Here is a 111,773-nt window from a genome sequence, read left to right as displayed (position 1 = left end):
GCCGCTGTCCGGCTGTTCCTGCCCGGTGATCATCTTCATCAGCGTGGATTTCCCCGCGCCGTTGGGACCGATCACACCGATGATGCCGCCGGGCGGCAGCATGAAGGACAGGTTTTCAATCAGCTGCTTGTCGCCCATCGCCTTGGAGACGTTTTCGAATTCGATGACCTTGGAGCCAAGGCGCGGGCCGTGCGGAATGATGATCTGGGCTCGGCCGACCAGTTCCTTGACCGACTCGTCGGCCATCTTTTCATAGGCCTGAATACGGGCTTTCGATTTCGCCTGACGGGCCTTGGCCCCGGCCCTGATCCATTCCAGTTCCTTTTCAAGAACTTTCTGCTTGGCCTTGTCCTCACGGGCTTCCTGCGCGAGGCGCTTGGCCTTTGCGTCGAGCCACGAGGAGTAGTTGCCCTCATGCGGGATGCCGCGGCCGCGTTCCAGTTCCAGAATCCAAGTGGTGATGTCATCCAGGAAGTAACGGTCGTGGGTGACAGTCAGGATGGTGCCTTTGTATTCGATCAGGTGCTTTTGCAGCCAGGCGATCGTTTCGGCATCGAGGTGGTTGGTCGGTTCGTCCAGAAGCAGCATGTCGGGCGCTTCAAGCAGCAGCTTGCACAGCGCGACCCGGCGGCGCTCGCCCCCCGAGAGCGTCGCGACATTGGCGTCGTCCGGCGGACAGCGCAGGGCTTCCATCGCGATGTCGATCTGGCTGTCCAGATCCCACAGGTTTTCGGCGTCGATCTCGTCCTGCAACCGCGACATCTCGTCGGCGGTTTCATCCGAGTAGTTCATGGCGAGTTCGTTGTAGCGGTCGAGCTTGGCCTGCTTCGCGGCGACGCCGAGCTTCACATTCTCGCGCACAGACAGCGCTTCGTCGAGCTGCGGCTCCTGCGGCAGGTAGCCCACGGTCGCGCCCTTGGCGGCCCAGGCTTCGCCGGTGAAATCCTTGTCCCAGCCGGCCATGACGCGCAGCAGGGTGGATTTGCCGGCGCCGTTGACGCCGACCACACCGATCTTCACGCCGGGGAGGAAGTTCAGGCGGATGTTCTCGAACACCTTCTTGCCGCCGGGATAGGTCTTGGAGACGCCATCCATGTGGTAAACGTATTGATAGCTGGCCATTGCGGATCTCCGTATCGCGGGTTGGCGCGTATGTAGCGGAGAAGCAGCCGAAGGGCAACGCGCGCGCGTCAGGTCAGGCGCAGGCTGCCGGACGGTGCGGGCAAAAGGTTTCGGGGAACCTTTTGCGAATTTCTTTCAGGAAATCTGCGCCGGACCCAGCCGTTTCTCGAACCAGTGATCGGCGTAGGGATTGCTGTTGTAGCGTGAGATCCCGGTCCAGCCATCGCGCAGGTAAAGCGCCTGCGCTTCGGGCAGGTGGCGGCTGGTATCGAGCCGCAGGTGGCTCAGCCCCATGCCGCGTGCGGCGGTTTCCACCTCTGCCATCAGGCGGCGGGCAAGGCCCTGCCCACGCGCGGCAGGTGCCACCCAGAGACGTTTTACCTCTCCCGTGCCGGGGGGCAGGCCCTCGGCGCCGGTGCGCAGGGCGACGCAGCCCATGGGCGTGCCGGTTCCTGCGATCAGGAACAGCCCGCGCGGCGGTTGCAGCGCGGCGGGGTCGGCATCGGCATAGGGGTCGAAGGTCTGGCCGAACCGCGCGCTGAGTTCGGCGAAATAGGCGACGAGACAGGCGGTTGCCTCGGGCGCGTCAACAGGAAAAGGACGGATCGGTATCATACCGTGTTGTTACCCGCGCATCGGCCCTTGGCAAGCCTGTGCCTGCGTGGTTTGAACGCGAAAGGGGGAGACAGGGATGCGCCAGGGGTTTCCGATCGCGACGCGCGGCATGACCGTGGGGCTTCTGGGTGGATCTTTCGATCCGGCCCATGAGGGGCATGTGCATATCACGCGCGAGGCGCTGCGCCGGTTCGGGCTGGACCGGGTCTGGTGGCTGGTGACGCCGGGCAACCCGCTGAAGGCGCGTCAGCCGGCGCCAATGGCCGAGCGGCTGGCGCGGGCGCGGGCCCTGATGCGGCATCCGCGCGTCGTGGTCACCGATCTGGAGGCGCATCTGGGCACCCGCTACACGGCGGCGACGATCCGGCGGTTGCAGGCGATCTATCCGGGGGTAAACTTCGTCTGGCTGATGGGCGCGGACAATCTGGTGCAGTTCCATCGCTGGGACCGCTGGGAGCAGATCATGCAGGCGGTGCCCGTGGGGGTGCTGGCGCGGCCCGGCTGGGGCGTGAAGGGCCGGATGGGGCGGGCTGCCCGCGTGTATGCCCGCGAGCGCGTGACCGAAGGTGCGGCGGGCGATCTGGGTCTGCTCAGGCCGCCGGTCTGGGTGCTGGCCGATGTGCCGCTGAACGACATGTCCTCAAGCGCGATCCGGGCGCGCGGGGAATGGGGGCGCGGCGGCAACGCGCCGCCGGGCTGAGCACGGGGTTTCGTGCGGATCGCGCTGGCGCTATGGCTATGAGCGTTGAACAGGAGTGAGTCCCCATGTCCCGCCCTCCCTTTTCCCCGACGCGGCGATTTGTGCTTGGCGGGCTTCTGGCCGGGGCGGCGACGCCGCTCTGGGCCGAAGCGCCCGCCACCTCGCTGTTGCCGCGTCGCCGGGGGGATGGTGGCGCGGTCCGGGCCGAGCCGCAAAGCGCCGGGCAGCTGGTGGAAGCGGCGAAGCTGGGCGGGGCGGTGGGCTTCATCGTGGCCGATGCCGTGACCGGCGCGGTGATCGAGGCGCGGGACGCCGATCAGGCGATGCCGCCTGCCAGTGTGCTGAAATCGGTGACGGCGGCCTTCGCGCTGGACCGGCTGGGGCCGGTGCATCGCTTCCAGACCCGTGTGCTGCGGCGCGGGCCGGTGGTGCAGGGGGTGGTGCAGGGCGATCTGATCCTCGCGGGGGGCGGTGATCCGGTACTGGATACCGACATGCTGGGGGATCTGGCGGCGAAGCTGGCGGCGCAGGGGATCAGGGGCGCGACGGGCCGGCTTCTGGTCTGGGGCGGCGCGCTGCCGCTTTTGCCGCGCATCGACGGCGAGCAGCCCGATTTCGTCGGCTACAATCCCGCCGTGGCCGGGCTGAACCTCAATTTCAACCGCGTGCATTTCGAATGGCGCCGGGCCGGGGCTGACTGGCGGCTGACCATGGATGCACGGGCCGAGCGTTTCGTGCCCGAGGTCCATATGGCCAGCGTCCGTATCGCCACGCGGGCGCGCCCGCTGTTCACTTACGAGGGCGATGGCGGGGCCGACCGCTGGACCGTGGCCTCCGAGGCTTTGGGCAAGGGCGGTGCGCGGTGGCTGCCGGTCCGTCATCCGGCGCTTTATGCGGGCGATGTGTTCCGCACCCTTGTAGCGGCGCAGGGTATTGCCCTGCCTGCGCCCGAGGTGATCGAGAGCCTGCCTGACGGTGCCGAACTGCTGGCGCGCCATGACAGCCCTGTGCTGGAAGGCATCCTGAAAGACATGCTGAAGCATTCGACGAACCTTACTGCCGAGGTGGCCGGGATGTCGGCCTCGCAGGCGGCCAGCCTGCGGGCTTCGGCGCTGGCGATGCAGGAATGGGCGCGGTTGCGGCATGGCATGTCGGCGCATTTCGTCGACCATTCGGGTCTTGGCGGGCAAAGCAGAATCTCGCCCGCAGATATGGTGCGGTTGCTTGGGGATGTTCAGGCCAGCGCGCTGCCGGGCCTGCTGAAAAACCACGGCATGCGCGATGACAAGGGACAGATCATTAAGGGGCACCCGGTGCAGGTTCATGCCAAGACCGGGACGCTCAACTTCGTTTCGTCGCTGGCAGGCTATATCGCGCCGCCGGGGGGGCGCCGTCTGGCCTTTGCGATCTTCGCCGCCGATACGGCCCGGCGCGCAGCCCTGCCGCCCGAGGCGCGGGAGCAGCCTGCGGGCGGTCTGGACTATCAGAAGCGCGCGCGGCGGCTGCAAGCGGCGCTGATCACCCGCTGGGCGACGCTGCACGGCTGATCTGTGACATTTTGCGCCGCCTTCCCCCTTGATCACAGGGGGCGGGCGGTCAAGACTGCTGCGGTCTTGAGGTGGAGGTCGGCTTGCGCAAGGTTCTGGGGATCGGGGTGATGCTTCTGGGCGTCGCGGTGCTGGGGCTTTGGGCGAATAGTCACGAAGCGCCCGCCCTCCAAAGCCGGATCGCGGCGGGGGCGGCGCAGGTTGCGGGCGGATCGGTGCATGGTATTTCAACCATGGTCTCGGGGCGCGATATCAATATTGCCGGGCTGGCCGACAGCGCGGCAGAGCGGGATGTGCTGATGGCCGCTCTCAACGACGTGCCGGGCCGTCGTGTGGTGCGGGGCGAGTTGCAACTGCTGCCTGCCGTCTCGCCCTTTGAAACGGCTGTGTTCAAATCGGCGGAGGGCGGGCTTTCTGCCAGCGGGCATGTCCCGACCGAGAAGGCCCGCGCCCTGCTGACGCCGGCACTGGGCGAGGCGGCTTCGGCACTGGTCCTTGCTTCGGGCGCACCGGAGGGGCAGATGCCTGCCGTGATCGCGGGGATCGCGGCGCTTGGCCCGATGATTTCCGGCGCGGCGGAGGTCAGTGACGGCAAGCTGCACGTCTCGGGCGATGTTCTTGGGCCGGGGGAGCGGGGCGCTGTTCTGCTGGCGCTTGCGGGATTGCCGGAGGGCGCGGTTTCTCTGGATCTGACGCTGCGTGATGATGGCACGCCGCCCGACTGGACGCTGGATTATTCGGCGATGCAGGGCGCGGTCCTGACCGGCAAGCTGCCCAAGGGGCTGGAGGTCGCGGCAGTTGCGGGGGCGCTGGGGCTGGCGCGGATAGATAACGAGGCGAAATCTGCCCTGATCGGAGAGCCGACGCCTGAGGTCCCGGCAATTTTCGGGATCCTGAAGGGGTGGATGGCGGATTTTGAGCGGTTGCGTGTGCGAATCGGGCCGGGCGGCAGCCGCATTGAAGCCGGGTTTGGTGCCGGGGCCGACCGCGAGCTGATCTCCGGTCGGCTGGCCGAGGCGCTGGGGCCGGATGTGGCGCTGGATATCGACGTGGTGGAAAGTGAGGCTCCGGAGGGGGCGGAGCGAATGAATGCCGCGACCGGGCAGGCGGAGCGGCTGTCGGCGGGCTATTGGCTGCCGGTTGCCAGTTTCGCGGCCGACCGGGCGAGTTGTCAGGCGCAGGCCGAAAACGTGCTGGAGGGGACGACGGTGAACTTCGTCACCGGCTCGGACCGGCTGGATGCCGACGCGCAACGGGTGCTGAACCGGCTTGCTGCGGTGATTGCCCCTTGTGCGGCGGTCGGGCTGAAGGCGGAAATCGGCGGGCATACCGATGCCTCGGGCGATCCGCTGGGCAATATCGCGCTGAGCCAGCGGCGGGCCGAGGCTGTGCGGGCCGCACTGGTGGCGCGTGGTGTGCCTGCGGCGATGTTGCGGGCCTGGGGCTACGGGGCCTCGCGCCCGGTGGCAGACAACGCGACGGATGAAGGCCGGGCCAGAAACCGGCGCACCACGGTGCTGTGGTCTGAGTGATCGGGACGGAGGAGAGCGGGTATGTTCAGGAACTGGGGGTTCCTTGTCGGTGAAATCTGGGTGCTGTTGCTGCTGGCCACTCTGGTTGGGCTGCTGGCGGGCTGGATCATCTGGGGGCGCCGCGCGCCGGTCACGGTGACCGTGGATGACGGCGCGGCCGACCGGCTGCGCCACAGCCTTGCCGCCTGCGAGGCGCACGGGCGTGACCAGGCTTCACGCATCGCAGCCTTGACGGCAGATCTTGAGGCCGCGCGCCAGGCGACGATCAGGGCCGAGGCTTCTGCCATGGCCGCGCCTGCTGCGATGGCCGACCCGGGTCCGGCGGAGGCCAAGCGCCCGGAGGCGCTGTCGGCCCCCCGAAACGGCGCGGCAGATGATCTGAAGCTGATCAAGGGCGTCGGGCCGAAGCTGGAGGCACTGCTGCACCGGCTGGGCTTCTATCACTTTGACCAGATCGCCAACTGGACGGCGGCGGAAATTGCTTGGGTGGACGAGAACCTTGAAGGCTTCAGGGGTCGCGTTACCCGCGATCAATGGGTGATTCAGGCGCGCGATCTGGCGGCGGGCCTGCCGCCGCGCCCCGGCGGCGAGGGATAAGATGAAAGGCCCGGATCTTTCTTTCGGGCCTTTACGATTTCAGGGCTTCAGATGCCGAACCCGTGCGCTCCATTCGATCGCCACGGCATGCAGGCGGTCTATGGACAGCTCGTTGCGCACTTCCTCCAGCATGCGCAGCTCAACTTCATTGAGCTGGCCGTCGGCGGCTGCCACGTCACAGGCCAGTGCATAGGCGGTTTCAAACAGCCGGTCGGGCAGGGCGTCGCGGATCAGGCCGAACAACGCATCCAGCCCGTCCTCTTCCTCGAACAGGTCGAAGACAGTCTGCGCGACGGGGCGCAGGCGGTCGGTATCGTAGTCGGCGAAGACCGGCATGTGATTCACCATGCGTTGAATCGCCACCAGCTCGGAGGTGCGCATGTTCTCGTCCGAGGCGGAAACCGCGATCATCACGGCGACAAGAGCATCCTGCGGGGAAAGAGAGGCCGGTGTATCGGGCACGGGAGTCGTCCTTTGAACTGTATCGGCCCTGAGAATATTGACGCGGGGCAGGGGCGGCAATAGGACAGGCGGGTTCTGCGCGGGCATGGGGCCCGCAGTATGAAAGGATCCGCCGATGTCCGCCCTTCGTGACGCCGCGATGAAATCGAAAGCCTGGCCCTTTGAAGAGGCCCGCAAGATTCTCAAGCGGTATGAAAAGAAGGCGCCGGAAAAGGGCTACGTCCTGTTCGAGACGGGTTATGGCCCCTCGGGCCTGCCGCATATCGGCACCTTCGGCGAAGTGGCGCGCACCACGATGATCCGACGCGCGTTTGAGGTGATCAGCGACATTCCGACGCGGCTGATCTGCTTTTCCGACGATGTGGACGGTATGCGCAAGGTGCCGGAAAACGTGCCGAACCAGGAGATGCTGCATGCCAATATCCAGAAGCCGCTGACCTCGGTCCCTGATCCGTTCGGGGAATATGAGAGCTTTGGCCACCACAACAACGCGATGCTGCGGCGGTTCCTCGATACTTTCGGCTTCGAATACGAGTTCATCAGCGCGACCGAGTTCTATAAGTCCGGCCGCTTTGACGACACGCTGAAGCTGGCGACGGAACGCTATGACGCGATCATGGCGATCATGCTGAAATCGCTGCGCGAGGAGCGTCAGCAGACCTACAGCTGCTTCCTGCCGATCCACCCGGAAACCGGGCGGGTGCTGTATGTGCCGATGAAGAACGTCGATCCGGTGAATCACACCATCACCTTCGACGACGAGGATGGCCGCGAATGGACGCTGCCGGTGACGGGCGGCCATGTGAAACTGCAATGGAAGCCCGATTTCGGCGCCCGCTGGGCGGCGCTGGATGTGGACTTCGAGATGTATGGCAAGGACCACTCCACCAATACCCCGATCTATGACGGGATTTGCGAAGTGCTGGGTGGCAAGAAGCCGGAACACTTCACCTATGAGCTGTTCCTGGATGAGCACGGCCAGAAGATTTCGAAGTCCAAGGGCAACGGGTTGACCATCGACGAATGGCTGACCTATGCCTCGGCCGAAAGCCTGAGCTATTTCATGTATCAGAAGCCCAAGACGGCCAAGCGGCTGTGGTGGGATGTGATCCCGCGCGCGGTGGATGAATACCACCAGCAACTGCGCGCCTATCCGACGCAGGATGTGGACCAGCAGGTGAACAATCCGGTCTGGCACATCCATGGCGGCAACCCGCCGGAATCGAAGATGGTGGTGCCGTTCTCGATGCTGCTCAATCTCGCGAGCGTGGCCGGGGCGACGGATGCCAAGGGGCTGTGGGGCTTCATCAAGCGTTATGCGCCGGAGGCCAGCCCCGAGGGCAACCCGGATCTGGATGCGGCGGCGGGCTTCGCAGTGCGCTATTTCACCGACAAGATCGCGCCGACCCGTGTGTTCCGTCTGCCGACCGATCAGGAACGTGCGGCGATCCTGGATCTGCGGGCGCGTCTGGTGGCCTGGGATGGCGGGCTGGACGACGAGGCGCTGCAAAGCATGGTCTTTGCCGTCGGCAAGGAGCACGGGTTCGAGCCGCTGCGCGACTGGTTCAAAGCCCTTTACGAGGTCTTGCTGGGCGCCTCGGACGGGCCGCGCTTCGGGGGTTTCGTCGCACTTTACGGTGTCGGGGAGACCGTCGCGCTGATCGACCGCGGTCTTGCGGGCGAACTGGTGGCCTGAGGTCGCGGTTTATCAAACGGGAAGGGCACGCCCTGGCGTGCCCTTTTGCATTCAGGCGACCTGCGCCCGCCAGAGCCGCCACCATTTGACCCAGAGCGCTGCCATTTCCTCGGGATCGCCGGCAAACAGACGGGCGCCCAGCGGATAGGCTTCGACTTCGATACCAAGCTGCGCCTCGCGGCAGCGGGTCGCCACGGTCTCGCGCGCCTCGGGCTTGACGTCGCCCTCGGGCATGGCCGCGACATGTTCGGCCAGAACCTCGAAATCATGGTGCTGGCCCAGCATTTCCCCCAGCATATCGGCGGAGGTGACGAAAGGGCGCATGACATCGCGCCAGACCGGCTGGAACAGCCGCGCCTGATACCAGAAATCCTTGGCCCGTTTGCGCCAGTCGTGCAGAGCCTCGGCCCCGCCGCTGTCACGGGCCTCGCGCATCGCTTGGCGGGCGCGTTCGCGTGTGTCGGCCAGCCCTGTGGTCAGGATGCTGCGATCTGAACCCGAAAGCTCCCAGTTTTCGACGCGCAAGGACAGCGAGGCAAAGAGTTCACCCAGATCCGGGGGCGGGGCGGTGGCGACGGCGGCTTCGGCCACCAGTTGCGCGCGCAGTGCCCCCAGCGCCGGGGACGGATCATCGCCCGCGATCATGTCGAAGGTCTTCAGCCGGGTTGCGGCATCGCGCTGGGCCGCAAGCTGGCGCGCGGCGTCCCGCAGCAGCACATTCTCGGCCGGTTGCACGCGGCGCAGGCCGCTGCGGGTCAGCCGCAGCAGGGCGCGCAACTTCTTGATCCGCTTGCGGATGTCGTGCACTGCCTTGGGGTCAAGCGGCTCCGCGCTGTCCAGATGGCTGCACAGGGGCGCGATCTCGGCCAGGGCGATGCGGCGCAGGCTGTCCTGCAACGATCCGTCGGCGAGATCGAATTGATAGGTCGTCATGGGGGCTCCGGTCCGGCAGAACTGCCTTGTCGCCCCGACCTAACCGGCAGTTGTAACCATGATATGACGATTTTGTAACGGCGGCGGAACCCTGCCGATGCAGACTGTTGCGCGCGGGGTGCCTGCTACGCGCGGCGGTCACAGCCCGGATTAACCCCGTCTTGCTACCCCTGTGCCCGGTATGCGCGGCAGGCGCGGGAACAAAGGCGAGGGTCTGAGATGAACAAGGCGATTACCGATGGTCTGGTGCTGATGCCGCCGCCGTTTTCGGCCGGGCTGAACCAGTGGTCGCGCGAGGATGGCACGCCGGGCACTGCGACCTATGCCGGGCAGCCCAACGCGGCGCTGGTGCCGTCCGATCAGGATTTCGCAGGCTGTCTGGAATTGCAGAAGGCCGAAACGGTTCAGCGTCTGCGCTACATGGGGCAGACGCCCATCGAGCCGGGGCTGTATCTGCGGGTCACCGCGCGGGTGAAAGCGGTGGCGGGCAGCATGCCCTCGGTGCGGATCGCGGCCTATGCCGGGCGGGCGAACGGCAGTGCGGTCGGGGTGCCGTTGACCGGCCCCTCGGTCGCGCTGACCAGCTATGGTCAGGTTGTGACGGTCAGTGCAATCATCGGATCGGGCAACCGGCAGGGGGTCGACATGGTCTGGGGTGTCGAGCCTGTCTATGGCCATTTCGGCCTGGACCTGACCGGCGCCAGTGGCGGTGTGGTGCGGATTGACGATCTGGTCATCGAGGATGTCACGGATGTCTTTCATCGCAAGATGATCGACGTTGTGGATGTGCGGGATTACGGCGCCATCGGCGATGGCAGCACGAATGACGCGGCGGCTTTCGGCGCTGCGGATGCGGCGGCGAACGGGCGCACCGTTCTGGTATCCGAGGGCACCTATCGCCTCACTGGCAATTTTACCTTCAACAATCCGGTGCGGTTCGACGGCAAGCTGTCGATGCCTGCCAATGCGAGGCTGACCTGTACGCAGAACTATGATCTGAATACCTACGCTGCCGCTTTCGGTGGCGAGCTGGAGGGGTTCAGGCGCGGTCTTCAGACCCTGTTCTATTTCACCGATCATGTCGTATTCGACCTGTCAGGCCGTAAGGTGGATGTGACCGGCCCCATCGACGTCGCGGCGCTCTGCGGTCTGACCAGCCTGTCGAGCCGCCGTGTCCTGACCAATGGTCAGCTTTCGGCGACGAGTTCGGCAAACTGGGACAGTGATACCGTGACCTCGGTCGCCACCTACAACAGCAGCAATTCGACCCGGCTGACCAATGTGGCCAATGTGGCGAACATTCCGGTGGGCGCGCGGGTTTCGGGCACCGGGGTCGGGCGCGAGGTCTATGTGACCTCCCGGAATGTCGGGAGCGGCACGGTTACACTGTCGTCGTCTCTGTGGGGGGCGGATGGCACGCGCACTTTCACCTTCGAGCGTTACAAGTACCTGCTGGATTTCTCGGGGTTCGACAATCTCTCGCGGTTCGAGATTACCGACATCGACTTCGCCTGTTCCGGCCGGTCCAGCGCGATCATGCTGCCCTCGGGCGGGCTGACCTTCCGCATCGCGGATTGTGTTTTCACCGGGCCGAAGGATCGCGGGATCACTTCGATCGGGGATGGCTGTTCCGGGCTGATCGTGGAGCAATGCCAGTTCCTGTCCAACGAACAGGGGATGGCGGCACAGAACCGCAGCAGCATCGCGCTGAACGCCAATGCCAATGATGTGAAGCTGCGCTACAACCGCGTGGTGCGCTTTGCGCATTTCGCCGTGTTGGGCGGTGGTGGCAACATGGTGTTGGGCAATCACTTCTTTCAGGGCGACGACCAGACCAACGGGCTGCGTCAGGCCGGGATCGTCTTTACCAACACCAACTGCCGGTCGATTGTCTCGGACAATTACATCGACAATTGCTGGATCGAATGGTCGAACGAGCATGACCCGGCGCCGGAATTCAGTGGGGAATACTCGTTCGGCGGGCTGTCCATCACGTCGAACACCTTCATGTGCATCGACGTGGCGCCGTCCTTCCGATGGGTCGTGGTGCGGCCGCGCGGGCCGGGGCATTTCCTGAACGGGTTTTCGATGACCGGCAATGTGTTCCGCGCGGTGAACGGCACGATCGACCGGGTGGAGAAGGTCGATACCACGCAAGCGGGGCTGGACCATGACCGCGCGGTCAATGTGGCTGTGACCGGCAATGTGTTTCACGGCATCAGCCAGCCCTGCCACAATCCGGTGATCCTGAGCCATAACGAGAACACCGCCGCACGGACCTGGACCGTCGCGGCGAAGGACTGGTTTCCCTTCGGCGGCAAGGCGCTGCGGGCTCTGGCGGTCATGGCGGACGGGCCTTTGCGCGACAGCGGCAACAGCATCACCTACGCGGCGCCCTATGCCGAGACGGCGCAGGGGTCCGGTGGTGGCAGTGTCGATCTGAAATGGGCCGAGCCGCTGAAAGGGACCGTGGTCGTCACTTTGCGCAGCGACCGGCCGATGTGACGCGGTCTCAGCGCAGATCCTCGGGCGACAGGCGGAAGGCGCGGGCGAAGCCACCGTTCAGCAACGCGCCTTCCGGTTCCAGCCGCAGAAAGGCGAAATCGGGGAAGTCGATGTAAAGTTTCGCCTTGGGATGCACCGCCAGCCAGTGATCGCGCAGCGCCGGGTAATCGGCACCTGCGCGATCCACCGGGCGGGCGGTGATGCGCAGCATCAGGCGCGGGTGGGTCAGCGGGTCGCCCTTGTCGCCCGGCTCGCCCACCATCACGGCGGCCTGCGGATTCTGCTCCAGTGCGGGGCGATGCGCGGCAAGCGAAGATACCAGCGTCAGCGGGCAGCCATCGGGCGCAAGGCCAAAGGCGATGCGGCTGATCCCCGGCGTTCCGGTCGCCGGATCGGTATAGGCCAGTGCGGCGTGACGGGCGTTGGCCAGCAAGTCACGCGCAAGGGCGCGGGCATCGTCATCGGCGGGCTGCACGGGATCTGGACGGGGTTGCGACATAGAGCCTCCGGGGAACTGGGCAGGTGTTGACAGGGACCGGGTCGCGGGCGTTTGCTGGCTGCATCCTTCGCTACAGGCCCGAGATGCACAGTTCAAGCCAGCCCGATGTCGCGGGCCCCAATCCGTTTCTTCCGAAGATCGTGACTGTCCTGCGCGAGGGGTATGGCCCTGCCGATCTGCGCGCCGATGCGCTGGCCGGGCTGACCGTGGCCATTGTGGCGCTGCCGCTCTCCATGGCCATTGCCATCGCCAGCGGTGTGGGGCCGGAGCGTGGGCTGTATACCGCGATTGTCGGCGGTTTCCTCGTCTCGGCGCTGGGCGGGTCGCGGCACCAGATCGGCGGGCCGGCAGGGGCGTTTATCGTGCTGGTATCTGCCTGTGTGGCGACAACCGGACTTTCGGGCCTGATCCTCGCCACCATCCTTTCCGGCGTGATCCTCGCTGCGGCGGGACTGCTGCGGCTGGGCACCTATATTCGCTTCATTCCCTATCCGGTCACCGTGGGCTTTACCGCTGGGATCGCCGTCATCATCTTTTCCAGCCAGATCAAGGATCTGTTCGGGCTTGCCCTGACCGGGCCGGAACCGGCCGAGATCCTGCGCAAGCTGGCTGCGCTATGGGAGGCGCGGGGCAGCCTGAGCGGCGCGGCGGTGGCGGTCAGCCTTGGCACCATCGCGGTGATCGAAGGGATCAAGCGGTTCGCGCCGCGCCTGCCCGGCATGTTGATCGCGGTGGCGCTGGCCAGTGTGGCCGCAGCGGCAGGCCTGCCGGTTGAAACCATTGCCGAGCGGTTTGGCGAGTTGCCGCGCGTGCTGCCGGTGCCAGCGTTGCCGACGATCAATTCTGACACTGTGATGGCTGCGCTGCCCTGGGCGGCCAGTTTCGCGCTGCTGGGGGCAATTGAATCGCTGCTGTCCGCCGTGGTGGCCGACGGGATGACCGGTCGCCAGCACCGCGCCAATGCAGAGCTTCTGGCGCAGGGCATGGCCAATATCGGGGCGGGGCTGTTTGGTGGCTTCTGCGTCACCGGGACCATTGCGCGCACTGCAACCAATGTGCGCGCGGGATCGCGTGGCCCGGTGTCGGGGATGCTGCATGCGCTGTTCCTGCTGTTGTTCCTGATGATCGCGGCGCCACTGGCCGGATATATCCCCCTGGCCGCGCTCGCCGGAGTTCTGGCGGTGGTGGCGTGGAACATGGCAGAGAAGCATGAGTTCGCCGCCTTGGTGCGGGGATCGCGGGCCGATGCGGCCATCGTTCTCGTCACTTTCCTGCTGGTGGTGTTCCGCGACCTGACCGAAGGCATCGTCGTTGGCTTTGCCATGGCGGGGCTCGTCTTCGTGAAGCGCATGTCCGATATGGCGGGCGTTCATCCGCTGGCCGATGCCCCGGTGGATGCGGCGCGCGACGATTTGCTGGTTTATCGCCTTTCAGGTCCGTTCTTCTTTGGCGCCGCCGCGCAGCTTGGCTCGGTGCTGGACCGGATTGCCGATGTGCCGCGCAGCATCGTGGTCGATTTTACCGCCGTTCCGCTGATAGACAGTTCGGGTGCCCGCTCGCTGGGTCTGCTGGCGCGCAAGGTGGCGCGGCGGGGCGGACGACTGTGGTTCACCGGAACCAGCCCCGAAATCCGCCGCGTGCTGCTGGCACAGGGGTTGGACGCCCCCGAGGTGGAGTATCTGCCCGACATGGCCGCCGTCGAGGCGGTTCTGGCGCAGGACGCTCCGCAGCCCTGATTCGTTCTTCCCGCTGCTTGTTTTTGCGACCTGCCGCATCCTGTGGCGGGACGTCACGTCACGTCGTCTGACGTATCACGGAGCTGTGAAGGGATAGATTGTTGAAACCTAATGGCAAATTCCCGTCGCCCTCTGGTTGATTTACAGATTTCAGAATGATCAAGTTAAATAATTTACACAAAAAACTAATACACAAAAGGGGTTACGCGAATGCGCTGCTTTGGTTTACAATGGCCGAAGGGATGGAGGTGCCCCGCAGGCCAGGTGGGGTGACCGGCTTTATGCAAGAGGGGGAGAGCCCATGACCCAGCAGCCCGCCGATATCGCGCAAATCGTGCGCGAGGTGCCCACGGATTTTGACAAGGCGCACGCCGACACTGCCAGGTATCGGGCGATGTATGCCGAATCCATTGATGACCCGGATGCGTTCTGGGGGCGCGAGGGGCAGCGGCTCGACTGGATCAAGCCCTATACCAAGGTGAAGAATACCGATTTCACCTTTGGCAAGGTCAATATCAAGTGGTTCGAGGACGGCGTGCTGAACGCCTCGGTCAACTGCATCGACCGTCACCTGAAAGACCGTGCGCTGCAAACCGCGATCATCTGGGAGCCCGATGATCCGAAAACCCCGGCGCTGCACATCACCTACAAGGAACTGTCCGAAAAGGTGAACCGTATGGCCAACGTCCTGCTGTCGCAGGGCGTGATGCGCGGTGACCGTGTGGTGATCTATCTGCCGATGATCCCCGAGGCCGCCTATGCCATGCTGGCCTGCGCCCGGATCGGGGCCATCCACTCCATCGTCTTTGCCGGGTTCTCGCCCGATGCACTTGCGAACCGCATCAACGATTGCGGCGCCAAGCTGGTGATCACCGCCGATACCGCGCCGCGCGGCGGCAAGCGCACGCCGCTGAAATCCAATACCGATGCGGCACTGCTGCACTGTTCTGACAAGGTGCGCTGCCTGGTGGTCAAGCATACCGGCGACCAGATCACCTGGATTCAGGGCCGCGATGTCGACGTCAAGCTGATGATGGATATGGTGAGCCCGGAATGCCCGCCGCGGCCGATGGGGGCGGAAGATCCGCTGTTCATCCTTTACACCTCCGGCTCGACCGGGAAGCCGAAGGGCGTGGTGCATACGACGGGTGGCTATCTCGTCTATGCTTCGATGACGCATCAATACACTTTCGACTATCAGGAAGGTGACGTGTTCTGGTGTACGGCCGATGTGGGCTGGGTCACCGGGCACAGCTACATCGTCTATGGCCCGCTGGCCAATGGCGCGACGACCGTGATGTTCGAGGGCGTGCCGACCTTCCCCGATGCCGGACGGTTCTGGGAAGTCTGCGAAAAGCATGCGGTGACGCAGTTCTACACCGCGCCGACCGCCATCCGGTCGCTGATGGGCATGGGCGCGGAATGGGTTGAGAAGTATGACCTGTCGAAGCTGCGTATTCTTGGATCGGTGGGCGAGCCGATCAACCCCGAGGCCTGGGCCTGGTATGACGCCCATGTCGGCAAGGGAAAATGCCCCATCGTCGACACCTTCTGGCAGACGGAAACCGGCGGTCACATGATCACCCCGCTGCCCTATGCCACCGCGACCAAGCCGGGTTCGGCGACGCTGCCCTTCTTCGGGGTGAAGCCGGTGGTTCTGGATGCCGCAACCGCCAAACGTCAGGACGAGGTGGAAACCGAGGGCGTCCTGTGCATCTCGGACAGCTGGCCGGGACAGATGCGCACGCTCTGGGGCGACCATGACCGCTTCCAGGAAGCCTATTTCGCCCAGTATCGCGGCTATTACTTCACGGGCGACGGCTGCCGCCGCGACAAGGACGGCTATATCTGGATCACCGGCCGGGTGGATGACGTGATCAACGTCTCCGGTCATCGGATGGGCACCGCAGAAGTGGAAAGCGCGCTGGTGGCCCATGCCGCCGTGGCCGAGGCCGCCGTGGTCGGCTTCCCGCATGACATCAAGGGGCAGGGCATCTACGCCTATGTCACCCTGATGAACGGAATCGAACCGTCCGAGGATCTGCGCAAGGATCTGGTGAAATGGGTCCGCACCGAGATCGGCCCCATCGCCTCGCCCGATATCATCCAGTGGGCGCCGGGCCTGCCGAAAACCCGCTCGGGCAAGATCATGCGCCGCATCCTGCGCAAGATCGCCGAAAACGACTTCGGCGCGCTGGGCGATACCTCGACGCTGGCCGATCCGTCGGTCGTTGACGATCTGATCGCCAACCGCGGCAACAAGGGCTGATACGCATGACCGACGCCACGACCCTGACGCGCCCCGCCGTCCTGATCCTTCTTGGCCCTCCGGGGGCCGGGAAGGGCACGCAGGCCCGCATGCTGGAAGAGGATTTCGGGCTGGTGCAGCTTTCGACCGGTGATCTTCTGCGCGCCGCCGTTGCGGCGGGCACCGAGGCGGGCAAGCGTGCCAAGGCGGTGATGGAGGCGGGACAGCTCGTGTCTGACGAGATCGTGCTGGCGATCCTGAAGGACCGCATGGCGCAGCCCGATGTGGCGCGCGGCATCATCCTTGACGGCTTTCCCCGCACTGCGGGGCAGGCCGCCGCGCTGGACGATCTGCTGGGCGCAACCGGCCAGAAGGTTACTGCCGCCATCAGCCTTGATGTCGATGACGAAGCGATGGTGGGCCGGGTCTCCGGCCGCTACACCTGCGCCGGCTGCGGCGAGGGGTATCACGACGAATTCAAGCAGCCCGCCGTTGCGGGCACTTGCGACAAATGCGGCGGCACGGCGTTCAAGCGCCGGGCCGACGACAATGCCGAGACGGTGCGCGAGAGGCTGTCCGCCTATCATGCCCAGACGGCGCCGCTGATCGCCTATTACGATGACCGGGGGGTTCTGGAACGGATCGACGCGATGGGTGCCATCGACCAGATCCGCGGAACGCTTTCGGCCATCGTGACGCGCGTTTCGGCATAAGGGAGGCCCGCATCCCTCGGGGAAGGGGGGCGGGACGGATAAACACTCAGGGAGTAGCACTCATGGCGGACAAGTCCTCGTCGAATGCCTACTGGGCCGCGAACATCCGCACGATCATGATCTATCTGGTCGTCTGGTTCGTCTGCTCGTTCGGCTTCGGCATCCTTCTGCGTCCGATGCTCGCGGGCATCAAGATCGGCGGCACCGATCTGGGCTTCTGGTTTGCCCAGCAAGGATCGATCCTCGTCTTTCTGGTTCTCATCTTCGCCTATGCCGCGCGGATGAACAAACTCGACCGCCAATACGGCGTGGAAGAATAAGGGAGCACCGGGAAACATGGATCAGTTTACCCTCAACCTCCTGGTGGTGGGCGCGACCTTCGTGCTCTACTTCGGGATCGCGATCTGGGCCCGTGCCGGCTCGACCGCCGAATTCTATGCAGCGGGCGGCGGCGTTCACCCGATCGCCAACGGCATGGCAACCGGCGCTGACTGGATGTCGGCGGCCTCGTTCATCTCGATGGCCGGGATCATCGCCTTCGGTGGCTACGATACTTCGGCCTATCTGATGGGCTGGACCGGCGGCTATGTGCTGCTTGCGATGCTGCTCGCGCCCTACCTGCGCAAGTTCGGCAAGTTCACCGTGCCGGAATTCATCGGTGACCGTTTCTATTCGGGCTCCGCGCGGTTCATCGGCGTGCTTTGCCTTCTCATCATCTCGATCACCTATGTGATCGGGCAGATGTCGGGTGTGGGTGTTGCCTTCTCGCGCTTCCTCGAAGTGTCCAACGCGACCGGCCTCTACATCGGCGCCGCCGTGGTGTTCGCCTATGCCGTGCTTGGCGGCATGAAGGGCATCACCTACACGCAGGTTGCGCAGTACATCGTGCTGATCATCGCCTATACCATTCCGGCGATCTTCATCTCGCTGCAACTGACCGGCAACCCGATCCCGGCGCTGGGCCTGTTCTCGAACGAGGTTCACACCGGCCAGCCGCTGCTGCAAACCCTGGACCAGATCGTGACCGACCTGGGCTTCAAGTCCTATACCGAACAGTCCGACACCACGCTGAACATGTTCCTGTTCACCATGTCGCTGATGATCGGTACCGCGGGCCTTCCGCACGTCATCGTCCGCTTCTTCACCGTGCCGAAGGTTTCGGACGCGCGGTCGTCGGCGGGCTGGGCGCTGGTGTTCATCGCGCTGCTGTATCTCACCGCCCCGGCGGTTGCGGCCATGGCGCGTCTGAACCTGATCAACACCTTCTACCCGAACGGCCTGACCTCGGCCCCGGTCTCGATGGCCGATGTCGAAACCAAGGAAGAGCTGAAGTGGGTGAAGAACTGGGCCACCACCGGGCTGCTGAAGGTCACCGACCTGAACGGCGACGGGCTGATCCAGTACTACAATGACGGCGCCACCGCGCTGGCCACCAAACTGGCCGATGCGAAGAAAGCCGGGAACGAGGCCGCAATCGCCGAGGCGCAGGCCGCCTTCGACGCCAAGGTTGCCGAAACCGCTGCCAAGATGGCCGAGAAGAACCCGCAAGCTGCCGACTGGAAGGGCAACGAGCTGACCGTGAACAACGACATCATGGTGCTCGCCAACCCGGAAATCGCCAACCTGCCGGGCTGGGTCATCGCGCTGGTTGCTGCCGGTGGTCTGGCTGCCGCGCTGTCGACCGCTGCGGGTCTGCTGATGGCCATTTCCTCGGCCGTGTCGCATGACCTGATCAAGGGCCAGCTCAACCCCGGCATTTCGGAAAAGGGCGAGCTTCTGGCAGCCCGTATCTCGATGGCTGTCGCGATCGCTGTGGCGACCTGGCTGGGCCTGAACCCGCCCGGCTTTGCGGCGCAGACCGTGGCGCTGGCCTTCGGTGTGGCCGCCGCAACGATCTTCCCGGCGCTGATGATGGGTATTTTCTCCAAGCGCATCAACGCGCAAGGGGCCATCGCGGGTATGCTGGTGGGTCTGATCGTGACTGTGGTCTACATCTTCCTGCACAAAGGCTGGTTCTTCGTCGCCGATACCGCGTCCTATTCGGACAGCGCGCCGATGATCCTGTCGATCAAATCGACCTCCTTCGGTGCGGTGGGTGCCCTGATCAACTTCATCGTGGCCTTCGCGGTGTCGAAAGCAACGGCGGCCCCGCCCGCCCATGTGCAGGATCTGGTGGAATCGATCCGCATTCCGAAAGGCGCCGGTGTGGCCCAGTCGCACTGAGCAGGCAAGGTTCTGCGGGCTTGATCTGGCGCATTGCGCGCCGGGTGCTCAGGCCCGCAGGCTCTGACCGAACGCCAACCGGCACGTCCCCGACAGGGGGCGTGCCACCCCCGAAAGGACGACGGTCATGCCGCATTCCCCCGACGAGGCCGTTCTGGCCTTTCTCGAAACCGTCCATCCCTATGACAGCCTGCCGCGGGACGAGATGGCGCGTGTCGCCGTTTCCTTCAGCCGCAGGGAGTTTTCGGCCGGGGAGGAGATCTATCAGGCGGGCGAGCCGCTGAAGGGTCTGTATCTGGTGAAACGCGGTGCGGTCGAGGTGCTGGATGCCTCGGGGATGCAGGTCTCGCTGCTGGGTCCGCGCAACAGCTTTGGCGAACGCGGGCTGATGCGTGACGGTCTGGCCGTCACCACGGCACGGGTCATCGAGGATTCGGTGCTGCTGCTGCTGCCCACCGCCGAGTTCCGCCGCCTGATCGCCAATTTTCCCGCCTTCGACCGTTTCTTCCATCGCGGCCGGTCCGCCGCCGAGGCGCGGCGTGCCGATCTGACGGTGCAGAAGGTGGGCGACCTGATGGCGCGCAAGCCGATCACGGTGGCACCCGCCGACAGCATCCGCCTTGCCGCCGAAAAGATGCGCGACGCGCATGTCTCGTCGCTGGGTATTGTCGAGAACGGGCGGTTTCTGGGCATCGTCACCACGCGGGACATGACCAACAAGGTGCTGGCGGGCGGGATCGACCCCGCGACGCCGGTCGTGCAGGTGATGACAGCCGATCCGGTCAGCCTGAAGCCTGACGATCTGGGCTCGGACATCCTGCATGTCATGCTGGAGCGCGGCATCGGCCATCTGCCAGTGGTCGAGGACGGCAGGCTGGTCGGCATGATCACCCAGACCGACCTGACCCGGTTTCAGGCCGTCAGCTCAGCGCAATTGGTGCGCGATGTCGCTGCGGCTGATATGGTTGCGGAAATGGCGGCGGTCACCGCGCGCATTCCCAAGCTGCTGGTCCAGCTGGTCGGCGGCAATAATGCGCATGAGGTGGTGACCCGTCTGATCACCGACATAGCCGATACGGTGACGCGCCGCCTGCTGGCGCTGGCCGAGGCCGAGCTTGGCACCGCGCCTGTGCCCTATGTCTGGGCCGCCTGTGGCAGCCAGGGGCGGCAGGAACAGACCGGAGTTTCGGATCAGGATAATTGCCTGATCATCGCGGACAGCGCCACCGATGCGGATATGGGTTATTTCGCCCGGCTGGCGCGGTTTGTCTGCGACGGGCTGGATGCCTGTGGCTATGTCTATTGTCCCGGCGACATGATGGCGACCAACCCGCGCTGGTGCGCACGGCAATCCACATGGCGCGGCTATTTCGACGGCTGGATCGCCACACCAGATCCGATGGCGCAGATGCTGGCCAGCGTCATGTTCGACCTGCGCCCCATCGGCGGGCAGGCATCGCTTTACCGTGACTTGCAGGCCGAGACGCTGGAACGGGCGGCGCAGAATTCGATCTTCGTGGCGCATATGATTTCGAACAGCCTGAAACACACGCCGCCTCTTGGCCTGTTGCGTGGCTTCGCCACCATCCGCTCGGGCGAGCACAAGAACCACATCGACATGAAACACAACGGCGTGGTGCCGGTGACGGACCTTGGCAGGGTCTATGCGCTGATCGGCAAGCTGGAGCCCGCCAATACCCGCGCCCGGCTGGACGCGGCGGAACATGCCGGGGTGATTTCCGTCTCCGGCGCGCGCGACCTGATCGAGGCTTATGACCTGATCGCCCAGACCCGGCTTGAAAATCAGGCCCGGCTCATCCGTTCGGGCCGCAAGCCCGACAATTTCCTCGCCCCCTACGACCTGTCGGATTTCGAGCGCAGCCACCTGCGCGACGCTTTCGTCGTGGTGCGCACAATGCAATCCGCCATCGGGTCCGCCCGTGGCGCAAGAAGCTGAGGCCAGATGCAGCTCTTCGAATTCCTCGCCGCCATCATCGCCGCTGCGACCTGTGCGGGCATCGTCTGGGGCCTGCGCAAGCTGATGCCGCACCGCATTCCCAAGATCGCGGTGCCGCTGGCAACGGGGCTGGGGCTGATCGGCACCACGATCGCGCTGGAATACGGTTGGTATGGCAATCAGGTGGCCAACCTGCCCGAAGGGGTGGTGGTGGTCGAACATGGTTCGGGCAAGCAGATGATGCGCCCCTGGACCTACCTTGTGCCGATGACGACCGAGTTTACCGCCATCGACACCCGCACCATCGCCCCGCATCCGGCCAATCCGGCGCTGCGGCTGGTGCATATCTATCAATTTGCCCGCTGGCGGCCCGTGGAGGACGGGTTTCTGGCGGTGGACTGCGCCGCCGGGCGGCGCGTGCGGATCACCGAGGGGATGGAGATCGGAGCCGACGGCGCACTTTCGGGCGCCGATTGGCAGACCTCCGCCCCCGATGATCCTGTAACGAGGGCGGCCTGCCGGGAGGGATGATATGGCCGAGGACGGGAGGAAACACCGCATCCTTGTCGTCGAGGACGAGGATAACATCGCCATCGCGCTGGATTTCCTGATGACGCGCGAGGGCTATGCCCATGATCGCGTCGCCAGCGGCGCCGAGGCGATGCCGCGCATCCGTGAGACGCATCCCGATCTGGTGCTGCTGGATGTCATGCTGCCCGAGGTTTCGGGATACGAGATCTGCCAGTCGGTTCGGCTTGACCCCGCGCTGGCGGATGTGAAAATCCTGATGATGACCGCGCGCGGTTCGGCCATCGAGCGCCAGAAGGGCATCGCGCTGGGCGCCGACGGGTTCATCTCGAAACCCTTTGAGCTGAAGGAGTTGCGACAGGAGGTCCGTCGCCTTCTGCAAGGCGAGGGTTGAGCGATGCTGCACAGACTGAGCCTGCGTCTGCGTATCTTCCTGATCTTCGCGGCCCTTGCCTTTGGCGCGCTGGTCGCGCTGGCGGCAGGGCTGGTGTTCGGCTTTCAGCGGCTGGGCAGCCCCGAAACCCTGTCGGCCTTCGTGCAGGTGGGGGTGATTGCCGGGCTGGTGATCCTCGGGCTGGTCACCTGGGTCTGGTATCTGTTTGACGTGAACGTGGCCAAGCCCATAGACATCCTCGCCGGCGCGCTGCGCGCCCGCGCCCATTCCGATGTCAGCGGCGAGATGGATACCGCCATTGCCCGCTATCTGGGTGATCTGGCGCCCGCTGCCACGGCCGCCGCCGCCTCGCTGGCCGAGACGCGGAACGCGCTGGCCGAAGCCGTCGCGCGTGAAACGACGCGGCTGGCGGATGAAAAATCGCGGCTGGAGGCGCTGTTGTCCGACGTGCCGGTGGGGGTGCTGCTGTGTTCGGGGGAACATCAGATCGCCTTCTACAACACGCCCGCCGCCGGGCTTCTGGGCGGTGATACCGCACCGGGGCTGGATCGTTACCTGTTCGACTATCTGCGCGAGGGGCCGGTGCGCCATGCCCATCGCCGTCTGATCGAGGCGGGGGATGCCGATGCGGCCTCGGATATCCTCTGTTCCACGCGCAGCGGCGGGCAGGTGCTGGCCGCGCGGATGCGTCTGATCGAGGGTGCGGGCGGTCCGCCGGGCTATGTGCTGACGCTGCGCGACGTGACCGCCGATCTGACGACCCGCGCGCGGCGCGATGCGGCGCTGTCGGTCGCGCTGGATCGTATCCGCAGACCGACCGCCAATCTGATGACGCTGTTCGGCGTGCTGCCCGAGGGTGAGCCGGTGCCTGCCCGCATGGAAACCGCGATGCGGCAGGAGGTGACGGGGCTGTCGGCGGCGGTGAATGACCTGAGCCGCCACCATGACGAGGATCGCGCCGAGGGGCTGCCGCTGGCCCCCGCCCGCGCGCTTGACCTGCTGGACGGGATGCGCGCCCGGCTGGAGGGGCTGGGCCTGACGGTGGAGACGGCAGAGGCCGCGCCGCTTCTCATGCGGTGCAACGGGTTCGAACTGATTGCGCTGATCGGCCATCTGGGGCAGCGGCTTGCGGCGTCCGGGCATCCGGCGCCTTTTCACCTGCGGCTGGACGAGGCCGGGGCCGATGCCCGTGTGGTGCTGGGCTGGCAGGGTGCGGCCCTGTCACTGGCCACGCTGGATGGGTGGCTGGCCGAGCCTTTGGGCGAGGATCTGCCCGATATCACCGGCCGCAGTGTGCTGGCCGCCCATGCCACCGACCTCTGGCCCGAGGGCACCAATGGACACCAGAGCCTTGTGCTGCCGCTGCGCGCTGCGCGCCGCGCTGGTCCGCGCCCGACCCCGGTGCCACGCGCGGTGGTTTATGATTTCGACCTGATGTCGAAGGCGCGCAACGCGCCGGTGGCCGATACGCGGCTGGAAGACCTGACCTTCGTGGTGTTCGACACCGAAACCACCGGCCTTCTGCCCGCGCAGGGTGACCAGATCGTGCAGATCGCGGCCGTCCGCATCGTCAACGGCAAGCGGGTGGCGGGCGAGGTGTTCGACACGCTGGTCAACCCGGGCCGCCCGATCCCGCCCGGCTCGACCACCGTTCACGGCATCACCGACGCCATGGTGGCCGATGCGCCGGGCATCGCAGAGGTTGGCCGTGCCTTCCACAAATTCGCCGAAGGTGCGGTGCTGATTGCCCATAACGCGCCCTTCGACATGGAATTCCTGCGCCGGCAGGAGGCGGCTATCGGTGCCCGCTTCGATCATCCGGTGCTCGATACCGTGCTGCTGTCGGCGGTGATCTATGGCCAGCATGAGGTGCATAGCCTCGATGCGCTGACCCATCGGCTTGGCATCACCATCCCCGAAGAGGCGCGCCATACCGCGCTGGGTGATACCGTCGCCACGGCGGATGCCTTCCTGAAGCTTTTGCCGATACTGAAGGGGCGGGGGCTGGACACGTTCGGCGCCGTGGTGGCCGAGGTGCGCCGCCATGGCCGGTTGCTGAAGGATCTGAACTAGGGCTCAGGCCGCGAAAGGATCGTCGGGGTAGCCCACGCCGGTCAGATACAGCCCCTGCGGCGGGCAGACCGGGCCGCAGGCGGCGCGGTCGCGTGCCTCCAGCGCCTGTTTGACGGCCCCGGGCGCCCAGGATCCGGCGCCCACCCGCTCCAGCGTGCCGACGATCGAACGCACCTGGTTGTGCAGGAAGCTGCGGGCACGCAGATGAAAGCGGATTTCCTGACCGCCGGGGTAATCCAGCGTCTCCAGCCTGATCTCGTCCAGCGTCTTGACAGGCGAGGCCGCCTGACACATCGACGACCGGAAGGTGGTGAAATCATGCAGGCCGGTCAGGAAGGCGGCCCCTTCGCGCATCGCATCGGCATCCAGCGGGTTCAGCACCTGCCAGACCCGGCCACGATCATGCGTCACCGGCGCGCGGCGCTGCACGAGCCGGAAGGTATAGCGCCGCTCCACCGCCGAGAACCGGGCGTGAAAGTCATCGGCCACCCGCACCGCCCGCAGGATCGACACCGGCGCCGGCTTCAGATGGAAGTTCAGCGCCTCGGACAGGCGGAAAGCATCCCAGTCGCGCGCCAGATCACAGGTCGCCACCTGGCCGGTCGCATGCACCCCTGCATCGGTGCGCCCGGCGGCGGCGATGGTGTGCTGCCCCGGCTCCAGCTTTGCCAGCGCGGCCTCCACCGCACCCTGAACGGACACCTGTCCCTGCGACTGGCGCTGCCAACCCGCGAAGGGCGTGCCGTCATATTCGATTTTCAGGGCATATCTGGGCATGTCGCCGGGTTAGCGCAGTGCCCTGTTGCTGTCCAGCCGGACGCGGGGTCGTCAGGCCCCACCCCTTCACCTGCCTGCATGCAGGGCATATGTTCAGCAGAAGAGGCAAGGTCGCGGGTTCCGGAGGGCAGGTTTGGCAATCGACATAAGCGATCTGGTGACCGGCTCGGTGGAAGTGGTGGCGCGTTCCTTCGGCTCGGCGGCAGATACCGTGATCCGGCTGGGCGTGACCGGCCTGTCGCGGGCGGGCAAGACCGTGTTCATCACGGGGCTGGTGGCCAATCTGCTGGATCGCGGGCGCATGCCGCAATTGCGGGCAGAGGCCGAGGGCCGGATTGAGGCGGTCTGGCTGCAACCCCAGCCCGACGACACTATCCCGCGCTTCGATATCGAAGGGCATCTGGCGCAGATGACCGGCGATGCGCCGGAATGGCCGGAAAGCACGCGGGCGATTTCGGAACTTCGGCTGTCGTTCCGGGTGCGTCCAACGGGGTTCCTGTCGGGGGTGCGCGGCACAAGGAACGTGCATCTGGATATCGTGGATTACCCCGGTGAATGGCTGCTGGATCTGGGCCTGCTGGACAAGACCTATGCGCAATGGGCTGAGGATACGCTGTCACGCATGGCGCGGCGGCCGCAGGGTGCGGGGTTTCTGGCAACCGCGCGGGCCGAGGACGGGTCACTGAAACATGACGAGGCGCGGGCGCAGGCGCTTGCAGCCGAATTCACCGCTTATCTGCATGCTGCGCGGGCGGCAGGCTGGTCCGATTGCACGCCGGGGCGGTTCCTGCTGCCGGGGGAGCTTGCGGGCAGCCCGGTCCTGACCTTCGCGCCGCTGCCAGAGCCGGCCAGCGCCGGACGGCAGAGCCTCTGGCACGAGATGGAGCGGCGCTATGACGCCTATCGTGCCAAGGTGGTGCAACCCTTCTTCTACGACCATTTTGCCCGGATCGACCGGCAGGTGGTGCTGGTCGATGTGCTGGGCGCGGTGCATGCCGGACCACAGGCGCTGGAGGATCTGCGCCGCACCATGGCCGATATCCTGACGGCGTTCCGTCCGGGGCGGAACAGCCTGCTGTCGCGGCTGTTCCGCGGGCGGCGGGTCGAGAAGATCCTTTTCGCCGCGACCAAGGCCGATCATCTGCACCACGGCCAGCACCCGCAACTGACCGCCATTACCGAGGCGCTGGTGCGTGAGGCGCGCGACCGGGCGGCTTTTTCGGGGGCCGAGGTCAGCGCCATGTCGCTGGCAGGCTTTCGCGCCACGGTCGAGGATAAGGTGGAGCGTGACGGGCAGATGCTGGATGTGGTGCGCGGGCGGCTGATGGGCACGGGCAGGCAGGCGGCGATGTATCCGGGTGAATTGCCCACCGATCCCGCGCGTCTGCTCTCGCCCGCCCGGCAGGGGGCGGAACGCTGGCTGGATGCCGATTTCGCGCTGATGAGCTTTGCGCCCGCGCGCAGCAGTCTGAAACCCGGCGAGGGGCCGCCGCATATCCGGCTGGACCGCGCCGCCGAATTCCTGATCGGAGACCGGCTGTGAGTGATGACGATAGTCCCCCGCCGCGCCGCCCGCTGCTGATCGAACTGGACGAAGCCGCGCCCGCCGATCCGGGCCTGGCTCCGCCGGTGCCCGAGGCTGGTGTCTCCGCCGATCTGGTGCTGCTGCCTGCGCGACAGCAGGGCCTGACGCTGGCGCGCGCACTGATCTGGGCGCTGGGTGCACTGTTCAGCTTTGCGCTTTCGGTTGCCGCCTATGATTTTGTCGCCAGCCTGATGGCCAGCTCCCCATGGCTGGGATGGGTGGCGCTGGTGCTGACGGGGGTTGCCACCGGGCTGGCGCTGGTTTTCGCCGCCCGCGAATGGATCGCCTATCTTCGGCTGTCCCTGCTGGACAAGCTGCGCGCGCGGGCGATTGCCGCGCGCCAGAAGGCCGATCTGCATGCCGCGCGCATCGCCTGCGCCGAGGTCGCCTCGCTCTATCGTCACCGCCCCGAGGCCGGACCGGCACTGCAACGGCTGCGTGACCGGCAGAGCGATGTGCTGGATGCCGATGCGCTGATTGACCTGACGGAGCAGGAACTTCTGGCGCCGCTGGACCTTGCCGCCCGGCGCGAGATCGAGACCGCAGCGCGGCAGGTCGCCACCATCACCGCGCTGGTGCCGATGGCGCTTGCGGATGTGGCAACGGCGCTGTTTGCCAACCTGCGCATGATCCGCCGCATCGCGCAGCTTTACGGTGGCCGCTCGGGTCGCTTCGCCAGCTTCGGCCTGCTGCGGCGCGTCTTCACCTATCTGGTGGCGACCGGCGCCGTGGCGCTGACGGACGATCTGATCGGCTCGGTTGCCGGGGGCGGCGTACTGTCGAAAATCTCGCGCCGCTTTGGCGAGGGGGTGGTGAATGGCGCGCTGACCGCGCGGATTGGTGTGGCCGCGATGGAATTGTGCCGCCCCTTGCCCTTCCATGCCCTGCGCCGCCCGCAGGTCACCAATCTCATGGGCCGCGCGCTGGCCGGGGTGTTTGACCGCAGCCCCGCCGCGCGGGCCGCAACGGGCCAGGCGGAATCCTGATTTCCGTTTGTGCCTCACCGGGTTAAGATCGCCCGGAGGATGTGAGGGGTGCCTTATGGATGCGATCATCGCCTTGGTGGTTCTTGTAGCTCTGGCCTTGCCGGTGGGGGTGATCGTCCTGTTCATCTCCCAATCCGGTTTGCGCCGCAGGTTGCAAAGTGCCGAAGCGCGACTGGCCCTGCTGGAGGCGGCCAGAGAGGCCGCGCCGCCGGTGGTCGAAAGCCTGACGCCGGAACCTCCCCCCGCCCCTGTGCCCGATCCGGTTTCCGAGGACCGGATTGCGGCCGTCACCCCTTGGGAGCGCGCCCTGGGCACGCCTTCTGCGCCGCTGTCCGCCGCCGATGCGCCGCCCGCCCCGCAGGAGGCCGGGCAGGACCGCCCGCTCGTGCTGCGCGCCGACCGTTTTGCCGCGCTTGCGGGCTGGCTGCGCGAGAACTGGGTCTATGCCGTCTCGGCGCTGTCGCTGGCCCTGGCCGGTGTTTTCTTCGTGCAATACGGGGTCGAGAAGGGCCTGTTGCCGCCGCCGGTGCGGGTGGTGCTGGCGGTGCTGTTCGGTGCCGGGCTGATCGTGGCCGGAGAATGGGTGCGCCGGCGCTGGGGCGATGATACCGGCGCGGCGACCGCCTATCTTCCCTCCGTCTTCAGCGGGGCGGGGATCGTTGCGATGTTCGCGGGTGTGACGGCGGGGCGGCTGATGTACGGGCTTTACGGCCCCGGCCCGACCTTCGCAGGCCTGTTCCTGACCTCGGCGCTTGCGATCTGGCTGGGGTGGCGCCACGGTCCCTTCCTGGCGGCGATCGGCCTGATCGGTGCGGCGGCAGCTCCCTTTCTGGTGGACGGCGGCGCCGCACCCACCCCGATCCTTTACGCGCATTACCTGCTGGTCGCCGCAACCGGGCTTGCCATCGACGCCTGGCGTCGCTGGGCCTGGATCTCGGTTCTGGCGCTGGTGCTGGCTCAGGTCGGCCTGTGGCTGATGGCTATGGGCGGCGCCGGGCTGGCGGCCTGGGGCTGGAGCCTTGTAGCGCTGGTGGTGCTGAGCATCATCATCCCCGAACGCGCGCTGATCCCGGGGCATGAGGGACCTTCGACCCTGCGCATTCTGGTGAAGCGGCTGAAGGTCTGGCCCACCTTCCCGGTGCGGCTGGCGCTGGGCAATCTGGTGGCCTCGACCCTGTTCCTCGTGCTTCTGGTCTCCGGCTGGGGGGCAGAGGGGCTGCTGCCCTTCTTCCTGCTGGCCGGGCTGGCGGTGCTTTTGCTGATCTGGGCCGGGCGCGCGCCGGGGCTGGAGGATTTGCCGCTGCTGCCCGCCGCCGGATTTCTGGCGAAACTGGTGCTGGCGACGGGGCAGATCTATGCGTGGCAATCGCTGGCCATTGACCAGCGTCCGCCGGAAAGCTCTGCGCCCTGGACGGTCAGCCTGCTGGTCGTGGCGGCGGGGGCCATCACGCTGGCCGCAGCGCTGCGCAGCCTGCGCGGCGGCGGGCTGTTGCCCGCGCTGATTGCGACGCTGGCCGCCCCGGTTGCGATTCTGCTGCTGGAATTCTTCTGGGCGCCCTCTGCCGTACTGGGCACGGGCCTCTGGGCGGCACATGCCATGGCTTTGGCCGCGGGCATGACCCTGCTTGCAGCGGTGTTCGCGAAGGCTGATGGGCAGCCGGGACGGCGCAGCGCCTGGGCCGTGCTGTCCGCGCTGTCGCTGATCGCGCTGGCGCTGTTCCTCCTGACCACCGCTGCGGCGCTGACGCTGGCTCTGGCTGTGCTGCTGCTGGTGGCCGTGGCGCTGGATCGCCGGTTCACCCTGCCGGAAATGGGCTGGTTCGTGCAGGTTGGCGCGGCGGTTCTGTCATGGCGGCTGGTGGTGGACCCCGGACTGGACTGGGGTATGCAGGCACCGCTGCCACAGGTGGCGCTGGCCTATCTGGGGGTTGCTGCGGCCTGTCTAGCCGGGCTGCGCCTGCTGCCGACGGGGCGGGCCATGCCCAAGGCCGTGCTGGAAAGCCTCGGGCTGGCGGCGCCGGTCCTGCTGGTCAATCTGGTGCTGACCCGCGCCATGATCCCGGATGACCCGACCACGGGCATCGACTGGACGATGAGCCATTGGGGTCTGATCCTGAACGCAATCCCCTGGGCTGTGCTGGCGGGTACACAGCTTTGGCGTGCAGGCGCCTCGGGCGGGCTGACCCGCTGGCTTCGGCTGGGTCTCGCCAGCATCGCGGCGCTGATCGCGCTGGGCGGTCTGGCGATGGCGCTCGGGCCGGCGAACCCGCTGTTCGCCTGGTCGGAAGATCCGGCCGGCCGCATTCTGGGTGTGCCGCTGCTGGATACGCTGGCGCTGGCCTATGGCCTGCCCGGGCTGGCGCTGCTGCTTCTGGCGCCGCGCCTCGTGGCGCTGCCCGCGCGGGGGCGCCTGATTCTGCGCGGCGCGGGGGCGGCGCTTTTGTTGGTCTGGGCGGTGCTGGAGATCCGGCGGCTCTGGTGGGGCGACTGGATTGGCGCGCAGGATGTGATGCAGGGTGAGCTTTACAGCTATACGCTGGCCATGCTGGCACTGGGCGCGGCGCTTTTGTGGCAGGCGCTGGCGCGGCGGTCGCTGCACTTGCAGCGGCTGGCGATGGCCGTCATCGCACTGACGGTGGCGAAGGTGTTCCTGTGGGATGCCTCCGGGCTCAGTGGGCTGACGCGGGTTCTCAGCTTCGCGGGGCTGGGCCTGTCACTGGCGGGGCTGGCCTGGCTGAACCGTTGGGCGCGGGGAGCGATGGCACAGGGCTCAGAACCGCGGGACTGAGCCTTCGGGCCGTCGCGCCTCGGTCACGCCCATCGACAGCGCGCGGCCGATGCGATGCGCCATGGCCGACCATGCCGCCGCTGCCTCCGGGGGCAGTGTGTGGGCCAGCGTGGTGTCGAAAAGATCGAGCCAGACCGGGAAATGATCCGGCGTCACATCGCCCGCCTGCCGGTGGGCCAGCATGGGTGAGCCGTCATAGACCCCCTCGCGCAGGATGGCGTTGCGCCAGAACCGGCTGATCTTTTCTTCATGCGCCGGCCAGTCGGTGACGTGCCGCGCAAAGAGCGGGCCAAGCTGCGGGTGCTGCCGCACGGCGGCGTAGAAAGCCGCGACCTGCGCGTCGATCTGTTCGGGCGTGACGAAGAAGCGGGGCGGGAAGGCGGTCATAGTGGCACCTGTAAAACTTGCACCATCGTTGCGGGTTTTCCGGTGCGGCTCAAGGTGGCGCTTTGACACGGGGGCCTTCCTCGGGGGCATCGAGCCCCCTCGTAAGGCATTGCCATGGCCTGCGGCATCGGGGCGCCCTGATCTGGCCGGGACAGGGCGTCGGGCGGGGAGGTGAGTATTTTTGCAAGAAGCAAAAAGGGTAAGGGGTTTCTTAACCTTTACCGGCGCAGTCTGCGGTTGCGGTACAGGGAGGAGTCCCGATGACCGTCAAGGAGCAAGGCCATCCCGGCGCGGGTGAATCCGGATGCACGGATATCACGCGTTCATCTGTGCCGGGATGCGCTCTGGCCCCTGCTTCTTGTCCAAATACTCATGCGACGGCGGGGCCGGGGGATGCGGCCTGTTTCGCTGGACCCGCGCGCGGGGCTTGCGTATAAGGCCGCCATGATGACCCGACCCGTGCAAGCGGCCCCCGCGCATCTGGTTCTGCAGGCCTCTGCGGGGCCGTGGAAGATGCCGCATCGAATTACTTGCCCGGCGCTCTGATCGAGCTGCCGGGTTATACCGCTTTCCCTTCGGCCCGCGCAGCGGGCTGCCCCCGATACCTGCCGTTCAAGGATCGTCCGCGATGTGCGCCGACACGCCTGATACTTCCGACCTGAAATATCCCGTTTTCCTGCCCGAAACCGATTTCCCGATGCGTGGCGGCCTGCCGCAGCGCGAGCCGGGCTGGCTGGCCCGCTGGGCTGAGATCGGCATCTATGATCGTCTGCGCGAAAAGACGGGCCGCACGCCCTTCACGCTGCACGACGGCCCGCCCTATGCCAACGGGCATCTGCACATCGGCCACGCGCTGAACAAGATCCTGAAGGACTTCATCGTGCGCAGCCAGCAGATGCTGGGCCATGACGCGCGCTATGTGCCGGGCTGGGATTGCCACGGGCTGCCGATCGAATGGAAGATCGAGGAGCAGTATCGCGCCAAGGGGTTGAACAAGGACGATGTGGACATCGTGGCCTTCCGGCAGGAGTGCCGGAAGTTCGCCGAGGGCTGGATCGACATCCAGCGCGAGGAGTTCAAGCGGCTGGGCATCACCGGCAACTGGGCCGATCCTTACCTCACGATGGATTTCCATGCCGAGGCGGTTATCGCCGAGGAGTTCATGAAATTCCTGATGAACGGCGCGCTGTATCAGGGATCGAAGCCCGTCATGTGGTCGCCGGTCGAGAAGACCGCGCTGGCCGAGGCGGAAGTGGAGTATCATGACCATACCTCGCATACGATCTGGGTGCGTTTTAAGGTGCAGAACCACACCACAGCGCCCTTGGACGTTGTGGCCGGTAACCAGCCGCCCCATAGCCTGTTCGAGGAGCGTGCAAGTGTTGTGATCTGGACAACTACTCCTTGGACTATACCCCAGAATCGGGCCGTCGCCTTTAATCCAGCGATTGCTTACGGCATTTACCGTGTTGATGCGACGGCTGAGAACGCTACCGCGCAGGCTGGTGAGGTGCTCGTGCTGGCTGACAAGCTGGCAGAAAGCGTGATGACTTCGGCCAAGGTCACGGAGTTTACCCGACTTCGGAATGTCACGGCTGCCGAGTTTGAGGGCGTGGTGCTGGCCCACCCCTACCGTGGCCTCGCCGACAACAAGGAATGGGACTACGACGTCCCCATGCTGCCTGGCGATCACGTCACCGATGACGCGGGCACGGGGTTTGTGCATACGGCGCCCTCGCATGGGGATGACGACTATCAGCTTGGTCTGAAGTTCGGCCTGCCGATGACCTATAACGTCGAGGCGGATGGCAGCTATCGCGCCGATCTGCCGCTGTTCGGCGGGCAGGCGATCATTCTGCCGGACGGCAAGGAAGGCCCGGCCAATGTCAGCAATATCAAGGCGCTGCATGGCGCCGGGGCGCTGCTGGCCAAGGGCAAGCTGAAGCACAGCTATCCGCATTCGTGGCGGTCCAAGGCGCCGTTGATCTATCGCAATACGCCGCAATGGTTTGCCGCCATCGACCGCAAGCTGGACGATGGCATGTCCACCTATGGCGAGACGATCCGCACCCGCGCGCTGCATTCGATCAACCAGCTTGTGCAGTTCACGCCCGTTTCGGGGCGCAACCGGCTGTATTCCATGATCGAGGCGCGGCCCGACTGGGTGCTCAGCCGCCAGCGCGCCTGGGGTGTGCCGCTGACCTGCTTCACCAAGGTGGGGGCGAAGCCGACGGATGCCGATTTCCTGCTGCGCGACCCGGAGGTGAATGCCCGTATCATCGCGGCGTTTGAAAAGGACGGCGCCGATGTCTGGTATCAGCCCGGCTTCAAGGAGCAGGTGCTGGACGGCATCGTGAACCCGGCCGACTATACGCAGGTGTTTGACGTGCTGGATGTGTGGTTCGACTCTGGCTCGACCCATGCTTTCGTGCTGCGCGACCGGCCGGATGGCACGGCGGACGGGCTGGCGGACCTGTATCTGGAAGGCACCGACCAGCATCGCGGCTGGTTCCATTCCTCGATGCTGCAAGCCTGCGGCACCAAGGGCCGTGCGCCTTATCGCGGTGTGCTGACCCATGGCTTCACGCTCGACGAGAAGGGCATGAAGATGTCCAAGTCGCTGGGCAATACCGTGGCGCCGCAAGAGGTGATCGACCAGTATGGCGCCGATATCCTGCGGCTCTGGGTGGCGCTGAGCGATTACACCGTCGACCTGCGCATCGGGAAAGAGATCCTGAAAGGCGTGGCCGACAGCTATCGCCGGCTGCGCAATACCATGCGCTATGTCCTTGGCAACCTTGACGGGTTCACCGAGGCCGAGCGTCTGGACCCGGCGCAGATGCCTGAGCTGGAGCAATGGGTGCTGCACCGTCTGACGGAACTGGATACCGAGGTGCGCAAGGGCTATGCCGCCTATGATTTCCAGGGTGTGTTCCAGAAGCTGTTCACCTTCTGCACGGTCGATCTGTCCTCGGTCTATTTCGACATCCGCAAGGATGTTCTGTATTGCGATGCGCCGGACAGTCTGCGCCGCCGGGCCGCGCGCACGGTGCTGGACATCCTGTTCCACCGGCTGACCGCATGGCTGGCGCCGATCCTGGTGTTCACCATGGAGGAGGTCTGGCTCTGTCGCTTCCCCGAGGAAGGTTCGTCCATCCATCTGCAAGACATGCCCGAGACGCCGAAAGACTGGCTGAACGAGCCGCTGGCGGCGAAATGGGCGCAGGTCCGGCAGGTCCGGCGCGTGGTGACGGCGGCGCTGGAGGTGCAGCGCACCGCCAAGGTGATCGGTGCCTCGCTGGAAGCCGCGCCTGTGGTCCATGTGGAGGATGCCGCGGTTCTGGCCGCGCTGAAATCGGTGGATTTCGCGCAGGTCTGCATCACATCGGCCATTCAGGTGAGCGGCGATCCGGCGCCGGGCGAGGCGTTCCGCCTGCCCGAGGTGCCGGGCGTCGCGGTGGTGTTCGAAACGGCGGAGGGCGAGAAATGCGCCCGCTGCTGGCAGATCCTGCCAGATGTGGGCAGCCACAAACACCCGCAGACCTGTGCCCGCTGTGACGAGGCTTTGGGCTGACGATCCGCACCCCCGCCACCGTGCGGGGGTGTTTGCTTCCGGGAGATGCGATGCTGAAAGTGGACCTCAATTCCGACATCGGTGAAGGTTTCGGCCCGTGGAAGATGGGTGACGATGCGGCGCTGATGGAGGTGATCAGTTCGGCCAATATCGCCTGTGGCTTCCACGCCGGCGACCCGGATGTGATGGCCGCGACCATGGCGCTGGCGCAGCGGCACGGGGTGGGGATCGGGGCGCATCCGGGCTTTGCCGATCTTCAGGGTTTCGGGCGGCGGCGGCTGGCGCTGTCGGCGGCCGAGGTCGCCAATCTGGTGACCTATCAACTGGGCGCCGCGCAGGCGATGGCGCGGGCGGCGGGGGGGCGGGTGCGGCACCTTAAGCTGCATGGGGCGTTGTCCAACATGGCTTCGGAAGATGCCACTCTGGCGCGGGTCTGCTATGAGGCGGCGCTGAAGGTGCAGCCCGATCTGGTGATCATGGTGCTGGCCGCCACGGCGATGGAACAGGTGGTGCGTGACCTTGGTTGCGCCTGGGCGGGCGAAATCTTTGCCGACAGGGCCTATGCCGATGACGCCACGCTGGTGGATCGCCGCGAACCCGGCGCGGTGCTGCATGATCCGGCGGTGATTTCCGGCCGTATCCTGACTATGCTGCGCGAGGGGGCGATCATCGCGGACTCGGGCAAGCGCATCCCCTGCCGGATCGACACGATATGTCTGCATGGCGATACGGCGGGGGCCCTGTCCATCGCGCGCGGTTTGCGCCGCGATCTTGAGGCGGCGGGCGTGATGATCGCGGCACTTTAGTCCGGCAGACGGATGCGCAGGGTGCAGCCCTGTGTATCGGGGCGCACCTCGGCGCTGCCACCGTGGCTTTGGGCGATGTCGCGCACAATGGCGAGGCCAAGGCCGCAGCCCGCCACCGTGTCATGGTCCAGCCGGTAGAAACGGTCGAACACCCTTTCATGCAGATGTGGCGGGATGCCGGGGCCGTTGTCGGCCACTTCAATCATCGCGGCATCCGGCGTGAACTCCACCCGCACCGCGATCTGTGCCTTCGGGCCTGCATAGATCTGGGCATTGTCCAGAAGATTGGCCAGCATTTCGCGCAGGAGTACGGTATCCGCCTGTATCGGGCGGGCCGTGCCGATGACATCAAAAGTGACCTCACCACCCCCCGCCAGGAAACGCGCGGCGAAGTCTCGGGTGACGTCGCCGGTCAATGCCACCAGATCGACCGTCTCGGACAGTGAGCGCAGATCGCGGCCCCGGACCCGCTCCATCGACAGAAGCTGGTTGGTCAGGCGTCCGGTGCTGCGCGCCGTGGTGACGACCTCGGCCAGTCGGCGCCGCAGGGTGGCCTCGTCAGGGGCGCTTTGGGCGGCTTCGGCCTGGGCCTGAAGGGCGGCGATGGGATTGCGGACCTGATGCGCGGCATCCGAGATGAAGGCGTCGCGCAGGGCAAAGGCGCGGGTCAGCCGCTGGAACAACGAATTGGTGGCCCCGACCAGCGTGCGCAATTCGGGCGGCACCCAGCGGCGGATCGGGCGCAGGTCATCCGGGCTGCGGGCGAGGATCGCCTCTTCCAACTCGCGCAGGGGGCGCAGGCCGAAGGTGATGCCGAACCAGACGAGCGAGGCCGCCGCGAGCACGATTAGTGAGAAATGCGCGATGGTCTGCGCAATCAGCTCGCGGCTGAAGGTATTGCGCTGCTCAACCGTCTGCCAGACTTCGATGGTGACAACGCCGGGCGTATCGGGGTCTGTGCCCGTGTCGATCAGCGTCAGCGCCCGTCCGGGCAGGCCATTCACCGTCGTGTCGAAATATAGTGGCACGCCGGGTTCGGGTTCCTTCCCTTCGGGGCGTCGGGGGGCGGCGGAATAGCCGGTGATATAGGCGCCGTCCGGCCCGGTGATCCGGTAATAGATCCGGTCGCCCAGCGATTGCGTCAGCGCTGCCAGCAACTGATCGGCCAGCATGTCGCCTTCGCTGAGCATCACATCGCGCGAAATGGTCAGGGCGACGGTGTAAAGCGTGTTGTCGTAGATCTGCCGGGAGAGGTGCGAGAATTGCACGAAGCGCGAAATGCTCAGCACCGTGGCCAGCACGACAAGCGGGGTGACCAGCAGCAGGAACAGCCGCCCGCGCAGCGACAGGCGCGACAGCGGGCGCTTCACGCGTTGTCCTCGTCCAGCATGTAGCCCAGCCCGCGCGCGGTGCGGATCGCCACGCCGGTATCCCCCAGTTTGCGGCGCAGGCGCGAGACCAGAAGTTCGATGGCATTCGGCTCCACTTCGGTGCCGGTGCCATAAAGCGTATCCGAGATATGTTCGCGCGCGACGATGCGACCGCGGTTTTCCAGAAGGCAGGCAAACAGCGCCATTTCACGACGGGGCAGGTCAATGGGGCCGGCCGGCCCGCTGAGCACGCGGGCCTCCCGGTCGAAGGACAGACTGCCGACGCTTTCTTCGCGTGCCTGAAGCATCGGTCGCCGCCGGGCGAGCGCACGCAGGCGGGCAATCAGCTCTGCCATCTCGAATGGTTTTACCAGATAATCGTCGGCCCCGGCCTCAAGACCCGTCACCCGCTCGGATGTTTTGCCCATGGCCGTCAGAATCAGTACGGGCGTGGCATTGCCGGACCGCCGCATGGCGCGGACGATGGACAGGCCGTCCAGACCCGGAAGATTGACATCGATGATGGCTACATCAACCCGCGATTGAGAAAGGAAGGCTTCCCCGTCCAGGCCATTCGCCAGATGGTCTACACCAAACCCATGATCTTGCAGGCTGTTTTTGATCGCATCCGCAAGTGGGGCGTTATCTTCGATAAGTGCGATTCGCATTTTCCGGCCGGACAGGTTCTGGACAGGTAGGGGCGCTAATAAGATGCCATCAAGCCGTGCCTCGGAGGAGAAGGCAAGGGCGGTAGGGCATGCGTAAAGCTGCCTGCCACGTCATGGGGAGGACAGAATGACCGATTTTACCACTTTTACCCGGCGCAGGGCGCTTGGTCTGGCACTGGCGGCGGCGATGCTTCCGGCTGGTGCGGGCGCGGCCTGGGCCGAAACCGATTTCTCGGGCAAGACGATCGAATGGATCATTCCGTTCTCGGCCGGCGGCGGTTCGGATACCTGGGCGCGCTTTAACGCGCCGCTGCTGGGCAAGTATCTGCCGGGCAATCCCACCGTTGTGGTGGTGAACGAGCCCGGCGGTGGCTCCACCAAGGGTGCCAACCTGTTTGCCGCCCGCGCCAAGCCCGACGGGCTGACGCTGCTGGGCACTTCGGGCTCGACCCAGTTTCCCTATCTGCTGGGCGATCCGCGCGTGAAATATGAATACAAGGACTGGAAGGTCGCCATGGCCTCGCCGACCGGCGGCGTTGTCTATGGGGCGCCGGGCCTTGGCATTGCCGCGCCCGCCGACATCGCCAAGCTGAAAGACCAGAAGCTGACCTATGCAAGTCAGGGCGCGACCTCGCTTGACCTCGTGCCGCTGCTGGGGTTCCGTCTGCTCGGGCTGGAAGTCCAGCATGTCTTCGGCTTCAAAGGGCGTGGCGATGGCCGTCTGGCCTTCGAGCGCGGTGAGACGAACATTGACTACCAGACCTCGTCGGCTTTCATCACCAACGTGACCCCGCTGGTCGAGGCCGGTCAGGCGGTTCCGCTGTTCTCCTGGGGGGTGCTGGACGAGGCGGGCAATATCGTGCGCGACCCGAACTTCCCCGACCTGCCGAGCTTCCCCGAAGCCTATGAAATGATGACCGGGCAAAAGCCGTCGGGTGCCGATTACGACGCCTATGTTGCCTTCTTCACCGCAGGCTTCCCGGCGCAGAAGATGGCTTTCCTGCCCAAAGATACGCCGGATGACATCGTTGCCACCTATCAGGCGGCCTTTGAGGCCATGAAGTCCGACGCGGACTATCAGGCCAACAAGGAAGCGGTTCTGGGCAATTACGAACAGGTGACGGGCGCGCTGGCGCAGGCCCTGTTTGAAAAGGGCACCACCATTTCGCCCGAGAACCGCAAGAATGTCGTCGACATGCTGGCGGCGGATTACGGGGTCCGGCTGGGCGAATGAGCCCTCTGCCATCCGGCTGACCCCTGGGGTGGCTTCGTGAGGCGGCCACCCCGCCCGACCTTTCCCCATTCCTGACCTGACCCAACCTCGGAGGACTTTCCGTGGCCGATACCCTATTTGCCGCGCTGCATGCGCTGCTGACCTTCGACCATCTGCTTTACATGTTTCTTGGCGTTGCCGTCGGGCTGGTGATCGGGGTGATCCCCGGCCTTGGCGGGATTGCGGGTCTGTCACTGCTGATGCCGTTTCTTTACGGAATGGATGAAATCTCGGCGCTGGCCATGCTGATCGGCCTTGTCGCGGTGATCCCGACTTCGGACACGTTCTCGTCGGTGCTGATGGGGATTCCGGGGTCGTCGGCCAGTCAGGCGACGGTGCTGGACGGTTTTCCGCTCGCCCGGCAGGGGCAGGCCGCACGGGCACTGTCGGCGGCGTTCATTTCCTCGATGTTCGGCGGGATTTTCGGCGCAGTCGTGCTGACCGGCTTCGTCGTGGTGGCACGGCCGCTGATCCTGATGTTCGGCTCGGCCGAACTGTTCATGCTGGCCCTGTTCGGCCTGTCGATGGTGGCGGTTCTGGCCGGTCGCAGCCTGCCCAAGGGGCTGGCGGCCTGTGCGGTGGGCCTGCTGATCGGCTCGATCGGCGGGGCACCCGCAACGGGCGAGTTCCGCATGACCTTCGGGCTGGATTATCTGTATGACGGTATTCCGCTGGTCATCGTCGGCCTTGGCCTGTTCGCCATTCCCGAAATTTCGGATCTGCTCCGCCGCAATGCCGCGATTTCCGACCAGCCTGCGCTGGGCAAGGGCTGGGGCGCGGGCTTCCGCGACTGGTACAGCAATATCTGGCTGTCGCTGCGCTGCTCTGGCATGGGCTGCATGATCGGGGCCATTCCCGGTCTGGGCGGATCGGTTGTCGACTGGATTGCCTATGGCCATGCGGTGCAGACCTCGAAAAACCCCGAGACCTTCGGCACCGGCGATCCGCGCGGTGTGGTTGCGCCGGAAAGCGCCAACAATGCGATGCAGGGGGGCGCGCTGCTGCCCACCATGCTGTTCGGCATTCCCGGCTCCGGCTCCATGGCGGTGTTTCTGGGCGGTATGGTCCTGCTGGGGATCGAGCCGGGCCCTTCGATGGTGCAGGCCAACCTGAACGTCACCTATTCGGTGATCTGGTCGCTGGCCGTCGCCAATATCATGGGGGCAGGCATCTGCCTTCTGCTGGCAGTGCCGATCTCGCGCCTGACGCAGATCCGCTTCCCGCTGCTGGCGCCCTTCATGATCTCGCTGATCTGCTTTGCCGCCTTCCAGGCAACGCGCGATATCGGCGACCTGCTGGCGCTGCTGTTCGTCGGCGTGGTGGGCGTTCTGATGAAGCGCTTCGGCTGGCCGCGTCCGGCCCTGCTGATCGGCTTCGTTCTGGCCCCGCAGGCCGAGACCTACTTCTATCAGGCGCTGCAATTCTACGACTGGGGCTTCCTCACCCGTCCGGGCGTCATCGTGATCGGCCTGATGGCGCTGGCTTCGGTGATCTTCGGCCTGCGCAACCGGGTTGATGACCAGGGGCATGTGGTTTCGGCAGATGCCGACACGCCGGAGCATGAAGGCCGCTGGACCTCGCGCGCGCCGCAGATCGTCTTTGCGGCACTGATGCTGGGCTTCCTGGCACTGGGGCTGACCGATGCGCTGGGGCAAAGCTTCCTTGCGCTGGTCTTCCCCGCCTCCGCTGCCGTTGTCGGGATCGCCATGGTCCTGTGGCTGCTGCCGGAACTGGTGGCAGGGCACCGCGGCCATGTTGCCCATTTCGACAGCGAACTGGATGGCGAGCTTGTCGGGCAACCCGGTTATGGGCGGCTCTGGGGGGGGCTGGGCTGGATCGGCGGGCTGGTGCTCGTGTCGGCTCTGGTCGGGTTCTACGCCGCCATGATCGCCTTCTTCCTGGCGTTCCTGCGTATCCGTGCCCGCGCAGGCTGGGTGCAGAGCGTGATCCTGACCGCCGCCGCCGCCGGTTTCATCCTGGGCATCGCCTACATGCTGAACCTGAACTTCCCGGCAGGGCTGCTGCAAGCGCAGCTTGATCTGCCGTGGCCGTTCCGCTGAGGGGGCCACCCATGAAGCTGCTGCTGCTTCCCGGTGACGGGATCGGGCCAGAGATCGCGGCCGCCACCGAAACTGTCCTGCGCGCCGTTGAGGCGCGCTACGGGCTGGGTCTGAGTCTCACGCGCCGCGATATCGGCTTTCCCGCGCTGGAGGCTGAGGGCACGACCATCCCCGATGCGGTGATCGTCGAGGCGCGCGGCGCAGACGGAGTGGTACTGGGGCCGGTGTCCCATAACGCCTACCCGCCGGTTTCGGCGGGTGGGCGCAACCCTTCCGGGGTTCTGCGTCGCGAACTGGAGCTTTACGCAAATATCCGCCCCGCCCTGTCGCGCCCTGCCGTGCCCCGCCCGGTCAGCGCTGAGGTCGATCTGGTGGTGGTGCGCGAAAACCTTGAAGGCTTTTACGCCGACCGCAACATGCATGAGGGCGGGGGCGAGTTTGCCCCCGAACCGGGTGTGGGTCTTGCCTTCCGAAAGGTGACGGCCAGGGCCTCGCGCCGGATTGCCGAGGCCGCCTTTGCTCTGGCCGAGACGCGGCCACGCCGCCGGGTGACGGCGATCCACAAGGCCAATGTGATGCGGCTGACCGACGGCATTTTCCTTGCCGAGGTGCGCGCCGTGGCCGCAGCCCATCCGGGCATCGACTATAACGAACTGCTGGTCGACGCCGCCGCCGCGCATCTGGTGCGGCATCCCGGGCGGTTCGACGTGATCGTTACCACCAACATGTTCGGCGATATCCTGTCCGATCTGGCCTCTGAACTTTCGGGCGGTCTGGGGCTGGCAGCGTCGCTGAACCTCGGGCCGTCCTACGCCGTGGCGCAGGCGCAGCACGGCTCTGCCCCCGATATCGCGGGGCAGGATCGTGCCAATCCCGTGTCGCTGATCGGATCGGCCGCCATGCTGTTGCGCCATCTCGGGGCAGGGGCGGCGGCGGCTTCGGTCGAAGCGGCCATCGACGCGGCCCTGTCCAGCCCGGAAACCCGCACCTGCGATCTGGGCGGGGCCTTGGGCACCCGTGCCTTCGCCGATCATCTTGCCACCCTCATTGTGGAGTCCTGACATGCGCCAGACCGCCATTCCCTTCCATTTCCTGCGCGGCGGTACCTCTCGCGGGCCGTATTTCAACCGGGCCGACCTTCCCGAGGACCGCGAGACGCTGGCCCGCGTGTTGGTCGCGGCACTGGGATCGGGGCACAAGCTCAACATCGACGGCATCGGCGGCGGTGCGGCAGTGACCACCAAGGTTGCCATGCTGTCGCGGTCGGAAAACAATGATGCCGACATCGACTATTTCTTCGCGCAGGTCTCGGTCGAGGACGGGCTGGTGGATTTCAAGCCGACCTGCGGCAATATCCTGTCGGGCGTCGGTCCTGCCGCGCTTGAAATGGGTCTGATCGTGCCGCAGGGCGATACGACGCGCATCCGCATCCGGTCCGTCAACACCGGGGCGCTGGTCGAGGCCGTGGTGGCCACCCCTGACGGCGCGGTGGAATACGAGGGCAGCGCGCAGATCGACGGCGTGCCGGGCGCGGCGGCGCCGGTGTTCCTGAACTTCATGGATGTGGTGGGCAGCGCCACCGGCAAGCTGCTGCCGACCGGCAATCTCCGCGACGTGATTGACAGGATCGAGGTCACCTGCATGGATGTCGCTATGCCCGTGGTCATTGCCCGTGCCGCCGATTTCGGCCTGACCGGGCATGAAACTGCCGCCGAACTGGATGAAAACCGCGACTTCTATGCCCGGATGGAGCCGATCCGGCAGGAAGCGGGGCGCCGCATGGGGATGGGGGATGTGACGAAGTCGGTCACGCCGAAATTCGCCCTTCTGGCGCCGCCGCGGAACGGTGGCACCGTCACCGCGCGCTATTTCATGCCGTGGAACTGCCATCCGACCATGGCAGTGACCGGGGCGCAGTGCCTGGCCTCTGCCGTGCTGACGCCGGGCACCGTGGCCGAGGGGCTGTTCACTCCGCCCGAGGGGCAGCCGGCGCTGGTGCTGATCGAACATCCGGGCGGCGCGATCGACGTAACGGTTGACTATGAGGCAGGGGCTGACGGGTTCCGCCTGCGCTCTGCCGGGTTGCTGCGCACGGCGCGGCTGCTGGCGCGGGGCGAGGTCTTTGTGCCCGGATCGGTCTGGGCCGGGCGCTGATGCGGGTTCATGTCCTTGACGACTGGGCCGATACCCTGCGGCATTTGCCGGGGTTCGCCCGGCTGTCAGGGCATGAGGTCACGATCTGGACCGACCGCGCGCCGGATGAGGCGGCGCTGGCCGAACGGCTGGCCGGGGCCGAGGCGCTGGTGCTGTTTCGGGAACGCACGGTGATCACCGCCTCGCTGCTGGACCGACTGCCGGGGTTGCGGATGATCTCGGGGCGCGGGGCATGGCCGCATGTGGATGTGGCGGCTTGTGCGGCGCGCGGTGTCACCTTCTGCTCCCGCAAGGCCGATGACATGCCGAACCATGCGGCGGCCGAGCTGACCTGGGCACTGGTGCTGGCGGCGATGCGCGATCTGCCGGGGCAGATGGCGGCCCTGCGCGACGGGCGGTGGCAGGCCGGTGTCGGGCGCAGCCTCCGGGGCCGCACCATCGGCCTTTACGGCGGGGGGCGTATCGCCCGGCTGGTGGCAGGATATGCCGGTGCCTTCGGGATGCCGGTGATCTGGTGGGGGTCCGAGGGAAGGCGCGCTGAACTGCGGGCCGCCGGTGAAACGGTGCCGGACAGCCGGGCCGCCTTCTTCGGCGGGGCGGATGTGATCTCGCTCCACCTGCGGCTGGTGCCCGAAACGCGCGGAGCAATCACAGCGGCGGATCTGGCGGCGATGCGACCGGGGGCGGTGCTGGTGAATACGGCCCGCGCCGGGCTGATCGCGCCCGGTGCCCTGCTGGCCGGGCTGGAGGCCGGGCGCCCGGCGCGGGCGGCGCTGGATGTCTTCGATGTCGAGCCGCTGACCGATCCTGCCGATCCGCTGCTGTGCCATCCGCGTGTGATCGCCACCCCGCATATCGGCTTTGTCACTGAAGACGAGTTCGACCTGCAATTCTCGGAAATCTACGACCAGATCAACGCTTTCGCCGCAGGGCAGCCGATCAGCGTCGTCGCATGAACAGTTTCGCCGCGACCGGGGCGCCGAGGATCACGAGGATCACCCGCGTCAGGTGATGCACGATGACGAAGCCCAGATCGGCGCCGGTGATGATGGCCAGCAGCGTCATTTCGGCCTGTCCGCCCGGGGCAAAGGCGAGGAACGCATCAACCGGCGGTGCCAGATGCAGCAGCGTGATCGCCTCGGTGAAGGCTGCCGACAGCGCGGCGAGGATCACCACGAAGGCGACGCCGGTTACGACGAAGCGCCGCAATTCACGCCAGGTGACGCCGACATAGCTGATGCCGATGCCGAGCCCGATCAGCAGTTGTGCCGCCATGATCGCCTCACGCGGGGGGCGCATGTGCAGCAATCCGCTGAGCGACAGGATTGCCGCGACGATCATCGGGCCAAGGATCGAGGCGCCGAACAGGCGCAGTTTCTCGGCCCCTTTCCAGCCTGCCAGCGCGGCGAAGAGCATCAGCCCGATCTGGTCTGGCGGCATGTCAATGGCCGGGGCGCCGATGGGGTGGCTGAGGCTGACGCCGTAAAGGTGGGTGGCGATGAAGGGCGCCAGCGTCACGATGATGAGCACGCGTGTCGCATGGATCAGCGACAGTGCCCGCACGTCGCCGCCCGCCTCCTGTCCGAAGACCACCATATCCTGCAACCCGCCCGGCATGGCGGCATACCAGGAGGTCACCCGGTCGAACCCCAGCGCGCGAAAATACGGAACGCCCACCAGCGCGATCAGCACGACGAACAGCGGCACCAGCGCCACGGTCTGCGCCATGCGGGGCAGGGCATGCACGACATCAGGCGTGATCGAAGCCCCCGCCGCCACCCCCAGCACCGTGCGCGCTGCGACCGAGACCTGCCCCATCCCGCGCAGATCAGCCCCGGCCAGGGCGGCGACCAGACAGGCGGTCAGGGGGCCGAACAGGAACGGCAAGGGCAGCCCGGCGAACCAGAACAGCGCCGCACCTATGCCTGCAAGAGACAAGGTCTTGATACGGATAGGGAAATCCTTGGTCATCACGATTCGCAGCTGCCTGTTGACTCGTTGTGTATGCGATTGTATCCACTTGGATACAGAATCGCAACCAGAGGATAGCATGACGGAGATCACCGAAGATATCCCGCAGGGTCAGCTGGCCTATCGCCGTCTGCTGGACGAGATCCGGCGCGGGCTGCTGCCGCCCGGCACGCGCCTGCGCGAGGTTGAACTTGCCGAGCGGCTGGGCCTGTCACGCACCCCGGTGCGCGAGGCCATGCGGCTGCTGGAAGGGGACGGGCTGGTCAGCCATCTGCCGCGCCTCGGCGCGACTGTGCGCAGCCTCGATTATGCCGAGATCATGGAGCTTTACGAAATGCGCGCCGTGCTGGAAGGCACCGCCGCGCGGCTCGCGGCGCGCGCCGCATCCGAGGTAGAGCTGGCCGAACTTCAGGCGCTGAACGCCGAATTTGCCGAAGCTTCGGCCGAGGAGGCGCGCGCGGCTGAACTGAACCGCCAGTTCCACATGATCCTGCAGGATGCCGCGAAGAACCGCTTTCTGATCAAGTCGATCGGTGCCCTGCAAAAGACCATGGCGATTCTTGGTCCGACGACGCTGATGGAACCCGACCGCGTGCAGGCGGCCGCCACCGAACATGCCCGCGTGCTGGAGGCGATGGCCGCCCGTGACGGGCTGCGCGCCGAGACAGAGATGCGCGCCCATATCGAAGCTGCGCAGCGGATGCGCCTGCGGGCGTTGCGGGCGCGTCAACCCAAGCTGGAAGAGGAGTGACCGATGTCCGAAGTGACCGGGATCTGGGATGTGATCGTGGTCGGTGGCGGCAATGCGGCGCTTTGTGCCGCGATCACCGCTGCCGAGGCAGGTGCGCGGGTGCTGTTGCTGGAGGGGGCGCCGAAGCCCTATCGCGGTGGCAATTCGCGGCACACGCGTAACTTCCGTTGCATGCATCGCGGCCCGCTGTCGGTGCTGACCGGCAGCTACGAGGAAGAGGAATATCTGCACGACCTTATGCTGGTGACGAAGGGCCGCACGGATGAATCCCTCGCCCGCTTTGCCATCCGCGCCTCCGAGGAATGCCTGCCCTGGATGGAGGCGCATGGCGTGCGGTTCCAGCCCTCGCTGTCAGGTACGCTGAGCCTGTCACGCACCAACGCCTTCTTCCTTGGTGGCGGCAAGGCGCTGGTGAATGCCTATTACGCCACCGCCGAGGATCTGGGCGTGCAGGCGGTTTACGAGGCGCAGGTGCGCCATATCGGGATCGAGAATGGCCGCTTTACTCATGTCGAGGTCGAAATTGCCGGTGGCCCGCGTCAGCGGATCGAAGGGCGCGCGGTGGTTCTGGCCTCGGGCGGCTTCCAGTCGGACCTCGACTGGCTGACCCGCGCCTGGGGGCCGGCGGCAGCAAATTTCCTCATCCGGGGCACGCCCTACAACCGGGGCGTGGTGCTGCGTGACATGCTGGACCAGGGCGCCGAAAGCGTGGGCGATCCGACGCAATGCCATGCCGTCGCCATCGACGGCCGTGCGCCGAAGTATGATGGCGGCATCGTCACCCGGCTGGATTGCGTGCCCTTCTCGGTTGTGGTGAACCGCGATGCCGAGCGGTTCTATGACGAGGGCGAGGATGTCTGGCCCAAGCGCTATGCCATCTGGGGGCGGCTGGTGGCCGGTCAGCCCGATCAGGTTGGTTTCGCACTGATCGACGCAAAGTCCATCGACCTGTTCATGCCTTCGGTTTTCCCGCCGGTGAAGGCGGATACCATTGCGGAACTGGGGGAGCGTCTGGGGCTGGACGGGCAGAAGCTGTCGCAGACCGTGGACAGCTTCAATGCCGCCTGTCGCCAGGGCCGGTTCCATCCGACCGAACTGGACGGGCTGGCGACCGAGGGGCTGACCCCGGCCAAGACCAACTGGGCGCGCCCGCTGGATACCCCGCCCTTCTATGGCTACCAGCTGCGCCCCGGTGTGACCTTCACCTATCTGGGCCTGAAGGTCGATGCCACCGCACGGGTGCAACATCCTGCTACGCCGCTGGAAAATGTCTGGGCTGCGGGCGAGATCATGGCCGGCTCCATTCTGGGGCAGGGCTATCTCGCCGGGTTCGGCATGACCATCGGTACCGTCTTCGGCCGCGTCGCAGGGCGCGAGGCCGCCGCTTTCGTCAATTCCGGAGCCCGCAGCAATGCCGCTTGATACCCCGTCCCTTGCGCAGGAAGCGCGCCGCCAGATCGAGATCTGCAATGCCTGCCGCTATTGCGAAGGCTTCTGTTCGGTCTTTCCCGCCATGACCCGGCAAAAGGCCTTTTCCGATGGGGACCTGACCCATCTGGCGAACCTCTGCCATAACTGCCGCGGATGCTACTACTCGTGCCAGTACACTCCGCCGCACGAGTTCGACCTGAACCTGCCCGCCGCCCTGGCCGAATTGCGTCAGGACAGCTGGGAGCGGCTGGTCGGCCCGCGCTGGCTGTCGCAGGCGTTCCACAGCAGCGGCGGGCTGATTGCTGCGGCGCTGGTGGCGGCGCTGACGCTGCTGATTGCGGTGCTGAGCCTGCGGGAGCCGGGCGAGGGCGCAGGCTTCTACGCTTTCCTGCCGCATGAGGCGATGGTGGCGCTGTTCGCCCCGGCCTTCCTGCTGCCGCTCGTCGCGGTCGTGCTCGGCCTGCGCCGCTACTGGCGGGAAAGCGGTGCGGGGCCGTTGCGCCTGCGCGGCGTGCTGGCGGCGTTCACCCAGGCGGCGCGGCTGCGTGACCTGTCGGGCGGGCAGGGGCAGGGCTGCAACTTCGAGAAGGAAGAGCGTTATTCCAACGCCCGCCGCTGGTTCCATCAGGCGGTGATGTACGGCTTCCTGCTGTGCTTTGCCTCCACCGGCACGGCGACGCTGCTGCACTATCTGCTGGGGATGGAAGCGCCGTATCCGCCGCTGAGCCTGCCGAAGCTTCTGGGCATACCCGGCGGGGTTCTGCTGGTGATCGGCACGATCGGCCTTGGCTGGCTGAAAACCCGCGCCGAACGCAAGATGGGCGCCGCGCGGGTCTGGGGCGGCGAGATGGGCTTCATCGTGCTGCTGGGTTTCGTCGCGGCGACGGGGCTGGCGCTCTACGCCGCCACCGGCACCGGTTGGGTCGCGCCGCTTCTGGCCGTGCATCTGGCCGCAGTGCTGAGCTTCTTTCTGCTGCTGCCCTATACCAAGATGGTGCATGGCTTCTTCCGCCTGACCGCGCTGATTGCAGAACAGACGCTGCAAGCCCGGAAACAGGGCTGACCGGCCCGCTGGCTTCCGGGGACGATTGTTCGCCCCCGGAACCGGCCCTAGGGATGGCCGTGCGGCTGGCCCATATTGCCATGGATCAGGGCCTTGCTGGCATCCTCCATGCCGCCCACCTGTTCCAGTGCCATGCGTTCGGCATCCCGCGCGCGGACATCGGCAAGCGTTTCCTCCACGATTTCCGGCGTCTCGCCCAGACGGGTCAGCGCCTCACGCCCCATCACCAGCGCCGATTCATAGGTTTCGCGGATCTGGAAAGCCGCCCCATGCCGGACCAGTTCCTGCGCATGCTGGCGCGTCAGGGCGCGGGCCAGAACCGGCACCATCGGAAATTCGTGTCGCGCCAGCTCGACGATCTGGGAAATCACATCGCGGTCTGATGCGGCGACAATGATCAGGCTCGCCTCATCCGCCCCGGCAGCATGCAGGATATCCAGGCGGCAGCCATCGCCATAAAACACCTTGAAGCCGAACCGTTCGGCATCGCGGATGGCCTGCGGATCGGTGTCGATGATCGAGAGGCTGTGACCGCGCGCCAGAAGCGGCTGACTGGCGATCTGGCCGAAGCGGCCGAAGCCGATCAGCAGGACCCGCCCGGTCAGACATTCCACCTCTTCCACGCCTTCCAGCGATGCCGCGATCCGGGGCGTCAGCCTGCCATGAAGAATGATCATCAGCGGCGTCAGCACCATGGAGATGATGATGATGGCGGTGAGATTGGCATTCCATTCCGGCGTGAGGATGCCGAACTGGGTCGCGGCAGCATAAAGCACGAAAGCGAACTCGCCGCCCTGCGCCATCAGCACTGCACGCTCCAGCGCCTCGTCCTTCGGGGCCCTGGTAATGCGGGCCACGACATAGATCACCAGCATCTTCAGGATCATGAAAGCCGGAACCGAGATGGCGATGACGGCCCAGTTGGTTGCGATGATGTTCAGGTCCAGCGCCATGCCGACGCCAAGGAAGAACAGACCCAGCAGCAAGCCCCGGAACGGTTCGACATCCGCCTCAAGCTGATGACGGAAACTGGATTCCGAGAGCAGAACTCCCGCAAGGAAGGCGCCCATCGCCATGGACAGGCCGCCCGCATTCATCAGGACGGCGGCGCCCAGCACCACAAGCAGCGCGGCGGCGGTCATCACCTCGCGCGCGCCGAAACGGGCCAGCAGGCGGAACATCGGGTCCAGAAGATAACGCCCCGCCAGAACCAGCGCCGCAATGGCCGCCAGACCGATGGCGATACCCTCCAGCCGGTCGGTCAGGGTGGCATCACCGCCACCGGGGGCGAGGAAGGCCACGATGGCCAGCAGGGGAACAATGGCCAGATCCTCGAACAGCAGGATGGCAATGATCCGGCGGCCCCGTGGCTGGGCCATCTGTCCCCGGTCCTGAAGCAACTGCATCACGATGGCTGTCGAGGTCAGCACGAAGCCGGTGCCGGAGACAAAGCTCGCCTCGACCGGATAGCCCAGCGTGATGCCGACCCAGATCAGCGCGAAGATGGCCAGACAGACCTGAAGCGTGCCCAGCCCGAAGATCTCGCCCCGCATGGCCCAGAGCCGTGAGGGCTGCATCTCCAGTCCGATCACGAAGAGGAACAGCACGACCCCCAGTTCGGCGACATGGAGGATTGATTGCGCATCGTGGAAGAAGCCCAGACCATAGGGGCCGATTGCCAGCCCCGCTGCCAGATAGCCCAGAACCGACCCCAGCCCGATGCGGCGAAACACCGGAACCGCCACCACGGCCGCGGCCAGCAGCACGACGATGGGAACGAGGTCAAAGCCGTGATGCGCGGCTTCGGTCGCGGCGCCTACAGGATCGGACATGGATCAGCCTTTCAGTTGCCAGGCGGTGAGGGCGGCCACTGCAGCCGGAACGGCAAAGACCAGTGCCAGAATCGGCAGTTCCTGTGCCAGGGTGTAGCCGGCGCGGGTGACGCCAACCCACATGTTGACCAGTGCGACACCAGCCCAGGCCGGGACAAACCATTTTGCCGCCACGGCGATCCCGGCGGCGTCATGGCCCCAGAGCCGCCCGAACAGCGCAAAGACCGCCAGAAGCAGCAGCCCCGCGAAAATCACCATTACCATATGCATCCGTTCACTCCTTGCGCGTCGGCGCGCCTTGTCTTTGCGCAGTAGGTCGGAACTGCGCCGGTCCGTAAAGCCCCTGCCTTCGGCGGAGCGTGATATCCTGATCAGACTCTGCGGACGGGTCGGATAGCTGTTCCTGACAGGACTGCGGGAAGGAAAAGCGGCCCGACCTCTGGGGAAGGCCGGGCCAGACGGGTTGTCACCTCGCGGTGAAGCCGCCGTCGACGGGGATCATCCGCTCCGCCCGCCCGCTGCCCTCGGGGACGAGAGCAGGGGGGCCGGAACGGGTGCCCCGATTTTGGCAAGGTTTGCCGCTGTTGCCGTCTGCCTTGCCTGCCGCGAACAGCGCATTCGGCGCGCTGATCCGCCCTGAGCCGCGAAGCATGGCCGCCATGCGGGCGGCCCTTGCTTCCGGCCCGGCCTGCACGTCGGACGGTTGAGAGGTGCAGGGGCTCAATACGCATTCCACTCGCTATACCTTAAACATGGATCTGCAATTTATATTCTGGAACTCGTCGAAAAATCCGGCGATCCTGACTTCACCTGTCGGAATGTTCGAACAATGGACCGGATCGACCTCTATCGCATTTTCGCCCGCGTGATCGAAACCCGCAGCTTCACCCGTGCGGCCGATACGCTGCACATGCCGCGGTCCAGTGTCTCGACCGCGATTGCCGAGCTGGAGGCGAGACTGGGCGCGCGTCTGCTGAACCGCACGACCCGGATGGTCGCGCCCACCGACGAAGGGGCAGAGCTTTACGAACGTTGCCTCGTCTTTCTGGCCGAGAGCGAGGAACTGGAGACGATGTTCCGCTCCGCCTCGCGCCGGATCGAGGGGCGTATCCGCGTCGATGTGCCAGGCCGCATCGGGCGGCTGATCCTTGCCCCGGCTCTGCCGGAGTTTCTGGCGCTGTGGCCGGGCATCCGGGTCGAGCTGGGGATGACGGACCGTGCAGTCGATCTGGTCGGCGAACGGGTGGACATTGCCCTGCGCGTGGGGCCGCTGCGCGATTCCGGCCTGCGCGCCCGGCGGGTGGGGGAGATTGCCCAGATCAATGTCGCGAGCCCCGGTTATCTGGCGGAATACGGTCTGCCGATGTCACCAGATGATCTCGAACAGCATTGGCAGGTTGCCTATGCCTCGCCTTCAAACGGGCGGTTGATGGACTGGGAATGGCAGGAGGGAGGCCAGACCCGGTCACGTCCGATGCCGTGGCGGGTATCGGCCAACAGCGCCGAGGGCTATATCGCCTGCGCGCTTGCGGGGCTGGGGCTAATCCAGATTCCGGCTTATGACGTAGCTGCGCACCTTGCCTCGGGCGACTTGGTCGAGATCCTGCGCCAGCATCGGCCAGAGCCGATGCCGATGCACCTGCTATTCCCCGGCAGCTTGCGAACCATGCGGCGCCTGACGGCGTTTTCCGACTGGATGGAAGCCGTGCTGCGCCGCAGCCTGTGATACGAGCAGGGGGGGCAGCCTGTATCCGGCAGGAGAGGAATATCCTCAGCTTCTCCGGCAAGCTGGATCAGCCCGACTCAACGCATAAGAAAAAGCAACCTTTCGCAACGGGTTGAAAGGCAAGGCGGTGGTTCAGCAAGTTAGCAGCCCGACCACGAAATCGGCGCGTTGCCGGATATCGGTGCGGGGAAGTTCCGTGATCTCGTATCCGAGTGCGGCGTAGGTTTCACGCATGATTGCGCAGGTTGCTTCGGCTTCGGTGCGGCCTTGCCTGCGCTCGGTATCCTGCGTGAAGATCGCGTCCCAGTGCGGGGCCAGAAAAACCCTGCGGTTGTAACGGGTTGCCTTGGCTGCCGTCGTAAGCCTGGGCGGCGGCGTAAGCCCGCAGAGCCTCAGATAGCCCAGGACATCGGGGATGGCCCGGTCAAAGATCACAGGCCCGGCAAGGCCCTGTGCCGTGTGGTGGGCGTGGAGGTCACGCTGAAGCATCCTCTCGGCATAGCTGACGCGATCTGCCCAGGGGAGGGCGCTGCCGCCGGATTGCATCTCGGCGCGGATGATCGCGCGACCGGCTTCGGGAACCGTATGAAAGCCGCGGCGGGCGAGTTCGGTGATCAGGCTGGTCTTGCCCGCACCAGGGCCGCCCGTCACGACGAAGAAATGGTCACTCATGGGCCATCCTCGGGTTTGACAGGGGGAAGGGCAGTGCCACCATCAGCGCGCCCTGTGCGTGGACCGAAGCGGTATGGGTGGTTGGGAGGAAACGGCACAAGCCGCTATGAAACCAGAAGCATCTCACCTCAAAGAGGCCGCGCAACTCTGATTTTGTATCGGTTTATTTGGTGGAGCCAGGGAGGATCGAACTCCCGACCTCTTGAATGCCATTCAAGCGCTCTCCCATCTGAGCTATGACCCCACCGGGTATCTTCGCGTTTTACTTTCGATCTGGGCGACCGAACCGCGTCGATGCGGGCTATCTATGGGATGGCGCGGAGGGCTGCAAGCAGAAAATTCATCCCTCCGCACCAAATTTTCAGACGTCTTCCTCGTCCCCGGCCACATCGGCCAGTTCGTCCAGCGACACATTGTCGTCGGCGTCGTCTTCCAGCAGATCATCGTCCAGATCGTCGTCGTTGCCGACGCCGGCTTCCAGCAGATCGTCATCGGTATCCAGATCGTCGACCAGCGTATCGTCATCCTTCTCGGGCGTGCGCGAGACGGTCGAGGCGGCGAGTTTGCGCCGCGCGCTTTCGATATCCACGATCTCGCCCGTGTAGGGGCTGACGATCGGCGTCCGGTTCAGGTCATAAAAGCGCTTCCCGGTGGTCGGGCAGAGGCGCTTCGTCCCCCATTCTTCATTGGGCATGGTATTTCCCTTGAAACTGGCCATAAGGGCGGCCGGCTGAGCCAGCGAATGCTGGCCCATGCCACAGTGAGACGGCGCTGTCAAAACCTTTTGCCAAGGTTGCGCCCTGCGGCCATCTGGCTATCTTCTGGGAAAAAATCAAGAGGCGTCCATGCCATTGCTGCCGAGTTCCGACCCCGCGCTGCCGCCGGTCGAGATCACTTTGCGCCGGTCGGCGCGCACGCGGCGGTTTTCGCTGCGTGTCTCGCGGCTTGACGGACGTGTCACGCTGTCGCTGCCCCAGCGCGCGCGCGAATCGGATGCGCTGGCCTTCGCCCGGGAACAGGAAGGCTGGATTCGCCGGGCGCTGCGCACTGTGCCCGAGGGGCGGGATATCCGCTTCGGCTCGGTCTTCCCTGTCGAGGGGCAGGGGCTGGTGCTGCGGCCGGGTCCGGGACGAACCATCCGGCTGGCGGATGATTCGCTTTTCGTGCCGGGGGAGGGGGCGCAGTTGCCGCAACGGCTCGGGGCCTGGCTGAAACACCGCGCGCGAGACCGGCTGGCAGCAGCCTCGGATCTGTATTCAGGGCGGCTGGGTCGACCCTACCGCAGCCTTACCTTGCGTGACACGCGGTCGCGCTGGGGCAGTTGCACGCATGACGGGCGGCTGATGTATTCATGGCGGCTGATCCTCGCGCCGCCTGCTGTGCTGGATTATGTCGCCGCGCATGAGGTGGCGCATCTGGCCGAGATGAATCACTCCGACGCCTTCTGGGCCGAGGTGGCGCGGCTTTGCCCAGGTTATCAGGCGCCCCGGCGCTGGCTGAAAACCGAAGGGCAGGTGCTGCATGCCTATCGTTTCTGACGGAGGTATTGACCCCGCCCCGCTGCGGGTGTTTCGCTGAGACCACCATGCAGACGCCCCGACCCAGCGATACCGCCGCCGCCCATGAACGGCTTTACCGCAGCCTGCGAACGCAGGTGATGCATGGCGAACTGGCTCCTGGTCAGGCGCTGACCCTGCGCGGTCTCGGCAAGCAATACGGCGTGTCGATGACACCCGCGCGCGAGGCGGTGCGGCGGCTCGTGGCGGAAGGGGCGTTGACGCTCTCGTCGTCCGGTCGGGTCGCGACCCCCGAACTCGGACCGGAACGGATCGAGGAACTGGCGGCCATTCGCGCCCTGCTGGAGCCGGAACTGGCCGCCCGCGCCCTGCCGCGCGCCCATTTCGCACTGATTGACCGGCTGACGGCGATCAACGTCGCCAATGCCGAGGCGGTGGCCCGGCAAGATTCGGTGGCCTACATCCGTACCAACCTCGAATTTCACCGCACGCTCTATCTGCGGGCACAGGCGCCAGCGATGCTGGCCATGCTGGAAACCGTGTGGCTGCAACTGGGGCCGACGATGCGCGCGCTATATTCGCGCCTGCGCCGGAACGAACCCCCGCAACATCACCGCATGATCCTTGCCGCCCTGCGCGCGGGCGACGAACCGGCGCTGCGGCTGGCGGTGCGTACCGATGTGACGCAAGGTCTGCGGCATCTGGCCAGCTGACGTATCGCAACACTCGCGGGTGGATTTGACCCTGATCAAGTCACTTGCGGGGACTTGGGCCTATGACGGATCAAACCCGGAATGGAGGCCCCCATGCGTGACCGTCTGCTTGCCCTTTTCGCCCGCTGGCGTGCCTTGCAGGAAATCGAGGCGATGTCAGATCGTGATCTGGCGGATCTGGGCATGACCCGTGACCAGATCCTCGATTTCGCCAGCGCGCCCGCCGATACCGAACAGCGCATGGCGGCCATGGCCCGCATCTTCGGCCTGAGCATGGACGAGCTTCGCCGGGAATATGCCACCTATCTTGATATGGTGCAGACCTGCGGCCATTGCAGTGCCCGGCGTCAGTGTTCTGACACGCTGGCCCATGCAGCGCAGGCCCATCCCGAGGATTGCGGATTCTGCCCGAATGCCCGCGATTATGCGGATCGTGCCGCGATGAAGTCCGTCCGCGCCGCCTGACCCTGCGGCGGGTGTTCGGGGGCCTTCCCCTCGTGGCGTCCTCGGCTATAGTCCGGGGACGACAGGAGAAACGTGCATGACCATCCATATCGGAGCCAAACCAGGCGATATTGCCGAAACCGTCTTGTTGCCGGGCGATCCCTATCGCGCCCGCTGGGCGGCACAGACCTTTCTCAAGGATGCCGTTCTGGTGAACGAGGTGCGCGGAATGCTGGCCTATACCGGCACCTGGAACGGGCATCGCGTGACGATCCACGGCACCGGCATGGGCATGCCGTCGCTGTCAATCTACGTTAACGAGCTGATCCGCGATTACGGGGCGCAGACGCTGATCCGCATTGGCTCAGCCGGGGGCATGCAGCCGCATGTGAAAGTGCGCGATGTGGTGCTGGGGATGTCGGCCTGCACCACGGGCACGCCCTCCAGCACGATATTTCGCGAACTCAACTATGCGCCGACCGCGGATTTCGGGCTGTTGAAAGCCGCGTGGGAGGCCGGGCAGGGCAAGGGGATCGGTCTGCATGCCGGGCAGATCTATTCCTCCGACACCTTTTATGACGAACGGCCAGACCTGAACGAACAGATGCAGCGCCATGGCGTGCTGGCGGTGGAGATGGAGGCGGCGGAGCTTTATATCCTCGCCGCCCGCTATGGCCGGCGCGCGCTGGCAGTGCTGACCATCTCGGACCACCTGCTGACGCATGAGGCGCTGCCGTCGGACCAGCGTGAGCAGAGCTTCGGCGATATGGTCGACATCGCCCTGACCGCCGCCTTCGCCTGAGCGCGACGCAAGAGTTTTCCTTAAAACTCTTGCAAATTCCTTGAGGAAGGAATTTGCGCGGGGCTGGTGCCTCAGGGTGCCCGAAGGGCCCGCGCGACCCGCTCTGCCGGGTGGCCGGGCTTCAGCGACCGCGCCGACCACAGGCGCAGCGCCGTGGGCAGGCGCACCCGCTGCGGCAGCGGAGCCACCAGTTGACCGCGCGCCAGATGCCCGGCGACCAGCGATCCATGCGCCATCAGCACGCCCGCGCCATTTGCCGCCTCTTCCACCGCCAGCGCATAGAGCGAAAACACCGGGCCACGCGGGCGAAAGGCGGTGTCAGGCATCGCGACGGCAGCCCAGATCCGCCAGTCCTCTGCCCAGGCGCTGTCGATCAGACAGGGTAGGACCGCCAGATCCTCGGGTCGTGTCAGCCGTGCCGCCAGTTGCGGTGCGCAGACCGGAAAGATGTCCTCCTCTGCCACCAGCCAGCCTTCTTTCCCCGGAAACAGGCTCAGGTCATAGGGCGCGCGTTTCAGGTTGGGCGGGGCCTCCATCGCGGTGATGGAGATTTCGACACCCGGCATCCGCGCCCGAAGCCCCGGCAGCCGGGGCGACAGCCACAGTTGGGCCAGAGCGGGCAGGGTGGCGATATGCACGATCTTCGGCGCGGCTTCGGCCCGAAGGTGGTGCACAGCAAGCCCCAGCGCATCGAAAGCGGCGGTGAATTCAGGCAGCACCCGCGCGCCAGGGGCTGTGAGCTCCACCCCCTTCGGCCCGCGCGTGAACAGCCGCGCGCCCAGCCGCGCCTCCAGCGCCTTCACATGGGCGGTGACCGCACCTGGCGTCACACCCAGTTCCAGCGCCGCAGCGGTAAATCCGCCCAGCCGGGCGGCGGCTTCGAAGGCGCGCAGGGCGGTTAATGGCAGATCCGCAGGGCGGGGTGGGGAGACGGGCATGGCAAGGCTCAGATTTCCTCACCCTAGATTTTCGCAAAACTGGTTTGCCCGCAAGGAACTCCTGCGTTTTGCTGCGTCAAAAGGAGATCGCCATGCCCCACCTTGCCCGCCGCCCCTGGGTTCCCGCCGCCTGCGAGGATCATATCCAACGCCTCGCCGCTGCCGTCCGAGCGCCTTCTGACGCGGTGGCAGACCGGATCGAGGCATTGATTGCCCGCAACAGTGTCATCCACGATACGGAATGCTTCAACCTGAACCCCGCCACCAATGTGATGAACCCGAAGGCAGAGGCGGCACTGGCGCGGGGCCTCGGCTCCCGCCCCTCGCTGGGCTATCCGGGCGACAAATACGAAATGGGGCTGGAGGCGATTGAGGAAATAGAGGTCATCGCGGCTGAACTCGCGGCAGAGGTCTTTGGCGCGACCCATGCCGAGATCCGCGTGGCCTCGGGTGCGCTGGCCAATCTTTACGGTTTCATGGCGCTGGCGCAGCCAGGCGATGCGATCATCGCGCCGCCGCCGGCAGTGGGGGGTCATGTTACCCATCACAAGGCGGGCTGCGCCGGGCTTTATGGCCTTCACACCCATGCCGCGCCGGTGAATGCCGATGGCTATACCGTTGATCTTGACGCGCTGGAGACGCTGGCGCTGCGCGTGAAGCCGAAGATCATCACCATCGGTGGCAGCCTGAACCTGTTCCCGCATCCGGTGCGCGAGATCCGGGCGATTGCCGACAAGGTGGGCGCCAGGGTGCTGTTCGATGCGGCGCATCAATGCGGCATCATCGCGGGCGGTGTCTGGGCCAATCCGCTGGCTGAGGGCGCGCATCTGATGACGATGAGCACTTACAAAAGCCTCGGCGGTCCGGCGGGCGGGCTGATCGTAACCAATGACGCCGAAATCGCCGGGCGACTGGACCAGATCGCCTTTCCCGGCCTGACCGCGAATTTCGATGCCGCCAAATCGGCGGCGCTGGCGATCAGCCTGCTCGATTGGCGCGATTTTGGCGCGGCCTATGGGCAGGCGATGGTTGACCTCAGCCGCGCGCTGGCGGGCGAATTGGCGGCGCAGCGCCTGCCGGTTTTCGGTGCGGCGCAGGGCATGACCCAGAGCCACCAGTTTGCTGTCGAGGCGGCGGCTTTCGGCGGCGGTCAGGCGGCGTCGAAAGTGCTGCGCAAGGCGGGCTTCCTCGCCTGCGGCATCGGCCTGCCATTGCCAGAGGTGCCGGGCGATCTGAACGGGTTGCGCATTGGCACGCCGGAACTGGTTCGCCGCGGCGTCACACCCGCTGATGCCCCCGCGCTGGCGACGCTGATCGCCGAGGCGCTGCGCGGCAATGATCCGGCGGCGCTGGCCCCCCGCACTGCCGAGATGCGCAAGAAATTCACCGGGGTGCATTACATCCACCCTTGAACGTTCCGATTCGCGCGTGTTGACTGCGGTCCCCTTTGAGAAAGGACCTCCTCATGCAGATGCGCAAACTCGGATCGCGGGGGCCGATGGTTTCGGCCATCGGCCTCGGCGCCATGTCATTCGGTGGCATTTTCGGCCCGACGACCGAGACAGAAAGCCTCGCCTGCCTCGACGCAATGGTTGAGGCCGGTATCAATTTTATCGACACCGCCAATATCTACGGCATGGGCGTCAGCGAGACGGTCATCGGCAAATGGCTCGCCTCGCGCCGCCCCGATTTGGTGATCGCCACCAAGGCCAGTATCGTGAATGGCCCGCCGCGCCGGATCGACAATTCGGCGGGCCATCTGCGGACGGAACTCGAGGCCTCGCTGAAACGGCTCGGGGTCGAACGGGTGGATCTCTTTTACATCCACCGTCGCGAACATACGCGCCCGCTGGCCGAGGTGATCGGCACGCTGCGGGATCTGGAGACCGAGGGCAAAATCGGTGGCTACGGCCTGTCGGAAGTGGCGCCCGAGACCCTGCGCGCGGCGCACGCGATCCATCCCTGCACCGCCGTCCAGAACGAATATTCGCTGTGGAGCCGCCAGCCAGAACTGGGCCTGATCCAGGAATGCGCGCGTCTGGGAACGACTTTCGTCGCCTTCTCGCCACTGGCGCGCGGTATGCTGGGCGAGACCCCGCTGCGCCATGATCAGGTGCAGGACGGGTTTCGCGCGCAGAACCCGCGCTTTACCGAGCCGAACTTCAGTCGCAACACCGCCCGGATCGACCGTTTCCGCAACTGGTGCAAGGCGCGCGGCTGGTCAGTGCCAGCCACGGCGCTGGCCTGGGCGATGGGTGCGGGCGATCATGTGTTGCCGATCCCCGGCACGCGCCGGGCAGACCGCCTGCGCGAATGGCTGCCGCTGCCCGATCTGACCGCCGCTGACCGCGCTGAAATCGAAGCTCTGCTGCCCGCAGGCTTCGCCGCCGGGGACCGTTATGGCGATCATCAGCTTCTGGCCATCGAGCGCTACTGCTGACGCGGAGGTTATTCTCTGTCCCGAAATCTTCTCGGTGGGGGCAGACCGCCCCCGCGCTCTCACCGCCCGTGACTGCGGTCGTAGCCGTTGACGGGCGGGCTGACCCAGCCCGCGGGAGGGGCCTTGGGACGGAAGACCTCGACCAGCAGCGGATGGCAGGTGGCGGTATCTGACGAATGCTCGGCCGAACAATCGCCCCCGGGACAGGCCGACAGCCCGCCCAGCAGGTCGATTTCTGCGAAGAATTCAAGATAATCGCCTGGCCGCACCGGCGAGGCTTTCATGAAATATTGTCCGGTGTCACGGGTGAAGCCCGTGCACATGAAGACGTTCAGCACATCATGCACATGGCTCTCGGCCTCGGCCAGCGAGAGCCCGCGCGCATCGGCCAGTGCGCGGGTCAGGTTGGAATGGCAGCAATGGTGATACTGTCCGCCATGACTCAGCAGGTTGTGGGTATAGGGATCGCAGCGCGTGCCGATCACGTCGTGGACTGAGCCACCGAAGGTGTCGAACCCATACCAGTCCAGCGTGTCATCGGTAATCGTGGCCATAGGGCGCAGGTAGGGATGGCTGGTCCACATCCGGTCGCCGGTGGAAAGATGCGTGCCATGCAGCGCGCGGGTCTTGCCGGAATAGAACCGCTCGGCCAGATTGACGGCGTTCCACAGGTTCAGGTCACCGACCTGAGGCCCCTCGACGCTGCGGATGCGGAAGAAATGCCCGGCGGGCACCTCGAAACAGCGGGCGTCGCGGGCGGGCACCAGAACCTCGGCCACGCGGGTCCACCCGTCGCGGGCATCGCGACAGGCGGCCAGATCGGGGATGGGCAGGGTTTCCGTTGGATAGCAGATCACCGGCGCGATAGCGCGGCGGGTATCGGCATCAGCGGGGGCGCTATGGTCTGGGTAGGCGGGCTTCATCCGGGGTCTCCTGCGCGGTGGTGGCAGGTTGCTTTGCCCGGCGCGACGGGTCAAGGGCCGCTGCTTTCTCGACGGTCCTGGGATCATGGACAGGCTCAGCCCCTCGGGCGCAGGCAATCGCGGGGCGTGCCCTTCGCAGGCTGGCAGGTGGCGCCGCAGGCGGCGCAGCGCCACAATCCCTCGGCCCGGTGTTCGCGCCAGCGGCATTGCCGGGTCAGCGTGCTGTTCCGGCGCGAGAGCCACATGTAGCCGAAGACGGCGATAGCGAGGAGAAGCAGGAGAAGCGGCATGATCTATTCCACGGCACGACCGAAAATGGCGATGGCAAGGCCCAGAGCCGCCAGCGCGGCAGCGCCCGTGGCGGTCGGTCGCCGGGTCGGCCAGAGGCTTATGGCGGCCAGCGCGGCCTCGATCGCATAATAAAGCGCGAAGGCCCGCGAGGCCCAGGCGATGATCTGGAACACATCCGCCGCCCATGTCAGCGCGACCCCGGCGAGCACGAGCACCGCATAGGCGGCGCGGGTCGGGATGCGCCCGCCCGATTGCTCCACCGCCAACCCGCCTGCACCGGCCGTATCTGCCACCGCCGCGCTGAACTGGGCCGCCAGCGCCGCTGCGACCAACAGAGCAGGCAGGACGGGCGAGACCTGCGCCATCAGGCCGATGATGGCGGTTTCGGTCAGCTTGCCTGCGGGCGGCGCCAGCGAGAACACCAGCAGCAGCACATAGACCATGTAGATTGCCGTTGCGGCCAGCTGCGCGAGCTTCATCGAGCGGATGCGGGTGCCGGCGTCATACTCGCGGCCCAGATAGCGCGAGGTCTCGAACCCCTGCACCGTGACGATCAGCCCGAAGCCAAGCGTCAGCGCCTGCCAGCCCGAGAGGCTGGGCGGTGTCAGGATCAGGTCGCCTGCCTGCGCCCTGGCGCCGAAGAACAGCGCCAGCCCCACCAGAAGGCCAAGGATGATGGCAAGCTTCAGGCTGACCGAATATTGCTCCATCCGTTCCAGCGCGGTGAAGCCGCGGGTCCAGCCGATGACAAGGATCAGCGCGAAGACGGCGGTGGTTACGCCGCGGGCGAAGACCGGGTCCGACCATGGGGTCAGCCCCAGTGCGAAGGCACCGAAGAGGTTGAGGTAATAGGCAACCGAAACGATGTAGGAAAAGGCCAGCGCCCAGCCGCCCGCGCGCTCCAGCGTCGCAGCGGGGCCGGTGAACGGGCCATGGCTGTCCAGCCGGGCGATATTGTTGCGGATCGTGGCGCCGAAGCCCCAGGCCCCGGCGCAAAGCGCCAGCATGACCAGCGGCGCCCACATGCCGTAGCTGTCATTCAGGATCGGGCCGAGCACCAGAAAACCCGAACCGATGATCGAGGCGAGTGGCGTGACGGTGGCCCGCCACAGGTGCGCGCGGCGCAGGGCGGGCGACAGCAGCAATCCAAGACCGGCCAGGGTGGCGGTGAGGATCAGCAAGTCGTCGCGCATGGCGGGGATACGGGCGTCATGCCGGCTTCTGCGGGTAGATCAGCGCGAACAGCGCCGCAGCCCGTTCTTCACGGGGCAAGGAGCCTGTGGCCCAGCCATTGCCAAAGGCAGCCCTGATCGCCGGATCGTCGTAATGGGTTTCGAAGCAGCGGCCAAGGCGACGCAGCGCATCGGCCACCTGCCAGACGAATTGCGATTCACCTATCGCAATCCGGTTCTTTGCATGCAGGGCATCGGCCAGCCCCGCGCAAAGATCGCCGAATTCTTCCGGCGATGCAACGCGCGGCAACGGCTGGCCGTCGCCCGGCGCCGTCATACGGCGCGTTCCACCATCATCTTCTTGATCTCGGCAATCGCCTTCGCCGGATTCAGGCCTTTGGGGCAGGTCTTGGCGCAGTTCATGATGGTGTGGCAGCGATAGAGCTTGAAGGGGTCTTCAAGCTGGTCCAGCCGTTCGCCGGTGGCTTCATCGCGCGAGTCGATGATCCAGCGATAGGCATGCAGCAGCGCGGCCGGGCCAAGGTATTTGTCGCCGTTCCACCAGTAGCTCGGGCACGAGGTCGAGCAGGAGGCGCACATCACGCATTCATAAAGACCGTCGAGTTTCTTGCGATCCTCGATCGACTGCCGCCATTCCTTTTGCGGCGTGTTGGTCTTGGTTTCCAGCCAGGGCATGATCGAGGCATGCTGGGCATAGAAATGCGTCAGGTCGGGGATCAGGTCTTTCACCACCGGCATATGCGGCAGCGGATAGATCTTCACGTCGCCCTTGATCTCGTCCAGGCCATAGATGCAGGCCAGCGTGTTGATCCCGTCGATGTTCATCGCGCAGGAGCCGCAGATCCCTTCGCGGCAGGAGCGGCGGAAGGTCAGGGTCGGGTCGACCTCGTTCTTGATCTTGATCAGCGCGTCCAAAACCATCGGGCCGCACTTGTCCATATCAAGGAAATAGGTGTCGACACGCGGGTTTTCGCCGTCATCGGGGTTCCAGCGGTAAATCTGGAACTTGCGGATGTTCTTGCCTTCCGGCTTCGGCCAGGTCTTGCCGGTGCGGACCTTGGAGTTCTTTGGCAGGGTGAACTGAACCATTGGCTAGTTTCTCCAATCGGGACGGGAGTAGAGCGGTTGCGACGGCAACTGCCCGGATTGTCTGTAGACGCAGCTTTCATAAAGCTGCGCGGGGTCACGCCCGGCCAGATAGTCGGACGAGACCTCGATCTCCATGCGCGCCACGGGGCCATCGCTGGTGGCGCCCATCGCGATTTCGCCGCGCGGCTTGGCCGCCAGTTGCGCCTGCCGGAAGCAGGACCGCTCTGCCGCCTCTCGCGAGACCGGGCCGCAGGCGGCCAGCAACGCAAGAAGGATCAGCGCGGCCCGCATCGGCATCACCCCGCAACCGGGCCGACGCCGCGCGCACGCAGACAGGCGGCGGTGGCCGGGCGGCGCAGGATCGTCGCCACGTTCTGCACGGTCAGCGTGCCGGCGCGGGTGCCGACATCGCGCGCCAATGCCCGGATTTCGCCGGGGCTGGCATTGGCCATCACGCAATCGGCGGCGGTTTCGGCCTGCGGGGCTGCCATGTAGTTCTGCATCACTGGCACCACGACAGACCGTGCCGCGCGGGCGGTCACATTGTCGGCCATGGCCTGCGGCGAGCAGGCGGCGGCAAGCAGAAGGCAGGCGAGGGCAAGGCGGGGCATGGTGTTTCTCCGTTCCGTCGGTGCGTCGAGCCTAAGCCCGCTGCCCGCCGGTTGGGAGACACATGCCCGCGAGGCGCGCGGGAATCCGCCGCTCTGCCCGTCCGGGCAGGGAAGGATATCGCGCGCCCGTGCCATCAGAACTTGCGCTCCGCCGGGGCGATCTTCTTCAGGCTGATGCCACCTTCCGCCTCGGTCGTCAGCGGATCGACATGCACCGCACGGTAGCTGAGCGTCACCTGGTTGCCATCAACGTGGGCCAGCGTGTGCTTGCGCCAGTTCGCGTCGTCGCGGTTCGGATAATCCTCGTGGGCATGCGCCCCGCGGCTTTCCTTGCGGGCATTCGCGCCGTAGATCGTGGCCAGCGCGTTGGGCATCAGGTTGGTCAGTTCCAGCGTTTCCATCAGATCGCTGTTCCACACTAGGCTGCGGTCGGTGACCTTCAGATCGCCCAGCTTGGCGGCGATCGCGGTCATCTTGGCCTCGCCCTCGGCCAGCGTCTTTTCGGTGCGGAACACCGCGGCGTCGGCCTGCATGGTCTTTTGCATCTCAAGCCGCAGCTCGGCCGTCGGCGTGCCGCCATTGGCGTTGCGCAGGCTGTCAAAGCGGGTCAGGGCCTTGTCGACCTCGACCTTGTTCACCGGGGCGATGCGTTCCTTCGGGTCGACGATCTGTCCGGCGCGGATCGCAGCGGCGCGGCCGAATACCACGAGGTCGATCAGCGAGTTCGAGCCCAGACGGTTCGCGCCATGCACCGAAGCGCAGCCCGCCTCGCCCACCGCCATCAGACCGGGGAAGATGGCATCCGGGTTGTCGGCGGTCGGGTTGAGGACTTCGCCCCAGTAGTTCGTCGGGATACCGCCCATGTTGTAGTGAACGGTCGGCAGAACCGGGATCGGTTCCTTGTTCACGTTCACACCGGCGAAGATTTTTGCCGATTCCGAGATGCCGGGCAGACGTTCCGCCAGGGTCGCGGGCGGCAGGTGGTTGAGGTGCAGGTGGATATGGTCGCCCTCGGCACCCACACCGCGGCCTTCGCGGATTTCCAGCGTCATGCAGCGCGAGACGTAATCGCGCGGCGCCAGATCCTTGTAGTGCGGCGCATAACGCTCCATGAAGCGTTCGCCCTTGGAGTTGGTCAGATAGCCACCCTCGCCGCGCGCGCCTTCGGTGATCAGGCAGCCCGAACCGTAGATGCCGGTCGGGTGGAACTGCACGAATTCCATGTCTTGCAGCGGCAGACCGGCGCGGGCCACCATGCCGCCACCGTCGCCGGTGCAGGTATGGGCCGAGGTCGCGCTGAAATAGGCGCGGCCATAGCCGCCGGTTGCCAGCACGGTCATCTTGGCGTTGAAGACGTGGATCGTGCCGTCATCCAGCTTCCAGCACACCACGCCGGTGCAGCGGCCATCGGTGATGATCAGGTCCAGCGCGAAATATTCGATGTAGAATTCCGCGTTGTTCTTCAGGGACTGACCATAAAGCGTATGCAGGATGGCGTGGCCGGTGCGGTCGGCGGCGGCGCAGGTGCGCTGCACGGGCGGGCCTTCGCCAAACTCGGTCGTATGCCCGCCGAAGGGGCGCTGGTAGATCTTGCCCTCTTCGGTGCGGCTGAACGGAACGCCGTAATGTTCCAGCTCGTAAACCGCCGCCGGGGCTTCGCGCGCGAGGTATTCCATCGCGTCGGTGTCGCCCAGCCAGTCCGACCCCTTCACGGTGTCATACATGTGCCACTGCCAGTTATCGGGGCCCATGTTGGCAAGGCTGGCGGCAATGCCGCCCTGTGCCGCGACGGTGTGGCTGCGGGTCGGGAACACCTTGGTCACGCAGGCGGTGCGCAGGCCCTGTTCGGCCATCCCCAGCGTGGCGCGCAGACCGGCGCCGCCGGCACCGACCACCACGACGTCATAGTCGTGAACTTCGTAAGGATAAGCAGTCATCTTCAGCCTCTCAGAGCGCGATCTTGGCCAGGGCGTAAAAGCCCACCGCGATCACCGCGTAGGAAATCGAAATCGCCAGCATGATCAGGCCCTTCTTCATGCTGCCGCGCGCATAGTCCTCGATCATCATCTGCGCGCCCTTGGCGAAGTGGCGCATACCGACGAACAGCACGAGGCCGGTCAGGATGGCCGGGAACGGATGCGAGAAGGTTTCAAGCACCTCTTCATAGGGTTTGCCCAGCGTCGAGCCGAAAATATACATCCAGACCGGGATCATGAAGGCCAGGCCCACGGCCGAGACCTGCATGTACCAGTGATGCTCGGTGCCGGTATGGGCGGCGCCCTTGCCCTCGGCGCGCTTGCGGGCGGTCAGGTAACGCATGGCTGCCTCCTCAGACCAGAATGACGGTGATGACGGTCAGGACGACCGAGCCGATGATGCAGGCCCAGCCCAGCTTTTCGGCGGTCGGGATGTCGAGCCCCTTGCCCGCATCGTAGTAAAGGTGCCGCAGCCCGGCGAGGTAGTGATACCAGAGCGCCCAGGCCGACAGGAAGAACACCAGATCGCCGAACCACGAGGTCACCACCGCATCGGCGAAGGCGAAATATTCGGGGCTGACGGCGGCGGCGAGCAGCCACCAGACCGCCAGCAGCGTGCCGACGATCAGCCCGTTGCCGGTGATCCGCGTCAGGATCGAGGTGATCGAGGTCAGCTGCGGACGGTAGATTTGCAGATGGGGGGAAAGGGGGCGCTCGACCCGCTTTGCTTCGGCCATGGTATTGTCCCTCTGTCGCTTGGCGCGGCCCGAGCGTCGCGCACTGGCAGGATTTCCTGTTGTTCAATAGCGCGTTTTTCGCGCAAGTCACGCGGGCAATCGGCTGTTTAGGGGGCCGTTTCCGCTATCAACCCCGAATATTTGCAATTTGTGATCACGTTTTTTTCAGCTGTGATCACGCAATCGCGCGGGGTGTGGCGACTCGACCGCACCTCTGATCCCGATGGAGGAGGGGGCGCTGCCCCCGCGCCCTGCGGCGCCTCCCGGGATATTTTGGCCAGTATGAACGCGCGGCTTATTTGGGCATCACGGCCCAGTAATCGAGGTCCAGAAGAACCTCCGGTGCGTATTTGCCGTCCGCGCCCTTCAGCGCGAAGGGTGCGGCGCCCTGTTTCACTGCGACCAGCCGCAGCCGGATGGCGCCGACACCCGGCGCATCGGTATCGGCTTTGTCCAGGACCTCGGACCAGGCCTTGACGGTATCGCCCGAGAAGCAGGGGTTGGCGTGCGCCCCGCCGTTCAGCGCGACGATCATCTGGGCATTGGCGAGGCCGTTGAACGACAGGGCGCGGGCCATGCTGATGATATGGCCACCGTAGATCAGCCGCTTGCCATCATCACGGAATGTCGCGTCAAAATGCACCTTGGCGGTGTTCTGCCACAGGCGGGTGGCAATCATGTGTTCGGCTTCCTCGATCGTCACGCCATCCACATGGTCGATCTGTTCACCAACCTGATAGTCGCCCCAGCGATGCGGCTCGCCCGCCAGCGCGAAATCGTAACGGGTGAAATCAAGGCCCGCCGGGATCACCAGATCGGACGGCGCGAGCGCCTTCTTCAGCTCCGGCACCACGGCTTCGGGCGCGGGGGCGTCGAGATGGTTCTTCCGCACCATCACCCAGCGCACATATTCCAGCACGCAATCGCCGTTCTGGTTCAGTCCGCGGGTGCGGACATAGACCACGCCCGACTTGCCATTGGAGTTTTCCTTCAGCCCGATGACGGTGGATTCCGACCGCAGCGTATCGCCGGGGTAAACCGGGGCGAGCCAGCGGCCTTCTGCATAGCCGAGGTTCGCCACCGCGTTCAGGCTGATATCGGGCACAGTTTTGCCGAAGACCACATGGAAGGCGGCCAGATCGTCAATCGGACTGGCGCTGAGGCCGCTGGCGCGGGCAAATTCATCGGAGGAATACAGAGCATGCCGGGCAGGGTAGAGCGCATGATACAGCGCGCGTTCCCCGCCCGAAACCGTGCGGGGCACGGCATGGGTGATGGTTTCGCCGATGCGGTAATCCTCGAAGAACCGGCCGGGATTGGTTTTCATGCGCTGTGCTCTCCTGCTGCGGCGGGGTGTCCCGCCGGGTCAATGCTCGCCGAGCTTGGTTTCGGGGGTGTAGATGCCGGGAGCTTCCTTCACCACAGCCTGACCGCAGCGCATCACGCCGCGGGCGGCGTCGAAGGCATAGGTGGGGGCGCCGTGCAGTTCCCACCCCTTGTTCAGGGCGGCGGTCACCTTGTGGCAGAAGGCCGATGTGTCGTCATCGCTGAGAAAACGATAGAGTTTCATGGGGTCACCCGAATGCAGGATAGCCGAGCGCATAGTGGACGCCCGCGATGGCACCATAGACGATCAGCGTGCCGGCGACAGCCATGGCCTCGAACTTCGCGGGTTTGGCGGGGGGCGGAACCCAGGGGCCGGCGCGGTTGATGACCACCATTTCCACCAGCGCCCAGAGGCCGAGGCCGCCGAACAGGAGGAAGGACGGCGTGTCACCATTGACCAGCAAATGCGCGGTGGACCACAGCAGCACACCCGTCAGCATCGGGTGCCGCAGGCGGCGGGCGATGGCCGTTTTCATCCCGGCGGCGGCGAACAGATAGACCGAAATCAGCATCAGGAGATTGTTGATGCCGACAAGCGCCGGGCTGCGACCCCAGTAGAAGGTGCCTTCGGTGCTGCGATAGCCAATCACCATGAGCACCACCCCGGCGAGGATGGCCAGCGTAACAATACCGCGCCCGCGATCCCCCAGCCCCGCTCGGGCATCAGGGGCAAGGCGCTTGAACAAATGGGCGGCGATCCAGAGGATCAGGCCGAGGGCGAGCAGGGTCATGGCTGGCTCCGTTGAATGTGAACTGGGTTCACACTCGCATCACTCTGCCATGGCCGCAATCGCATCGGCCTTGGCGAGGGTGGCCCGCGCCGTCACGATATGGAGATTTTCAACGATCTTCCCATCGACCACGGCGACGCCGCCGCCCTGGGCCATCACCTCGTCAAAGGCGGCGATCTGACGGCGGGCGAGGGTCAGCTCGGCCTCGGACGGTGCAAAGGCGGCGTTGGCGATGTCAAGCTGCGCCGGATGGATCAGCGTTTTGCCGTCAAAGCCCATATCGCGACCCTGTTCGCATTCAAAGCGCAGCCCGTCCTCATCCTTGAAGGCGTTGTAAACGCCGTCGATCAGCGTCACGCCATGGGCGCGGCCTGCCAGCAGGCAGAGGCCCAGCCCGGTCTGCATCGGCAGGCGGTCGGGGCGGAAGCGGCTGTTCAGCTCTTTGGCAAGGTCATTGGTGCCCATGACCATGCCTTTGAGACGCGGATGGGCCGCAATCTCGGCGGCGTTCAGCATCCCGGCGCAGGTTTCCATCATCGCCCAGAGATCGGCGCCCGGCACGGCATCGGCCACGGCATCCAGATCAGCGGCCCGGTTTACCTTGGGCACCAGAATGGCGTCGATCCTGGCCCCGCGTGCGATGGCCTCGTCCATCGCATCGGCATCGGCGCGGCCCCATTCGGTATCAAAGCCGTTGATCCGCACGATCCGCATACGGCGACCGAAATCCCAGTCGGTCAGCACCTGCGCCAGCAGTTTGCGGGCGGCGGGCTTTTCCTCGGGCGCGACGGCATCTTCCAGATCGAAGATGATCGCATCGGTGGCAAGGCCGCGCGCCTTTTCCAGCGCACGTTCTTTCGAGCCGGGGATGTAAAGGACAGAGCGGCAGGGGCGGGCGGTCATGGTCGAGTCTCCCGTGAAAGATTCTTTCGCCAAAGACCACATCTGCGGCACATTCGGCAAGCCCCGATTTGCCGCATTGCAGAAATTCTTGCTGCGGGGCCGCGCGTGGCGGTCAGCTCAGTGGAAAGGCACCCCAGACCAGTTTCAGCGACAGCAGCAGCAAGGCCCAGGTCACCAGTTTGAAAAACAGTGCTTCCGGCAGCCTGCGCACCAGCCAGACCCCGCCGAACACCGCGGCGGAGGCCGGGATCGCCATCAACAGCGTAACCTTCAGGTTGCCGAGGCTGATCTGACCCAGCGCCCAATAGGGGATCAGCTTGATCGCATTCACATAGGCGAAAAGGATGGTCGATGTGCCCGCGAACACCGCTTTCGACAGGCCCAGCGGCATGACATAGACCTGATAGGGCGGGGCACCTGCATGGCTGACGAAGCTGGTAAAGCCGGTAGCGGCGCCCCAGAACAGGCCGGGCGCCACTTTCGCGGGTTGCGGCTCGGTCACGCGCGGGCGGCGCAACAGCAGGTTGGCGGCAAAGACCGCGCCGACCAGACCAACGATGCCGCCGACAATCCGTTCGGGCACCAGATGCGCGGTGGCCCATCCCAGCGCGACACCCAAAGTGGTGGCAGGCACCATGATGGCCAGCACCCGTTTGTCAAAGGCATGGCGATAGGCATAGAGCCCGAACATATCCGAGACGATATAAATGGGCAGCAGCAGCCCCGCCGCCATGACCGGCGACATCACCAGACTCATCAGCGGCACTGACAGCATGGCCACCACCGGCACACCGCCCTTCCCCATGCCCACCAGAACTGCGGCCGGAATTGCGGCTGCCCAGAACGCCAGATCTTCCACTTGCCCTGCCTCCGTCGCCATTTGGGCGACCCTGTTCCGGCCGACTCGCGCCGGTTGCCACGCAACTTTCCGCAGCCTTTAGCGCAAACAACTTGCGCAGGGCAACTTGGCCTGTCATGCCGCATCGCGGCAGTCTTGCGTGAATCCCGCGAGACGCCTAAAGCATACCGTTGCATACAATCCCAGCCGGAGACGGAATCATGGCACGACCCAAGATCGCACTGATTGGCGCTGGCCAGATCGGCGGAACGCTCGCCCATCTCGCAGCCATCAAGGAACTCGGCGATATCGTCCTGTTCGACATCGCGGAAGGCACCCCCCAGGGCAAGGCGCTGGATCTGGCGCAGTGCGGCCCGGTCGAGGGCTTCGACGCCGTTCTGAAGGGCGCCAACAGCTATGAGGACATCGCGGGCGCCGATGTCTGCATCGTGACCGCCGGTGTGCCGCGCAAGCCGGGCATGAGCCGCGACGACCTGCTGGGCATCAACCTGAAGGTCATGAAATCCGTGGGCGAGGGCATCAAGGCCCATGCGCCGAACGCCTTCGTCATCTGCATCACCAACCCGCTGGACGCGATGGTCTGGGCGCTGCGCGAATTTTCGGGCCTGCCGCATGAGAAAGTCGTGGGCATGGCCGGCGTGCTCGATTCGGCGCGCTTCCGTCACTTCCTGTCGGTCGAATTCAATGTCTCGATGCGCGACGTGACCGCGTTCGTTCTGGGCGGCCATGGCGACACCATGGTGCCGCTGACCCGCTACTCCACCGTCGCGGGCATCCCGCTGCCGGATCTAGTCGCGATGGGCTGGACCACGCAGGAGAAGCTGGACGCCATCGTGCAGCGCACCCGTGACGGCGGCGCGGAAATCGTCGGCCTGCTGAAAACCGGCTCGGCCTTCTACGCGCCCGCCACCTCGGCCATCGAAATGGCCGAAGCCTATCTGAAAGACCAGAAGCGCCTGCTGCCCTGCGCGGCCTACGTCAAGGGCGCCTTCGGTCTGGACGGGATGTATGTCGGCGTGCCGACGATCATCGGTGCCAAGGGCATCGAGCGGATCGTCGACATCAAGATGAATGCCGACGAACAGGCGATGTTCAACAAGTCGGTTGACGCGGTTAAGGGCCTTGTCGAGGCTTGCAAGGGCATCGACCCGTCGCTGGCCTGATCCGGCCCCGCTTACGAATTGCAAAAGCCCGGCCATGTGCCGGGCTTTTGTCATGGTGCTTCGGCCTCGTCTCAGAACTCCATGTGATAGCCGATGGCGACATTGTCGCCGGAAAGATCCATGGTGACGCCATGGGCAAGGTAACCCACCAGCGCCCCGGCCAGAACCTGACCCACGGTATGCTGGTCGGCTTTGACGCGCGAAACCCCGACAAGCGTTGCCGCGCCGAAAGCCAGCGCGCCTGCAACCGGGCTGTCGCGCCAGCAATCCCGCGCAAGGCTGGTCGCGCCGTAGAATGCCATGGAGGTGTGCCCCGACGGAAAGCCCCGGTCATGCCCGTTGGGGCGGCGACCGATCCGGCTGTCGCGGGTGGCTGCCTTCAGGCCCTGCGTCACCAGCTCTGTCGTGGCAAGGCCGGCCACGAAATTCGCTGTCCGCTGCTGCCGGATCGCGCAGACCCCGGCCATCGCGGGCAGAATGACCTGAAGCGCATCGCCCGTGCGTTCCAGTCCGGTCTTGTCCTGGGCCATGACAGGCGTGGAAAGGCCAAGACAGGCGGCAAGGGTCAGGGCGCACGCGGGCAGGCGGTGCCAAAGGTGGATCGGGGGCATGGCAGTGTCCTTGGGGGCTGCGGAGATCGCGCCAGCCTTCGGTCGCTGGCCTCGTCGCCGCCATGCAACCGGAGTTGCAGACCATCATCAGGACTAGGCGCCATGCCCTCTTCCGCGCGTCGCGACACCGTGCTAGCGCCGGGGGTATGAGCAAGGGCCACATCTCTCCCTATCACGCGCCTGCCTTCATTCCCGACGCGCTGGCGAAGGGGCAGCATCGTGCCATCATCGGGGGGCGATGGGAGGAAACCGGCATCATCCAGATGGAGATGCTGCTGGCCGAAGGGCTGCGCCCGCGCCACCGCATGCTGGACATCGGCTGCGGCCCCCTGCGCACCGGCTGCCGCGTCGTGCCCTATCTGAACCCCGGCCATTACTGGGGCAGCGACCTGTCGCGCGACCTGATCCTCAAGGGCTACCGCGCGGAACTGACCGAGGGCGACCGCGCCCGTCTGCCCGCCCTGCAGTTGGTGGAGGACGCGGATTTCAGCTTTCCCGGCATTCCGCGCGATCTGGATTATCTGCTGTGTTTCGCAGTGTTCACCCACCTGCCGGTGAATCACCTGCGCCGGGGTCTCCTGCGGGTGGCCGACCACTTCACCCGGTTCGAGAAATTCCTGTTCACGGTGTTCCTTGCCCCCGATGCGCAATCGAGCCTCGGCCCGGTGCGGCAGCCCGATGGTGTGGTCACCCACGACATCCGCCCGCCCTATCATCTGCTGGAATCCGACATCCACTATTTCTGCGCGCAGGCCGGATTGCAGGTGAGTATCCGCGCAAACCGGCTGCCGAGGGGGCAGGTTCTCTGCGTGGCGAGTCGCAGCACCGCGAATCGTTGACAGGTTGTGCTGGTCGACCCGAAATTTGCTCTCATATTTTCAATGGGAGTTATGGGGAATGGCCGATATTGCGGGGAATACAGGGACGAAGGCGAGGCTCTTGCCTGAAAAAGCGTAACCGGCATCTTGGAGCGATCAGATGTTTCGGATTGGTTTCGGGTCAGCCTGAAAGCTGGGATGTCCTACCAGATCAATGCGACGGGAACCGGCGGGGCAAACAGCGTCGAGGAACTTCAGCTTCTGGTTCTGGACAAGACCGGTGGTATCATCGACAGCGACGGTGGCGGTTGGTATGATCGTCGGACTGTCGTGGTGGGCGGCGGTACGGGCGCCGAGGTCTTTGCCGAGGTCGCGTCACGCGGGGCGACTTGCGAGTATATCCTCAGCTGGGTTTCCAGCGACAATGTCCGAAACGATGTTGAAACAACGAAAATTGCGAGGATCGGTGGTGTCACGGCAGGCGTCATCGACTGCTATCTCGACTCTGACTGGTACAAGGTCAACGCCAGGGCTGGCGTAACCTATACTTTCCGCGTCGAGGGGGATGGAACAGCAAAGGGCCTCCCCCAACCGGAACTGACGATCCGAAGTGAACGGGGCATCGTGCTGGATGAGGCATGGGGCGGCAGAGGTTACAGGGAAATCAGCTGGACGGCTGAGAAAGACGGCAAGGTGTTTCTGGATATTACCGGGCACAATCCTTATGGCATTACGTCCGATACCGGAAAGTTCGTGCTTCTGGTGACCTCTGACCAGCGACTGCTGTCCGGCACTCGGAAGAGTGACGATCTGACGGGTGGCGAGACGGCAACCTTCATGACCGGCAAGCAGGGCAACGATACGCTGCATGGCGGCGGCGGGAACGACACGCTGTTCGGGGGGCAAGGCAACGATCTGCTGGAAGGCGGGGTGGATTCTGATCGGCTTTCCGGGGATGCCGGTCAGGATATTCTTCTTGGCGGTGCCGGTGCTGACCGGCTGAGTGGTGGCAAGGGGAATGACAGGCTGACCGGCGGCGCGGATAAGGATGTCTTCCTGTTCTTCAAGGGAGGTGGCACCGACAGGATCACCGATTTCGAGGACGGGATTGATCGGATCACCTTCGGGGGCTCCATAACCTTTTCCGATCTGGTGATCCGCCAGCGTGGGGCCAATGTCTCGATCAGCGCCGATAAGGTGGCGGTTCTGGTCGAAAACATGCTTGCTTCAGACCTGACGCGGGCAGATTTTGCCTTCATCTGACGGGAAGACTGGCCCGGCAGGGCGCGTTTTCCCGGCCGGGAGACGCGCTCCGAGTCGGGTTTTCTCTCGCTGCGCTGCGGCGTTTGCGGCAACGGCATCGCCTTTGTGATCACACTTTTTCGACGTGTGATCACAAAGGCGATTTTTATGCGTCAAATCCTGCCGATCACGCAAATGCCGTTTTGAAAGCGCCTTCCATTATGGCATCACGCCCCCAAATCAGCAGCGATGGGACATGATCCATGAACATCCATGAATATCAGGCCAAGGCGCTTCTCCGCAGCTATGGCGCCCCGGTTTCGGACGGCCGTGTCGTCCTGAAAGCCGAGGAAGCCAAGACCGCGGCGGGCGAACTGGACGGGCCGCTCTGGGTCGTCAAGGCGCAGATCCACGCCGGTGGCCGCGGCAAGGGCAAGTTCAAGGAACCGGAAGCCGGTGAAAAGGGCGGTGTCCGTCTGGCGAAATCGGTGGAAGAAGCCGAAACGCTGGCCAAGCAGATGCTGGGCCGCACGCTGGTCACCCATCAGACCGGCCCGGCCGGTAAACAGGTGAACCGCATCTACATCGAGGCCGGTTCCGACATCTCGCGCGAACTCTACCTCGCGCTGCTGGTGGATCGCCAGACCAGCCGCATCTCCTTCGTCTGCTCGACCGAAGGCGGCATGGATATCGAAGAGGTCGCCGCCTCGACCCCCGAAAAGATCCTGTCCTTCTCGGTTGACCCGGCTTCGGGTCTGTCGGATTTCCACGGCCGCCGTCTGGCCTTCTCGCTGGGCCTCGAAGGGGCGCAGGTGAAGCAGATGGTCGCGCTGGCCAAGACGCTCTACAAGGCCTTCGTCGAGAAGGACATGGAGATGCTGGAGATCAACCCGCTGATCGTGACCCCGGAAGGCCAGATCAAGGTGCTGGACGCCAAGGTGTCGTTCGACGGCAATGCGCTGTATCGCCACGCCGACATCCAGGCGCTGAAGGACGAGACCGAGGAAGACCCCAAGGAACTCGCCGCATCGAAATTCGACCTGAACTACATCGCGCTGGACGGTGAGATCGGTTGCATGGTGAACGGCGCGGGCCTTGCCATGGCGACCATGGACATCATCAAGCTCTACGGTGCGGAACCCGCCAACTTCCTCGACGTGGGCGGCGGTGCGACCAAAGAGAAGGTGACCGAGGCCTTCAAGATCATCACCTCGGACCCGAACGTCAAAGGCATTCTGGTCAACATCTTCGGCGGCATCATGCGCTGCGACGTCATCGCCGAGGGCGTCATTGCTGCGGTGAAGGAAGTGGGCCTGAAGGTTCCGCTGGTCGTGCGTCTGGAAGGCACCAACGTCGAGCTGGGCAAGAAGATCATCAACGAAAGCGGGCTGAACGTGATCGCGGGTGACAACCTCAGCGACGCGGCGCAGAAGATCGTGAAAGCGGTGAAGGGCTGAGGCTTCGATGATCCGCTGGCGTCACAGCCTGATCGCGCTGACCGTTGCCATGGCTGGGGGCATCACCCCCGGTCATGCTTCTGACAATCATATGGACGTTGAACTTAGGTTCTTCGAGTCCATCTGTGTGGCGACCGCGCCAGGACTGTCTGATCGTGACGTGCGCGCTGCCGCGAAAAAGCTTGTGGCTTCCAAGATCAAACTTGGTCCCGGCAGCAACTTTATTTCCTCGGCGGGAAAGTCTTGCGGCGCCAGCTTTAGATGGAACGGCGAGAAGCTTTCAGCAGTCCCTGAGGCGAAGGCCAAGCGGATGGTACAGGATCTTGCAAAGCGTATTGGCGCATCAGATGTATCGCTCGAAGCGGGTCAGGGCGGCAAAGCCCTGAAGTACACAGTCAAAGCTGACAAATACCAATTCACCTTGATCTTCGAAGTCAAAGGGTCTGAACGACTCTATTCGATTTCGAAACACAGATAGGAGGCGCCAAAGATGGCCGTACTCGTCAACGAAAATACCAAGGTTATCTGCCAGGGCATCACCGGCTCGCAGGGCACCTTCCACACCGAACAGGCGATTGCCTATGGCACCAAGATGGTCGGCGGTGTGACGCCCGGCAAGGGCGGCACCAGCCACCTTGACCTGCCGGTCTTCAACTCGGTTCACGAAGCGAAAGCCGTGACCGAGGCCAATGCGACCGTGATCTATGTTCCGCCGCCCTTCGCGGCCGACTCGATCCTCGAGGCGATCGATGCTCAGATGGAGCTGATCGTCTGCATCACCGAGGGCATTCCGGTGCTTGACATGATGCGCGTGAAGCGGGCGCTGGAAGGCTCCAAATCGCGGCTGATCGGGCCGAACTGCCCGGGCGTCATCACCCCCGGCGCCTGCAAGATCGGCATCATGCCGGGCCACATCCATCAGCGCGGCAGCGTCGGCGTGGTGTCGCGTTCGGGCACGCTGACCTATGAGGCGGTGAAGCAGACCTCCGACCTTGGTCTGGGTCAGTCCTCGGCCGTGGGCATTGGCGGCGATCCGATCAAGGGCACCGAGCACATCGACGTGCTGGAAATGTTCCTCGCGGACCCGGAAACCCATTCGATCATCATGATCGGTGAAATCGGTGGCTCGGCCGAAGAAGAAGCCGCGCAATTCCTCGCCGATGAAAAGAAGCGTGGCCGCTGGAAGCCGACCGCCGGTTTCATCGCGGGCCGCACCGCGCCGAAAGGCCGTCGCATGGGTCATGCCGGTGCCATCGTGGCCGGTGGCAAGGGCGATGCGGAATCCAAGATCGAGGCGATGAAATCCGCCGGGATCGTGGTTGCCGACAGCCCCGCCCATCTGGGCGAAGCCGTGATGAAGGCGCTGGGCAAGTAAACCTCGTTCCCCGGGGGTATGCCTCCGGGGAACCTCTCGAAGGGAGGCGAGCATGCGATTTCTGACCATGGCCACGCTGGCGAGTGTTGCACTTGCAGGGTGTGTCACCTCCGGGCCCACAACGGGTGCCCGCAATGGCATGGCGGCCGCCGAGGCCGCCACCGGCGTTTCTGCCGCGAATATCGTCGCCTATTCCGCGAACGGGGCGGGTATAGGCGGGCTGGTTATTCAGGGCGTGCCGAACGTCCTGTTCTACAAGGCGGCCAGCACCGACAAGGCCCAGCTCAAGGCCGCCCCGGCGCGCATTTGCGGCACCCGTGGCGTCGCATCGGCCGAGGACCGCGCGCTGGAACATCCCGAACAGATGCCGGGTGTGCGCAAGCTTGTCGTAAGCTGCAAGTGACGCCCCCCTTCGTCCATACGTCTCAATGAGGCACTGACATGACCGATCAATCCCCCAACGCCACGCTGAACGCGCAATCCTTCATGGACGGCGCCAATGCCGATTACATCGACCAGCTTCAGGCCCGCTATGCCGCCGACCCGAATTCGGTCGATGCCGGCTGGGCCGCTTTCTTCAAGGCGCTGGGTGACAGCGAGCTGGAAGCCAAGCGCGCCGCTGCGGGCCCGTCCTGGGCGCGCAATGACTGGCCGCAGCAACCGGCGGACGAACTGACTGCCGCGCTGACCGGCGAATGGCCGCTGGTGCCGAAAGAGGCCAAGGGCGCGGGCAAGAAAATCGCCGAAAAGGCGGCCGAGGCCAATGTGGCCCTGACGCAGGAGCAGATTCAGCGCGCCGTGCTGGATTCGATCCGCGCCATCATGATCATCCGCGCCTACCGGATTCGCGGCCACCTGGCTGCCGATATCGACCCGCTGGGCATGCGCGACAGTTCCAACCACCCGGAACTGGACCCGAAATCCTATGGCTTCACCGAAGCCGACATGGATCGCCCGATCTTCATCGACAATGTGCTGGGCCTGACCCATGCCTCGATGCGGCAGATCATGGAGATCGTGAAGCGCACCTATTGCGGCACGTTCGCGCTGCAATACATGCACATTTCCGACCCTGAACAGGCCGCCTGGCTCAAGGAACGGATCGAAGGCTACGGCAAGGAAATCGCCTTCACCCGCGAAGGCCGCCGCGCCATCCTGAACAAGCTGGTCGAAGCCGAGGGCTTTGAGAAGTTCCTGCATGTCAAATACATGGGGACCAAGCGTTTCGGTCTGGATGGCGGCGAGGCGCTGATCCCCGCGATGGAACAGATCATCAAGCGGGGCGGCAATCTGGGGCTGAAGGAAATCGTCATCGGCATGCCGCACCGCGGTCGCCTGTCGGTTCTGGCCAATGTTCTGGGCAAACCCTACCGCGCCATCTTCAACGAATTCCAGGGCGGCAGCTTCAAGCCCGAGGATGTGGATGGGTCGGGCGACGTGAAATATCACCTCGGCGCCTCGTCGGACCGCACGTTCGACGGCAATACCGTCCACCTGTCGCTGACCGCGAACCCCTCGCACCTTGAGGCGGTGAACCCGGTCGTTCTGGGCAAGGTCCGTGCCAAGCAGGATCAGCTTGGCGATACGGAACGCCGTCAGGTTCTGCCGATCCTTCTGCATGGCGACGCGGCGTTCGCGGGTCAGGGCGTCGTGGCCGAATGCTTCCAGCTTTCGGGCATCAAGGGCCATCGCACCGGCGGCTGCATCCATATCGTCGTGAACAACCAGATCGGCTTCACCACCGCACCGCATTTCTCGCGCACCTCGCCTTATCCGACGGATATCGCGCTGATGGTCGAGGCGCCGATCTTCCATGTGAACGGTGATGATCCCGAAGCCGTGGTGCATGCCGCCCGCGTGGCGACCGAGTTCCGGCAGAAGTTCGGCAAAGATGTCGTTCTGGACATCTTCTGCTACCGCCGCTTTGGTCACAACGAGGGCGACGAGCCCATGTTCACCAACCCGATCATGTATAACCGCATCAAGCGTCACAAGACGACGCTTCAGCTTTATACCGACCGGCTGGTGAAGGATGGCCTGATCCCGGAAGGCGAGATCGAGGATATGAAGGCCGCGTTCCAGGCCCGCCTGAACGAAGAGTTCGAGGCTGGCAAGGAATTCAAGCCGAACAAGGCCGACTGGCTGGATGGCCGCTGGAAGAACATGTCGCGCGAAGGCGAGGAATATATCGCCGGCAATACCGCGATCAAACCCGAGACTCTGGCCGAGGTCGGCACCGCGCTGACCCGTGTGCCGGACGGGTTCGAGATCCACAAGACCGTCGCGCGCCAGCTGGAAGCCAAGAAGAAGATGTTCGAGACCGGCGCCGGTTTCGACTGGGCAACGGCTGAGGCACTGGCCTTCGGCTCGCTGCAAACCGAGGGCTATCCCGTGCGTCTGTCCGGTCAGGACTGCACGCGCGGCACCTTCTCGCAGCGGCATTCGGCCTTCATCGAGCAAGGCACCGAAGAGCGCTACTATCCGCTGAACCACATCCGGGCCGGTCAGGCGCGGTATGAGGTCATCGACTCGATGCTGTCGGAATATGCGGTGCTGGGCTTCGAATACGGTTATTCGCTGTCCGAGCCGAATGCGCTTGTGCTGTGGGAAGCCCAGTTCGGCGATTTCGCCAACGGCGCGCAGATCATGTTCGACCAGTTCATCAACTCGGGCGAAAGCAAGTGGCTGCGGATGTCCGGTCTGGTCATGCTGCTGCCGCACGGGTTCGAAGGGCAGGGGCCTGAACATTCGTCGGCACGTCCCGAGCGCTTCCTGCAACTTTCGGCGCAGGAAAACTGGATCGTGGCGAACTGCTCGACCCCGGCGAACTACTTCCACATCCTGCGGCGTCAGATCCATCGCGATTTCCGCAAGCCGCTGGTGCTGATGACGCCGAAGTCGCTGCTGCGGCATCCGATGTGTGTCTCGACCGCTGAGGATTTCACCACCGGCTCGTATTTCCATCGCGTGCTGTGGGATGACGCCCAGAAGGGCAATTCGTCGCAGCAACTGAAGCCCGATGCCGAGATCCGGCGCGTGGTGATGTGCTCGGGCAAGGTCTACTATGACCTGCTGGCCGAACGGGATGCCCGAGGCGCCGATGATGTCTACCTGCTGCGGGTGGAACAGCTTTACCCCTTCCCGGCGCAATCGCTGCGCGCCGAACTGGGGCGCTTCCCGCAGGCCGAGGTGGTCTGGTGTCAGGAAGAACCGAAGAACCAGGGTTACTGGAGCTTCATCGAGCCGAATATCGAATGGGTGCTGGATCAGGTCGGTGGCGCTGCGAAACGCGCGCGCTATGCCGGCCGCACGGCCTCGGCTTCGCCCGCCACGGGCCTCGCCTCCAAACACAAAGCTGAACAGGAAGCGCTCGTGAATGATGCGCTGTCTTTCGAAGGGAAATAAGCCAATGACCGTTGAAGTTCGCGTTCCCGCCCTTGGCGAAAGCGTCACCGAAGCGACCATCGCGACCTGGTTCAAGAAGCCGGGCGATGCCGTTGCCGTCGATGAAATCCTCTGCGAGCTGGAAACCGACAAGGTGAGCCTCGACGTGCCCTCGCCCGCCGCGGGCGTGCTGGGCGAGATCGTCGCACAAGAAGGGGAAACCGTCGCTGCGGCCGCACTGCTGGCGACGATCAACGAAGGCGCCACCGCTGCTGCCGCGCCCGCGCCGAAAGCCGAAGCCGCCGCCGCGGTGAACTCGCCCGGTGCAGGGCCGGAAACCCCGGCTGCCCGCAAGGACGTGGAAGATGCGCCTTCGGCCAAGAAAGCCATGGCCGAGGCGGGGATTTCCGCCGCGCAGGTGCAGGGCTCGGGCCGTGACGGCCGTGTGATGAAGGAAGACGTGGCCAAGGCCGTCGCTTCTGCCGCTGCTGCCCCGGCGCCCGCCCCGGTTTCGGTGCCGCGCGCGCCCGTCCCGGCCGATGACGCCGCCCGCGAAGAGCGCGTCAAGATGACCAAGCTGCGCCAGACCATCGCGCGTCGCCTGAAGGACAGCCAGAACACCGCCGCCATGCTGACCACCTATAACGAGGTGGACATGTCCGGCATCATGGGCCTGCGCAACGAATACAAGGACGTGTTCGAGAAGAAGCACGGCGTGAAGCTCGGCTTCATGTCCTTCTTCGTGAAAGCCTGCTGCCACGCGCTGAAGGAAGTGCCCGAAGTCAATGCCGAGATCGACGGCACCGACATCGTCTACAAGAACTACGTCCACATGGGCGTGGCGGTGGGCACGCCCTCGGGTCTTGTGGTGCCGGTGGTGCGTGACGCCGATCAGATGGGCTTTGCCGCGATCGAGAAAAAGATCGCCGAACTGGGCGTCCGCGCCCGCGACGGCAAGCTGTCGATGGCCGAAATGGCGGGCGGCAGCTTCACCATCTCGAACGGCGGCGTCTATGGCTCGCTGATGTCCTCGCCGATCCTGAACCCGCCGCAGTCGGGGATCCTTGGCATGCACAAGATCCAGGACCGCCCGGTGGTGGTGAACGGCCAGATCGTCATTCGCCCGATGATGTATCTCGCGCTGAGCTACGATCACCGCATCGTGGACGGCAAGGGCGCCGTGACCTTCCTCGTCCGCGTGAAGGAAGCGCTGGAAGACCCGCGCCGCCTGTTGATGGATCTGTGATCAGGCCCCTGTACACCAAAACAATTGCAGGGCGATAATACCCGCCCTGCAATGACCGTAACGGGTATGGCCGAGATGCCGTATATTGCCCATCCAGCCAAGTTCGTGGTGGAGACCATGGTTCCTGCCCATCGTGACAGTATTCTGCTGACGCTGATCGCCGTGATCTATGCGGGCGCTACGGTCGCCATGGTCTTGCCGTTTCCTGACTTCCGCGCTTCTGGCGCCTTGGGAACCGCAGCGGGGGGCACACTGATCTCCATTGCCTGTGTTTTGCCCTTCCTCTTGCTCTGGGCAAGCCGGTACGCGGGGAAACAGGGCCGGTTATTGCAACTGGCCATTATCATTATCGCGTCGAGTCGGCTGGCTTCATCATGGGCGCCGAACTGGTTTCCGCCCGGATGGCAGTTTCCAGCGCTGTCATTTCTTGCGGCGATCTTTTTCGGAATTTCTGCGATCCGTGCAAAACGTGTATCAATGGCTGAAAGCATAACGCCATGACTCCCGAACTCACCGCCCTCGCCCTCGCAGGCCTGCTCCAGGCCGTCCAATACCTGCTCTTCGCCATCCCGGCGAACCGCGAGCTGGGGACGGGGTATACCTCCTCGGCGCGGGACCGGCCGCCGTCGCGGCAACTCTCGCAGACCACCGCCCGCCTGCAACGCGCCCTGAACAACCATTTCGAGGGGCTGATCCTGTTCACCCTCGCGGTCGTGGTGGTCACGCTGGGCGGCAAGGCCTCGGGCCTGACCGCGGCCTGTGGCTGGGTCTACCTCGGCGCCCGCATCCTCTACGTTCCGGCCTATGCCTTCGGCTGGCGCCCCTGGCGCTCGGCCATCTGGGGCCTGGGCTTCCTCGCAACCCTCACCATGATTGTGGCCAGCCTGACCTGACCTTCATCTTGGTATAAATATCCTCGGGGGTCCGGGGGCAGACAGCCCCCGGCGCTCGACACCAAAGGAGACCGAAATGGCAGAATTCGATGTGATCGTGATCGGCGGCGGCCCCGGCGGCTATGTCTGCGCCATCCGCTGTGCGCAACTGGGCCTCAGGACCGCCGTGGTCGAAGGGCGCGAGACGCTGGGCGGCACCTGCCTGAACGTTGGCTGCATCCCGTCGAAGGCGCTGCTGCACGCGACGCATAACCTGCACGAAGTCCATGAAAACTTTGAAAAGATGGGCCTGATGGGTGCCAAGGTCAAAGTCGACTGGGACAAGATGCAGGCCTATAAGCAGGACGTGGTGAACGGCAACACCAAGGGCATCGAATTCCTTTTCAAGAAGAACAAGGTGACCTGGCTGAAGGGCTGGGGCTCGATCCCCGCCGCCGGTCAGGTGAAGGTCGGCGACGAGGTTCACACCGCGAAGAACATCGTCATCGCCACCGGCTCGGAACCCGCGAGCCTGCCGGGCGTGACCGTGGATGAAGAGGTGGTCGTCACCTCCACCGGCGCGCTGTCGCTGAAATCGGTGCCGAAATCGCTGGTGGTGATCGGTGCGGGCGTGATCGGGCTGGAGATGGGCTCGGTCTATGCCCGTCTGGGCGCCGAGGTGACCGTGGTCGAATATCTGGATGCCATCACCCCCGGCATGGATGCCGAAGTGGCCAAGAGCTTCCAGAAGCTGCTGGCCAAGCAGGGCATCAAATTCGTGCTGGGCGCGGCGGTGCAGGGCACTGAGCGCACCAAGAAGGGCGCGAAAGTGTCCTACAAGCTGCGCAAGGACGAAAGCGCGCATGAGATCGAGGCCGATGCCGTGCTGGTCGCCACCGGCCGCAAACCCTATACCGCCGGTCTGGGGCTGGAAGCCCTGGGCGTGGCGATGGAGCCGCGCGGGCAGGTCACGATCGACAGCCATTTCCAGACCAGCGTGAAGGGCATCTATGCCATCGGCGACGCGGTGGTCGGCCCGATGCTGGCCCATAAGGCCGAGGACGAGGGCATGGCGGTGGCCGAGGTTCTGGCCGGCAAGCATGGCCATGTGAATTACGATGTCATCCCCGGCGTGATCTACACCGCGCCCGAGGTGGCTTCGGTCGGCAAGACGGAAGAGCAACTGAAGGCCGAGGGCCGTGCCTACAAGGTTGGCAAGTTCCCTTTCATGGGCAATGCGCGCGCCAAGGCGATCTTCCAGGCTGATGGTTTCGTCAAGATGCTGGCCGACAAGGAAACCGACCGGGTTCTGGGTTGCTACATCATCGGCCCCGGTGCGGGCGATCTGATCCACGAGGTCTGCGTGGCGATGGAATTCGGCGCCTCGGCGCAGGATATCGCGCTGACCTGCCATGCCCACCCGACCTATTCGGAAGCGGTGCGCGAGGCGGCGCTGGCCTGTGGTGACGGTGCGATCCACGCCTGAGGGACGCTTATCAAGCGGAAACGCCCCGGACTGATGTCCGGGGCGTTGCTGTTTTCAGTATTATGGCCCGCGATGCGGGCCATGGAAGATGAGTATTTGGGCAAGAAGCAAGGGCGCTTCGGGTTATTCGGCCGCCACCGGCGTCGGATCGACCAGCGCCACGATGTCGAGCATGATGCGGTTCAGCTCGAAATCCTTCGGCGTATAGACGGCGGCGACGCCCATGGCGCGGAGTTTCGCGGCGTCGTCCTCGGGGATGATGCCGCCGACGACAACGGGGATGTTGCCGAGGCCTGCGGCCTTCATGCGCTCCATTGTTTCGGCGATCAGCGGCAGGTGGCTGCCCGAGAGGATCGAGAGGCCGACGACATGCGCCTCCTGCTCTGCTGCGGCGGTGACGATTTCGGCAGGGGTCAGGCGGATGCCATCGTAGTGGATGTCCATGCCGCAATCGCGGGCGCGGGCGGCGATCTGTTCGGCGCCATTGGAATGGCCGTCGAGCCCCGGTTTGCCGACCAGGAACTTGAGCTGCCGGCCGAGGCGTGACGAGACGGCCGACACCGCCTCGCGGATCGGGTCCAGCCCCTCGGTGCGGTTGGAGCGGTTCTTGGACACGCCGGTCGGGCCGCGATACTGGCCGAAGGCGGTGCGCACGGTGGTGCCCCATTCGCCGGTGGTGGCACCGGCCTTTGCGGCGGCGATGGAGGCGGGCATGACGTTGCGGCCATCGGCGCAGGCTTCGCGCAGGGTGGCGAGTGCGGTCTTGACCGCCGCCTCGTCCCGGGTTGCGCGCCATTGGGTCAGGCGTTCGATCTGGTCGCGCTCGGCGGCTTCATCCACCACCATGATGGCGCCATCGCCGGCGGTCAGCGGCGAGGGGGCGGCCTCGGTCCAGCGGTTCACCCCGACCACCACGGTTTCATTGCCTTCGATCCGGGCGATGCGTTCTGCATTGGCCTCGACCAGACGGCCCTTCATGTATTCGATGGAGGCGACGGCACCGCCCATGGCGTCGATCTGCGCCAGTTCTTCGCGCGCGCCCTGTTTCAGGGCCGCGACCTTCGCGTCCACCGCCGGGTTGCCGTCGAACAGATCGCCATATTCCAGCAGGTCGGTTTCATAGGCGAGGATCTGCTGCATGCGCAGCGACCATTGCTGATCCCAGGGACGGGGCAGGCCGAGCGCCTCGTTCCAGGCGGGCAATTGCACGGCGCGGGCGCGGGCTTTTTTCGACAGCGTCACCGCCAGCATCTCGATCAGGATGCGGTAGACGTTGTTCTCCGGCTGTTGTTCGGTCAGGCCGAGCGAATTGACCTGCACGCCATAGCGGAAACGGCGATACTTCGCATCGGTGATGCCATAGCGGTCGAGCAGGATTTCATCCCACAGGTCCACGAAGGCGCGCATCTTGCACATTTCGGTGACAAAGCGGATGCCCGCGTTTACGAAGAACGAGATGCGGCCCACCATGTTCGGGAAATCCTCGGGCGTGACCTTGCCCTTGAGGTCGTCCAGCACCGCGCAGGCGGTGGCGAGGGCAAAGGCAAGCTCCTGCTCGGGCGTCGCGCCCGCCTCTTGCAGGTGATAGGAACACACGTTCATCGGGTTCCATTTCGGCAGGTGCTTTTGCGTATAGGCCGCGACATCGGTGATCATGCGCAGGCTGGGCTTCGGCGGGCAGATGTAGGTGCCGCGCGACAGATATTCCTTGATGATGTCGTTCTGCACGGTGCCTTGCAGTTTCGATACATCGGCGCCCTGTTCCTCGGCCACCGCGATGTACAGCGCCAGCAGCCAGGGCGCCGTGGCGTTGATCGTCATGGAGGTGTTCATCTGTTCCAGCGGGATCTGGTCGAACAATGCCCGCATGTCGCCCAGGTGGTTCACCGGCACGCCGACCTTGCCCACTTCGCCGCGCGACAATTCGTGATCGCTGTCATAGCCGGTCTGGGTGGGCAGGTCGAAGGCGACGGAAAGCCCGGTCTGCCCCTTGGCGAGGTTGGTGCGGTAAAGCGCATTCGACGCCTTCGCCGTGGAGTGGCCCGCATAGGTGCGGAACAGCCAGGGGGCATCTTTCTTGGCTTCGGTCATGGCGGCCTCGTGAATCGGGTTGGCAATTTTATTGCTTGAACGAAGATATGCGGGAAAGATTATGGCATTGTCAATTCGCCGCGTCGCAGCATGGCCGGATTTACGCAGATGCGGCGATGGCCTAGGTTCAGGCTATGACCGAAACGGTAGAGCTTCCTCTCTGGCTGGTGGTGCTGGCCCTGACCCTTGCCGCCGTGGCCGCATTGGAGCGGGTTCTGATGCCATCGGCACGCTGGTTCCTGCGGCGGCGGGCCGAGCGGCTGGTGGCGCGGCTGAATATCCATCTGGCGCGGCCGATCCGCCCGTTCCGCCTTATGGCGCGGGCGGATCGCATCGTGCAGCTGACCTATGATCCCAAGGTGATGCAGGCCGCGATGGACCATGCGCAGGAAACCGGCACGCCCGAGCCGGTCGCCTTCGAGGCTGCCCGTAAGGCCGCGCGTGAAATCGTGCCGGGCTTTTCGGCGCTGGTCTATTTTGGTGTGGCGACGCGATTGGCGCGCTGGCTCAGCCGGGCGCTTTACACGGTGCGCGTGCGGCCGGTGGATGCGGCGCTGGCCGGGATCGACCGTGAGGCGACGGTGGTTTTCGTGATGAATCATCGCAGCAATATGGATTATGTGCTGGTCACCTGGCTCGTCGCCAACCGTTCGGCGCTGAGCTATGCGGTGGGGGAATGGGCCCGCGTCTGGCCGCTGTCGGCGATGATCCGGGCGATGGGCGCCTATTTCATTCGCCGTGGCTCGCGCGATCCGCTTTATCGCCGGGTGCTGGCGCGCTATGTGCAGATCATCACCGCCGAAGGCGTGACGCAGGCGATTTTCCCCGAGGGCGGCCTGAGCCTTGATGGCCGGGTTGGCGCGGCGCGAATGGGGTTGCTTTCCTACATCTTGCAGGACTTTGGGCCGGACCATCGCGATGTGGTGTTCGTGCCGGTTGGCATCGGATATGACCGGGTGCTGGAAGATCGGCTGCTGGTCGAGGCGGCGGCCAAAGGGGAACGCAGGTTCCGGGCAGGCCCGCTGGGGGTGCTGGGGTTCCTCTGGCGTATGGCGCGGCGCAAGTGGAAGGGCACCTATTCCGGCTTTGGCCATGCCGGGGTGGCTTTCGGGGCGCCGATATCCCTGCGGGACTGGCTGGCCACGCATCCCGCCGATGCCGAGGCGTTGGGGACGGCCCTGATGCAGCGGGTGGGCGAGGCTGTGCCGGTGCTGCCGGTGCCTCTGGCCGCCGCCGCCCTGCGCAAAGGGGCGGCAGCCGTGCCGGAACTGGTGTCGCGGGCCATGGCGCTGGCGCAAGATCTGCGCGCGCAAGGCGCGGTGATGGAACTGGGTGAGGCCCCGGAGACAGCACTGGTCGGGGCGTTCGAGGTTTTGCGGATGCGGGGGATGATGGATGCTGCGGGGCAGGTGCCTGCGGACCAGATGGCGCTGCTGGCCTTTCAGGCGGGCACCGTGGAGCAGCGGATTTCAAATTCAATAAGTTGAATTTGTTTATGTGACATGCTATCTGAGTCGCAAGGGCGCATTTCGCGCCCATGGAGATGGAGCTTCACATGACCCTTGATCGCACGATCTTCCTTTTCGCCGGCGTGATGGTGCTGCTCAGCGTCGCGCTGACCGTCTGGGTGTCGCCCTACTTCGTCTGGTTCACCGTCTTTATCGGCGCGAACCTGATCCAGTCGTCGTTTACCGGCTTCTGCCCTGCGGCCATGATCTTCCGTGCTTTCGGCATCAAGGCCGGTTGCGCCTTCCAGTAAGGAAATCCTCGCCCGCTTGACGCAGATCATGGCGGGCGCAAAATCCTCATGTGAAAATTTGTTGCATTGTAGTATAATGCGCGAGCAACATGAGGAGGATTGAATGACCCACAAGATCCTGTGCCCGACCGACGGCACCGACCATTCGAATATCGCCGTTGCCTATGCCGCCGAACTGGCGGCCAAATCAGGGGCCGCGCTGTCGATCTGCGTCGTCAATGTGGCCCATGGCGGCGCGAAGGGCCCGCTGATCCATCACTGGACCGATGCCGAAGTCGTGGCGCTGCTTGATGCGGCGGTGGCACTGGCCGGTCAGCACGGCGCGCCGGACGTCAAGCGCGTCGATATCGTCAGCCGCGAGGCTGCGGCGGGCATCGTCCATTATGCAGAACAGAATGGCTACGACCACATCGTCGTCGGCACCGGCGACAAGCGCGGAATTTCGCGGCTGATGCTGGGGTCAGTTGCTGCCGATGTCATGGCGCGTGCGCATTGCACGGTGACTGTGGCACGCTGACGCTGTTTGCCCCGGCCGGTTTCCGTTATGCTGCATCGCAGAATAAGGGGGAATCGGATGGGCAAGGTCATCACGGTCGCACAGCAGAAGGGCGGGGCGGGCAAGACCACGCTTGCCGCGAATCTTGCTGTCTGTCTGGTGCGGCAGGGGCTGGATGTCGCGCTGGTGGACAGCGATCCACAAGGCAGCCTTGGCCGCTGGTTCATGACCCGGCTCGACCGACTGGGCGAGCCGGACATGGATTTCTCAACCGCCTCGGCCTGGGGGGTCGGCTATGAATGCAAGAAATTGCGCGCGCACCATGACGTTGTGATCGTCGATACCCCGCCCAAGGTCGACAGCGATCTTCGCCCAGCATTGCGCGAGGCGGATCTCGTCCTGGTGCCGGTTGCGGCCAGCCATGTGGATCTTTGGGCTACGGATGGCGTGCTGGATCTGGTGGCGCGGGAAAGCGGGCGGGCGCTCATCGTGCTCAATCGCATGAATACAGGCACCCGGCTGGCCGAGGATGTCGCCAGGGCGGCCGAGGGCGTGGCGCGGGTTGCGAAGTCGCGACTTGCGGCGCGGGTGGCCTTTGCCGAAACGCTGGGGCAGGGGCTGGGGGTTGCGGAAGGGCGCGGCGCCGCGGCGGCCGAGGCGCGCGCGCTGATGGCCGAGGTTCTTGACGAACTCGACCTCGGGGCCGAAACCTAGAACACGTCGAACAGGTAAAGCAGGATGATCAGCGGGATCGGAATGCCGATCAGCCAGGCCAGAATACCTTTCATCTTATCCTCCGTCGGTTGCTGAACTGGCAACGTTCGCGGGGCCGTGATGGTTCCGTGCATATCGCTGCATCACGCTTTCGCGCAGGGGGATGTTCGCCCGCGCAGAGCCGACTATATTGCGGCCATGATGCTTCGTTCCGCCCTTCTGGCCCCGCTCGCCGCGCTTGTCTTCGCCCTGCCCGCGCAGGCCGAGAAGATTTCGCTTTCCGCCCTGTCGAAATACCTCAACGGGTTGACCACCGTTGAATCGCAGTTCACGCAGGTGAACAGCGATGGCAGCATCGGCACCGGCACTATCTATATCTCGCGCCCCGGCCGGGTGCGGTTTGAATACGCGCCCCCCGACAAATCGCTGGTGCTGGCCAGTTCCGGCAATGTGGCGATCTTCGACCGCAAGTCGAACCAGCCGCCAGAGCAATATCCGCTGGCCAAGACACCGCTGAACCTGATCCTGGCGAAGAATGTTGACCTGGCGCAGGCGAAAATGGTGATCGGCCACCGCGAAGATGGCAATACCACGCGCGTCGTGGCGCAAGACCCGAAGCACCCGGAATACGGCAGCATCGAAATGGTGTTTACCGCCAATCCGGTGGAACTGCGCCAGTGGATCATCACCGATGACGCCGGCAGCACGACAACTGTGATCCTGGGCGAGATGGCCAAGGGCCGCAGCTTCAGGCCCGGCTTCTTCGATATCCCGCTGGAGATGGAGCGGCGCAACTAGGCGCCGCCCTCTTATCTTCCGCAGCCGGAAAGCTGCGAGGCGTAATTGTCGGCGCGCTGTTGCACCCGGTTCGCCACGTCAACCAGCCAGGTTTTCGCATTGTAGCTGCCATTGGCAAAGCCGGTGCGACCTTCATGATAGGCAAGATACTGGCTGCGGGCATCCCATTTGGAAACGCCCAGACGTTTCTCGGTGCCATCCATGTACCAGCCCATGAAATCGGTCGCATCGTCGATCCGGTCCCGCTTGGCCCGGCCGTTGCGCGTTTCCTTCTGGTACTCTTCCCAGGTGCCGTCCAGCGCCTGGCTATAGCCATAGGCCGTGCTTTGCCGCCCCATCGGAATGATCCCCAGCGCAAAACGATGCGGGGTGCGGGCATTGCCGATGAATTTGCTTTCCTGATGGATGGTCGCCATCTGCACATGCACCGGCACACCCCAGCGGCGTTCCGTCGCCTTCATGGCGCGGTAGTATTCCGGGCGCTCCCGCAGGATCGCACAGGCATCGTCGAGATTGCGTGGCGCCGCAAACCTGCTGCCCCCGCCGCAGGAGGCGAGGAGAAGAAGAAGGATCGACGCACGGAGAAGTCTGCTCATCTGCCCCTCGCGTGTCTTTGTTTTTTGCAAGGATATGCGATTTCCGGCGGGGGGGAAATGGGGCGCCGCAGGATTTCACATCAGTATTCCGCGAGCGGTACAGGCAAACTGTGGGTCGATGCCTGACAGACTGTTTCCCCCCGAATCACCCGCGCCCAGTGGACCTGAGGCGATCAAAGGATTAGGAGTCGCCAAAGGGGGTCCGTCACGAATGCTCAAGGCGCAGGCGAAATATCATCTCGGCCAGGTGCTGCGGCATCGGAAACACCCGTTTCGCGGGGTGGTTTTCGACGTGGACGCCATGTTCTCGAATACCGAGGAATGGTATGCCGCCATCCCCGAGGACAGCCGCCCGGAGCGGGACCAGCCCTTCTATCACCTTCTGGCTGAAAACGACCAAAGCTATTACGTCGCTTATGTGTCAGAGCAGAACCTGATCCCGGACGAAACGGGCGAGCCGGTGGATCACCCCGACCTGCACGATCTGTTCGGGGATTTCGAGGACGGGCGTTACCCGCTGCAATTCAACCTGAATTGAGACGCAGCGGGCGGTCCCGCTGGTTCCGGTCAGGTTCAATACCCCAGAGCTTTCAATACCCCAGGGCGCAGCCGTCCTTGCGCGGGTCTGACGCGCCTTCCAGAACGCCCGAGGGGTGGATTAGAATGGCCTGCGCGCCGCCGATCGGCTCTTCGGCCGTCTGAACCGCATGCCCCATCCCGGCGAGTTCGGCAGCAACCGCCGGATCATAGCCGCGCTCCAGCGTGAATCCTTCCGGCGTAGTGAAGCAGCGCGGGGCGTCGATAGCCTCCTGCAGCTCCATCCCGTAGTCGCGCAGGTTGGTGACCAGCCGGGCATGGCCGCAAGGCTGATAGGCGCCGCCCATGACGCCAAAGGGCATGGTCACGCGGCCGCTTTCGGCCAGCATGCCGGGGATGATCGTGTGCATCGGGCGCTTGCCACCCGCCGCCTCGTTCGGGTGGCCCGGTGTCAGGCTGAAGCCCGCGCCGCGGTTCTGGAAATTGATGCCGAATTTGGTGGAGGCAAGCCCCGCCCCGAAGCCCCAGAAGATCGAATAGATCAGCGAAACCGCCATGCGGTCGCGGTCCACCACGGTGATATAAACCGTGTCCTTGTGAACCGCCTCGGCCAGGGCCGCAGGGTTGGCACTGGCGCGGCGCGGGTCGATCAGCGCCGCCAGCCGGGCCGCGGTTTCGGGCGCCAGCATATGTGCCAGCCGTGTCGTATGGTCGGGGTCGGCCAGGAAACGGTTGCGTGCGTCATAGGCGAGCTTCGCGGCCTCTGCCTCGATATGGGCGCGGGCGGCCCCGAAGGGGGCCATGGCGGGCAGATCGAAATGCGACAGGATGTTCAACAGCAGCAGCGCTGTCGCGCCCTGGCCATTTGGCGGATGTTCGATCACCTCGGCGCCTTTGTAGGGGGCGGCGACCGGATCGGTATAGAAGCTTCGCACCCCGGCCAGATCGTCCATCGTATGCGGCCCGCCCAGCGCATTCAGCGAGGCGATCATGTCTTCGGCAACTTCGCCCTCGTAGAACCCGGCCCTCCCCTCGCGGGCAACGCGGCGCAGAACCTCGGCCTGACCGGGCGCGCGGAAGATCTGACCGATTTTCGGGGCACCGCCGTCCAGCAGGAAGTGCCGCCGCGCCTCGCCCTGCAAAACCGCCGCATCTGTGGCCCAGTCAAAAGCGACGCGCGGGGCGACCGGCACACCTTCCTCGGCATAGCGGATGGCGGGGGCAAGCGCCTCGGCCAGCCCGATCCGGCCCCAATCGGCGCTGAGCCGGCAGAAGGCATCCATCGCGCCGGGCAACGTCACGGCGTCAATGCCGTGAATTGGCATGGCCGTCAGCCCTCTGGCGCGCAGGGCATCGGCAGACAGACCTGCCGGCGCGGCGCCCGAGCCATTCAGCGCGATCACCCGCTCTTCCCCGGCGGGCTTCATCAGGATGAAGCAATCGCCGCCGATCCCGGTCATCTGCGGTTCGCAAATACCCAGCAGCACCGCCCCGGCGATGGCCGCATCGGCGGCATTGCCCCCGGATTGCAACACATCCAGCGCGACCTTCGCCGCCAGCGGATGCGAGGTGGCGCAGATGCCATTGCTGGCCAGTACTGCCGATCGTCCGGGTTTCTGAAAATCACGCATCTGACCCTCCGCTTTGCAGCGAGGTTAGGGCGCGCGAACAGGAAGGGGAAGAGCCTCGGCGCCGCGATCTGGGTGGGGGCTTTCTCACAGCGCCGAGGGAAGCCTTGTGCAGCTACACCGCGTTGTTGGCAGAATGCTGCGGCGCTTTTGGGCGAAGATTGTGGCGGCATTCCGGCATTTTTTCCGCCGGACAGGCAATGCGCCCCCTGTGCGCTCATTGATGCCACGGCACGATCAGTGTCAGATCGTTCTGACCGTTGCGGTGACGATAGGTCAACCCGGCGCAAAGGCTGCGAATCAGGAACCAGCCAAAGCCGCCCTCCGGCAGGTTTGCCTCCGTCATGGGGGGCGGGTGGCCCGCAGGGGCGGCAAGCCCCGGCATCGGCAGGCCGTAATCGATCACCTGACAGATCATGCCCGTTGCACCGGGAGACAGACACAGCCCGATCCGCCCTGGTGCGGCGGGATAGGCATGTTCGGCGATGTTGTTCAGTATTTCGGCCAGAACGATTTCCAGGCGCTGCCGGAAATCGCTGTCGCCGGTCAGGTCGGGCCGGGTCATCAGGCCGGTCAGGGCCGCACGCACTTCGACCGGGGTTGCGGTGATGCGCAGGCAGATCGGGGCAGGATCAGACATGCGATTGCGGCATCCCGTATCAGCCCGCCTCCCGCAATCCGGCAGGCAGATCGGCGTGGATCAGGAAAACGCTGTCCATCCGGGTCAGACGAAACACCTTGTCCACGGCGGGGGTCAGTCCCGCAAGTTCCAGCCGTCGGTCTGGACCAAGCAGTTTCATCACGGCGACCACGGCACCGAGGCCGGAACTGTCGAGGAACCGCACGCGCGACATGTCGATCAGCACGCGCGTCCCCGCCCGGCCCGCCAGTTCGCGCATCGCATCCTTGAATTGGATCGCGCAGGCAGCGTCGATCCGGTCTTCGCCCACCTCGACCACCAGGGTGTCCGCCAGTTCCCTTGCATACAGGTTCATGTTCCGCTTCCTTCTGCCGATGGCTTGCAGGTTACGGCGCGTTCGTTAGCATCCGGTAAGCGCCAGCCGGCAATTTCAGGAGGCCCGATGACACCCGATTATTCAGAACTCGCGCGCAGCATCGCGGCATTATGCGCGGGTGAAACCGATACCGTGGCGCTGATGGCGACGGTGGTCTGCGAGTTGCATCACGGGCATCCTCTGTCGGACTGGACCGGGTTCTACCGCGTGACCGGGCCGGAGCTTCTGAAGATCGGTCCCTATCAGGGCGGGCATGGCTGTCTGGTGATACCGTTCAGTCGCGGGGTCTGTGGCGCGGCGGCACGGACGGGTGAGGTGCAGCTTGTGCCGGATGTCGAGGCCTTCCCCGATCATATCGCCTGCTCGTCCACCACCCGGTCGGAGCTGGTGATGCCGGTGCGCAACGGGGCGGGGCGCCTGCTGGGGGTGCTGGATCTGGACAGCAATACCGAGGCGGCCTTCACCGAAACCGATGTCCGTCATCTGACGACGATTCTGGAGGATGTGTTCCGCCATGCCGAATGAGGTTCACCGTGGCGCCTGCCTGTGCGGGGCGGTGGTTTTTGAGGTGGAAACGCCGCTGCGCGATGTGGTCGCCTGTCATTGTACCCAGTGCCGCAAGACCTCGGGGCATTACTGGGCAGCATCCTCGGTGCCACACGAGAGGTTCCGGCTGATCCGGGCGGATGGGCTTGTCTGGTACCGCTCCTCCCCGACGGCGCGTCGCGGGCATTGCGGCGGTTGCGGGGCTGCGCTGTTCTGGCAGCCCGAGGGCGAAGCGCGGATATCCTTTTCACCTGGCGCATTGGAAACTGCGACCGGCTTGCAGACCGAGGCGCATATCTTCACCGAAGATGGCGGCGACTATTATGCCGAAAGCACCGCCGCACCTGCGACGCCGGGCGCCCGCCTGAAAGCCTCGTGCCTGTGCGGTGACTGCGTCTTTGACCTGCCCGCACCCTCCGGGCCGATCACCGCCTGTCATTGCGTGCAATGCCGCAAGGCTTCGGGTCACTTCAGCGCCAGTTTCGATGTGCCCGAGCAGAGTGTCCACTGGCAGCGCCGTGACGGGCTGGCGGAATACCGCAGCGCGGCGGGTGGCACACGCGGCTTCTGCCGCTCCTGCGGGTCAGGCCTGTGGTTCCGGGCCACCGATGGCGCGTTTTCGGTCGAGGCCGGTGCGGTGGACGGGCCGACCGGCGGGAAACTGGCCGCGCATATCTTCGTGGCCGAGCGGGGCGACTACTACAGCCTCGACGATGCCGTGCCGCAGTTCGCAGGGGCCGAGCCTTGACGCGCCGCCCCGCGCCGCAGACAGTGCGGAACGACAGCAAACCAAGAGGGTGCCCGTGGCGCTGAGTTTCCGGCAGACCGAAATTCTGGCCATCGCGCGCAGCGAAGGCCGCGTGGTGGTCGAAACCCTGGCCGAACGCTTTGGCGTGACGCTGCAAACCATCCGCCGCGACCTGACGGAACTCGCCGAGGCCGGGCATCTGGACCGGGTTCATGGCGGGGCGGTCATCCGGGCCGGGGTCAGCAATATCGGTTATGAAGAGCGGCGCGGGATGCATGGGGGCGCCAAATCCGCGATTGGCCGGGCCTGCGCGCAGGCGATCCCCGACAATTGCTCGATGATCCTCAACCTGGGCACCACGACCGAGGCGGTGGCCCGCGAATTGTTGCATCACCGCGAAATCACCGTTGTCACCAACAACATGAACGTGGCCAATATCCTTGTGGCCAACCCCTCATGCGAGATCATGGTGGCGGGCGGCGCGCTGCGACGGTCCGATGGCGGGCTGGTGGGGGAGTTGACCTCGCAGTTCATGGAGCAGTTCAAGGTCGATTACGGTGTCATCGGCATCTCGGCGCTCGACCCTGATGGCGACCTGCTGGACTATGACCTGAACGAGGTCCGGGTTTCGAAGGCGATCATTCGGCAGTCGCGCCGGGTCTATCTGGTTACCGATGCGTCGAAGCTGGAACGTTCGGCCCCGGCCCGGCTGGCGAGCCTTGCCGATATCGACGCGATCTTCATCGACCGCCCGCTGCCAGAGGCGCTGATGCAGCGCTGCCGCGACTGGGGCACCGAGGTGCATGTGGCGGTGCAATCTGCCGGGTGAGGCGCGCGCGGCAGGCCGCCGGGCGCGCGGGCGAGCCCGCAAAGCAGGCCATGTGGCATTGATCCCCTGCGCGGAGGGCGATATCACCGGGGGGACCAGACCCCGGACCGCATCATGAACCGACTGTATCACGTTCCTCTTTCCCCCTTTTGCCGCAAGGTCCGCCTGACCCTTGCGGAGAAACGGATTGAGGTGGAGCTGGTCGAGGAGCGTTACTGGGAGCAGCAACCCGATTTCCTGCGCCGCAACCCGGCAGGCAAGGTGCCGGTGCTGCGGATGGAAAGCCGGTTGATGAGCGAAAGCCAGGCGATCTGCGAATGGCTGGAAGAGGCCTATCCGACGCCCGCGCTGATGCCCCGCGATGTGGACGCGCGCTATGAGGTGCGCCGCCTGTGCAACTGGTTTGACGACAAGTTCCACAACGAGGTGACTTCGAAGCTGCTGTATGAACGGGTGAACCGCAAGGTGCAGGGCACGGGTTACCCCGACAGCAAGGCGGTGAAGTTCGGAGCGAGCCGGATCAAGTATCACCTCGATTACATGGCGTGGCTCCTTGATCAGCGCCGCTGGCTGGCGGGCGACAGCATGACGCTGGCCGATTTCGCGGCTGCCGCGCATCTGAGCTGTCTGGACTATATCTCGGATGTCGACTGGAACCGGCATGCGGTGGTGAAGGACTGGTATGTAAAGCTGAAATCCCGGCCGAGTTTCCGCACCCTGCTGGCGGATCAGGTGCCCGGCTTCACTCAGCCCGGTCATTACGCCGATCTGGATTTCTGAACCCGGCCGCCGGGGGCCAGCCCCCGGACCCCCGGAGTATTTGGGCAATGAGCAAGGGCATGGAACCTTCGGTGCTGAAGGACCGTCTGGTCGCGCGGGCGGTGGAGGAGGGTTTCTCCAAGACCGGGATCTGCGCGCCGGATGCCGTGCCCGAAGCGGCCGGGCGGTTGCGGACGTTTCTGGCCGCCGGACGGCACGGGCAGATGGGCTGGATGGCCGAGCGCGAGGGCTGGCGCGGGTCGGCGGCGGCGCTTTGGCCTGAGGCGCGATCGGTGATCATGCTGGCCGAGGTTTATACGCCCGAGGTTGATCCGCTGGCGGTGCTGGCGCAGCGCGAAAGGGCGGCGATCAGCGTCTATGCGCAGGGCAAGGATTATCATGATCTGGTGAAACGGCGGCTGAAGCGGCTGGGGCGCTGGCTGCTGGACCAGGCGGGGGGCGAGATCAAGGTTTTCGTCGATACCGCGCCGGTGATGGAAAAGCCGCTGGCGCAGGCTGCGGGTCTGGGATGGCAGGGCAAGCATACCAACCTGCTGGCGCGTGATCTGGGCAGCTGGTTCTTTCTGGGCGCAATCTTCACCACGCTGGATCTGCCGAAGGACGTGGCCGAGGTCAGCCATTGCGGATCGTGCCGTGCCTGTCTGGACATCTGCCCGACCGGCGCTTTCCCTGCGCCCTATCAGCTGGATGCGCGGCGCTGCATTTCCTATCTGACGATCGAGCACAAAGGGCCGGTGGAGCCGGATTTGCGCGCCCTGATGGGCAACCGGATTTACGGCTGCGATGATTGTCTGGCGGTTTGCCCGTGGAACAAGTTCGCGCAGGCGGCGCGGGACGCGGGCTATCAGCCACGCGTTGGCGCCCCCGAGCTTGCGGAACTGGCGGCGCTGGATGACACTGCGTTTCGTGCGCGTTTCGCGGGCAGCCCGATCAAGCGGATCGGGCGGGACCATTTCGTGCGCAATGTCCTCTATGCTATCGGGAACTCGGGCGAGGTCGCGCTGTGCGGGGCCGCCAGTGCCCTGCTTGCAGACCCGGATCCTGTTGTGGCCGAGGCCGCCGCCTGGGCGGTTGATCGCCTTTCGCGGTGCTGAGGGGTTGGGAAGGGACCGATTCGGTCCTATATTGCCTTAAGGCAACCGGAGGAGATGGCCATGAGCAAGCACCTTGCAGACAAGCGCAAGCCCTCGGACGGCGGGCGGACCCGGCAGTTCCTGCGTATCGACCATGATGGCAGCGAGAAGCTGTGGGACGGGCTGCGCCGGCGCCCCACCGAGAAGCCCGTGGCGAACCGCCGCGCCGCCGAATACCTGCGGATTGACCGCGGCGATCAGGTCTGAGCCGCGCGCAACCTGTCCCGCAGTGTCGCGATCTCGTCGGTCAAAGACCGGATCGTCGTGGGGTCAAGGCCGCTTTGCGCCAGAAAGCAGGCCGGGATTTCTGTCGCCTCTGCCCGCAGGCCCAGGCCCTTTTCGGTCAGCCGCAGCCGCACCTGACGCTCATCCTGCGCGTCGCGGCTGCGGGTCAGAAAGCCCGCTGACTCCATGCGTTTGAGCATCGGGGTCAGCGTATTGCTTTCCAGTTGCAGCGCCTGCGCAAGCCGGGACATCGGCTGATCATCGGTTTCCCATAGAAGCGTCAGTACGAGGAACTGCGGGTAGGTCAGCCCCATGCGATCCAACAGGGGTTTGTAGCTCGCCTGAACGGCGTGGCTGGCGGAATACAGAGCGAAGCACAGAAGCTGCGAGAGCGGCAGGGGCTGGGTCATTCCGTAAATGTAAATCGTGCGCGATTAAATCGCAAGGGATTGACGCATCGTCCGAAGCATGTATCTTGTGCGATATTATCGTGCAAGATAGAAATGGAGAGAGAAGATGGTCAAAGAGATCGTTTACCGCACCGCCGCCGAAGCCAAGGGCGGTGGTCGCAACGGGCAGTCCGCCACGCTGGACGGTGCGCTGGGTGTCACGCTGAGCGTGCCGAAGGAAATGGGGGGCGAGGGTAAGGGCAATAACCCGGAACAGCTTTTCGCAGTGGGTTATGCGGCCTGCTATCTGGGCGCCCTGCGGTTCGCGGCCAGCAACGAGAAGATTGGCGAGGTTCCGGCGGAAGCGACGGTTCAGGCCGAGGTCGGTATCGGACCGCGCGCCGAAGGTGGCTTTGGGATCGCGGTGACCCTGACGGTTCATCTGCCGGGGGTGGAGCGCCAGGTCGCGCAGCGCATGGTCGAGCGCGGGCATTTCATCTGCCCCTATTCGAATGCAATCAAGGGCAATGTTCATGTGGTGACCATTCTGGCCTGATGTGAAAAGGCCCGGCTCCTGAGAGAGCCGGGCCTTTCGCCTTGTTGCAAATATCCTTGGGGGGAGGCGCGTGCATCGCAGCGCGGCAGACGCCCTTCCTCCCTCAGGCCCGGACCAGCGCCTCGTATTCGGTGGCGATATCACGGGTCAGGGCGCCCACCTCGAACATATAATCGCCGATCTGGCCGACGGGGGTAACCTCGGCTGCGGTGCCGGTCAGCCAGCATTGCTGGAAGCCTTCCAGTTCCGAAGGCTGAATATGGCGTTCGTGCACGGTGATGCCTTTCGCGCGCAGCATCCCGATGACGGTCTGGCGGGTGATGCCGTTCAGGATTGCATCGGGGAGCGGCGTATGCACTTCGCCATCCTTGACGAAGAAGATATTGGCCCCCGTCGCCTCGGCCACATAGCCGCGATAGTCAAAGAACAGCGCGTCAGAGCAGCCTTTGGCCTGTGCCGCATGCTTTGACATGGTGCAGATCATGTAGAGCCCGGCTGCCTTGGCGGCAGTGGGGATCGTTTCGGGCGAGGGGCGTTTCCACTTGGCGATGTCGAGCTTGGCGCCCTTCATCTTGGCGTCGCCGTAATAGGCGCCCCAGCTCCAGCAGGCGATGGCAACGCGCACCGGATTGCCCAGGCTTGCCACTCCCATTTCCTCGCCTGCGCCCCGGAAGGCCAGCGCGCGTACATAGGCATCCGTCAGGCCATTGGCGGCCAGCACCTCGTCCTTGGCGGCATTCAGCTGTTCGACCGTATAGGGCACCGGCATATCCAGCAGCTCGCCCGATTTCAGCAGGCGCTGCGAATGTTCGGTCGATTTGAAGATCTTGCCGTTATAGCACCGCTCGCCCTCGAATACCGACGAGGCATAGTGCAGTGCATGGGTCAGGATGTGGACATTGGCGTCGCGCCATTCCACCAGCCTGCCATCCATCCAGATCTTGCCATCGCGGTCATCATAGCCAGCCATCGAAGCCTCCTCAGGGCCATTTTCCAAAAGTTGCGCCACTTTGGCCCGCTGTGGACATAAAGTTGCGTAAAAACTGCGTTTCGCTAACAGTTGCATCTTGGAAAGTCAACAAGGCTGACGTAACTTCGCACCGAAGTGAGGGGGAGCCGTGATGAGTGAGCCGGCATCGGGTGGCGAAAGCCTGCTGTTTCTGACCGACGAGCAGCTGCGCAAGGGGATTGAGGCGATGTTCTTCGCCTATCGCGGCTTCACGGCTGATCCCGACCGCATTCTGGACGGGATGGATTACGGGCGGGCGCACCACCGGGCGATCCATTTCATCCATCGCAGCCCGGGCACGACGGTGAACAATCTGCTGTCGATCCTCGGTGTGACCAAGCAAAGCCTGAACCGGGTGTTGCGCACTCTGATCGACGACGGGCTGGTGGAAAGCCGCGTCGGGCGCGAGGACAAGCGCGAGCGGCATCTGTTCCTGACCGCCAGAGGCGCGGAACTGGAGCGCGAATTGTCCGATGCGCAGCGGGCACGGATGCGGGCGGCTTACCGCGCGGCGGGGCCGGTGGCGGTGCAGGGCTTCCGTCAGGTTCTGGAGGCGATGATGGACCCCGACCAGCGGCGGCAGTATCAGACCTTGAAGGAGGGCGGGGCATGACGGAACCGCAGGCGCATCTTCTGGTCGTCGATGATGACGAACGAATCCGGGGGCTTTTGCAGAAATTCCTCATCCGCAATGGCTTTCTGGTCAGCGTGGCGCGGGATGCGGCACAGGCGCGGCGGTTGCTGGGGGGGCTGGAGTTCGACCTGATCGTGCTGGATGTGATGATGCCGGGCGAGAATGGCATTGCGCTGACCCGCGATCTTCGGGCGAAAAGCGGGGTGCCGATCCTGCTGCTGACGGCCAAGGGCGAAAGCGCCAACCGGATCGAGGGGCTGGAGGCCGGGGCGGATGACTATCTGGTGAAGCCGTTCGAGCCGAAGGAACTGCTGCTGCGGATCAACGCCATTCTGCGCCGGGTGCCGGCGGCACGGCCCGAAGTGGCGGTGCCCAAGGTGCTGCATCTGGGCGCGGTGCGCTATGACCCGGAGCGCGGTGAATTGTGGCGCGGGGACGAGCCGGTGCGGCTGACCGCGACCGAAGCGCAGCTTATGCGGATCTTCGCGGCCCGCCCCGGCGAGCCGGTCAGCCGCGAGGCGCTGGTGGGTGATCTGGGCACGACCGAGGCGGACAGTGCCGAAAAGGCGCAGGAGCGCGCGGTGGATGTGCAGATCACCCGGCTGCGCCGCAAGATCGAGGTCGACCCGAAGCAGCCGCGCTATCTGCAAACCGTGCGCGGCGCGGGCTACATGCTTCAGCCGGATTGATCCGCGCCCGGTCTCGGGGGCTGTGTCCCCTGACCTCCGGGATACTTGAGGACAGAAAATGACCGACATCGGGCGTATGCTGTTGTTCAGCCATGAGGACTGCCTGGGCCATGCCGAACCGCCGGGTCACCCGGAGCAGGCGGCGCGGCTGATGGCGGTTGAACAGGCCCTGGCCGGGTTCGATCTCGACCGCCGCGCGGCCCCGCTGGCCTGGCGGGACGAGGTGTTGCGCTGTCACCCGGCGGGATATGTCGCTCAAGTCGAGGCGGCGGTGCCTGCAGACGGCTGGGCGATGCTGGATGGTGACACCTGGCTGGCGCCGGGGTCGCTGACGGCGGCGCTGCGCGCGGTGGGCGGGGTTTGTGCGGCGGTCGATGCGGTGCTGGCGGGCGAGGCGAAGCGCGCCTTCATCGCCTGCCGTCCGCCCGGCCATCATGCCGAAACCGCGCGGGCCATGGGGTTTTGCCTGTTCGGCAGCGTTGCCATCGCGGCGAAACGGGCGCTGGATCATCACCGTCTCTCTCGTGTCGCAGTGCTGGATTTCGACGTGCATCACGGCAATGGCACGCAGGATCTGCTGTGGGACGAGCCGCGCGCGATGTTTGTCTCCAGCCACGAGATGCCGCTTTACCCCGGCACGGGGGCCGCGCGGGAAACCGGCGCACATGGACAGGTGGTGAACCTGCCGCTGCGCGCGGGTTCGGGCGGGGCGGCGATGCGGGCGGTCTGGGCCCCTGCGCTGGCGCGGGTACGCGATTTTGCCCCCGACCTCATCCTTGTCAGCGCCGGGTTCGATGCCCATGCGGATGATCCTCTCGCCAGTCTGGAATGGGAGGTGGAGGATTTCCGCTGGCTCACCGCTGCGATCTGCGATCTGGCGGATCAGGTCTGTGGCGGGCGGGTGGTATCCGCCTTGGAGGGCGGCTATGATCTGCCCGCGCTGGGCGCCTCTGTTGCCGCCCATGTCGATGAGATGATGCGGAGAGCCTGATGACCGACAAACCGATTGCCGAGATGAGCTTTGAAGAGGCGATGGCCGCGCTGGAAGGTGTGGTGACGCAGCTTGAGCGCGGCGATGTGGCGCTGGAACAGTCGATCGCGCTTTACGAACGCGGCGCGAAGCTGAAGGCGCATTGCGCCGACAAGCTGCGCGTGGCGGAAGAAAAGGTCGAGATGATCCGCGCTCAGGAAGGCCGCGCCACCGGAACCGCACCGGCGGAGGGGCTGTGACCTTTCCCGACCTGCTGAAACAGGATGCCGCGCTGGTGCAGGCGCGGCTGGATGCGGCGCTGGCCACGCAGGACGATGTGCCGGTGGTGCAGGCCATGCGCTATGCGGTGCAGGGCGGCAAGCGGCTGCGCGCCTTTCTGGTGCTGGAATCGGCCCGGCTGCATGGCATTGCGCCCGAGGCGGCGGTGGCCGCTGCGGCGGCAGTCGAGGCGCTGCATGCCTATAGCCTGATCCATGACGATCTGCCCTGCATGGATGATGACGACCTGCGCCGCGGCCTGCCGACCGTCCATGTGAAATGGGACGAGGCGACGGCGGTGCTGGCGGGCGATGCGCTTCAGACGCTGGCGTTTGAACTGCTGTGTGACCCGGCGCTCGGGGCGCCTGACCGGCGGCTGGCGCTGGTGGCGGGGCTGGCGCGCGCCAGCGGCGCCGAGGGCATGGTGCTGGGACAGGCGCTGGATATCGCCGCTGAAACCGCTGCCACGCCGCTGACCCTGCCCGAGATCACCCGACTGCAAGCCGGCAAGACCGGCGCGCTGATCTGCTTTTCCGCCGAGGCGGGCGCGGTGCTTGCCGGGGCCGACCCCGCGCCGCTGCGCGCCTATGCGACGGCTCTGGGCCTCGCCTTCCAGATCGCCGACGATATTCTGGATGTCGAGGGCGACGAGGCGGCGACGGGCAAGCGCGTCGGCAAGGATGCGGGCGCTGGCAAGGCCACTTTCGTTTCGCTTCTGGGGCTGGAAGGCGCGAAAAATCGCGCAAGTGACTTGATTGCCGAGGCGGAAGCCGCAGTTTCCCCCTATGGTGACCGGGCCGCTGCCTTGATCGCGGCGGCGCGCTTCGTTATCTCGCGGCAAAGCTGACGCCCCCCTACGCCTGAGCCAAAGGGCTGCCATGACCGACCGACCGAAGACCCCCGTTCTGGACCGCGTGCGCCTGCCTGCCGACATGAAGGCGCTGAGCGACCGTGAATTGCGCCAGCTTGCCGATGAACTGCGGGCCGAGACGATCAGCGCGGTGTCGGAAACCGGCGGCCATCTGGGCGCGGGGCTGGGGGTGGTGGAACTGACCGTGGCGCTGCATGCCGTGTTCGACACGCCGCGCGACAAGCTGATCTGGGACGTGGGGCATCAGTGCTATCCGCACAAGATCCTGACCGGGCGGCGTGACCGCATCCGCACCCTGCGGACCGAAGGGGGGCTGTCGGGCTTCACCAAGCGCAGCGAAAGCCCCTATGATCCGTTCGGGGCGGCGCATAGCTCGACCTCGATCAGCGCGGCGCTGGGTTTCAAGGCGGCGGCCGACCTGGGCGGCGATCCGGGCGATGCAATCGCGGTGATCGGCGACGGCTCGATGAGCGCGGGCATGGCCTTCGAAGCGATGAACAACGCTGGCCATCTGAAGAAGCGGCTGTTCGTCATCCTGAATGACAACGAAATGTCCATCGCCCCGCCGGTGGGGGCGCTGTCGTCTTACCTGTCGCGGCTTTATGCCGAGGCTCCGTTTCAGGAACTGAAACAGGCCGCCAAGGGCATGGTCAGCCTGCTGCCCGAGCCGTTTCAGGAAGGCGCGCGGCGGGCGAAGGAAATGCTCAAGGGCATGACGGTCGGCGGGACGTTGTTCGAGGAACTGGGGTTCAGCTATGTCGGGCCGGTCGACGGGCATGACCTCGACCAGCTTCTGCCGCTGCTGCGCACGGTGAAAGCGCGGGCGACCGGGCCGATGCTTCTTCATGTGATCACCAGGAAGGGCAAGGGCTATGCCCCGGCCGAGGCGGCGGCGGACAGGGGCCATGCCACGGCGAAATTCGATGTGTTGACCGGGGTGCAGGTCAAGGCCAAGTCCAATGCGCCGAGCTATACCAAGGTTTTCGCGCAGGCACTGGTGGACGAGGCCGCGCGGGATGACAAGATCGTCGCGGTGACGGCGGCGATGCCGGATGGCACCGGGCTGAACCTGTTCGCCGAACGCTTTCCGAAGCGCTGTTTCGACGTGGGCATCGCCGAGCAGCATGCGGTAACCTTTGCCGCCGGTCTGGCGGCGGGCGGGCTGAAGCCGTTCTGCGCGCTTTATTCCACCTTCCTGCAACGCGGTTACGATCAGGTCGTGCATGACGTGGCGATCCAGCGCCTTCCCGTGCGCTTTGCCATCGATCGCGCCGGTCTGGTAGGGGCCGATGGCGCCACGCATGCCGGGTCGTTCGACGTGGCTTTCCTTGCCAATCTGCCCGGTATCGTGGTGATGGCGGCGGCGGACGAGGCGGAGCTTGTGCATATGGTTGCCACAGCGGCAGCCTATGACGAAGGCCCCAGCGCCTTCCGCTATCCGCGCGGCGAGGGTGTCGGGCTGGAAATGCCCGAGCGGGGCCAACCCTTGCAGATCGGCAAGGGGCGGCTGATCCGCGAGGGCGGACGCGTGGCGCTCTTGCCCTTCGGCACCCGTCTGGCGGAAGTGATGCGCGCGGCTGAGGCGCTGGCGGCGCGCGGCATCGCCTGCACCGTGGCCGATGCGCGGTTTGCCAAGCCACTGGATCGTGAGTTGATCCTGCAACTCGCCAAGCATCACGAGGCGCTGATCACGGTGGAAGAGGGAGCCATCGGCGGTTTCGGCAGCCATGTGGCACAATTGCTGGCCGAGGAGGGCGTGTTTGACCGGGGGCTGAAATACCGCTCCATGGTGCTGCCCGATACGTTCATCGACCAGGCCAGCCCCGAGGCGATGTATGCGGTTGCAGGCATGAACGCCCCGCAGATCGAGGCGAAGGTGCTGGAAACGCTGGGCATTGCTGTTGTGGCGAAGCGGGCCTGAGCGGCCCGCCCGTCCTTACAGCGCGATGGCGATACGACCGTGCAGGCGGCCGTCCAGCAGGTCCGCGCCCAGCGTCGGCAATTCGTCAAACTGCCGGGTCGAGGACAGGCGCGCCAGCAGTCCACGATCCAGTTCGGCTTCCAGCCGCGCCCAGGCGGCCTCACGCCGTGCCATGGGCACCATGACAGAATCGACGCCGCGCAGCGTGACGCCACGCAGGATGAACGGGTAAACCGTGGTTGCCAGTGACCTGCCGCCCGCCATGCCGCAGGCCGCGACGATGCCGTCATACCGGGTCTGCGCAATGGCATCGGCCAGCATCGGCCCGCCTGCCACATCCACCACGCCCGCCCAACGCTCTTTTGCCATCGGGCGGCCGCCAGAGGAAATTGCGTCGCGGCTCAGCACCTCGGCGGCGCCAAGTTCTTGCAGGAAACCCGCCTGCTCCGGGCGCCCCGAAACCGCGATGACGTGATAGCCGCGCCGCGCCAGCAGGCTGACCGCGACCGAGCCAACCCCGCCCGAAGCGCCGGTGACCAGGACCGCATCGCGGCCCGGTTGCAGCCCGTGATCATCCAGCGCCATGACACAGAGCATGGCCGTATAACCAGCGGTGCCGATCTGCATGGCCTGTTCGGTGCTGAACCCGGCGGGCAGGGGCTGCACGATTTCGTCCGGCATGCGCACCAGTTGCGAATAGGCGCCCCAGCGGGTTTCCGACAGGCCCCATCCGTTGACCAGCACTCTTTCACCGGCCTTGAAACGCCCGCTGTCTTCCAGCACCTCGCCCGCAAGGTCGATACCCAGAACCATGGGGAAGTTGCGGATGATCGGGGCGCGGCCGGTGATGGCCAGCGCATCCTTGTAGTTCAGTGCCGAATGGGCAACGCGGATCGGCACACCTTCGGGCCAGTCAGCCAGCGTCAGGGTTTCCACCCCCACGGTATAGCTTTTGCCTTCGCCCGCCCGCGCGATCAGCGCCTTGCCTTGGTCGATGCTCATGCCTTTGCCTCCCTTACGGCCGCTGCCAGATCCGGCGGCAGTTTAAATTCCTCCAGCGCCCGCGCCCGTGCGGGGGGCGACATCTTGCGCGCGGTCTTGGCCACGATATCGCGCACGGCCTCCGGCGCGTGTTTCGCGGCGAAAGGCGCGAAATAGTGGCGCAGGAAGACGAAACAGATCACATCTTCCAGCGCCTGCACCTCGGGATCGCGCTTGATGCCTTCCTTGCGCAGCAAGACGCCCACGCGGTCCTGCGCATCACGGTCATAGCCCGCCTCCGCCATGATTCCGGCGACGCGTTCCGCGTGGCGGCGGCCCTGTTCGCGGCGCCAGTTCAGATAGCCTGTTTTGCCCTCGGGGTAGTCGGAGCGGGGCAGCAGCCAGCGTTCCACATGTTGCCCGCGTGCCGCGATTTGCAGGATGTCCGGGGCATCGGGATACTGGCGGGCCAGTTCCGCGCTCATCCTTTCGCCGTAAAGCAGCGCGGCCGGCTGGCCGTCTTCCTGCGTCGGATCGGCAGCATTCGCCGCGTCGATTGCGGCCAGCGCGGCTGTCAGATTGCCCATCGCATCCCTCCCCTTTGCCGCGATCCTGCGACGGCGGGGCGGGGGATGCAAGGGCAGGGGATGCAAGGGTGGGCAAAAGCAAACGCCGCCCCGAAGGGCGGCGCTTCCGGTGTCATTCGGCCACGATCAACTTGGGCTTGCTGTCAGGCGGCGGGCGCTTCGCCTCCAGATGCGAGAGCCGGGATTCGAGATCGGTCAGTTCTTTCGTCATCGCCTCGGGGCTCAGCACTTCGGGCTCGGCCTCCTTCGGACCGATCAGCAGACGGGCCAGCCGGGCCAGCAGACGCGACAAGTCGTCCATGATCAGGAAGAAAGCGGGCACTACGACAAGGCTCAGCACCGTGGACATGATGATGCCGCCGATCACCGCGATGGCCATGGGCGCGCGGAAGGCGCCACCTTCGCCCACCCCCAGCGCCGAGGGCATCATGCCCGCCGACATGGCGATGGAGGTCATCACGATGGGCTGCGCCCGCTTGTGTCCGGCCTCGATGACCGACTGGAACCGATCCATCCCGCGATTGCGCATCTCGATGGCGAAATCCACCAGCAGGATGGCGTTCTTGGTCACGATGCCCATCAGCATCAGCATCCCGATCATCACCGGCATTGACAGCGCATTGCCTGTGAGGATCAGCGCCGCCGCCACGCCGCCGATGGCAAGCGGCAGCGACAGCAGGATGGTGAAGGGCTGGATGACCGAGCCGAACAGCAGGATCAGCACGGTCAGAACCAGCATCAGGCCCATGATCATCGCATTGCCGAAGCTTTGCATCAGTTCTGCCTGAATCTCGGCATCGCCCGATTCCGCCACGCGGACGCTGGGCGGCAGATCGACGCTGTCGGTGATTGCCTTGAAGCGTTCCGACGCAGTGCCAAGCGCCACACCGACCGGCAGGTTGGCGCCGATGGTGGCGCGGCGTTCGCGATTCAGGCGGTCCACCATGGACGGGCCTTCCGCGATACGGATGTCGGCCACCGCCCCCAGCGGCACCGTCGCGCCTGACGCCGTGGGCACGCCAAGCGCCGCAAGCTGTGCCAGATCGCCCCGGCTGGCATCATCCAGCCGCACCCGCACCGGGATCAGCCGGTTGTCGATGGAAAGCTTCGCCAGCGCCGCATCCACATCGCCAATGGTCGCCACCCGCACCACACCCGCGATGGCCGAGGTGGTCACGCCCAGACGCGCGGCCTCTTCCAGCTTCGGCTCGATCTGCAATTCGGGCCGGGGAAGGGCACCTTCCGAGGCGACGTTGGCCAGCAGCGGTTCGGCCGACAGGGCGGCCTCCAGCCGGGCGACTGCAAGGTTCAGGTCATCCTCGTTGTCCGACAGGATCGAGAACGACAGATCGCGCTCCCCCCGGTCATTCAGCTTGAAGGCACGGATATCGGGCACGTCATGCAGCCGGGCAAAGATTTCGGCCTCGATCTCGTTCTGTGGCACGGTGCGGCCGTGGCTTTCCACATCCGGCACGATGGCCGCCAGACCGGGAATGCTGTTCCCGATCTGCGACAGCTTGTAAAGCAGCGAATGATCCAGCTTTTCCAGAAGCACGGTGACCGAGGCGCGGCGGATGTCCAGATCGCCGGTCGGCGACGACCCGCCAAGGACAAAGACATTCGCCACCCCTTCGATATCGCGGATGCGGGCCACCATCTCGTCGGTCTTCTGCTCGGTATCCTCCAGCGTCGAGCCGGGCGGCAGTTCGACACTGATGGCAACGCGGCTGACATCCTCGGGCGGCATGAAGCTGCCGGGGACTTGCAGCATGAAGTGGACAGATATGACCAGAACCAGAATGCCTGTTACCAGCGTGATATAGCGGGCCGGCACAAGGTGGTGGCCTGACCGCAGGGTGAACAGCCCGCCACTGGTGGAAAGCCGCACCAGCCGCAGATATTGCCGCATGAACCAGCCATCACCATGCGCATCGTCATGGCCTGCGGCATCTTTGGACCGCATCAGATAGGCGGTCATCATCGGCGTGATCAGCCGCGCGACCAGCAGCGAGAACAGCACCGAAATCGCCACCGTCAGGCCGAATTGCCGGAAATACTGCCCCGGAATGCCGGGCATGAAGCTGACCGGGACAAAGACCGCGATGATGGTGAAAGTGGTGGCGATGACGGCGAGGCCGATTTCATCCGCCGCGTCGATCGAGGCGCGATAGGGCGATTTGCCCATCCTCATGTGTCGCGCGATATTCTCGATCTCCACGATGGCGTCATCGACCAGAATGCCGGTGGCCAGCGTGATGGCAAGGAAGCTCACAAGGTTCAGCGAGAAGCCCAGCAGGTCCATCACATAGAAGGTGGGCACCGCCGACAGCGGCAGCGCCACTGCCGCGATCATCGTGGCACGCCAGTTGCGCAGGAAGGCAAAGACCACCAGCACCGCCAGCAGCGCGCCTTCGATCAGCGTATGCAGCGCGCTTTCGTAGTTGCCGTAGGTGTAATAGACCGTGTCATCCACCAGCGAGATGCCAACATCCGGGTGCTTCGCCCGCACTTCGTCCAGCGTGCTGTTCACCACCTCGGCCACCGAAACCTCGGAGGCGCCCTTGGCGCGGAACACCGCGAAGGTCACCACCTGATCGCCGTTGAACTTGGAAAACGACCGCAGCTCCTCGTAGGTGTCATTGATCGTGCCAAGGTCCGACAGCCGCACATGGCGCCCGCCGCCGACGGCGATGGTGGTATTGGACAGTCGTGCCACGGTATCGGCATTGCCCAGCGTGCGGATCGCCTGTTCGCTGGTCCCGAGTTCTGACCGGCCGCCGCCCAGATTGGCATTGGTCAGCCGCAGTTGCTGGCTCACCTGCTGCGCGGTGATGCCGTAGCTGCCCAGCCGCACTGGATCCAGCTCGATGCGGATTTCGCGGTCGGCTCCGCCGAAACGATCAACCTTACCGACGCCGGGACGGCCCTGAAGCGAGCGGGTGATGGTGTCATCCACGAACCACGACAGTTCCTCCATCGTCATGTTCGGCGCGGAGACGGCGAAGGTCATGATGGCCTGGCCTTCCACGTCGATGCGGCTGACGATGGGAGCCTCAACATCCCCGGGCAGATCACCGCGGATCTTGTCGATGGCGTCCTTCACATCCTGCACGGCCTTGTCGGTCGGCACTTCCATGCGGAACTCGACCAGCGTTTGCGAATTGCCGTCGGTGATGGTGGAGGTGACGTTCTTCACCCCCGAGATGCCCGAGACGGCATCCTCCACCTCTTTGGTGACCTGCGTTTCCATCTCGGCGGGGGCGGCTCCGGGCTGAGCCACCACCACCGCAACCAGCGGCACGTCGATATTGGGGAAGCGGGTGATGGGCAGGCTGTTGAAGCTTTGCCAGCCCAGCACCATGAGCATGAAGAAGGCCAGAAGCGGCGCGACCGGATTTCGGATCGCCCATGCGGAGAAGTTCATCGCGGCCCTCCTTACTGCGTCACGGCGGCGATGGGATTGACGCGGTCGCCATCGCGCACGAAGGCGGCGGCCTTGGTCACCACCTGATCGCCCTCCGTCAGGCCCGAGACGATCTCGACCCAGCCATTGTCGCGGATGCCGGTTTCCACCGGCGTGCGGGTGACAGTGCCATCCTTCACCACCATGACCGTCGCGCCCTCAGGGCCGGAGCCAACGGCGCTGACCGGGACGGCCAGCGCCTCGTGCTCGGCCAGCAGGATTTCGGCATCGGCATACATGCCGGACCGCACGGTGCGGGCATTGTCCAGCGTGATGCGCGCGGTCCCGAGGCGGGTCGCCGTATTCACGCCGGGCTCCACCAGCCGGACGGTGCCACGCAGGGCCCCGGTCGCGCCGACAGTGCGGATTTCGGCGCTCATCTCCGGTTGCAGACGCACCAGATCGGCCTCGGCGATATCGGCGCGCAGTTCCAGCGCCCCATCCTTCATCAGCACGAACATCGGCTGCCCGGCGGCGCTGGCCACCGCACCGACCTGCGCATTGCGGGCCAGCACCTCGCCCGCGACCGGCGCGACGACCTTGGTGCGCGTCAGGTTCAGGTCGATATTGGCAAGCTGCGCCTCGGCCAGTTCGACCTGGGCGCGCGCGGCCTCCAGCGATTGCCGGGCGACCGTGACACGGGCGGTGGCAGAAACGGCGGCGGCCTGCGCCTGATCGTTGGCGGCGGTGCTGGCCTGACCGCGATCCTTCAGCGCAGCGGTGCGGGCGGCGACACGCCCCGCCTCATCCGCCGAGGATTGGGCCTCCAGCACCTGTGCCTCCGCCTGCGCCACAGTCGCGCGTGCCGAGGCCAGCCCGGCCTTCAACTGGCTGCGCTGCAATTCCAGCGCGGTCAGCGACAGCGTGGCCAGTACCTGACCGGCCTCGACGTAATCGCCGACCTCAGCCTCCAGCGTCTCGATGGGCTGGCCCTCGATCAGCGGCTGTACGATCACCTCTTCCACGGCGCCAACCAGCCCTCCGGCAATCACCCGGTCGCGCAGATCGCGGCGGGCGACGGCGGAGACGGTGATTGCGGGCAGGGCGGGTTTGGCCGTTTCCGTGGCGGCCACGGGTTCTTCGGCCCGCGAAGCACCGGGCGTGGCCAGGGTTGCGGCCATTATCAGGCTGACAGCGAAATGACGCATTTTCATCAATCCTTCGACTTCGCGGCAGCCACTTCGGCCAGAACCGCGTCGATCATACGTTTTACCAATTCATTCAGTTCAGTCCGTCCGGCGCTGACCTGGTCCCCGGCCTGTGCCTGGATCGCCGCAGCCTTCACCAGCATCACCACCATGGCGGAATGGGCAGCAAAGTGGCGTTCGGCCTCGTCACGCGGCATTCCGGCAATCATGGCGAAGGCCGACAGCAGATAGCCGCGAATTTCGCTTTCCATCTTCTGCACAACCGCGCCGATTTCCGGTTTGCGCAGCGCGGCGGCGGTGATTTCGGCCCAGAGCGGGCCGTCGTCGCAGCCCGAGCATTCTTCCTCGATATGCTGGTGCAGCCCGCAGCGCAGCGCGGCCAGCGGATCGGCCGCGGCGGCGATGCTGGTGAACTTTTCCTCAACCTCGGCCAGATCGCGGGTCACGATAGCCTCGACCATCGCGGCCTTGGACGGGAAGTAGCGATAGAAATTGCCGACGCTCATCCCCGCCGCGCGGGCCAGATCCTGCATCGAGGCGCCGTCGAACCCCTTTTCGGCAAAGGTCTGGCGGATACTGTCAAGAATTTCGGCCTCGCGCGGACGCGCGGCCGTGGCAAGGGCCATACGGGGGCTTGTCATCAGGGAATCTCCGGCGGGGGCCGCCTGTCGCGAGTGAATGTTCATTCATCAGATGAGGCAAGTTCTGTCTTGCGTCAACTGGCGTTGAATTTTTCATGCTGAAAAGAACGCCGCAGATACGGGTTTGCCCGTTTCTGCGGCGTTCCTGTCACGTTTTGCAGGGGGATCAGGTCAGGCGGGCGCGTTTTTCGGCGCGGCGCCAGGCCTCTTTCGACCAGGCGAGCAGCAGCATCAGTCCGATTCCGCCACCGATGATCGCGGTATCCAGTGCAAAGCTCTGCGGCAGGACCAGCTTCACCCCGTTCGCGGCATAGCACAGCACGACGCCCAGCCCGAACACCGCCAGCCCGTTGCGCCCCAGAAGCGCGAAAGGCGCGGCTGCCCGATGCGCCGCCAGTTGCCGCACCAGCGGCCAGCAGGCCAGCAGATAGGCCAGCGCAAGCGCATGGCTCAGCCGGGGCAGGGCGAGGAAGGTCTTGTCGAAGGAAATGAAGATCCAGTGGAAATGCAGATACTCGGCGGCAAGATACAGCATGTGCCCGAAAGCATCCGACACCGGCTTGGCCAGCGAGGCGACC

General features: G+C 65.2%; 111 protein-coding genes and 1 tRNA gene (2 of these 112 cut by a window edge). 66 read left to right on the top strand and 46 right to left on the bottom strand.

Annotated elements, in window-relative coordinates; all coding sequences use genetic code 11:
* On the bottom strand, positions 1–1,122 hold the 5' portion of the coding sequence (gene ettA / locus IE126_RS08830) for an energy-dependent translational throttle protein EttA (protein ID WP_054301596.1). 534 nt of this gene lie to the left of the window's left edge; 1,122 of the gene's 1,656 nt are visible here — the first part of the coding sequence; its start codon is at positions 1,120–1,122; the stop codon falls past the left edge of the window.
* A 135-nt stretch (positions 1,123–1,257) separates the two neighbouring features.
* On the bottom strand, positions 1,258–1,737 hold the full coding sequence (locus IE126_RS08825) for a GNAT family N-acetyltransferase (protein WP_189380739.1): 480 nt from the start codon (positions 1,735–1,737) through the stop codon (positions 1,258–1,260).
* Between the two features lie 76 nt (positions 1,738–1,813).
* On the opposite strand from IE126_RS08825, the gene IE126_RS08820 reads away from it, so the two are divergent.
* The 4 genes from IE126_RS08820 (at position 1,814) to IE126_RS26330 (ending at position 6,113) form a co-directional block, all read left to right on the top strand.
* A complete protein-coding gene (locus tag IE126_RS08820; protein ID WP_054301594.1) occupies positions 1,814–2,437 on the top strand; it encodes a nicotinate-nucleotide adenylyltransferase in 624 nt (207 codons plus the stop codon).
* Between the two features lie 65 nt (positions 2,438–2,502).
* On the top strand, positions 2,503–3,984 hold the full coding sequence (gene dacB, locus IE126_RS08815; protein ID WP_108128407.1) for a D-alanyl-D-alanine carboxypeptidase/D-alanyl-D-alanine endopeptidase: 1,482 nt from the start codon (positions 2,503–2,505) through the stop codon (positions 3,982–3,984).
* Positions 3,985–4,067: 83 nt separating this feature from the next.
* Positions 4,068–5,516 carry an OmpA family protein gene (locus IE126_RS26335; protein WP_189380738.1) on the top strand — a complete coding sequence of 483 codons (1,449 nt, stop codon included), beginning with the start codon at positions 4,068–4,070 and terminating at the stop codon, positions 5,514–5,516.
* 21 nt (positions 5,517–5,537) lie between these two features.
* Positions 5,538–6,113, top strand: a complete 576-nt coding sequence (locus IE126_RS26330; RefSeq protein ID WP_189380737.1) for a hypothetical protein — start codon at positions 5,538–5,540, stop codon at positions 6,111–6,113.
* Positions 6,114–6,152: 39 nt separating this feature from the next.
* Here the strand turns inward: IE126_RS26330 and IE126_RS08800 are convergent, their stop codons facing one another.
* Positions 6,153–6,575: a tellurite resistance TerB family protein gene (locus tag IE126_RS08800; RefSeq protein ID WP_054301590.1), complete on the bottom strand. Its 423-nt coding sequence runs from the start codon at positions 6,573–6,575 to the stop codon at positions 6,153–6,155.
* A gap of 115 nt (positions 6,576–6,690) precedes the next feature.
* On the opposite strand from IE126_RS08800, the gene IE126_RS08795 reads away from it, so the two are divergent.
* Positions 6,691–8,271 carry a lysine--tRNA ligase gene (locus tag IE126_RS08795; protein WP_189380736.1) on the top strand — a complete coding sequence of 527 codons (1,581 nt, stop codon included), beginning with the start codon at positions 6,691–6,693 and terminating at the stop codon, positions 8,269–8,271.
* Between the two features lie 51 nt (positions 8,272–8,322).
* Here the strand turns inward: IE126_RS08795 and IE126_RS08790 are convergent, their stop codons facing one another.
* Entirely contained in the window at positions 8,323–9,204 is an 882-nt protein-coding gene (locus tag IE126_RS08790; protein ID WP_189380735.1) for a CHAD domain-containing protein, read from the bottom strand.
* Positions 9,205–9,423: 219 nt separating this feature from the next.
* On the opposite strand from IE126_RS08790, the gene IE126_RS08785 reads away from it, so the two are divergent.
* On the top strand, positions 9,424–11,709 hold the full coding sequence (locus IE126_RS08785; protein ID WP_108128410.1) for a glycosyl hydrolase family 28-related protein: 2,286 nt from the start codon (positions 9,424–9,426) through the stop codon (positions 11,707–11,709).
* A 7-nt stretch (positions 11,710–11,716) separates the two neighbouring features.
* Here the strand turns inward: IE126_RS08785 and IE126_RS08780 are convergent, their stop codons facing one another.
* A complete protein-coding gene (locus IE126_RS08780; RefSeq protein ID WP_054301586.1) occupies positions 11,717–12,208 on the bottom strand; it encodes a HugZ family pyridoxamine 5'-phosphate oxidase in 492 nt (163 codons plus the stop codon).
* A gap of 83 nt (positions 12,209–12,291) precedes the next feature.
* On the opposite strand from IE126_RS08780, the gene IE126_RS08775 reads away from it, so the two are divergent.
* From IE126_RS08775 to IE126_RS08735, 9 genes are all read left to right on the top strand, one after another.
* A complete protein-coding gene (locus IE126_RS08775) occupies positions 12,292–13,944 on the top strand; it encodes a SulP family inorganic anion transporter (RefSeq protein ID WP_189380734.1) in 1,653 nt (550 codons plus the stop codon).
* 301 nt (positions 13,945–14,245) lie between these two features.
* On the top strand, positions 14,246–16,213 hold the full coding sequence (gene acs / locus IE126_RS08770) for an acetate--CoA ligase (protein ID WP_108128413.1): 1,968 nt from the start codon (positions 14,246–14,248) through the stop codon (positions 16,211–16,213).
* Positions 16,214–16,218: 5 nt separating this feature from the next.
* Complete coding sequence (locus IE126_RS08765) at positions 16,219–16,905, top strand: adenylate kinase (protein WP_189380733.1); 687 nt, start codon at positions 16,219–16,221, stop codon at positions 16,903–16,905.
* Between the two features lie 62 nt (positions 16,906–16,967).
* Positions 16,968–17,225: a DUF4212 domain-containing protein gene (locus IE126_RS08760; protein WP_054301582.1), complete on the top strand. Its 258-nt coding sequence runs from the start codon at positions 16,968–16,970 to the stop codon at positions 17,223–17,225.
* A 16-nt stretch (positions 17,226–17,241) separates the two neighbouring features.
* A complete protein-coding gene (locus IE126_RS08755; protein WP_054301581.1) occupies positions 17,242–19,128 on the top strand; it encodes a sodium:solute symporter family protein in 1,887 nt (628 codons plus the stop codon).
* Between the two features lie 127 nt (positions 19,129–19,255).
* Positions 19,256–21,085 (top strand): DUF294 nucleotidyltransferase-like domain-containing protein, encoded by a 1,830-nt coding sequence (locus tag IE126_RS08750; protein ID WP_189380732.1) that lies wholly within the window; start codon positions 19,256–19,258, stop codon positions 21,083–21,085.
* A 6-nt stretch (positions 21,086–21,091) separates the two neighbouring features.
* A complete protein-coding gene (locus IE126_RS08745) occupies positions 21,092–21,616 on the top strand; it encodes a hypothetical protein (RefSeq protein WP_189380731.1) in 525 nt (174 codons plus the stop codon).
* 1 nt (position 21,617) lies between these two features.
* Positions 21,618–22,007 carry a response regulator transcription factor gene (locus IE126_RS08740; RefSeq protein WP_054301578.1) on the top strand — a complete coding sequence of 130 codons (390 nt, stop codon included), beginning with the start codon at positions 21,618–21,620 and terminating at the stop codon, positions 22,005–22,007.
* A gap of 3 nt (positions 22,008–22,010) precedes the next feature.
* The gene (locus tag IE126_RS08735; protein ID WP_189380730.1) at positions 22,011–24,080 is read left to right on the top strand and encodes a 3'-5' exonuclease; all 2,070 of its coding nucleotides are present in this window, start codon (positions 22,011–22,013) and stop codon (positions 24,078–24,080) included.
* Positions 24,081–24,083: 3 nt separating this feature from the next.
* On the opposite strand, the gene truA is transcribed toward IE126_RS08735, so the two are convergent.
* Positions 24,084–24,857 (bottom strand): tRNA pseudouridine(38-40) synthase TruA, encoded by a 774-nt coding sequence (gene truA, locus IE126_RS08730; protein ID WP_189380729.1) that lies wholly within the window; start codon positions 24,855–24,857, stop codon positions 24,084–24,086.
* Positions 24,858–25,011: 154 nt separating this feature from the next.
* Here truA and IE126_RS08725 point away from each other — a divergent pair, with 154 nt between their 5' ends.
* Genes IE126_RS08725 through IE126_RS08715 form a run of 3 tightly spaced genes read left to right on the top strand, consistent with a single transcriptional unit; the run spans position 25,012 to position 30,216 of the window.
* Positions 25,012–26,400 carry a YcjX family GTP-binding protein gene (locus tag IE126_RS08725; protein ID WP_229825358.1) on the top strand — a complete coding sequence of 463 codons (1,389 nt, stop codon included), beginning with the start codon at positions 25,012–25,014 and terminating at the stop codon, positions 26,398–26,400.
* The gene (locus IE126_RS08720) at positions 26,397–27,428 is read left to right on the top strand and encodes a YcjF family protein (RefSeq protein ID WP_229825352.1); all 1,032 of its coding nucleotides are present in this window, start codon (positions 26,397–26,399) and stop codon (positions 27,426–27,428) included. Before IE126_RS08725 ends, IE126_RS08720 begins: the two co-directional genes overlap by 4 nt.
* A gap of 55 nt (positions 27,429–27,483) precedes the next feature.
* Positions 27,484–30,216 (top strand): DUF2339 domain-containing protein, encoded by a 2,733-nt coding sequence (locus IE126_RS08715; protein WP_189380728.1) that lies wholly within the window; start codon positions 27,484–27,486, stop codon positions 30,214–30,216.
* On the opposite strand, the gene IE126_RS08710 is transcribed toward IE126_RS08715, so the two are convergent.
* Complete coding sequence (locus tag IE126_RS08710; protein WP_189380749.1) at positions 30,199–30,603, bottom strand: group III truncated hemoglobin; 405 nt, start codon at positions 30,601–30,603, stop codon at positions 30,199–30,201. The two genes, IE126_RS08715 and IE126_RS08710, sit on opposite strands and share 18 nt — an antisense overlap.
* A gap of 628 nt (positions 30,604–31,231) precedes the next feature.
* Between IE126_RS08710 and ileS the strand changes: the two genes are divergently transcribed.
* Together ileS and IE126_RS08700 are read left to right on the top strand one after the other, a co-directional pair.
* Complete coding sequence (gene ileS / locus IE126_RS08705; RefSeq protein WP_189380727.1) at positions 31,232–34,177, top strand: isoleucine--tRNA ligase; 2,946 nt, start codon at positions 31,232–31,234, stop codon at positions 34,175–34,177.
* A gap of 50 nt (positions 34,178–34,227) precedes the next feature.
* A complete protein-coding gene (locus IE126_RS08700; protein ID WP_108128421.1) occupies positions 34,228–34,983 on the top strand; it encodes a LamB/YcsF family protein in 756 nt (251 codons plus the stop codon).
* On the opposite strand, the gene IE126_RS08695 is transcribed toward IE126_RS08700, so the two are convergent.
* Both IE126_RS08695 and IE126_RS08690 read right to left on the bottom strand, forming a co-directional pair.
* Positions 34,980–36,353: a sensor histidine kinase gene (locus IE126_RS08695; RefSeq protein ID WP_108128422.1), complete on the bottom strand. Its 1,374-nt coding sequence runs from the start codon at positions 36,351–36,353 to the stop codon at positions 34,980–34,982. The genes IE126_RS08700 and IE126_RS08695 overlap by 4 nt on opposite strands.
* Positions 36,350–37,021 (bottom strand): response regulator transcription factor, encoded by a 672-nt coding sequence (locus tag IE126_RS08690; RefSeq protein ID WP_108128423.1) that lies wholly within the window; start codon positions 37,019–37,021, stop codon positions 36,350–36,352. Before IE126_RS08690 ends, IE126_RS08695 begins: the two co-directional genes overlap by 4 nt.
* Before the next feature lie 127 nt (positions 37,022–37,148).
* Between IE126_RS08690 and IE126_RS08685 the strand changes: the two genes are divergently transcribed.
* From IE126_RS08685 to IE126_RS08665, 5 genes are all read left to right on the top strand, one after another.
* Entirely contained in the window at positions 37,149–38,255 is a 1,107-nt protein-coding gene (locus IE126_RS08685) for a Bug family tripartite tricarboxylate transporter substrate binding protein (RefSeq protein ID WP_054301569.1), read from the top strand.
* Positions 38,256–38,416: 161 nt separating this feature from the next.
* Positions 38,417–40,354: a tripartite tricarboxylate transporter permease gene (locus tag IE126_RS08680; RefSeq protein WP_108128572.1), complete on the top strand. Its 1,938-nt coding sequence runs from the start codon at positions 38,417–38,419 to the stop codon at positions 40,352–40,354.
* Between the two features lie 11 nt (positions 40,355–40,365).
* On the top strand, positions 40,366–41,415 hold the full coding sequence (locus IE126_RS08675; protein ID WP_189380726.1) for an isocitrate/isopropylmalate dehydrogenase family protein: 1,050 nt from the start codon (positions 40,366–40,368) through the stop codon (positions 41,413–41,415).
* A gap of 1 nt (position 41,416) precedes the next feature.
* Entirely contained in the window at positions 41,417–42,508 is a 1,092-nt protein-coding gene (locus tag IE126_RS08670) for a 4-oxalomesaconate tautomerase (protein ID WP_189380725.1), read from the top strand.
* Positions 42,508–43,464: a D-2-hydroxyacid dehydrogenase family protein gene (locus tag IE126_RS08665; protein WP_189380724.1), complete on the top strand. Its 957-nt coding sequence runs from the start codon at positions 42,508–42,510 to the stop codon at positions 43,462–43,464. Before IE126_RS08670 ends, IE126_RS08665 begins: the two co-directional genes overlap by 1 nt.
* Here the strand turns inward: IE126_RS08665 and IE126_RS08660 are convergent.
* Positions 43,448–44,479, bottom strand: a complete 1,032-nt coding sequence (locus tag IE126_RS08660) for an AbrB family transcriptional regulator (protein WP_108128427.1) — start codon at positions 44,477–44,479, stop codon at positions 43,448–43,450. The genes IE126_RS08665 and IE126_RS08660 overlap by 17 nt on opposite strands.
* 79 nt (positions 44,480–44,558) lie before the next feature.
* Here IE126_RS08660 and IE126_RS08655 point away from each other — a divergent pair, with 79 nt between their 5' ends.
* Genes IE126_RS08655 through tcuB form a run of 3 tightly spaced genes read left to right on the top strand, consistent with a single transcriptional unit; the run spans position 44,559 to position 47,724 of the window.
* Positions 44,559–45,230: a GntR family transcriptional regulator gene (locus IE126_RS08655; protein ID WP_054304088.1), complete on the top strand. Its 672-nt coding sequence runs from the start codon at positions 44,559–44,561 to the stop codon at positions 45,228–45,230.
* A gap of 3 nt (positions 45,231–45,233) precedes the next feature.
* A complete protein-coding gene (gene tcuA, locus IE126_RS08650) occupies positions 45,234–46,652 on the top strand; it encodes an FAD-dependent tricarballylate dehydrogenase TcuA (protein WP_308429974.1) in 1,419 nt (472 codons plus the stop codon).
* Entirely contained in the window at positions 46,642–47,724 is a 1,083-nt protein-coding gene (gene tcuB / locus IE126_RS08645; protein WP_189380723.1) for a tricarballylate utilization 4Fe-4S protein TcuB, read from the top strand. Before tcuA ends, tcuB begins: the two co-directional genes overlap by 11 nt.
* Before the next feature lie 47 nt (positions 47,725–47,771).
* Here tcuB and IE126_RS08640 read toward each other — a convergent pair whose 3' ends face one another.
* Complete coding sequence (locus IE126_RS08640) at positions 47,772–49,556, bottom strand: monovalent cation:proton antiporter-2 (CPA2) family protein (protein ID WP_108128429.1); 1,785 nt, start codon at positions 49,554–49,556, stop codon at positions 47,772–47,774.
* 3 nt (positions 49,557–49,559) lie between these two features.
* Positions 49,560–49,826 (bottom strand): hypothetical protein, encoded by a 267-nt coding sequence (locus tag IE126_RS08635; RefSeq protein ID WP_054304085.1) that lies wholly within the window; start codon positions 49,824–49,826, stop codon positions 49,560–49,562.
* A 559-nt stretch (positions 49,827–50,385) separates the two neighbouring features.
* On the opposite strand from IE126_RS08635, the gene IE126_RS08630 reads away from it, so the two are divergent.
* The gene (locus IE126_RS08630; protein ID WP_108128431.1) at positions 50,386–51,282 is read left to right on the top strand and encodes a LysR family transcriptional regulator; all 897 of its coding nucleotides are present in this window, start codon (positions 50,386–50,388) and stop codon (positions 51,280–51,282) included.
* A gap of 132 nt (positions 51,283–51,414) precedes the next feature.
* On the opposite strand, the gene IE126_RS08625 is transcribed toward IE126_RS08630, so the two are convergent.
* From IE126_RS08625 to IE126_RS08615, 3 genes are all read right to left on the bottom strand, one after another.
* Positions 51,415–51,954 (bottom strand): AAA family ATPase, encoded by a 540-nt coding sequence (locus IE126_RS08625; protein WP_189380722.1) that lies wholly within the window; start codon positions 51,952–51,954, stop codon positions 51,415–51,417.
* A 168-nt stretch (positions 51,955–52,122) separates the two neighbouring features.
* A tRNA-Ala gene (locus IE126_RS08620) sits at positions 52,123–52,198 on the bottom strand.
* A 117-nt stretch (positions 52,199–52,315) separates the two neighbouring features.
* Entirely contained in the window at positions 52,316–52,648 is a 333-nt protein-coding gene (locus IE126_RS08615; RefSeq protein ID WP_054304104.1) for a TIGR02300 family protein, read from the bottom strand.
* Between the two features lie 151 nt (positions 52,649–52,799).
* On the opposite strand from IE126_RS08615, the gene IE126_RS08610 reads away from it, so the two are divergent.
* The 4 genes from IE126_RS08610 to deoD all read left to right on the top strand — a co-directional run bounded on the left by IE126_RS08610 (position 52,800) and on the right by deoD (position 55,430).
* Positions 52,800–53,492, top strand: coding sequence for a M48 family metallopeptidase (locus IE126_RS08610; RefSeq protein WP_189380721.1), 693 nt, complete (start codon positions 52,800–52,802; stop codon positions 53,490–53,492).
* Between the two features lie 47 nt (positions 53,493–53,539).
* Positions 53,540–54,184, top strand: coding sequence for a GntR family transcriptional regulator (locus tag IE126_RS08605; protein WP_054304080.1), 645 nt, complete (start codon positions 53,540–53,542; stop codon positions 54,182–54,184).
* Between the two features lie 93 nt (positions 54,185–54,277).
* The gene (locus IE126_RS08600; protein ID WP_158640683.1) at positions 54,278–54,649 is read left to right on the top strand and encodes a DUF6455 family protein; all 372 of its coding nucleotides are present in this window, start codon (positions 54,278–54,280) and stop codon (positions 54,647–54,649) included.
* Between the two features lie 76 nt (positions 54,650–54,725).
* Positions 54,726–55,430: a purine-nucleoside phosphorylase gene (deoD, locus tag IE126_RS08595; protein WP_108128434.1), complete on the top strand. Its 705-nt coding sequence runs from the start codon at positions 54,726–54,728 to the stop codon at positions 55,428–55,430.
* 71 nt (positions 55,431–55,501) lie between these two features.
* Here deoD and IE126_RS08590 read toward each other — a convergent pair whose 3' ends face one another.
* The gene (locus tag IE126_RS08590) at positions 55,502–56,368 is read right to left on the bottom strand and encodes a LysR family transcriptional regulator (protein ID WP_189380720.1); all 867 of its coding nucleotides are present in this window, start codon (positions 56,366–56,368) and stop codon (positions 55,502–55,504) included.
* A 92-nt stretch (positions 56,369–56,460) separates the two neighbouring features.
* Here IE126_RS08590 and IE126_RS08585 point away from each other — a divergent pair, with 92 nt between their 5' ends.
* Positions 56,461–57,780 carry a serine hydroxymethyltransferase gene (locus IE126_RS08585; protein ID WP_108128436.1) on the top strand — a complete coding sequence of 440 codons (1,320 nt, stop codon included), beginning with the start codon at positions 56,461–56,463 and terminating at the stop codon, positions 57,778–57,780.
* A gap of 53 nt (positions 57,781–57,833) precedes the next feature.
* On the top strand, positions 57,834–58,808 hold the full coding sequence (locus IE126_RS08580) for an aldo/keto reductase (RefSeq protein ID WP_189380719.1): 975 nt from the start codon (positions 57,834–57,836) through the stop codon (positions 58,806–58,808).
* A 59-nt stretch (positions 58,809–58,867) separates the two neighbouring features.
* Here IE126_RS08580 and IE126_RS08575 read toward each other — a convergent pair whose 3' ends face one another.
* From IE126_RS08575 to IE126_RS08505, 15 genes are all read right to left on the bottom strand, one after another.
* Positions 58,868–59,731: an urea carboxylase-associated family protein gene (locus tag IE126_RS08575; protein WP_189380718.1), complete on the bottom strand. Its 864-nt coding sequence runs from the start codon at positions 59,729–59,731 to the stop codon at positions 58,868–58,870.
* Positions 59,732–59,826: 95 nt separating this feature from the next.
* The gene (locus IE126_RS08570; RefSeq protein ID WP_082401096.1) at positions 59,827–60,021 is read right to left on the bottom strand and encodes a hypothetical protein; all 195 of its coding nucleotides are present in this window, start codon (positions 60,019–60,021) and stop codon (positions 59,827–59,829) included.
* 3 nt (positions 60,022–60,024) lie between these two features.
* Entirely contained in the window at positions 60,025–61,215 is a 1,191-nt protein-coding gene (locus IE126_RS08565; RefSeq protein ID WP_189380717.1) for an APC family permease, read from the bottom strand.
* A gap of 16 nt (positions 61,216–61,231) precedes the next feature.
* The gene (locus IE126_RS08560) at positions 61,232–61,531 is read right to left on the bottom strand and encodes a hypothetical protein (RefSeq protein ID WP_189380716.1); all 300 of its coding nucleotides are present in this window, start codon (positions 61,529–61,531) and stop codon (positions 61,232–61,234) included.
* A complete protein-coding gene (locus IE126_RS08555) occupies positions 61,528–62,304 on the bottom strand; it encodes a succinate dehydrogenase iron-sulfur subunit (protein WP_054304071.1) in 777 nt (258 codons plus the stop codon). Before IE126_RS08555 ends, IE126_RS08560 begins: the two co-directional genes overlap by 4 nt.
* A gap of 3 nt (positions 62,305–62,307) precedes the next feature.
* Positions 62,308–62,595 carry a hypothetical protein gene (locus IE126_RS08550; RefSeq protein ID WP_054304103.1) on the bottom strand — a complete coding sequence of 96 codons (288 nt, stop codon included), beginning with the start codon at positions 62,593–62,595 and terminating at the stop codon, positions 62,308–62,310.
* 5 nt (positions 62,596–62,600) lie between these two features.
* Entirely contained in the window at positions 62,601–62,915 is a 315-nt protein-coding gene (locus IE126_RS08545) for a hypothetical protein (protein ID WP_054304070.1), read from the bottom strand.
* Positions 62,916–63,049: 134 nt separating this feature from the next.
* A complete protein-coding gene (sdhA, locus tag IE126_RS08540) occupies positions 63,050–64,852 on the bottom strand; it encodes a succinate dehydrogenase flavoprotein subunit (protein WP_189380715.1) in 1,803 nt (600 codons plus the stop codon).
* Positions 64,853–64,862: 10 nt separating this feature from the next.
* Positions 64,863–65,234: a succinate dehydrogenase, hydrophobic membrane anchor protein gene (sdhD, locus tag IE126_RS08535; RefSeq protein ID WP_054304068.1), complete on the bottom strand. Its 372-nt coding sequence runs from the start codon at positions 65,232–65,234 to the stop codon at positions 64,863–64,865.
* A 10-nt stretch (positions 65,235–65,244) separates the two neighbouring features.
* Positions 65,245–65,628: a succinate dehydrogenase, cytochrome b556 subunit gene (gene sdhC / locus IE126_RS08530; RefSeq protein ID WP_108128443.1), complete on the bottom strand. Its 384-nt coding sequence runs from the start codon at positions 65,626–65,628 to the stop codon at positions 65,245–65,247.
* Positions 65,629–65,923: 295 nt separating this feature from the next.
* Entirely contained in the window at positions 65,924–66,955 is a 1,032-nt protein-coding gene (locus tag IE126_RS08525; RefSeq protein ID WP_054304066.1) for a MaoC family dehydratase, read from the bottom strand.
* 39 nt (positions 66,956–66,994) lie between these two features.
* On the bottom strand, positions 66,995–67,198 hold the full coding sequence (locus IE126_RS08520; protein ID WP_054304065.1) for a DUF1737 domain-containing protein: 204 nt from the start codon (positions 67,196–67,198) through the stop codon (positions 66,995–66,997).
* Between the two features lie 4 nt (positions 67,199–67,202).
* Positions 67,203–67,745, bottom strand: a complete 543-nt coding sequence (locus tag IE126_RS08515; protein WP_108128444.1) for an NnrU family protein — start codon at positions 67,743–67,745, stop codon at positions 67,203–67,205.
* 39 nt (positions 67,746–67,784) lie between these two features.
* On the bottom strand, positions 67,785–68,648 hold the full coding sequence (locus tag IE126_RS08510; RefSeq protein WP_189380714.1) for an HpcH/HpaI aldolase/citrate lyase family protein: 864 nt from the start codon (positions 68,646–68,648) through the stop codon (positions 67,785–67,787).
* Positions 68,649–68,760: 112 nt separating this feature from the next.
* On the bottom strand, positions 68,761–69,507 hold the full coding sequence (locus IE126_RS08505; RefSeq protein WP_082401098.1) for a sulfite exporter TauE/SafE family protein: 747 nt from the start codon (positions 69,505–69,507) through the stop codon (positions 68,761–68,763).
* Between the two features lie 200 nt (positions 69,508–69,707).
* Here IE126_RS08505 and mdh point away from each other — a divergent pair, with 200 nt between their 5' ends.
* Positions 69,708–70,670: a malate dehydrogenase gene (gene mdh / locus IE126_RS08500; RefSeq protein ID WP_108128446.1), complete on the top strand. Its 963-nt coding sequence runs from the start codon at positions 69,708–69,710 to the stop codon at positions 70,668–70,670.
* Between the two features lie 71 nt (positions 70,671–70,741).
* Here mdh and IE126_RS08495 read toward each other — a convergent pair whose 3' ends face one another.
* On the bottom strand, positions 70,742–71,281 hold the full coding sequence (locus tag IE126_RS08495) for a phosphatase PAP2 family protein (RefSeq protein WP_108128447.1): 540 nt from the start codon (positions 71,279–71,281) through the stop codon (positions 70,742–70,744).
* A gap of 146 nt (positions 71,282–71,427) precedes the next feature.
* Between IE126_RS08495 and IE126_RS08490 the strand changes: the two genes are divergently transcribed.
* From IE126_RS08490 to lpdA, 11 genes are all read left to right on the top strand, one after another.
* The gene (locus IE126_RS08490; protein ID WP_108128448.1) at positions 71,428–72,120 is read left to right on the top strand and encodes a class I SAM-dependent methyltransferase; all 693 of its coding nucleotides are present in this window, start codon (positions 71,428–71,430) and stop codon (positions 72,118–72,120) included.
* Between the two features lie 177 nt (positions 72,121–72,297).
* Entirely contained in the window at positions 72,298–73,362 is a 1,065-nt protein-coding gene (locus tag IE126_RS26270; RefSeq protein WP_189380713.1) for a calcium-binding protein, read from the top strand.
* A gap of 242 nt (positions 73,363–73,604) precedes the next feature.
* A complete protein-coding gene (gene sucC / locus IE126_RS08480) occupies positions 73,605–74,798 on the top strand; it encodes an ADP-forming succinate--CoA ligase subunit beta (protein ID WP_054304057.1) in 1,194 nt (397 codons plus the stop codon).
* Between the two features lie 7 nt (positions 74,799–74,805).
* Positions 74,806–75,276 (top strand): hypothetical protein, encoded by a 471-nt coding sequence (locus IE126_RS08475; protein WP_054304056.1) that lies wholly within the window; start codon positions 74,806–74,808, stop codon positions 75,274–75,276.
* 12 nt (positions 75,277–75,288) lie between these two features.
* Positions 75,289–76,173 (top strand): succinate--CoA ligase subunit alpha, encoded by an 885-nt coding sequence (gene sucD, locus IE126_RS08470; protein WP_054304055.1) that lies wholly within the window; start codon positions 75,289–75,291, stop codon positions 76,171–76,173.
* A 52-nt stretch (positions 76,174–76,225) separates the two neighbouring features.
* Complete coding sequence (locus tag IE126_RS08465; protein ID WP_054304054.1) at positions 76,226–76,576, top strand: hypothetical protein; 351 nt, start codon at positions 76,226–76,228, stop codon at positions 76,574–76,576.
* 38 nt (positions 76,577–76,614) lie between these two features.
* Positions 76,615–79,578: a 2-oxoglutarate dehydrogenase E1 component gene (locus IE126_RS08460; protein ID WP_189380712.1), complete on the top strand. Its 2,964-nt coding sequence runs from the start codon at positions 76,615–76,617 to the stop codon at positions 79,576–79,578.
* A gap of 4 nt (positions 79,579–79,582) precedes the next feature.
* Positions 79,583–80,803, top strand: coding sequence for a 2-oxoglutarate dehydrogenase complex dihydrolipoyllysine-residue succinyltransferase (gene odhB / locus IE126_RS08455; RefSeq protein WP_229825337.1), 1,221 nt, complete (start codon positions 79,583–79,585; stop codon positions 80,801–80,803).
* A 66-nt stretch (positions 80,804–80,869) separates the two neighbouring features.
* Positions 80,870–81,304: a hypothetical protein gene (locus IE126_RS08450; RefSeq protein WP_189380711.1), complete on the top strand. Its 435-nt coding sequence runs from the start codon at positions 80,870–80,872 to the stop codon at positions 81,302–81,304.
* Entirely contained in the window at positions 81,301–81,696 is a 396-nt protein-coding gene (locus IE126_RS08445; protein WP_189380710.1) for an MAPEG family protein, read from the top strand. Before IE126_RS08450 ends, IE126_RS08445 begins: the two co-directional genes overlap by 4 nt.
* A 76-nt stretch (positions 81,697–81,772) precedes the next feature.
* Positions 81,773–83,161, top strand: a complete 1,389-nt coding sequence (lpdA, locus tag IE126_RS08440) for a dihydrolipoyl dehydrogenase (protein ID WP_189380709.1) — start codon at positions 81,773–81,775, stop codon at positions 83,159–83,161.
* Positions 83,162–83,284: 123 nt separating this feature from the next.
* Here the strand turns inward: lpdA and IE126_RS08435 are convergent, their stop codons facing one another.
* Positions 83,285–85,252: a protein meaA gene (locus tag IE126_RS08435; RefSeq protein WP_189380708.1), complete on the bottom strand. Its 1,968-nt coding sequence runs from the start codon at positions 85,250–85,252 to the stop codon at positions 83,285–83,287.
* Positions 85,253–85,386: 134 nt separating this feature from the next.
* Here IE126_RS08435 and IE126_RS08430 point away from each other — a divergent pair, with 134 nt between their 5' ends.
* The 4 genes from IE126_RS08430 (at position 85,387) to parA (ending at position 88,221) form a co-directional block, all read left to right on the top strand.
* Positions 85,387–86,739, top strand: a complete 1,353-nt coding sequence (locus IE126_RS08430; RefSeq protein ID WP_189380707.1) for a 1-acyl-sn-glycerol-3-phosphate acyltransferase — start codon at positions 85,387–85,389, stop codon at positions 86,737–86,739.
* 68 nt (positions 86,740–86,807) lie between these two features.
* Positions 86,808–87,011 (top strand): YgaP family membrane protein, encoded by a 204-nt coding sequence (locus IE126_RS08425; protein ID WP_054304102.1) that lies wholly within the window; start codon positions 86,808–86,810, stop codon positions 87,009–87,011.
* Between the two features lie 103 nt (positions 87,012–87,114).
* A complete protein-coding gene (locus IE126_RS08420) occupies positions 87,115–87,528 on the top strand; it encodes a universal stress protein (RefSeq protein WP_108128457.1) in 414 nt (137 codons plus the stop codon).
* A 57-nt stretch (positions 87,529–87,585) separates the two neighbouring features.
* The gene (parA, locus tag IE126_RS08415; RefSeq protein ID WP_054304045.1) at positions 87,586–88,221 is read left to right on the top strand and encodes a ParA family partition ATPase; all 636 of its coding nucleotides are present in this window, start codon (positions 87,586–87,588) and stop codon (positions 88,219–88,221) included.
* Here the strand turns inward: parA and IE126_RS08410 are convergent.
* On the bottom strand, positions 88,218–88,355 hold the full coding sequence (locus IE126_RS08410; protein ID WP_158640684.1) for a hypothetical protein: 138 nt from the start codon (positions 88,353–88,355) through the stop codon (positions 88,218–88,220). The two genes, parA and IE126_RS08410, sit on opposite strands and share 4 nt — an antisense overlap.
* Before the next feature lie 64 nt (positions 88,356–88,419).
* Here IE126_RS08410 and IE126_RS08405 point away from each other — a divergent pair, with 64 nt between their 5' ends.
* Positions 88,420–89,019 (top strand): LolA family protein, encoded by a 600-nt coding sequence (locus IE126_RS08405; RefSeq protein ID WP_189380706.1) that lies wholly within the window; start codon positions 88,420–88,422, stop codon positions 89,017–89,019.
* An 11-nt stretch (positions 89,020–89,030) separates the two neighbouring features.
* On the opposite strand, the gene IE126_RS08400 is transcribed toward IE126_RS08405, so the two are convergent.
* Entirely contained in the window at positions 89,031–89,615 is a 585-nt protein-coding gene (locus IE126_RS08400; protein ID WP_054304044.1) for a transglycosylase SLT domain-containing protein, read from the bottom strand.
* A 211-nt stretch (positions 89,616–89,826) separates the two neighbouring features.
* Here IE126_RS08400 and hspQ point away from each other — a divergent pair, with 211 nt between their 5' ends.
* On the top strand, positions 89,827–90,153 hold the full coding sequence (gene hspQ, locus IE126_RS08395; RefSeq protein ID WP_108128458.1) for a heat shock protein HspQ: 327 nt from the start codon (positions 89,827–89,829) through the stop codon (positions 90,151–90,153).
* A gap of 52 nt (positions 90,154–90,205) precedes the next feature.
* Here hspQ and IE126_RS08390 read toward each other — a convergent pair whose 3' ends face one another.
* From IE126_RS08390 to IE126_RS08380, 3 genes are all read right to left on the bottom strand, one after another.
* On the bottom strand, positions 90,206–91,783 hold the full coding sequence (locus IE126_RS08390) for a gamma-glutamyltransferase family protein (protein ID WP_189380705.1): 1,578 nt from the start codon (positions 91,781–91,783) through the stop codon (positions 90,206–90,208).
* 214 nt (positions 91,784–91,997) lie between these two features.
* Positions 91,998–92,420, bottom strand: coding sequence for an ATP-binding protein (locus IE126_RS08385; protein ID WP_189380704.1), 423 nt, complete (start codon positions 92,418–92,420; stop codon positions 91,998–92,000).
* Between the two features lie 19 nt (positions 92,421–92,439).
* Positions 92,440–92,775, bottom strand: a complete 336-nt coding sequence (locus IE126_RS08380; RefSeq protein WP_189380703.1) for an STAS domain-containing protein — start codon at positions 92,773–92,775, stop codon at positions 92,440–92,442.
* A gap of 87 nt (positions 92,776–92,862) precedes the next feature.
* On the opposite strand from IE126_RS08380, the gene IE126_RS08375 reads away from it, so the two are divergent.
* The 6 genes from IE126_RS08375 to IE126_RS08350 all read left to right on the top strand — a co-directional run bounded on the left by IE126_RS08375 (position 92,863) and on the right by IE126_RS08350 (position 97,039).
* Positions 92,863–93,321 (top strand): GAF domain-containing protein, encoded by a 459-nt coding sequence (locus IE126_RS08375; RefSeq protein ID WP_054304039.1) that lies wholly within the window; start codon positions 92,863–92,865, stop codon positions 93,319–93,321.
* Positions 93,311–94,090 (top strand): GFA family protein, encoded by a 780-nt coding sequence (locus tag IE126_RS26325; RefSeq protein ID WP_189380702.1) that lies wholly within the window; start codon positions 93,311–93,313, stop codon positions 94,088–94,090. Before IE126_RS08375 ends, IE126_RS26325 begins: the two co-directional genes overlap by 11 nt.
* Positions 94,091–94,145: 55 nt before the next feature.
* Positions 94,146–94,919, top strand: a complete 774-nt coding sequence (locus IE126_RS08365; protein WP_054304038.1) for a DeoR/GlpR family DNA-binding transcription regulator — start codon at positions 94,146–94,148, stop codon at positions 94,917–94,919.
* Between the two features lie 114 nt (positions 94,920–95,033).
* Entirely contained in the window at positions 95,034–95,699 is a 666-nt protein-coding gene (gene fzlA, locus IE126_RS08360; RefSeq protein WP_054304037.1) for an FtsZ-binding protein FzlA, read from the top strand.
* Between the two features lie 47 nt (positions 95,700–95,746).
* Positions 95,747–96,793 carry a tRNA epoxyqueuosine(34) reductase QueG gene (gene queG / locus IE126_RS08355; RefSeq protein ID WP_229825334.1) on the top strand — a complete coding sequence of 349 codons (1,047 nt, stop codon included), beginning with the start codon at positions 95,747–95,749 and terminating at the stop codon, positions 96,791–96,793.
* A 60-nt stretch (positions 96,794–96,853) separates the two neighbouring features.
* Positions 96,854–97,039: a hypothetical protein gene (locus tag IE126_RS08350; protein ID WP_054304036.1), complete on the top strand. Its 186-nt coding sequence runs from the start codon at positions 96,854–96,856 to the stop codon at positions 97,037–97,039.
* Here IE126_RS08350 and IE126_RS08345 read toward each other — a convergent pair.
* Complete coding sequence (locus IE126_RS08345) at positions 97,030–97,467, bottom strand: MarR family winged helix-turn-helix transcriptional regulator (protein ID WP_054304035.1); 438 nt, start codon at positions 97,465–97,467, stop codon at positions 97,030–97,032. The genes IE126_RS08350 and IE126_RS08345 overlap by 10 nt on opposite strands.
* 106 nt (positions 97,468–97,573) lie before the next feature.
* Here IE126_RS08345 and IE126_RS08340 point away from each other — a divergent pair, with 106 nt between their 5' ends.
* Positions 97,574–98,002 carry an organic hydroperoxide resistance protein gene (locus tag IE126_RS08340; protein ID WP_054304034.1) on the top strand — a complete coding sequence of 143 codons (429 nt, stop codon included), beginning with the start codon at positions 97,574–97,576 and terminating at the stop codon, positions 98,000–98,002.
* A 103-nt stretch (positions 98,003–98,105) separates the two neighbouring features.
* Here the strand turns inward: IE126_RS08340 and IE126_RS08335 are convergent, their stop codons facing one another.
* Entirely contained in the window at positions 98,106–98,972 is an 867-nt protein-coding gene (locus IE126_RS08335) for a branched-chain amino acid aminotransferase (protein WP_108128463.1), read from the bottom strand.
* Positions 98,973–99,123: 151 nt separating this feature from the next.
* Here IE126_RS08335 and IE126_RS08330 point away from each other — a divergent pair, with 151 nt between their 5' ends.
* The 6 genes from IE126_RS08330 to dxs are packed head-to-tail and all read left to right on the top strand — an operon-like array spanning position 99,124 to position 104,375.
* Positions 99,124–99,624: a MarR family winged helix-turn-helix transcriptional regulator gene (locus IE126_RS08330; protein ID WP_108128464.1), complete on the top strand. Its 501-nt coding sequence runs from the start codon at positions 99,124–99,126 to the stop codon at positions 99,622–99,624.
* Positions 99,621–100,334 (top strand): response regulator, encoded by a 714-nt coding sequence (locus IE126_RS08325; protein WP_054304031.1) that lies wholly within the window; start codon positions 99,621–99,623, stop codon positions 100,332–100,334. Before IE126_RS08330 ends, IE126_RS08325 begins: the two co-directional genes overlap by 4 nt.
* A 58-nt stretch (positions 100,335–100,392) precedes the next feature.
* Positions 100,393–101,325: a histone deacetylase family protein gene (locus IE126_RS08320; protein ID WP_229825333.1), complete on the top strand. Its 933-nt coding sequence runs from the start codon at positions 100,393–100,395 to the stop codon at positions 101,323–101,325.
* Positions 101,325–101,564 (top strand): exodeoxyribonuclease VII small subunit, encoded by a 240-nt coding sequence (locus IE126_RS08315; RefSeq protein WP_054304030.1) that lies wholly within the window; start codon positions 101,325–101,327, stop codon positions 101,562–101,564. Before IE126_RS08320 ends, IE126_RS08315 begins: the two co-directional genes overlap by 1 nt.
* Complete coding sequence (locus IE126_RS08310; RefSeq protein WP_108128465.1) at positions 101,561–102,430, top strand: polyprenyl synthetase family protein; 870 nt, start codon at positions 101,561–101,563, stop codon at positions 102,428–102,430. The genes IE126_RS08315 and IE126_RS08310 overlap by 4 nt, the downstream gene beginning before the upstream one ends.
* 31 nt (positions 102,431–102,461) lie before the next feature.
* Complete coding sequence (gene dxs, locus IE126_RS08305; protein WP_108128466.1) at positions 102,462–104,375, top strand: 1-deoxy-D-xylulose-5-phosphate synthase; 1,914 nt, start codon at positions 102,462–102,464, stop codon at positions 104,373–104,375.
* A 15-nt stretch (positions 104,376–104,390) separates the two neighbouring features.
* On the opposite strand, the gene IE126_RS08300 is transcribed toward dxs, so the two are convergent.
* The 6 genes from IE126_RS08300 to IE126_RS08275 form a co-directional block, all read right to left on the bottom strand.
* Positions 104,391–105,377 (bottom strand): MDR family oxidoreductase, encoded by a 987-nt coding sequence (locus IE126_RS08300; protein ID WP_189380701.1) that lies wholly within the window; start codon positions 105,375–105,377, stop codon positions 104,391–104,393.
* Positions 105,374–105,943, bottom strand: a complete 570-nt coding sequence (locus IE126_RS08295) for a DUF4202 domain-containing protein (RefSeq protein WP_189380700.1) — start codon at positions 105,941–105,943, stop codon at positions 105,374–105,376. The genes IE126_RS08300 and IE126_RS08295 overlap by 4 nt, the downstream gene beginning before the upstream one ends.
* 112 nt (positions 105,944–106,055) lie before the next feature.
* Positions 106,056–109,367, bottom strand: coding sequence for an efflux RND transporter permease subunit (locus IE126_RS08290; RefSeq protein WP_189380699.1), 3,312 nt, complete (start codon positions 109,365–109,367; stop codon positions 106,056–106,058).
* Positions 109,368–109,378: 11 nt separating this feature from the next.
* Positions 109,379–110,554: an efflux RND transporter periplasmic adaptor subunit gene (locus IE126_RS08285; protein ID WP_108128582.1), complete on the bottom strand. Its 1,176-nt coding sequence runs from the start codon at positions 110,552–110,554 to the stop codon at positions 109,379–109,381.
* A gap of 5 nt (positions 110,555–110,559) precedes the next feature.
* The gene (locus tag IE126_RS08280; RefSeq protein ID WP_229825329.1) at positions 110,560–111,195 is read right to left on the bottom strand and encodes a TetR/AcrR family transcriptional regulator; all 636 of its coding nucleotides are present in this window, start codon (positions 111,193–111,195) and stop codon (positions 110,560–110,562) included.
* A gap of 166 nt (positions 111,196–111,361) precedes the next feature.
* Positions 111,362–111,773, bottom strand: the 3' portion of a protein-coding gene (locus IE126_RS08275; RefSeq protein ID WP_189380698.1) for an OpgC family protein. It continues 734 nt past the right edge of the window; only the last 412 of its 1,146 coding nucleotides appear in the window; its start codon lies beyond the right edge, outside the window; its stop codon occupies positions 111,362–111,364.

The sequence above is a fragment of the Gemmobacter nanjingensis genome, assembly GCF_014652195.1.
Taxonomy (GTDB): Bacteria; Pseudomonadota; Alphaproteobacteria; order Rhodobacterales; family Rhodobacteraceae; genus Gemmobacter; species Gemmobacter caeni.
This window is presented reverse-complemented; position numbering and strand designations above follow the sequence as displayed.

Bases quoted from the DNA above. Each gene is read 5' to 3' on its own strand.
- IE126_RS08795 (WP_189380736.1), top strand. From the start codon at position 6,691: ATGTCCGCCCTTCGTGACGCCGCGATGAAATCGAAAGCCTGGCCCTTT.
- IE126_RS08585 (WP_108128436.1), top strand. From the start codon at position 56,461: ATGCCCCACCTTGCCCGCCGCCCCTGGGTTCCCGCCGCCTGCGAGGAT.
- IE126_RS08335 (WP_108128463.1), bottom strand. From the start codon at position 98,972: ATGGCTGGCTATGATGACCGCGATGGCAAGATCTGGATGGATGGCAGG.
- IE126_RS08295 (WP_189380700.1), bottom strand. From the start codon at position 105,943: ATGGGCAATCTGACAGCCGCGCTGGCCGCAATCGACGCGGCGAATGCT.
- sucC (WP_054304057.1), top strand. From the start codon at position 73,605: ATGAACATCCATGAATATCAGGCCAAGGCGCTTCTCCGCAGCTATGGC.
- IE126_RS08280 (WP_229825329.1), bottom strand. From the start codon at position 111,195: ATGACAAGCCCCCGTATGGCCCTTGCCACGGCCGCGCGTCCGCGCGAG.
- acs (WP_108128413.1), top strand. From the start codon at position 14,246: ATGACCCAGCAGCCCGCCGATATCGCGCAAATCGTGCGCGAGGTGCCC.
- IE126_RS08385 (WP_189380704.1), bottom strand. From the start codon at position 92,420: ATGTCTGATCCTGCCCCGATCTGCCTGCGCATCACCGCAACCCCGGTC.
- IE126_RS08610 (WP_189380721.1), top strand. From the start codon at position 52,800: ATGCCATTGCTGCCGAGTTCCGACCCCGCGCTGCCGCCGGTCGAGATC.
- IE126_RS08545 (WP_054304070.1), bottom strand. From the start codon at position 62,915: ATGCCCCGCCTTGCCCTCGCCTGCCTTCTGCTTGCCGCCGCCTGCTCG.
- IE126_RS26270 (WP_189380713.1), top strand. From the start codon at position 72,298: ATGTCCTACCAGATCAATGCGACGGGAACCGGCGGGGCAAACAGCGTC.
- IE126_RS08640 (WP_108128429.1), bottom strand. From the start codon at position 49,556: ATGTCCGATCCTGTAGGCGCCGCGACCGAAGCCGCGCATCACGGCTTT.
- IE126_RS08515 (WP_108128444.1), bottom strand. From the start codon at position 67,745: ATGACCCTGCTCGCCCTCGGCCTGATCCTCTGGATCGCCGCCCATTTG.
- IE126_RS08825 (WP_189380739.1), bottom strand. From the start codon at position 1,737: ATGATACCGATCCGTCCTTTTCCTGTTGACGCGCCCGAGGCAACCGCC.
- tcuB (WP_189380723.1), top strand. From the start codon at position 46,642: ATGCCGCTTGATACCCCGTCCCTTGCGCAGGAAGCGCGCCGCCAGATC.
- IE126_RS08345 (WP_054304035.1), bottom strand. From the start codon at position 97,467: ATGACCCAGCCCCTGCCGCTCTCGCAGCTTCTGTGCTTCGCTCTGTAT.
- IE126_RS08400 (WP_054304044.1), bottom strand. From the start codon at position 89,615: ATGAGCAGACTTCTCCGTGCGTCGATCCTTCTTCTTCTCCTCGCCTCC.
- IE126_RS08780 (WP_054301586.1), bottom strand. From the start codon at position 12,208: ATGTCGCAACCCCGTCCAGATCCCGTGCAGCCCGCCGATGACGATGCC.
- IE126_RS08555 (WP_054304071.1), bottom strand. From the start codon at position 62,304: ATGGTTCAGTTCACCCTGCCAAAGAACTCCAAGGTCCGCACCGGCAAG.
- IE126_RS08410 (WP_158640684.1), bottom strand. From the start codon at position 88,355: ATGCACGGAACCATCACGGCCCCGCGAACGTTGCCAGTTCAGCAACCG.
- sdhD (WP_054304068.1), bottom strand. From the start codon at position 65,234: ATGCGTTACCTGACCGCCCGCAAGCGCGCCGAGGGCAAGGGCGCCGCC.
- IE126_RS08700 (WP_108128421.1), top strand. From the start codon at position 34,228: ATGCTGAAAGTGGACCTCAATTCCGACATCGGTGAAGGTTTCGGCCCG.
- IE126_RS08575 (WP_189380718.1), bottom strand. From the start codon at position 59,731: ATGAAGCCCGCCTACCCAGACCATAGCGCCCCCGCTGATGCCGATACC.
- IE126_RS08670 (WP_189380725.1), top strand. From the start codon at position 41,417: ATGCGCCAGACCGCCATTCCCTTCCATTTCCTGCGCGGCGGTACCTCT.
- IE126_RS08735 (WP_189380730.1), top strand. From the start codon at position 22,011: ATGCTGCACAGACTGAGCCTGCGTCTGCGTATCTTCCTGATCTTCGCG.
- odhB (WP_229825337.1), top strand. From the start codon at position 79,583: ATGACCGTTGAAGTTCGCGTTCCCGCCCTTGGCGAAAGCGTCACCGAA.
- IE126_RS08430 (WP_189380707.1), top strand. From the start codon at position 85,387: ATGACCGAAACGGTAGAGCTTCCTCTCTGGCTGGTGGTGCTGGCCCTG.
- IE126_RS08340 (WP_054304034.1), top strand. From the start codon at position 97,574: ATGGTCAAAGAGATCGTTTACCGCACCGCCGCCGAAGCCAAGGGCGGT.
- IE126_RS08785 (WP_108128410.1), top strand. From the start codon at position 9,424: ATGAACAAGGCGATTACCGATGGTCTGGTGCTGATGCCGCCGCCGTTT.
- mdh (WP_108128446.1), top strand. From the start codon at position 69,708: ATGGCACGACCCAAGATCGCACTGATTGGCGCTGGCCAGATCGGCGGA.
- IE126_RS08445 (WP_189380710.1), top strand. From the start codon at position 81,301: ATGACTCCCGAACTCACCGCCCTCGCCCTCGCAGGCCTGCTCCAGGCC.
- IE126_RS08715 (WP_189380728.1), top strand. From the start codon at position 27,484: ATGGATGCGATCATCGCCTTGGTGGTTCTTGTAGCTCTGGCCTTGCCG.
- sdhC (WP_108128443.1), bottom strand. From the start codon at position 65,628: ATGGCCGAAGCAAAGCGGGTCGAGCGCCCCCTTTCCCCCCATCTGCAA.
- IE126_RS08320 (WP_229825333.1), top strand. From the start codon at position 100,393: ATGACCGACATCGGGCGTATGCTGTTGTTCAGCCATGAGGACTGCCTG.
- sucD (WP_054304055.1), top strand. From the start codon at position 75,289: ATGGCCGTACTCGTCAACGAAAATACCAAGGTTATCTGCCAGGGCATC.
- IE126_RS08600 (WP_158640683.1), top strand. From the start codon at position 54,278: ATGCGTGACCGTCTGCTTGCCCTTTTCGCCCGCTGGCGTGCCTTGCAG.
- IE126_RS08775 (WP_189380734.1), top strand. From the start codon at position 12,292: ATGCACAGTTCAAGCCAGCCCGATGTCGCGGGCCCCAATCCGTTTCTT.
- IE126_RS08510 (WP_189380714.1), bottom strand. From the start codon at position 68,648: ATGACCGCCCGCCCCTGCCGCTCTGTCCTTTACATCCCCGGCTCGAAA.
- IE126_RS08580 (WP_189380719.1), top strand. From the start codon at position 57,834: ATGCAGATGCGCAAACTCGGATCGCGGGGGCCGATGGTTTCGGCCATC.
- deoD (WP_108128434.1), top strand. From the start codon at position 54,726: ATGACCATCCATATCGGAGCCAAACCAGGCGATATTGCCGAAACCGTC.
- truA (WP_189380729.1), bottom strand. From the start codon at position 24,857: ATGCCCAGATATGCCCTGAAAATCGAATATGACGGCACGCCCTTCGCG.
- IE126_RS08525 (WP_054304066.1), bottom strand. From the start codon at position 66,955: ATGAAAACCAATCCCGGCCGGTTCTTCGAGGATTACCGCATCGGCGAA.
- IE126_RS08560 (WP_189380716.1), bottom strand. From the start codon at position 61,531: ATGACGGCGCCGGGCGACGGCCAGCCGTTGCCGCGCGTTGCATCGCCG.
- IE126_RS08290 (WP_189380699.1), bottom strand. From the start codon at position 109,367: ATGAACTTCTCCGCATGGGCGATCCGAAATCCGGTCGCGCCGCTTCTG.
- IE126_RS08740 (WP_054301578.1), top strand. From the start codon at position 21,618: ATGGCCGAGGACGGGAGGAAACACCGCATCCTTGTCGTCGAGGACGAG.
- IE126_RS08495 (WP_108128447.1), bottom strand. From the start codon at position 71,281: ATGCCCCCGATCCACCTTTGGCACCGCCTGCCCGCGTGCGCCCTGACC.
- IE126_RS08570 (WP_082401096.1), bottom strand. From the start codon at position 60,021: ATGCCGCTTCTCCTGCTTCTCCTCGCTATCGCCGTCTTCGGCTACATG.
- IE126_RS08675 (WP_189380726.1), top strand. From the start codon at position 40,366: ATGAAGCTGCTGCTGCTTCCCGGTGACGGGATCGGGCCAGAGATCGCG.
- IE126_RS08590 (WP_189380720.1), bottom strand. From the start codon at position 56,368: ATGCCCGTCTCCCCACCCCGCCCTGCGGATCTGCCATTAACCGCCCTG.
- IE126_RS08765 (WP_189380733.1), top strand. From the start codon at position 16,219: ATGACCGACGCCACGACCCTGACGCGCCCCGCCGTCCTGATCCTTCTT.
- IE126_RS08685 (WP_054301569.1), top strand. From the start codon at position 37,149: ATGACCGATTTTACCACTTTTACCCGGCGCAGGGCGCTTGGTCTGGCA.
- ileS (WP_189380727.1), top strand. From the start codon at position 31,232: ATGTGCGCCGACACGCCTGATACTTCCGACCTGAAATATCCCGTTTTC.
- IE126_RS08660 (WP_108128427.1), bottom strand. From the start codon at position 44,479: ATGACCAAGGATTTCCCTATCCGTATCAAGACCTTGTCTCTTGCAGGC.
- IE126_RS08790 (WP_189380735.1), bottom strand. From the start codon at position 9,204: ATGACGACCTATCAATTCGATCTCGCCGACGGATCGTTGCAGGACAGC.
- IE126_RS08490 (WP_108128448.1), top strand. From the start codon at position 71,428: ATGAGCAAGGGCCACATCTCTCCCTATCACGCGCCTGCCTTCATTCCC.
- IE126_RS08465 (WP_054304054.1), top strand. From the start codon at position 76,226: ATGCGATTTCTGACCATGGCCACGCTGGCGAGTGTTGCACTTGCAGGG.
- sdhA (WP_189380715.1), bottom strand. From the start codon at position 64,852: ATGACTGCTTATCCTTACGAAGTTCACGACTATGACGTCGTGGTGGTC.
- IE126_RS26325 (WP_189380702.1), top strand. From the start codon at position 93,311: ATGCCGAATGAGGTTCACCGTGGCGCCTGCCTGTGCGGGGCGGTGGTT.
- IE126_RS08390 (WP_189380705.1), bottom strand. From the start codon at position 91,783: ATGCGTGATTTTCAGAAACCCGGACGATCGGCAGTACTGGCCAGCAAT.
- IE126_RS08375 (WP_054304039.1), top strand. From the start codon at position 92,863: ATGACACCCGATTATTCAGAACTCGCGCGCAGCATCGCGGCATTATGC.
- IE126_RS08325 (WP_054304031.1), top strand. From the start codon at position 99,621: ATGACGGAACCGCAGGCGCATCTTCTGGTCGTCGATGATGACGAACGA.
- parA (WP_054304045.1), top strand. From the start codon at position 87,586: ATGGGCAAGGTCATCACGGTCGCACAGCAGAAGGGCGGGGCGGGCAAG.
- IE126_RS08630 (WP_108128431.1), top strand. From the start codon at position 50,386: ATGGACCGGATCGACCTCTATCGCATTTTCGCCCGCGTGATCGAAACC.
- tcuA (WP_308429974.1), top strand. From the start codon at position 45,234: ATGTCCGAAGTGACCGGGATCTGGGATGTGATCGTGGTCGGTGGCGGC.
- IE126_RS08820 (WP_054301594.1), top strand. From the start codon at position 1,814: ATGCGCCAGGGGTTTCCGATCGCGACGCGCGGCATGACCGTGGGGCTT.
- IE126_RS08435 (WP_189380708.1), bottom strand. From the start codon at position 85,252: ATGACCGAAGCCAAGAAAGATGCCCCCTGGCTGTTCCGCACCTATGCG.
- IE126_RS08350 (WP_054304036.1), top strand. From the start codon at position 96,854: ATGAGCAAGCACCTTGCAGACAAGCGCAAGCCCTCGGACGGCGGGCGG.
- IE126_RS08690 (WP_108128423.1), bottom strand. From the start codon at position 37,021: ATGCGAATCGCACTTATCGAAGATAACGCCCCACTTGCGGATGCGATC.
- IE126_RS08605 (WP_054304080.1), top strand. From the start codon at position 53,540: ATGCAGACGCCCCGACCCAGCGATACCGCCGCCGCCCATGAACGGCTT.
- IE126_RS08380 (WP_189380703.1), bottom strand. From the start codon at position 92,775: ATGAACCTGTATGCAAGGGAACTGGCGGACACCCTGGTGGTCGAGGTG.
- IE126_RS08450 (WP_189380711.1), top strand. From the start codon at position 80,870: ATGGCCGAGATGCCGTATATTGCCCATCCAGCCAAGTTCGTGGTGGAG.
- hspQ (WP_108128458.1), top strand. From the start codon at position 89,827: ATGCTCAAGGCGCAGGCGAAATATCATCTCGGCCAGGTGCTGCGGCAT.
- IE126_RS26330 (WP_189380737.1), top strand. From the start codon at position 5,538: ATGTTCAGGAACTGGGGGTTCCTTGTCGGTGAAATCTGGGTGCTGTTG.
- IE126_RS08625 (WP_189380722.1), bottom strand. From the start codon at position 51,954: ATGAGTGACCATTTCTTCGTCGTGACGGGCGGCCCTGGTGCGGGCAAG.
- IE126_RS08710 (WP_189380749.1), bottom strand. From the start codon at position 30,603: ATGACCGCCTTCCCGCCCCGCTTCTTCGTCACGCCCGAACAGATCGAC.
- fzlA (WP_054304037.1), top strand. From the start codon at position 95,034: ATGAACCGACTGTATCACGTTCCTCTTTCCCCCTTTTGCCGCAAGGTC.
- IE126_RS08315 (WP_054304030.1), top strand. From the start codon at position 101,325: ATGACCGACAAACCGATTGCCGAGATGAGCTTTGAAGAGGCGATGGCC.
- IE126_RS08680 (WP_108128572.1), top strand. From the start codon at position 38,417: ATGTTTCTTGGCGTTGCCGTCGGGCTGGTGATCGGGGTGATCCCCGGC.
- IE126_RS08665 (WP_189380724.1), top strand. From the start codon at position 42,508: ATGCGGGTTCATGTCCTTGACGACTGGGCCGATACCCTGCGGCATTTG.
- IE126_RS08425 (WP_054304102.1), top strand. From the start codon at position 86,808: ATGACCCTTGATCGCACGATCTTCCTTTTCGCCGGCGTGATGGTGCTG.
- IE126_RS08300 (WP_189380701.1), bottom strand. From the start codon at position 105,377: ATGAGCATCGACCAAGGCAAGGCGCTGATCGCGCGGGCGGGCGAAGGC.
- IE126_RS08330 (WP_108128464.1), top strand. From the start codon at position 99,124: ATGAGTGAGCCGGCATCGGGTGGCGAAAGCCTGCTGTTTCTGACCGAC.
- queG (WP_229825334.1), top strand. From the start codon at position 95,747: ATGAGCAAGGGCATGGAACCTTCGGTGCTGAAGGACCGTCTGGTCGCG.
- lpdA (WP_189380709.1), top strand. From the start codon at position 81,773: ATGGCAGAATTCGATGTGATCGTGATCGGCGGCGGCCCCGGCGGCTAT.
- IE126_RS08565 (WP_189380717.1), bottom strand. From the start codon at position 61,215: ATGCGCGACGACTTGCTGATCCTCACCGCCACCCTGGCCGGTCTTGGA.
- IE126_RS08655 (WP_054304088.1), top strand. From the start codon at position 44,559: ATGACGGAGATCACCGAAGATATCCCGCAGGGTCAGCTGGCCTATCGC.
- IE126_RS08460 (WP_189380712.1), top strand. From the start codon at position 76,615: ATGACCGATCAATCCCCCAACGCCACGCTGAACGCGCAATCCTTCATG.
- IE126_RS08475 (WP_054304056.1), top strand. From the start codon at position 74,806: ATGATCCGCTGGCGTCACAGCCTGATCGCGCTGACCGTTGCCATGGCT.
- IE126_RS08745 (WP_189380731.1), top strand. From the start codon at position 21,092: ATGCAGCTCTTCGAATTCCTCGCCGCCATCATCGCCGCTGCGACCTGT.
- dxs (WP_108128466.1), top strand. From the start codon at position 102,462: ATGACCGACCGACCGAAGACCCCCGTTCTGGACCGCGTGCGCCTGCCT.
- IE126_RS08285 (WP_108128582.1), bottom strand. From the start codon at position 110,554: ATGCGTCATTTCGCTGTCAGCCTGATAATGGCCGCAACCCTGGCCACG.
- IE126_RS08520 (WP_054304065.1), bottom strand. From the start codon at position 67,198: ATGAAACTCTATCGTTTTCTCAGCGATGACGACACATCGGCCTTCTGC.
- IE126_RS08420 (WP_108128457.1), top strand. From the start codon at position 87,115: ATGACCCACAAGATCCTGTGCCCGACCGACGGCACCGACCATTCGAAT.
- IE126_RS08760 (WP_054301582.1), top strand. From the start codon at position 16,968: ATGGCGGACAAGTCCTCGTCGAATGCCTACTGGGCCGCGAACATCCGC.
- IE126_RS08635 (WP_054304085.1), bottom strand. From the start codon at position 49,826: ATGCATATGGTAATGGTGATTTTCGCGGGGCTGCTGCTTCTGGCGGTC.
- IE126_RS08750 (WP_189380732.1), top strand. From the start codon at position 19,256: ATGCCGCATTCCCCCGACGAGGCCGTTCTGGCCTTTCTCGAAACCGTC.
- IE126_RS08615 (WP_054304104.1), bottom strand. From the start codon at position 52,648: ATGCCCAATGAAGAATGGGGGACGAAGCGCCTCTGCCCGACCACCGGG.
- IE126_RS08405 (WP_189380706.1), top strand. From the start codon at position 88,420: ATGATGCTTCGTTCCGCCCTTCTGGCCCCGCTCGCCGCGCTTGTCTTC.
- IE126_RS08755 (WP_054301581.1), top strand. From the start codon at position 17,242: ATGGATCAGTTTACCCTCAACCTCCTGGTGGTGGGCGCGACCTTCGTG.
- IE126_RS08550 (WP_054304103.1), bottom strand. From the start codon at position 62,595: ATGCGGGCCGCGCTGATCCTTCTTGCGTTGCTGGCCGCCTGCGGCCCG.
- dacB (WP_108128407.1), top strand. From the start codon at position 2,503: ATGTCCCGCCCTCCCTTTTCCCCGACGCGGCGATTTGTGCTTGGCGGG.